This window comes from Pseudomonadales bacterium, assembly GCA_024234435.1.
Lineage (GTDB): Bacteria > Pseudomonadota > Gammaproteobacteria > Pseudomonadales > Porticoccaceae > JACKOF01.
This window is the reverse complement of the sequence record JACKOF010000001.1, coordinates 1,095,459-1,210,801: the sequence shown is the minus strand read 5'-3', so window position 1 is coordinate 1,210,801 and position 115,343 is coordinate 1,095,459. Positions and strand designations below refer to the sequence as shown.

At 48.7% G+C, this 115,343-nt stretch carries 99 protein-coding genes, 2 tRNA genes and 1 other RNA gene (1 of these 102 only partly in view); 65 read left to right on the top strand and 37 right to left on the bottom strand.

Features of this window, described 5'->3' with window-relative positions:
- A protein-coding gene (locus tag H7A02_05575; GenBank protein MCP5171720.1) for a hypothetical protein crosses the window boundary here: on the bottom strand, window positions 1–588 show its 5' portion. Its footprint begins 432 nt before the window's first position; 588 of the gene's 1,020 nt are visible here — the first part of the coding sequence; the start codon lies at window positions 586–588; its stop codon lies beyond the left edge, outside the window.
- A 154-nt stretch (window positions 589–742) separates the two neighbouring features.
- Between H7A02_05575 and H7A02_05570 the strand changes: the two genes are divergently transcribed.
- The 4 genes from H7A02_05570 to H7A02_05555 all read left to right on the top strand — a co-directional run bounded on the left by H7A02_05570 (window position 743) and on the right by H7A02_05555 (window position 5,094).
- Window positions 743–1,447, top strand: a complete 705-nt coding sequence (locus tag H7A02_05570) for a TetR/AcrR family transcriptional regulator (GenBank protein MCP5171719.1) — start codon at window positions 743–745, stop codon at window positions 1,445–1,447.
- A gap of 289 nt (window positions 1,448–1,736) precedes the next feature.
- A complete protein-coding gene (locus tag H7A02_05565) occupies window positions 1,737–2,930 on the top strand; it encodes a sulfotransferase (protein MCP5171718.1) in 1,194 nt (397 codons plus the stop codon).
- A gap of 116 nt (window positions 2,931–3,046) precedes the next feature.
- Window positions 3,047–4,243, top strand: a complete 1,197-nt coding sequence (locus tag H7A02_05560; protein MCP5171717.1) for a DUF1214 domain-containing protein — start codon at window positions 3,047–3,049, stop codon at window positions 4,241–4,243.
- 74 nt (window positions 4,244–4,317) lie between these two features.
- Window positions 4,318–5,094, top strand: coding sequence for an SDR family oxidoreductase (locus H7A02_05555; GenBank protein MCP5171716.1), 777 nt, complete (start codon window positions 4,318–4,320; stop codon window positions 5,092–5,094).
- 47 nt (window positions 5,095–5,141) lie between these two features.
- Here H7A02_05555 and H7A02_05550 read toward each other — a convergent pair whose 3' ends face one another.
- From H7A02_05550 to H7A02_05535, 4 genes are read right to left on the bottom strand one after another with little or no spacing between them, the layout of a single operon-like run.
- On the bottom strand, window positions 5,142–6,806 hold the full coding sequence (locus H7A02_05550) for an ABC transporter ATP-binding protein (protein ID MCP5171715.1): 1,665 nt from the start codon (window positions 6,804–6,806) through the stop codon (window positions 5,142–5,144).
- A 56-nt stretch (window positions 6,807–6,862) separates the two neighbouring features.
- Window positions 6,863–7,768, bottom strand: coding sequence for an ABC transporter permease (locus H7A02_05545; protein ID MCP5171714.1), 906 nt, complete (start codon window positions 7,766–7,768; stop codon window positions 6,863–6,865).
- Entirely contained in the window at window positions 7,768–8,697 is a 930-nt protein-coding gene (locus H7A02_05540) for an ABC transporter permease (protein MCP5171713.1), read from the bottom strand. The genes H7A02_05545 and H7A02_05540 overlap by 1 nt, the downstream gene beginning before the upstream one ends.
- Window positions 8,694–10,334, bottom strand: coding sequence for a peptide ABC transporter substrate-binding protein (locus tag H7A02_05535; protein MCP5171712.1), 1,641 nt, complete (start codon window positions 10,332–10,334; stop codon window positions 8,694–8,696). The genes H7A02_05540 and H7A02_05535 overlap by 4 nt, the downstream gene beginning before the upstream one ends.
- 165 nt (window positions 10,335–10,499) lie before the next feature.
- On the opposite strand from H7A02_05535, the gene ffs reads away from it, so the two are divergent.
- Window positions 10,500–10,596: signal recognition particle sRNA small type (gene ffs, locus H7A02_05530), an RNA gene on the top strand.
- A 369-nt stretch (window positions 10,597–10,965) separates the two neighbouring features.
- On the opposite strand, the gene H7A02_05525 is transcribed toward ffs, so the two are convergent.
- Window positions 10,966–11,298, bottom strand: coding sequence for an EF-hand domain-containing protein (locus tag H7A02_05525; protein MCP5171711.1), 333 nt, complete (start codon window positions 11,296–11,298; stop codon window positions 10,966–10,968).
- A gap of 196 nt (window positions 11,299–11,494) precedes the next feature.
- Here H7A02_05525 and dnaX point away from each other — a divergent pair, with 196 nt between their 5' ends.
- The 8 genes from dnaX (at window position 11,495) to H7A02_05485 (ending at window position 18,858) form a co-directional block, all read left to right on the top strand.
- Window positions 11,495–13,402: a DNA polymerase III subunit gamma/tau gene (gene dnaX, locus H7A02_05520; GenBank protein ID MCP5171710.1), complete on the top strand. Its 1,908-nt coding sequence runs from the start codon at window positions 11,495–11,497 to the stop codon at window positions 13,400–13,402.
- Between the two features lie 13 nt (window positions 13,403–13,415).
- Window positions 13,416–13,733, top strand: a complete 318-nt coding sequence (locus H7A02_05515) for a YbaB/EbfC family nucleoid-associated protein (GenBank protein ID MCP5171709.1) — start codon at window positions 13,416–13,418, stop codon at window positions 13,731–13,733.
- A gap of 58 nt (window positions 13,734–13,791) precedes the next feature.
- Window positions 13,792–14,385, top strand: a complete 594-nt coding sequence (recR, locus tag H7A02_05510) for a recombination protein RecR (protein MCP5171708.1) — start codon at window positions 13,792–13,794, stop codon at window positions 14,383–14,385.
- Between the two features lie 3 nt (window positions 14,386–14,388).
- On the top strand, window positions 14,389–15,543 hold the full coding sequence (rnd, locus tag H7A02_05505; protein ID MCP5171707.1) for a ribonuclease D: 1,155 nt from the start codon (window positions 14,389–14,391) through the stop codon (window positions 15,541–15,543).
- Between the two features lie 33 nt (window positions 15,544–15,576).
- Entirely contained in the window at window positions 15,577–15,858 is a 282-nt protein-coding gene (locus H7A02_05500; GenBank protein ID MCP5171706.1) for a YcgL domain-containing protein, read from the top strand.
- Between the two features lie 27 nt (window positions 15,859–15,885).
- On the top strand, window positions 15,886–16,326 hold the full coding sequence (locus tag H7A02_05495; protein MCP5171705.1) for a YcgN family cysteine cluster protein: 441 nt from the start codon (window positions 15,886–15,888) through the stop codon (window positions 16,324–16,326).
- A 17-nt stretch (window positions 16,327–16,343) separates the two neighbouring features.
- Window positions 16,344–16,763, top strand: a complete 420-nt coding sequence (locus H7A02_05490; GenBank protein ID MCP5171704.1) for a hypothetical protein — start codon at window positions 16,344–16,346, stop codon at window positions 16,761–16,763.
- A gap of 322 nt (window positions 16,764–17,085) precedes the next feature.
- Window positions 17,086–18,858, top strand: coding sequence for an SLC13 family permease (locus H7A02_05485; protein MCP5171703.1), 1,773 nt, complete (start codon window positions 17,086–17,088; stop codon window positions 18,856–18,858).
- 41 nt (window positions 18,859–18,899) lie between these two features.
- Here H7A02_05485 and H7A02_05480 read toward each other — a convergent pair whose 3' ends face one another.
- Window positions 18,900–20,426 carry an MFS transporter gene (locus tag H7A02_05480; GenBank protein MCP5171702.1) on the bottom strand — a complete coding sequence of 509 codons (1,527 nt, stop codon included), beginning with the start codon at window positions 20,424–20,426 and terminating at the stop codon, window positions 18,900–18,902.
- Between the two features lie 126 nt (window positions 20,427–20,552).
- Here H7A02_05480 and H7A02_05475 point away from each other — a divergent pair, with 126 nt between their 5' ends.
- The 11 genes from H7A02_05475 to H7A02_05425 all read left to right on the top strand — a co-directional run bounded on the left by H7A02_05475 (window position 20,553) and on the right by H7A02_05425 (window position 30,872).
- Window positions 20,553–21,398 (top strand): MoxR family ATPase, encoded by an 846-nt coding sequence (locus H7A02_05475; protein MCP5171701.1) that lies wholly within the window; start codon window positions 20,553–20,555, stop codon window positions 21,396–21,398.
- 7 nt (window positions 21,399–21,405) lie between these two features.
- Window positions 21,406–22,587, top strand: coding sequence for a VWA domain-containing protein (locus H7A02_05470; protein ID MCP5171700.1), 1,182 nt, complete (start codon window positions 21,406–21,408; stop codon window positions 22,585–22,587).
- 81 nt (window positions 22,588–22,668) lie between these two features.
- Entirely contained in the window at window positions 22,669–24,330 is a 1,662-nt protein-coding gene (locus tag H7A02_05465) for an AMP-binding protein (protein ID MCP5171699.1), read from the top strand.
- Between the two features lie 173 nt (window positions 24,331–24,503).
- Entirely contained in the window at window positions 24,504–24,884 is a 381-nt protein-coding gene (locus tag H7A02_05460; GenBank protein ID MCP5171698.1) for a hypothetical protein, read from the top strand.
- A 24-nt stretch (window positions 24,885–24,908) separates the two neighbouring features.
- Entirely contained in the window at window positions 24,909–25,766 is an 858-nt protein-coding gene (locus H7A02_05455) for a DUF692 domain-containing protein (GenBank protein MCP5171697.1), read from the top strand.
- Window positions 25,759–26,511, top strand: coding sequence for a putative DNA-binding domain-containing protein (locus H7A02_05450; GenBank protein MCP5171696.1), 753 nt, complete (start codon window positions 25,759–25,761; stop codon window positions 26,509–26,511). The genes H7A02_05455 and H7A02_05450 overlap by 8 nt, the downstream gene beginning before the upstream one ends.
- A gap of 150 nt (window positions 26,512–26,661) precedes the next feature.
- A complete protein-coding gene (locus H7A02_05445) occupies window positions 26,662–27,645 on the top strand; it encodes a porin (GenBank protein ID MCP5171695.1) in 984 nt (327 codons plus the stop codon).
- A 98-nt stretch (window positions 27,646–27,743) separates the two neighbouring features.
- Window positions 27,744–28,238, top strand: coding sequence for a hypothetical protein (locus H7A02_05440; protein MCP5171694.1), 495 nt, complete (start codon window positions 27,744–27,746; stop codon window positions 28,236–28,238).
- Between the two features lie 181 nt (window positions 28,239–28,419).
- A complete protein-coding gene (locus H7A02_05435; protein ID MCP5171693.1) occupies window positions 28,420–29,145 on the top strand; it encodes a VacJ family lipoprotein in 726 nt (241 codons plus the stop codon).
- Between the two features lie 64 nt (window positions 29,146–29,209).
- Window positions 29,210–30,388: a SpoIIE family protein phosphatase gene (locus tag H7A02_05430; protein MCP5171692.1), complete on the top strand. Its 1,179-nt coding sequence runs from the start codon at window positions 29,210–29,212 to the stop codon at window positions 30,386–30,388.
- A gap of 1 nt (window position 30,389) precedes the next feature.
- Window positions 30,390–30,872, top strand: a complete 483-nt coding sequence (locus H7A02_05425) for an anti-sigma factor antagonist (protein ID MCP5171691.1) — start codon at window positions 30,390–30,392, stop codon at window positions 30,870–30,872.
- Window positions 30,873–30,879: 7 nt separating this feature from the next.
- On the opposite strand, the gene H7A02_05420 is transcribed toward H7A02_05425, so the two are convergent.
- The gene (locus tag H7A02_05420; protein MCP5171690.1) at window positions 30,880–31,323 is read right to left on the bottom strand and encodes a TerB family tellurite resistance protein; all 444 of its coding nucleotides are present in this window, start codon (window positions 31,321–31,323) and stop codon (window positions 30,880–30,882) included.
- A 24-nt stretch (window positions 31,324–31,347) separates the two neighbouring features.
- The gene (gene dusA / locus H7A02_05415) at window positions 31,348–32,355 is read right to left on the bottom strand and encodes a tRNA dihydrouridine(20/20a) synthase DusA (GenBank protein MCP5171689.1); all 1,008 of its coding nucleotides are present in this window, start codon (window positions 32,353–32,355) and stop codon (window positions 31,348–31,350) included.
- Between the two features lie 140 nt (window positions 32,356–32,495).
- On the opposite strand from dusA, the gene H7A02_05410 reads away from it, so the two are divergent.
- From H7A02_05410 to H7A02_05395, 4 genes are all read left to right on the top strand, one after another.
- Window positions 32,496–34,652: a type I secretion system permease/ATPase gene (locus H7A02_05410; protein MCP5171688.1), complete on the top strand. Its 2,157-nt coding sequence runs from the start codon at window positions 32,496–32,498 to the stop codon at window positions 34,650–34,652.
- Window positions 34,652–36,013 carry an HlyD family type I secretion periplasmic adaptor subunit gene (locus H7A02_05405; protein ID MCP5171687.1) on the top strand — a complete coding sequence of 454 codons (1,362 nt, stop codon included), beginning with the start codon at window positions 34,652–34,654 and terminating at the stop codon, window positions 36,011–36,013. The genes H7A02_05410 and H7A02_05405 overlap by 1 nt, the downstream gene beginning before the upstream one ends.
- A gap of 334 nt (window positions 36,014–36,347) precedes the next feature.
- On the top strand, window positions 36,348–37,664 hold the full coding sequence (locus tag H7A02_05400) for a TolC family outer membrane protein (protein ID MCP5171686.1): 1,317 nt from the start codon (window positions 36,348–36,350) through the stop codon (window positions 37,662–37,664).
- 61 nt (window positions 37,665–37,725) lie between these two features.
- A complete protein-coding gene (locus tag H7A02_05395; GenBank protein ID MCP5171685.1) occupies window positions 37,726–44,451 on the top strand; it encodes a retention module-containing protein in 6,726 nt (2,241 codons plus the stop codon).
- Window positions 44,452–44,526: 75 nt separating this feature from the next.
- On the opposite strand, the gene H7A02_05390 is transcribed toward H7A02_05395, so the two are convergent.
- A complete protein-coding gene (locus H7A02_05390; GenBank protein ID MCP5171684.1) occupies window positions 44,527–45,207 on the bottom strand; it encodes a transglutaminase-like cysteine peptidase in 681 nt (226 codons plus the stop codon).
- 179 nt (window positions 45,208–45,386) lie between these two features.
- Here H7A02_05390 and H7A02_05385 point away from each other — a divergent pair, with 179 nt between their 5' ends.
- The 3 genes from H7A02_05385 (at window position 45,387) to H7A02_05375 (ending at window position 49,051) form a co-directional block, all read left to right on the top strand.
- On the top strand, window positions 45,387–47,342 hold the full coding sequence (locus H7A02_05385) for an EAL domain-containing protein (GenBank protein ID MCP5171683.1): 1,956 nt from the start codon (window positions 45,387–45,389) through the stop codon (window positions 47,340–47,342).
- A 67-nt stretch (window positions 47,343–47,409) separates the two neighbouring features.
- Window positions 47,410–48,888, top strand: a complete 1,479-nt coding sequence (locus H7A02_05380; GenBank protein MCP5171682.1) for a glutamate--tRNA ligase — start codon at window positions 47,410–47,412, stop codon at window positions 48,886–48,888.
- Window positions 48,889–48,975: 87 nt separating this feature from the next.
- Window positions 48,976–49,051 (top strand) — tRNA-Ala (locus H7A02_05375).
- 253 nt (window positions 49,052–49,304) lie between these two features.
- On the opposite strand, the gene H7A02_05370 is transcribed toward H7A02_05375, so the two are convergent.
- Complete coding sequence (locus tag H7A02_05370) at window positions 49,305–50,555, bottom strand: glycosyltransferase family 4 protein (GenBank protein MCP5171681.1); 1,251 nt, start codon at window positions 50,553–50,555, stop codon at window positions 49,305–49,307.
- Window positions 50,556–50,727: 172 nt separating this feature from the next.
- Between H7A02_05370 and H7A02_05365 the strand changes: the two genes are divergently transcribed.
- Together H7A02_05365 and H7A02_05360 are read left to right on the top strand one after the other, a co-directional pair.
- A complete protein-coding gene (locus H7A02_05365; GenBank protein ID MCP5171680.1) occupies window positions 50,728–52,551 on the top strand; it encodes a sodium:proton antiporter in 1,824 nt (607 codons plus the stop codon).
- 73 nt (window positions 52,552–52,624) lie between these two features.
- Complete coding sequence (locus tag H7A02_05360) at window positions 52,625–54,028, top strand: MBL fold metallo-hydrolase (GenBank protein ID MCP5171679.1); 1,404 nt, start codon at window positions 52,625–52,627, stop codon at window positions 54,026–54,028.
- 101 nt (window positions 54,029–54,129) lie between these two features.
- Here H7A02_05360 and H7A02_05355 read toward each other — a convergent pair whose 3' ends face one another.
- Window positions 54,130–55,401 carry a citrate synthase gene (locus H7A02_05355; protein ID MCP5171678.1) on the bottom strand — a complete coding sequence of 424 codons (1,272 nt, stop codon included), beginning with the start codon at window positions 55,399–55,401 and terminating at the stop codon, window positions 54,130–54,132.
- 308 nt (window positions 55,402–55,709) lie between these two features.
- Here H7A02_05355 and sdhC point away from each other — a divergent pair, with 308 nt between their 5' ends.
- The 15 genes from sdhC (at window position 55,710) to H7A02_05280 (ending at window position 73,527) form a co-directional block, all read left to right on the top strand.
- Complete coding sequence (sdhC, locus tag H7A02_05350; GenBank protein MCP5171677.1) at window positions 55,710–56,087, top strand: succinate dehydrogenase, cytochrome b556 subunit; 378 nt, start codon at window positions 55,710–55,712, stop codon at window positions 56,085–56,087.
- Window positions 56,078–56,452: a succinate dehydrogenase, hydrophobic membrane anchor protein gene (gene sdhD / locus H7A02_05345; GenBank protein MCP5171676.1), complete on the top strand. Its 375-nt coding sequence runs from the start codon at window positions 56,078–56,080 to the stop codon at window positions 56,450–56,452. The genes sdhC and sdhD overlap by 10 nt, the downstream gene beginning before the upstream one ends.
- 4 nt (window positions 56,453–56,456) lie before the next feature.
- Window positions 56,457–58,229: a succinate dehydrogenase flavoprotein subunit gene (locus tag H7A02_05340; GenBank protein MCP5171675.1), complete on the top strand. Its 1,773-nt coding sequence runs from the start codon at window positions 56,457–56,459 to the stop codon at window positions 58,227–58,229.
- Window positions 58,230–58,240: 11 nt separating this feature from the next.
- Window positions 58,241–58,948, top strand: coding sequence for a succinate dehydrogenase iron-sulfur subunit (locus tag H7A02_05335; protein ID MCP5171674.1), 708 nt, complete (start codon window positions 58,241–58,243; stop codon window positions 58,946–58,948).
- Between the two features lie 58 nt (window positions 58,949–59,006).
- Window positions 59,007–61,844: a 2-oxoglutarate dehydrogenase E1 component gene (locus H7A02_05330; GenBank protein ID MCP5171673.1), complete on the top strand. Its 2,838-nt coding sequence runs from the start codon at window positions 59,007–59,009 to the stop codon at window positions 61,842–61,844.
- Window positions 61,845–61,869: 25 nt separating this feature from the next.
- Window positions 61,870–63,105, top strand: a complete 1,236-nt coding sequence (gene odhB / locus H7A02_05325; GenBank protein ID MCP5171672.1) for a 2-oxoglutarate dehydrogenase complex dihydrolipoyllysine-residue succinyltransferase — start codon at window positions 61,870–61,872, stop codon at window positions 63,103–63,105.
- Between the two features lie 33 nt (window positions 63,106–63,138).
- Window positions 63,139–64,581 (top strand): dihydrolipoyl dehydrogenase, encoded by a 1,443-nt coding sequence (gene lpdA, locus H7A02_05320; GenBank protein ID MCP5171671.1) that lies wholly within the window; start codon window positions 63,139–63,141, stop codon window positions 64,579–64,581.
- A 139-nt stretch (window positions 64,582–64,720) separates the two neighbouring features.
- On the top strand, window positions 64,721–65,887 hold the full coding sequence (gene sucC, locus H7A02_05315; GenBank protein ID MCP5171670.1) for an ADP-forming succinate--CoA ligase subunit beta: 1,167 nt from the start codon (window positions 64,721–64,723) through the stop codon (window positions 65,885–65,887).
- Window positions 65,887–66,762 carry a succinate--CoA ligase subunit alpha gene (sucD, locus tag H7A02_05310; GenBank protein ID MCP5171669.1) on the top strand — a complete coding sequence of 292 codons (876 nt, stop codon included), beginning with the start codon at window positions 65,887–65,889 and terminating at the stop codon, window positions 66,760–66,762. Before sucC ends, sucD begins: the two co-directional genes overlap by 1 nt.
- A gap of 321 nt (window positions 66,763–67,083) precedes the next feature.
- A complete protein-coding gene (locus H7A02_05305; GenBank protein ID MCP5171668.1) occupies window positions 67,084–68,355 on the top strand; it encodes an FAD-dependent oxidoreductase in 1,272 nt (423 codons plus the stop codon).
- Window positions 68,356–68,696: 341 nt separating this feature from the next.
- Window positions 68,697–70,793 (top strand): carboxy terminal-processing peptidase, encoded by a 2,097-nt coding sequence (locus H7A02_05300; protein MCP5171667.1) that lies wholly within the window; start codon window positions 68,697–68,699, stop codon window positions 70,791–70,793.
- Between the two features lie 25 nt (window positions 70,794–70,818).
- Window positions 70,819–71,631 carry an exodeoxyribonuclease III gene (xthA, locus tag H7A02_05295; GenBank protein ID MCP5171666.1) on the top strand — a complete coding sequence of 271 codons (813 nt, stop codon included), beginning with the start codon at window positions 70,819–70,821 and terminating at the stop codon, window positions 71,629–71,631.
- A 526-nt stretch (window positions 71,632–72,157) separates the two neighbouring features.
- A complete protein-coding gene (locus H7A02_05290) occupies window positions 72,158–72,787 on the top strand; it encodes an RNA polymerase sigma factor (protein MCP5171665.1) in 630 nt (209 codons plus the stop codon).
- Complete coding sequence (locus tag H7A02_05285) at window positions 72,780–73,106, top strand: hypothetical protein (protein ID MCP5171664.1); 327 nt, start codon at window positions 72,780–72,782, stop codon at window positions 73,104–73,106. The genes H7A02_05290 and H7A02_05285 overlap by 8 nt, the downstream gene beginning before the upstream one ends.
- Before the next feature lie 94 nt (window positions 73,107–73,200).
- On the top strand, window positions 73,201–73,527 hold the full coding sequence (locus H7A02_05280) for a DUF3106 domain-containing protein (protein MCP5171663.1): 327 nt from the start codon (window positions 73,201–73,203) through the stop codon (window positions 73,525–73,527).
- A gap of 75 nt (window positions 73,528–73,602) precedes the next feature.
- On the opposite strand, the gene H7A02_05275 is transcribed toward H7A02_05280, so the two are convergent.
- On the bottom strand, window positions 73,603–74,532 hold the full coding sequence (locus H7A02_05275; GenBank protein ID MCP5171662.1) for an electron transfer flavoprotein subunit alpha/FixB family protein: 930 nt from the start codon (window positions 74,530–74,532) through the stop codon (window positions 73,603–73,605).
- Window positions 74,532–75,281, bottom strand: coding sequence for an electron transfer flavoprotein subunit beta/FixA family protein (locus tag H7A02_05270; protein ID MCP5171661.1), 750 nt, complete (start codon window positions 75,279–75,281; stop codon window positions 74,532–74,534). Before H7A02_05270 ends, H7A02_05275 begins: the two co-directional genes overlap by 1 nt.
- Window positions 75,282–75,492: 211 nt before the next feature.
- Here H7A02_05270 and H7A02_05265 point away from each other — a divergent pair, with 211 nt between their 5' ends.
- Window positions 75,493–77,133 carry an electron transfer flavoprotein-ubiquinone oxidoreductase gene (locus H7A02_05265; GenBank protein MCP5171660.1) on the top strand — a complete coding sequence of 547 codons (1,641 nt, stop codon included), beginning with the start codon at window positions 75,493–75,495 and terminating at the stop codon, window positions 77,131–77,133.
- 72 nt (window positions 77,134–77,205) lie between these two features.
- On the opposite strand, the gene H7A02_05260 is transcribed toward H7A02_05265, so the two are convergent.
- Window positions 77,206–77,772, bottom strand: a complete 567-nt coding sequence (locus H7A02_05260; protein MCP5171659.1) for a DUF1285 domain-containing protein — start codon at window positions 77,770–77,772, stop codon at window positions 77,206–77,208.
- 1 nt (window position 77,773) lies between these two features.
- A complete protein-coding gene (locus H7A02_05255) occupies window positions 77,774–78,442 on the bottom strand; it encodes a TetR/AcrR family transcriptional regulator (protein MCP5171658.1) in 669 nt (222 codons plus the stop codon).
- A gap of 194 nt (window positions 78,443–78,636) precedes the next feature.
- Between H7A02_05255 and H7A02_05250 the strand changes: the two genes are divergently transcribed.
- Window positions 78,637–78,713: transfer RNA gene (locus H7A02_05250), tRNA-Pro, on the top strand.
- Window positions 78,714–78,752: 39 nt separating this feature from the next.
- Here the strand turns inward: H7A02_05250 and H7A02_05245 are convergent.
- The 3 genes from H7A02_05245 to prmB form a co-directional block, all read right to left on the bottom strand.
- Window positions 78,753–79,934: an MFS transporter gene (locus tag H7A02_05245; GenBank protein MCP5171657.1), complete on the bottom strand. Its 1,182-nt coding sequence runs from the start codon at window positions 79,932–79,934 to the stop codon at window positions 78,753–78,755.
- 16 nt (window positions 79,935–79,950) lie between these two features.
- Window positions 79,951–81,051: a chorismate synthase gene (aroC, locus tag H7A02_05240; GenBank protein ID MCP5171656.1), complete on the bottom strand. Its 1,101-nt coding sequence runs from the start codon at window positions 81,049–81,051 to the stop codon at window positions 79,951–79,953.
- 243 nt (window positions 81,052–81,294) lie between these two features.
- On the bottom strand, window positions 81,295–82,179 hold the full coding sequence (prmB, locus tag H7A02_05235) for a 50S ribosomal protein L3 N(5)-glutamine methyltransferase (protein MCP5171655.1): 885 nt from the start codon (window positions 82,177–82,179) through the stop codon (window positions 81,295–81,297).
- Between the two features lie 149 nt (window positions 82,180–82,328).
- Here prmB and folE point away from each other — a divergent pair, with 149 nt between their 5' ends.
- On the top strand, window positions 82,329–82,883 hold the full coding sequence (gene folE / locus H7A02_05230; protein MCP5171654.1) for a GTP cyclohydrolase I FolE: 555 nt from the start codon (window positions 82,329–82,331) through the stop codon (window positions 82,881–82,883).
- On the opposite strand, the gene H7A02_05225 is transcribed toward folE, so the two are convergent.
- The 5 genes from H7A02_05225 to htpG form a co-directional block, all read right to left on the bottom strand.
- Window positions 82,880–83,755, bottom strand: a complete 876-nt coding sequence (locus H7A02_05225; protein ID MCP5171653.1) for an alpha/beta hydrolase — start codon at window positions 83,753–83,755, stop codon at window positions 82,880–82,882. The genes folE and H7A02_05225 overlap by 4 nt on opposite strands.
- The gene (locus tag H7A02_05220; GenBank protein ID MCP5171652.1) at window positions 83,755–84,210 is read right to left on the bottom strand and encodes a histidine phosphatase family protein; all 456 of its coding nucleotides are present in this window, start codon (window positions 84,208–84,210) and stop codon (window positions 83,755–83,757) included. The genes H7A02_05225 and H7A02_05220 overlap by 1 nt, the downstream gene beginning before the upstream one ends.
- Before the next feature lie 3 nt (window positions 84,211–84,213).
- Entirely contained in the window at window positions 84,214–84,705 is a 492-nt protein-coding gene (locus H7A02_05215; protein MCP5171651.1) for a DUF4389 domain-containing protein, read from the bottom strand.
- 18 nt (window positions 84,706–84,723) lie between these two features.
- Entirely contained in the window at window positions 84,724–85,740 is a 1,017-nt protein-coding gene (locus H7A02_05210; GenBank protein ID MCP5171650.1) for an NAD(P)H-dependent glycerol-3-phosphate dehydrogenase, read from the bottom strand.
- A 107-nt stretch (window positions 85,741–85,847) separates the two neighbouring features.
- Complete coding sequence (gene htpG, locus H7A02_05205; protein ID MCP5171649.1) at window positions 85,848–87,764, bottom strand: molecular chaperone HtpG; 1,917 nt, start codon at window positions 87,762–87,764, stop codon at window positions 85,848–85,850.
- Window positions 87,765–88,094: 330 nt separating this feature from the next.
- Here htpG and H7A02_05200 point away from each other — a divergent pair, with 330 nt between their 5' ends.
- From H7A02_05200 to H7A02_05190, 3 genes are all read left to right on the top strand, one after another.
- Entirely contained in the window at window positions 88,095–88,361 is a 267-nt protein-coding gene (locus H7A02_05200) for a DUF4282 domain-containing protein (GenBank protein ID MCP5171648.1), read from the top strand.
- 231 nt (window positions 88,362–88,592) lie between these two features.
- On the top strand, window positions 88,593–89,510 hold the full coding sequence (locus tag H7A02_05195) for a hydroxymethylglutaryl-CoA lyase (protein MCP5171647.1): 918 nt from the start codon (window positions 88,593–88,595) through the stop codon (window positions 89,508–89,510).
- A 159-nt stretch (window positions 89,511–89,669) separates the two neighbouring features.
- Window positions 89,670–90,443, top strand: coding sequence for a phosphoadenylyl-sulfate reductase (locus tag H7A02_05190; GenBank protein ID MCP5171646.1), 774 nt, complete (start codon window positions 89,670–89,672; stop codon window positions 90,441–90,443).
- A 116-nt stretch (window positions 90,444–90,559) separates the two neighbouring features.
- On the opposite strand, the gene gorA is transcribed toward H7A02_05190, so the two are convergent.
- Genes gorA through H7A02_05155 form a run of 7 tightly spaced genes read right to left on the bottom strand, consistent with a single transcriptional unit; the run spans window position 90,560 to window position 99,542 of the window.
- A complete protein-coding gene (gorA, locus tag H7A02_05185; GenBank protein ID MCP5171645.1) occupies window positions 90,560–91,918 on the bottom strand; it encodes a glutathione-disulfide reductase in 1,359 nt (452 codons plus the stop codon).
- Between the two features lie 37 nt (window positions 91,919–91,955).
- A complete protein-coding gene (gene cobA, locus H7A02_05180; GenBank protein MCP5171644.1) occupies window positions 91,956–93,347 on the bottom strand; it encodes a uroporphyrinogen-III C-methyltransferase in 1,392 nt (463 codons plus the stop codon).
- A gap of 23 nt (window positions 93,348–93,370) precedes the next feature.
- Window positions 93,371–94,657 (bottom strand): serine--tRNA ligase, encoded by a 1,287-nt coding sequence (gene serS, locus H7A02_05175; GenBank protein ID MCP5171643.1) that lies wholly within the window; start codon window positions 94,655–94,657, stop codon window positions 93,371–93,373.
- Window positions 94,658–94,694: 37 nt separating this feature from the next.
- The gene (gene crcB / locus H7A02_05170) at window positions 94,695–95,069 is read right to left on the bottom strand and encodes a fluoride efflux transporter CrcB (protein ID MCP5171642.1); all 375 of its coding nucleotides are present in this window, start codon (window positions 95,067–95,069) and stop codon (window positions 94,695–94,697) included.
- Between the two features lie 28 nt (window positions 95,070–95,097).
- Window positions 95,098–96,468, bottom strand: a complete 1,371-nt coding sequence (locus H7A02_05165) for a replication-associated recombination protein A (protein MCP5171641.1) — start codon at window positions 96,466–96,468, stop codon at window positions 95,098–95,100.
- Between the two features lie 17 nt (window positions 96,469–96,485).
- Window positions 96,486–97,199 carry an outer membrane lipoprotein chaperone LolA gene (gene lolA / locus H7A02_05160; protein MCP5171640.1) on the bottom strand — a complete coding sequence of 238 codons (714 nt, stop codon included), beginning with the start codon at window positions 97,197–97,199 and terminating at the stop codon, window positions 96,486–96,488.
- Window positions 97,200–97,232: 33 nt separating this feature from the next.
- On the bottom strand, window positions 97,233–99,542 hold the full coding sequence (locus tag H7A02_05155) for a DNA translocase FtsK 4TM domain-containing protein (protein ID MCP5171639.1): 2,310 nt from the start codon (window positions 99,540–99,542) through the stop codon (window positions 97,233–97,235).
- 355 nt (window positions 99,543–99,897) lie between these two features.
- On the opposite strand from H7A02_05155, the gene trxB reads away from it, so the two are divergent.
- From trxB to infA, 4 genes are all read left to right on the top strand, one after another.
- Window positions 99,898–100,854, top strand: a complete 957-nt coding sequence (gene trxB / locus H7A02_05150; protein MCP5171638.1) for a thioredoxin-disulfide reductase — start codon at window positions 99,898–99,900, stop codon at window positions 100,852–100,854.
- Window positions 100,855–100,861: 7 nt separating this feature from the next.
- On the top strand, window positions 100,862–101,563 hold the full coding sequence (gene aat / locus H7A02_05145; GenBank protein MCP5171637.1) for a leucyl/phenylalanyl-tRNA--protein transferase: 702 nt from the start codon (window positions 100,862–100,864) through the stop codon (window positions 101,561–101,563).
- A 38-nt stretch (window positions 101,564–101,601) separates the two neighbouring features.
- The gene (locus H7A02_05140; protein ID MCP5171636.1) at window positions 101,602–102,324 is read left to right on the top strand and encodes an arginyltransferase; all 723 of its coding nucleotides are present in this window, start codon (window positions 101,602–101,604) and stop codon (window positions 102,322–102,324) included.
- A 134-nt stretch (window positions 102,325–102,458) separates the two neighbouring features.
- A complete protein-coding gene (infA, locus tag H7A02_05135; protein ID MCP5171635.1) occupies window positions 102,459–102,677 on the top strand; it encodes a translation initiation factor IF-1 in 219 nt (72 codons plus the stop codon).
- Window positions 102,678–102,718: 41 nt separating this feature from the next.
- Here the strand turns inward: infA and clpA are convergent, their stop codons facing one another.
- Both clpA and clpS read right to left on the bottom strand, forming a co-directional pair.
- On the bottom strand, window positions 102,719–104,980 hold the full coding sequence (gene clpA / locus H7A02_05130; GenBank protein ID MCP5171634.1) for an ATP-dependent Clp protease ATP-binding subunit ClpA: 2,262 nt from the start codon (window positions 104,978–104,980) through the stop codon (window positions 102,719–102,721).
- 36 nt (window positions 104,981–105,016) lie between these two features.
- A complete protein-coding gene (gene clpS, locus H7A02_05125; protein MCP5171633.1) occupies window positions 105,017–105,385 on the bottom strand; it encodes an ATP-dependent Clp protease adapter ClpS in 369 nt (122 codons plus the stop codon).
- A 315-nt stretch (window positions 105,386–105,700) separates the two neighbouring features.
- Between clpS and cspD the strand changes: the two genes are divergently transcribed.
- Window positions 105,701–105,982: a cold shock domain-containing protein CspD gene (cspD, locus tag H7A02_05120; GenBank protein ID MCP5171632.1), complete on the top strand. Its 282-nt coding sequence runs from the start codon at window positions 105,701–105,703 to the stop codon at window positions 105,980–105,982.
- Window positions 105,983–106,101: 119 nt separating this feature from the next.
- Here cspD and icd read toward each other — a convergent pair whose 3' ends face one another.
- Window positions 106,102–107,355 carry an NADP-dependent isocitrate dehydrogenase gene (icd, locus tag H7A02_05115; protein ID MCP5171631.1) on the bottom strand — a complete coding sequence of 418 codons (1,254 nt, stop codon included), beginning with the start codon at window positions 107,353–107,355 and terminating at the stop codon, window positions 106,102–106,104.
- Between the two features lie 127 nt (window positions 107,356–107,482).
- On the opposite strand from icd, the gene H7A02_05110 reads away from it, so the two are divergent.
- The 6 genes from H7A02_05110 to H7A02_05085 all read left to right on the top strand — a co-directional run bounded on the left by H7A02_05110 (window position 107,483) and on the right by H7A02_05085 (window position 112,694).
- On the top strand, window positions 107,483–108,073 hold the full coding sequence (locus H7A02_05110) for a pseudouridine synthase (GenBank protein ID MCP5171630.1): 591 nt from the start codon (window positions 107,483–107,485) through the stop codon (window positions 108,071–108,073).
- Window positions 108,063–108,512 (top strand): NUDIX hydrolase, encoded by a 450-nt coding sequence (locus H7A02_05105; GenBank protein MCP5171629.1) that lies wholly within the window; start codon window positions 108,063–108,065, stop codon window positions 108,510–108,512. Before H7A02_05110 ends, H7A02_05105 begins: the two co-directional genes overlap by 11 nt.
- Before the next feature lie 12 nt (window positions 108,513–108,524).
- On the top strand, window positions 108,525–109,652 hold the full coding sequence (mnmA, locus tag H7A02_05100; protein ID MCP5171628.1) for a tRNA 2-thiouridine(34) synthase MnmA: 1,128 nt from the start codon (window positions 108,525–108,527) through the stop codon (window positions 109,650–109,652).
- Window positions 109,653–110,282 carry a high frequency lysogenization protein HflD gene (gene hflD, locus H7A02_05095; protein ID MCP5171627.1) on the top strand — a complete coding sequence of 210 codons (630 nt, stop codon included), beginning with the start codon at window positions 109,653–109,655 and terminating at the stop codon, window positions 110,280–110,282.
- A 94-nt stretch (window positions 110,283–110,376) separates the two neighbouring features.
- Window positions 110,377–111,744, top strand: a complete 1,368-nt coding sequence (gene purB, locus H7A02_05090) for an adenylosuccinate lyase (GenBank protein ID MCP5171626.1) — start codon at window positions 110,377–110,379, stop codon at window positions 111,742–111,744.
- Window positions 111,744–112,694 carry a cupin domain-containing protein gene (locus H7A02_05085; GenBank protein MCP5171625.1) on the top strand — a complete coding sequence of 317 codons (951 nt, stop codon included), beginning with the start codon at window positions 111,744–111,746 and terminating at the stop codon, window positions 112,692–112,694. Before purB ends, H7A02_05085 begins: the two co-directional genes overlap by 1 nt.
- 21 nt (window positions 112,695–112,715) lie before the next feature.
- Here H7A02_05085 and H7A02_05080 read toward each other — a convergent pair whose 3' ends face one another.
- The 3 genes from H7A02_05080 to H7A02_05070 all read right to left on the bottom strand — a co-directional run bounded on the left by H7A02_05080 (window position 112,716) and on the right by H7A02_05070 (window position 115,334).
- Window positions 112,716–113,768: an aromatic ring-hydroxylating dioxygenase subunit alpha gene (locus H7A02_05080; protein MCP5171624.1), complete on the bottom strand. Its 1,053-nt coding sequence runs from the start codon at window positions 113,766–113,768 to the stop codon at window positions 112,716–112,718.
- 206 nt (window positions 113,769–113,974) lie between these two features.
- On the bottom strand, window positions 113,975–114,724 hold the full coding sequence (locus H7A02_05075; protein MCP5171623.1) for a YafY family transcriptional regulator: 750 nt from the start codon (window positions 114,722–114,724) through the stop codon (window positions 113,975–113,977).
- Between the two features lies 1 nt (window position 114,725).
- Complete coding sequence (locus H7A02_05070; protein MCP5171622.1) at window positions 114,726–115,334, bottom strand: glutathione S-transferase family protein; 609 nt, start codon at window positions 115,332–115,334, stop codon at window positions 114,726–114,728.
- Window positions 115,335–115,343 lie beyond the last annotated feature (9 nt).

Sequence of the window (115,343 nt, the reverse complement as noted above, 5' to 3'; positions counted from 1 at the left end):
CCCGGCAACGCCTTTTTTCTCGTACTCGGCTACGGTGAGTCCCGCTCCGCAAAATTCCAATAGATGAACACCTTGCCTTGCTATGTCTGTAAAGGAGGTGTGGGTCATCGATTCGATATGGGTATTTGGTCCGACAGAGAGTATGCCTGACCAGATTCGGGTCATATCCCAGATACCTCCTCCGGTAAAGGTTACGCCCTTGGCTAAGGCCATGGCGTGCAATTTCTGAGCTATTTCGGGATTGGTACGGTAGGGAACACAGGATTCGGCGCCGTGGCAGAGAATATTCGCACCGGTAGCCATCAGGCGTTCATAAGAAGGGTAGTTGACATCCAGCCGGTCTGAAACGGCGACAAAGGCGACGTCCGCTTGCAGTGCTGCGTAGTCAGCCTTGTCGCAGTCTTCCACAATGATACCGGTTGCGTCCCTACCTAATAACTCGCCGAGATCTCGGCCGACCTTGTCGCCGGCGCGGTTGAAGGCGCCGATCACGGGCCAGCCTTTATCCAGTGCGAATCCGGCAATCTGTTGGCCAACAAACCCGAGCCCGTAAACAATAATGCGTGGTGAAATGTTGAGAGAGTTCATGACATTAGTTCCCTGTTACTTGATATTGAGTTGAATAGGTTTTGTTTTGTCGAAAAACACCGATAATAGACTCGGTTGACAAGAAACATTTTTGGGCCACCATACAGAAGGAACATGAAGGGGCACCTGCAAGCTGAATGCGAGAAAACTGAAGATGGCAAGCAAGCACAGCGAAAAAGAGATTAAAGCGGAAGAGTACGAATTAATCCGCCCCCAGGCCGTGATGCGGCGACAGCCCAAGCAGGAACGCTCCATTCGCGTTGTCAACGCTATCGTCGATGCTGCCCATGAAATTCTGTTGGAACACGGCAGGGATGGTTTGACGACAACAATACTCGAAGTTGTGTCTGGTATTCCTAAATCGTCCATCTATCAGTATTTCCCCGATCTGGATGCCATCGTTTTTGAGGTGTATCGGTTAGTCATACGTGAATGTCACCATAAAGGGTTTGAAACATTTCCCGATGATCAGGAACTAACGGTCTTGTCATTTATCTACTGGCTGCTGGACTGGGCTATTGATGTTCATCGAAAAGTGATGGAGATTGATGAACAACTGCTGCTGCAGCACAAGGGTTTCTGGGATACCTGGAAAGAACTTGATCAAAACCTTGCTCCTGGGGCGTCTACAGAAAAATTCATTTACGAAAAACTAAAAAGCTGTTCGGATTTCAAATCATCGCCCGACGATATGATGCGGGTTCACGCTCTGGGTCGTGCTGCCCAGCTTCTGGTTTATTCTTTAATAACAGATAACGCCAGGTTTATTGATAATCCCGGTTTTCGGGATATGCTGGCACGAATGTGCTATGCCATCTTTGAAGAAGCGGATATCTCCGCAATTTCCCCGGCCGGATAACAATCTGGTCGCCAGATTACCAGTGGCGAATTAAATTTGCTAAGTCTCTGTGGCACCTTTACAGGGTGATCTTCTCGAAAATTTCCAACCCTCACCCGAAATATAAAAAATTAGTTTTATTTTTCAATCAGATAGGGTTGTGTTAAAAGTTGGGGAAACATGACCTGCTTATTGTTGCCCCTTTCTTTTGGCTATCGGTATAGTGGTTAGCATATACATAAGAAATCGTCAGCAGTTTGGCGATTATAAAACCAGCAACCACCTTACTAGACTAAATCGAGCTATAACTATGACTGATCAAGATACTGATTTGGCAGCTACTGATATGCCGCCACCCTTGCCACTGGAAGTCGATGCCATCCTTGAAGCAGCCAGACAGGCAACCGGTTTGAGTGATTTCGGCGACGAAGGTTTTATGGACGGTTTAACCCGGTTGGTTAATGCTGTTAGAGAAGAGGGGAATCTTCACGAAGGCGGTAAAATAGGTCAGCCTTACGGGTTTGTTCGGCTGCTGAGTAATCGCCTGCGCTATATCGACGATGTCAAGAAGCACCCGGAGATACTGGACGAAAAGATTGAGGCGCCCATTATCATTGCTGGCCTGCCAAGAACAGGAACCTCAAAGCTACAGCGTGTTTTGTCCGGTGACCCCAATGTTCAGACGCTTCAGGTTTGGAAGTTGTTTAATCCAGCACCTTATCCCGGCGAGGACTTCAATAATCCGGTTGAGCGCATTGCTTATGCCAAAGGGGTTGAGGAAGTTTTTAAAACACAGTATCCAGGCTGGATGGCAATGCATCCGATGGAGGCTGAGGAACCGGACGAAGAGTTGTTTATCATGGAAATGTCGTTTGAGTGCGCCGTTTCTTCTATGGTTGCTCGCTCTCCGTCATTCCGTGAGTATGCTACCCATTGTGACCCTACACCTACTTACGACATTCTGCATAAAATGTTGCAGTATCTTCAGTGGCAGGATGGCGGTGCACGTGGTCGTCCGTGGATTATGAAATCACCTTGCCACATTGGTTATCTTGATACGCTGTTTAAGTTCTTTCCGGATGCCATTGTCATACATTCGCATCGCGAACCTATTGAAACCGTCCCTTCGTTTGGTCAACTGATTGTTGAACTAAGAAAGACCTCGACTGACACCATCGATCCTGTAGAAGTTGCCCATGAATGGTTTGAATATTGGGCATCTTTGACTGACAAGTACCTCGAAGTGCGTGACAGCCTGCCTATGGATCAGATCGTTAATGCAACATTTGATGACATCTGTAACAACCCTCTCTCGGTGATAGAAGAGGTTTACAAAAAATCGGGTCGTGAGCTGACAGATGACGTCATTGAGAGCTGCTTGAGTTATGAAAAAAGACGGCCTGACAAGTACTGGGGCTCCTATAAGTATTCTCTGGAAGAGTTCGGCATTACAGAAGAAGAGGTCAATGAGCGCTTCAAAAATTACCGTGCACTCTTTTGCTAGAACAGTTCTGCTTATTAAGTGTTGCTAACGGAGTTTGTTAGCAACACTAACGAGACAGAGCCTGCTAAATGGCTCTGTAAGCTTGGAACTAATACTGATAGATAGGCGAAAAAGATATGACAACATTATCACTGGCCGATTGGCAGGGGAAATCGCTTCCAGGGCTGGATAGCCCGGCAATATGGCAGGCATTTTCCAGTGCTGTGGAAGATTTGCAGAAGCTGGTTTGGGATGATCCTCAAATCAATGATGATATGGCGCGCGCTGAGGGTGTGCGTTACCTGAGTCGCCTGTTAGCAGGGGCAATCCCCATGACGCTGGAGGGGTGGGACCCGGATTACCCCTCGCTACTGACATTTCTTTCGTCGCGTATTCAATACGGATTGCCCGCTGCCGATGCCTTGTATCAGTGGGCGCCAATTCATGGTGACCACGTCTACCACATCAAAGGGCTGCGCGGCAGTGCCTACATGATGGATATTGAAACGCGCGTTGGGCACTTTGCCCACGTCAACAACTGGCAGGTGGTTGATAGAAGTAGTGAGCTCAAGGCGAATGCCGACGGCACAATTGATATCGTACTAAGCCGCGACGAGCGTCCTGGGAACTGGGTGAAAATTGCCGACGGACCGGGAGACTTGATCCTCAGGCAATATTTCTATGACTGGTTAAGTGAGGATGTTGCGCAGCTACAGATCTCACGCGAGGGTGCGATTTATCCGCCACCGGCCCTGACCCCGGAGACTATCTCCAAGCGGACACAGTTGTTAATTGATTGGTTACAAATTCTGCCACCTTTTTTTGCTGAGCAGGTGAAACGGTATTACGAGATACCAACAAACACGATGGTCTTTGATGAAGTTTCCATTGGCTGGGCAGAGCTTAGGTATGGCAAGTCTAATTACGAGTGTGGCCCGGATGAAGCACTGATTGTTGAGGTTAAACCACCGAATGCTCAGTACTGGAGTATGCAGCTCTATAGTCAGTATTGGGATGCCCGTGACTGGAATCTGCGACAGACGTCGATTAATGGTTTTCAGGCAGTTTTAAACGAAGACGGTATTTTTCGCGCGGTTATTTCCCACGTTGATCCCGGTATACAGAACTGGCTGGATGCGGGAGGACATCAAACCGGGCTGATTTCCGTGCGCTATTTCCGTGCCGATGAAATCAATGTGCCCGCTATCAAACGGGTAAAACTGGCTGAGATTAAGCACTATTTTAATGATGAAGAGCGATGCATCAGTCCGCAATCGAGAAGTGAGTATCTTCAGGCGCGAGCGGAGTCGGTGATTCGCCGAGGTTGTCTGTAGATGGAAGCCGTATTTGGCTTCGATGAATGATTAACAGATTCAGGTAACAATTTAATGATTAAGGGGAATGAATAATGTCTTATTGCGAAACGCTTTTTTCAACCAAGGGTAAAGTGGCGCTGGTTACCGGTTCTGGAACGGGTATGGGTACAGCCTTTGCTCAGGCACTGGCCAAATCCGGTGCACGTGTTGTTTGTGCTGCCAGAAGACTGGAAAAGGTACAAAAGGTTGCTGACGATATTGTGGCTAATGGTGGCGAGGCTGTGGCTTTTGAGTTGGATATTGGCGATGCAGACAGCGTCAAGCGGGTATTTGATAAGGCTGAAGCAGCTTTTGGAACGGTCGATATTCTGGTCAATAATGCCGGGCAGATTGCTTTTTTGCCGTTCCCGGATGTTGATGATGAAAGCTGGAATAATCTGGTGAACGTGAACTTCAATGGCACGATGCGTATGGCCAGAGAATGTTCAAAGCGTCTGATCGCGGCCGGAAAACCAGGTAGCATTGTTAATATTACGTCTATTACGGGTATGCAGACTTTAAGAAATGTGCCTTGTTACGGCAGTGTGAAAGCAGGGTTAAATCAGCTTACCAAGCAAATCGCTGCCGATCTTCTGGATCACAACATCCGCTGCAACGCTATTGCACCCGGTTATTTCATGACAGAGATGGTGGACTGGTATTTTGAAACCGAGCAGGGGCAAGCTGAAGTGGAACGTTTGCCCGCCAAACGGGTTGGCGACGTTGAAGATCTTGCTGCACCCCTGTTAATGCTTGCCAGTGATGCCGGCAAGTTTGTCAACGGTGTTGTTCTCCCTGTGGATTACGGGCACCAGATGTTACTGGCATAAGGTTAGACTGAACTGATTAAGTTTTCCGAATCACTGGCGTCCGTGTGCTAAACCAACGCATTCTCATGCGTCATCAGACCGGATGTCAGTATGGGAATGGCGGTCAGTAGCTGTTCGGTATAGGGATGTTGAGGTTGTGCAAACAGTGATTCGGTTTGGCCAATCTCAACCAGTTTTCCGTGGTGCATCACGGCAATGCGATCGGCGATATAGCGCACTACCGCGAGGTCGTGAGAGATGAAAAGCATGGTCAGATTGTGTTTCTCCACCAGTGCCAGAATCAACGCCAGAATCTGAGCCTGAATAGTGACATCCAGTGCCGATACCGGCTCATCAGCGACAACCATTTCCGGCTTGGTGGCAATGGCTCGACCGATGGCTATGCGCTGACGCTGGCCACCGGAGAACTCATGAGGGTATTTGCGGATAGCTTTTCGAGCCAGCCCTACATCATCCATTAATGCCAGAACCTGACCGGTGACAGTTTTTCGATTGGCCAGCCCATGATAAAGCAGGGGTTCAGCCAGTGTGTCAAAGACTGTCATTCTGGGGTTCAGAGAGGCGTAGGGATCCTGAAAAATCATTTGCATTCGTCGGCGAACAGGTTTCATTGCCTTGCTGGACAGGTGAGTGAGGTTTGTGCCATCAAAGGTGATATTACCCTCAGTTGTCGATATTAGTTGCAGAATGGCACGCCCCAAGGTGGATTTTCCCGAACCTGATTCACCTACCAGACCAAGAATTTCCCCCCGATTGATTTCCAGAGAGAGATCATCGACGGCTTTGACATAGCGTTGCTGTTTTTTAAACCCGTGGTTAATAGCTTTACTGTGGTCGGGGAACCAGACTCTCAGGTTTTTGATGGCAAGCAGTGGCGGAGTTGTGTGCCTCTGTGGTGGCTTTTCATTCGCTTCCGAGCCAGGTTTTGCTGTACTGGGTATCGATGCCAGCAGTTTTTGTGTGTAGGGGTGTTGGGCGTGGTGAAATATCTGCGCTACCGGACCTTGTTCGACAATTTCTCCATCCTTCATGACGGCAACCCGGTCGGCCAGACCAGAGACTACAGCGAGATCATGGCTGACAAATATAACGCCGATGTCGCGTCGTTGTTGCAGTTCTCTGATCAGTTTCAGTATTTGGGCTTGAATGGTGACATCCAGCGCCGTGGTCGGTTCATCGCAGATCAGTAACTGTGGTTCGGTGATCAGCGCCATGGCAATCATGACTCGCTGGCGCATTCCGCCTGAAAATTCGTGAGGGTAACTGTCGATGCGTTTTTCCGGCTCTACAATACCGACCTCGCCAAGCGCCCGGATCGCTTTGCGGCGAGCCTCTGCACGTGAGCTCTGGTGGTGGTATAGCAGGGGCTCCATAAGTTGTTCGCCTACTTTCATATAAGGGTTAAGGCAAGTCATGGGGTCCTGAAAGATCACGGCAATATCATTGCCACGGATATGGCGAAGAGTCTGCGCATCGGCAGTCAACAGATCTTGACCATTGAAGAGCGCTTTACCGGAGTCAATTCTACCCGGTGGTTGCGGAATAAGGTTTAGCAGACTGTAGCAGGCAACAGATTTGCCGGAGCCAGACTCGCCAACAATAGCGAGTGTTTCGCCTTTGCTGACGTTGAAGCTGATGCCGCCTACTGCTTCGGTGATGCCTTCGCGAGTATGGAAGCTAATGGCAAGATTGGTAACGTCAAGCAGACTCATAAAACATTTAAACCTTTATTAAACAATGTATTGATGCATATTTTTAACAAGTTACATTAATCTTTTGATGCTTTCGGGTCCAGTGCATCCCGCAAACCATCACCTAGAAAATTGAGGGCAAACAGGGTGATGGAGAGAGTTAATCCGGGAAAGACAAGCAGCCATGGATATTCCTCCATGGTCTCAACGCCGTAGGAAATTAACACTCCCCAGGAACTCTGCGGCGGTTGAATTCCCAGGCCCAGGAAGCTCAAAAAAGCTTCCAGCAGCATGACGCTGGGTATGGTCAGTGTCGTGTAGACGATTACCGGCCCCAGCGTGTTGGGTATCAGATGGCGGTAAATAATGGTCCAGTGCGACAGCCCCAGGGAGACAGCGGCTTCTACAAACTCCTGTTTGCGCAGAGTCTGTACCTGGCTGCGTACAATTCTTGCCATGGTAAGCCACTCGACCGCACCAATGGCAAAAAACAACAGTAGAATATTGCGGCCAAAAACCACCATTAACAGGATGATGAAAATAGTAAACGGCAAGGCGTAGAGAATATCCACCAATCGCATCATCACCGCATCGATCTTGCCGCCAGCGAAACCGGCGATGGTCCCCCAAAGAATACCGATAACCAAGGCTACTGCGGTTGCGATAAAGCCTACCATCAGTGATACGCGGCTGCCGTACATGATTCGGGTCAGCATATCCCTGCCAAAAATATCCGTCCCCAGCCAGTGTGCGGCAGAGGGCGGTGAGGCGCCCAATTGCAGGTTTTGCGCCTCGTAGCCGTAGGGTGCAATCCAGGGGGTCAGTAGTGCGATTACGCACATGCCAACGATCACCGCCAGGCCGATGAGCGCTAGCCTGTTTTTCTTCAGGCGTACCCAGGCATCCTGCCACAGTGATGTGCCGCGTTCAGCCTGTGAGAGCTCAGGTGCTTGACCGGCCGGCGTCGTTTGAACGGTTTTCATCAGTTTGCCGCCTGTTGGCGAAGGCGGGGGTTAATCCATACCGCCAGAATGTCAGAAAGCAGGTTAAAGATAATGATTAGTGCAGCAAAGAAAACAGTGGTGCCCATGATCATGGTGTAATCCCGGTTAAAGGCGGCTTGTACGTAGAAACGGCCCAGCCCGGGGATCTGGAAAATGGTTTCCACCACAAATGACCCGCTCAACAGTCCGGCAAATGCCGGGCCAAGGAAAGCCACAACGGGTATCAGACCGCCCCGCAAACCGTGCTTGAGCACAACCACCCACTCTGGTAGTCCTTTTGCGCGGGCAGTGCGAATATAATCCTGTGACATCACTTCCAGCATGCCGCCGCGACTCAGGCGTGCGATATAGGCCGCATAGCCGGAGCCGAGAGTGAGGGCGGGCAGAATTTTGTCACCCGGCAAGTCCCCCCAACCACTGATGGGCAGCCACTCCAGCCAGATGCCAAATACCAGCACCAGCAGTGGCCCCATCAGAAAAGAGGGCATACAGATACCCAGCATGGCCGCAGACATGGGTAGGTAATCCTGCGCTGTGTTGGGACGCAGTGCCGCGATAACCCCGGCAGCTACACCAATGACAATGGCTACCAGCATGGCATACAGCCCCAATTCGGCAGTGGTACCCAGACCGCTGGCAATCAGCTCGTTAACCGTACGCCCCGGATACCTGAATGAAGGGCCGAGGTCACCGTGGAGCAGGTCATCCAGGTACCCCAGATATTGCTGCCAGACCGGCAGATCCAGCTGATACTGCGCCTCCAGAGCTCTTACAACCTCTGGCGGCACGGCCTTTTCGGCGCTGAATGGCCCGCCGGGAGCGGCTCTTACCAGAAAAAAAGTGACGGTAATAACTACCAGTAAAACAGGGATTGCCTGTAAAAGACGACTGAGGACAAAACGGGTCACGGGTGCGCTTCTCCGCCTGCGGCATTCGCATCAAGCCACAAATTTTTGTAAAGAGTGTAATCGAGAATGTTGGCAGACAGCCCCTTGACGCTGGGATGCACCAGGCTTTTACTGGTATAAATATAAAGGGGGATGATCGGCATATCGTCCAGTAACAGAGCTTCAGCCTCTTGCATTAACCTGTAACGTTCGTCACGGGTTTTGGCTCTGGGAGCGAGCTTCAGTATCAGCTCATCATAACGGGGGTTTGACCAGCCAGTGAGATTGTTGCCCCCGCCAGTGACCCACATGTCGAGGAATGTATTAGGGTCAACGTAATCACCAATCCAGCCCGCGCGGGCAATGGTGTAGTCGCCATTTTCAACTGAGTCCAGATATACCTTCCAGTCCTGGTTGTTCAGTGTGATATTGATACCCAGATATTTGTTCCACATTTGCTGAATGGCGACGGCAATTTTGCGGTGCCCTTCAGAGGTGTTATAGAGCAATTCAGTTGCCGGGAACCCCTTGCCATCCGGATAACCGGCATCAGCCATTAATCGGCGGGCTTTCTCCGGGTTGAACTCAAACCCCGGTTTAGCGCTGTAACCCAGTGTGTCGGGGGGGGTAAAGGTGTCGGCGGGTAGCTCACTCCCCTTGGTGACGTGTGCAACAATTTGCTCACGATCGATAGCCATGGCCAGCGCTCTGCGCACTCGTTTATCGCGCAGGTGGGGCTGTTTGGTATTAAAGCGGTAGTAATAGTTGCCCAGATAAGGCTTGGCATGGAGCAGGTGAGGTTTCTCTTTTTGATACACGGCTACTTTGTCAATGGGTATGCTGGCCGTATGGTGCAGTTGGCCTGCGCGAAACATGCGCTCTTCTGTTGTGATGTTTTCAGTGGGGTGAAAGTGAATTTGATTCAGCTGGACGGAATTGGCATCCCAGTAGTAGGGGTTTCTTTCTACCGATACCAACTTGTTAATCTTCCAGTCCTTGAGTTGAAATGGGCCGTTACCTACATAGTTACCAGGGCGCGTCCAGAGGCTGCCGCGTTGAGCCGGATTGCCGAACTTTTCGAGAGTCGCCCGATGTACGGGAAACATGCTGTAGTGGTCCAATAGCTGCAAAAAATAGGGTGTAGGATGGTTTAGTTCGACCTGTAGGGTGAGCTTGTCGAGTACCTTGATGCCCACCTGATTAAAATCGGTAATTTCCTGTTTTAGGTAGGGCTCGGCATTCTTGATGGGGAAATACATGTACGCATATTGATTACCCAGCTTCGGTTGTAGTGCTCGCCACCAGGACCAGGCAAAGTCTTCCGCAGTGACCGGATCACCATTGGACCAGCGAGCATTATCTCGCAGGAAAAAAGTGTAGATTTTGCCGTCATCACTGATTCTCCAGCGTTCAGCGACACCGGGTATAGGCTCCAGTGTCTCCGGGTTTTTGAGTACCAGACCTTCCAGCAGCGCAGTGATAATGTGATGCTCAGGTATGCCGGTGACGATGTGGGGGTCCAGTTCCTGTGGATCTGTGCCGTTGCCCCAGTGCAGAATGCCCTCGCGATTACCTGTGATAACGTTATTTTCGTGTTGCCCGCAGCCATGTAGCCATGTAACTGTGATTGTTATCAGAATGGGAAGGAGTATTTTCAGGGAAGGTGTTGTCACCAGAGTGTTTTCCGCCTTGTTGTGGGCATTAATTCAGCAGGCCCTATGGTAGGCAACCTGATAGAGGTTGGCTACCCCTGCTGATTAAATTAGAGACGGTTGAAATCCGTTAATTAACTGCCCATAATGCGGCCCCTCAATGGTGGCCCCTGTTGGTCCCCTCGCAATAATCAGCTGTGAACCCCGCCAGGCCCGGAAGGGAGCAACGGTAGCAGTGACATTATGTGCCGGGGTGTGGCTGATGGGGGTTGCCACCCTTTTATCGGATAGAAGGGTACGTTGATCAAAAAATGATGCCGATGTCATGTTTCGGTCACATTTTTTTGTTACAAAGCATTTGCGTTTAAAAGGAGGTAAATAAAATGTTTTTTCGCAAAATTTTTGCAGTCTGTTTTCTTCTGGTGGTTGCCTTGGCGGTAACAGCTCAGTCGCCAGTGATCGGTTGAACTGATTGTCCGTCGCAGTAGCAATCGGCTAAACAAATTTTTGTCAAAAACAAGCCCCTGTCGGGCTTGTCATAATGACAGTCTGCTTTTCTGCTTACCGGATTGAAGCCACCGGTAACTGGTGAGCTGGTTACCGGTGACTGAAAGCGGAATTAAGCAAAGGTCTTGCTCTATTCGCTCTGGGGACTTGTTTTTTCCGACCTTTTCTGATGTTTTTCTCTCATTTTTTCCCTCGCCGCATCTGCTTCTTCCTGTGAGAGAACACCATCTCCATTACTGTCCATTTTGGTAAATCTTTCGCGGCGTCGTTCAGTGCTGCGGATCAGCGCCTGCTCATGTTCATCAAGGCTGATCAGTCCGTCCTTATTGGTATCCATCATTTTAAACATTTGTCTGCCGTGATCTTTCATAGGGCGAGGGGGTTCATCGCCTTTTTGTCCGGCCCAGGCAAGTGCCGTCAAGGTTGTTGCCGCTATGGACAGAAACAAGACTGACTTATGCATAGTGATACTCCATTTTCTTGAGGTTGTTTGGGGTTAAGTTGCCAGTTTGCCTTGAGGAAACGTCTATAACAGGATCCGGTTGACAGGCCATCATGTTTTGTTGGCGTCAAAGCGATGCCGGGGTAATTTAAAGGGGTTACCCAGTGGCAGGGTAAGGCCGTATAATGCCGTTTCGATTGTCTATTTGGTGTTTTCTGTGAGTTATCAGGTTCTTGCCCGCAAGTGGCGTCCACGTATCTTCAGCGAAATGGCGGGGCAGGAGCATGTACTGCAGGCGCTGATTAACGCGCTCGATAATGACCGTCTTCACCATGCCTACCTGTTCACTGGCACCCGGGGTGTGGGGAAGACCTCTATTGCACGCATCCTGGCCAAATGCCTTAACTGCGAGCAGGGTGTCAGCTCTACACCTTGCGGCGAATGCGGTGCTTGCAAGGGAATTGCCGAGGGCCGTTTTGTTGACCTGATTGAAGTAGACGCTGCCTCGCGTACCAAGGTGGAAGATACTCGGGAGCTGCTTGAGAATGTTCAGTATGCGCCAACGGCAGGGCGCTACAAGGTGTACCTGATCGATGAGGTACATATGCTCTCTGGCCACAGCTTTAACGCCTTGCTGAAAACACTTGAAGAACCTCCGCCACATGTCAAGTTTTTGCTGGCAACTACTGATCCCCAAAAATTGCCAGTTACCATACTGTCTCGCTGCCTGCAGTTTAATCTCAAAAACCTCAGTCCAGAGCGAATTGTGGAACACCTTCAGTTTGTCCTGGGCGAAGAGAAAGTACCATTTGAAGAAAGTGCGCTTTGGTCTCTCGGTCGCGCTGCAGACGGCAGTATGCGCGATGCCCTGAGTCTGACAGACCAGGCAATCGCACACGGCGGCGGCAAGCTGACCGAAGAAGAAGTTGGCGCGATGCTGGGCACCATTGATTTGTCGGCAGTGATTGATATAGCAACTGCCCTCGCAGACAGGGACGGCGGGAAAGTGCTGGCACTGGTCGATGATATGGCTGAACACGCGCCTGACTTCAGCTCGGCTCTGGCGGAGTTATTGTCCGTCTGGCACAGGGTTGCTGTTGCTCAGGTCGTTCCTGATGCGCTTGATAACCGGCATGGGGATCATGACTCAGTGATGGCTCTGGCCGTAAAACTTCCCAAAGAAGATGTACAGCTTTTTTACCAAACGGCACTGCTTGCACGCCGCGATTTACCCCTGGCACCGGATCCGAAGGTGGGGTTTGAGATGGCGCTGCTGCGAATGCTGGCCTTTCAGCCGCAATTATCTGAAAAAGTTGATCCTCCGGCTGTTGCTACACCTGCCCACGAAGTTCTGTCGCAGGAGGTGGCAGCTTCCGTAAAAAAGCCTGAAACTGTTGTTGAGCCAGAGCCAGAGCCAGAGCCAGAGCCAGAGCCAGAGCCAGAGCCAGAGCCAGAGCCAGAGCCAGAGCCAGAGCCAGAGCCAGAGCCAGAGCCAGAGCCAGAGCCCAGAGTAGTTGGTTGTGACGAAATTAGCGCGTCGGAAACTTTGCCGATTACCGCTGAAAGTGACGAGTCTGGTATGGTTTCTGAAACGGCTGTTGAAACAGCTCCGGATACCGGGCCGAATCATGAGGCAGACAAGTCCGCTCAAACACACATGGAGACACCCACCCAGCCTGGCGTACCACCGGCAGTGAACGATGCGGGAGAACGACTCACCTTGCAGCAGTTAATGCCTGAAAACTGGCGCAGCGTCTATCTCGGACTGGCTGTCGGTGGTGTGATTCAGAACACAGCTGCCAATCTGGTACTGCTTGAGAAAAGTGGCAACCAGCTTCGCTTTCAACTGGATATTGATAATAGCTCCCTGTATGAGGAGGCGCACTCGGAGCGTCTTGCGAAAGCGTTAACAGCGTATTTTGGTGAGCCTGTCGAGATACAGATTGACGTCGGTGAAGTGAGTGCAGAAACACCCCAAGCCACAACACTGAGGTTGCGGGCAGAGCGTCAGGCTGCCGCAGTTGAAAGTATGAAAAACGATGAAAATGTTCAACAGATCATTGCCCGGTTTGACGGCAGGCTTCTGGAGAACACTATTAAACCTTTAGATAAAGTGAAATTATAGACATATTAAAATTATGAATATCAATGACTTAATGAAACAAGCTCAAGTAATGCAGCAAAAAATGCAAGAGATGCAGGAAGAGGCGGCTAACGCTGAAGTTATTGGCGAAGCCGGTGCAGGCATGGTCAAGGTGGTGATGACAGGTCGGCACGATGTGCGCCAAGTAACCATTGATCCCGACCTGATGAAAGAAGACAAGGAGTTGCTGGAAGATCTACTGGCTGCTGCTGTCAACGATGCTGCAAGAAAAGTCGAAGAGGCTACCCAGAAACGGATGGGCGATCTCACTGGTGGCATGCAGATGCCTCCTGGATTCAAGATGCCTTTCTGAGCGCTGTATACCTGGCAATATTGTCAGCTCCTTAAAACTCCACTGGAAGAGATAACGATTGTTTAGTCCACTGATTGATGAATTGATAGATTCACTTCGATGTCTGCCCGGCGTTGGGCCAAAATCTGCCCAGCGCATGGCATTGCAGCTGCTTGAGCGGGACAGAGGTGCAGCATTGCGTCTGTCCAGTGCTATTGCTGAAGCTGCAGAGCACATTGGTCGCTGCCAGCAATGCCGAACCCTGACGGAGTCTACGCTCTGTAATATTTGCCGTGATCCCCGAAGGGAAGAGCAGCTGCTCTGTGTGGTGGAAACGCCTGCCGATGTATTTGCCATTGAACAAAGTGGCAGTTATCGCGGACGTTACTTTGTGCTGCTGGGACATCTTTCCCCTCTGGATGGTATCGGTCCGGAAGCCATCGGCATTGATCAACTAATGGAGCGGATCAGTAACGAGGACATTCAGGAGCTGATTCTGGCGACCAATTTGACGGTTGAAGGTGAAGCGACGGCTCATTACATCAGTGAACGTGCCAAGCAGAAAGGTGTTTCTGTGAGCCGTATTGCTCATGGTGTGCCGTTGGGTGGCGAGCTGGAATATGTCGACGGCGGAACCCTTTCCCATGCATTCAGTAGCCGCAAACAGGTTTAATTGATGCCTTCAATACCTGTCATGGAAGAGCCGCTGATGGTGGAGAGCAATCAGGCCCTGGCTGACATTGCCCGGCAATGGCAGTGCTCCAGTATGCTGGCGGTGGATACTGAATTTATTCGCACAGATACCTTTTACGCTATTCTTGGATTGATACAGGTCTCTGATGGTTCGGGTTGCTGGCTGATAGACCCTCTGACGATAACGGACTGGCAACCACTCAAGAATCTTTTACAGGATCAGCGCATTATCAAGGTGTTCCACGCACCGTCGGAGGACCTTGAAGTATTAAATCAAACCATAGGCTGTCTTCCACAACCCCTGTTTGATACTCAGGTGGCAGCAGCGCTGGCTGGTTTTGGTTTTTCACGAGGTTATAGCGCGTTGGTAAAAGTGTTGTTGGACATAGAGCTTGAAAAGCATGAGACTCGTTCAGACTGGACACGCAGGCCATTGTCAGAAACTCAAAAGGCGTATGCCGCCGAAGATGTACACTACCTGGCCATGATTTACCCTATGCTGGAACAGCGTCTGCAAGCGCTGGGGCGCAGCCAATGGCTGGTGGACGATATGCAACTTCTCGCAGATAAAGCCAGCGAACCCGATTGTACTGAGCTATATTATTTAAAGGTGAAGTCCGCCTGGCACTTAAAGCCAGCAGGGGTGGCATTGCTGCAACGCCTTTGCATGTGGAGAGAACAGGAGGCTCGCCTGAGGGACAAGCCTCGCAGCCGGATTGTCTCGGATAAGGTCTTGCTGGAAGTCGCGTTGCACTGGCCAGCCAACATGAATGAATTGAGTGTACTGCATGATATGCACCCACGCGTTTTACGAATGTACGGTAGCAAGTTGCTGAGTTTGGTTGTCGAGTGCCGGAGTCTGTCTGAAAGCAGCTATCCGGAGCTGTTGCCACAGCCTCTGCCGCGAGAGTGCGGGGCTGCGCTGAAAAGGCTGCGGAAAAAACTGATGGGGGTTGCCGAACAACTGGACTTGCCAGCGGAAATCATTGCCCGCAAAAGAGATCTGGAAGCCTTATTGCGTTCGGTGTATGAGACAAACCAGCCTCGGCTACCGGCCTCATTGTGTTCCGGGTGGCGCAACGAGGTAGTAGGGCAGGCGCTTTTGGAAGAAGCAGAGAGAATCGCAAAGCAGCAATGAGCGATGCAGATTAACCTGTTGTGGTAAAAAGCTATGAAAAAGTTGTGCTGTGTCTATAAAAGTCCACGTGAAGAAGCCGTATACCTCTATGTGGATAAAGAAGAAGGGCTAGCAAGAGTGCCTGAGGCTTTACTTAAAAAATTTGGAGAGCCTGAACTGGTGATGATAATGGCTCTGAGCGAGGAAAAAAAATTGGCTCAGGCCGACCCGGTAAAAGTGCTCAAGGCCATAGAGGAACAGGGTTTTTACCTTCAAATGCCGCTGACACCTGAACAATATATGATGCAGTTGCGTAACCAGAATACCAAGCTTTGAACTGATTTTCGGATAGGCTGATCTCTTGTGAACAAACCATTCTGGCAGGTAAAGCGTATGGCCGAAATGACTTCCGGCGAATGGGAGTCCCTTTGTGATGGCTGCGGGAAGTGTTGTCTGTTGAAGTTTGAAGATGAGGATAGTGGGGAGATTCATTTTACCGATGTCAGCTGTGAGCAGCTGAATATTGAAAGCTGTCGCTGCAAAAACTACGCTAAACGCTTTGTTCTGGTACCGGACTGCCTGAGTCTACAGCCGGATAACATCCTGCAGATTACCAGCCTGCCGCAGAGCTGCGCCTATCGTTTGCTGGCTCTGGGTGAGTCGCTGCCGGATTGGCACCCACTGGTTTCAGGTGACTCTGATTCGGTCCATAAAAGCGGTCATTCGGTGCGTGGTCGCGTAATGTCTGAGCAATATATACACCCGAGTGATATCGATCGGCGTATTATTCAGTGGGTCCAATAAATTTCAGGAACAACAACATGTATACAGCAGAAAATTATCTCTGGGGCCTGGTGGCCTATTACCTCGGTGCTGTGCTGGTGTTGTTCTGCTGCTGGTATTTTCGGCGCTGGATTGGCTGGCGCCCTGTCCGTCATCTGTTGCTGGTGTTGATATCTGTTGTTCTGTTACTGCCATTCAACGCTTACCCCGATATGGATTATCTTGCTCCCGCCTGGTTTATCAGCCTATTTGAGGGCATAACGAAGTCGACTGATGAGGGATATTTGCGCGCAGGCGTTCCGCTTATTGTCGCTTGCTTGGTGGGAATAATCTGTTATGCCACAGGGTCAACTATTTGGTTTTTTCGGTCTGGCAAAAAAGGTTCTGAAAAACGAATGTCGACAGATCCTCTGGAAGAAAATGAGAGCCGAGAAGAAAACTCTGGTAACGCGCCATAAACGATATGGTAAACGGTGAGGCAAGCTTTGATTAATTGTGATTTGCCATCATTGCGAGCAAAGCAGCTCGATCCCATTAGCTGAATGGCAAGATCTTTTAGGTTGCCGCGTTATTTCATTTCTGAGTCTGCCCCGCGAGTAAAGCGAGTGCCCTGGGTAGACGATGTCTTAATTAATCAGAGGCCCCTCAAATGTAGCAGTAATACCGGGAATACTTAATTTGGAATAACGCTTTCTTTTTATCATATATCTGAATATTCTTTTTGACTCTGTATTACTTGCTCTAGAATCTGCGCATCTGGAAGCTACGGGGAAGTAGACTTTGGAATGGCAAGGCTGGATATCATTGTTACTCACGGCAGGCGCATTGATTGTCCTGACGTTTACTCGTATTGGTCCTCATTTAGTCATGATGTCCGTCTTGAGCGCACTGAGCGCACTCGGTATTTTGTCCGCGACTGAGGCGCTGGCGGGATTTGCCAATGCCGGATTGATTACTGTTGCAGCAATGTTTGTGGTTGCAGCGGGAATTCATGGGTCTGGCGGAGTAGACTTACTCGTAAATAAAGTTCTGGCAAAACCCACATCGGTGAGATCAGCCATGGGCCGTATTTTGGCACCTGTTGTTTTGTTGAGTGGTTTTTTGAACAACACCCCGGTAGTGGCAACCATGATCCCGGCGGTTCACGCATGGTCTCGTAAGATCAATATTCCTCCTTCAAAGTTAATGATACCGCTCAGTTATACCGCCATCCTGGGTGGAACACTTACCATGATCGGTACAAGCACCAACCTTGTAGTGAATGGACAGTATCAAGCCCTTACCGGTCAAGCGGGTTTTTCCCTGTTCTCAATCACAACCGTAGGCATTCCGGTTGCCCTCGCTGGATTAATTTTTATGTGGTTGTTTTTCCCTCGTTGGCTGCCAGATCGCAGTGATAAAAATGTCTTTGGCAATTTGCGTGAATTTACCCTGGAAGTCTCTGTTGCATCTGGTGGCCCATTGGTCGGGAAAACAGTGGTGGAGGCGGGCCTGCGACATTTGGGACGTGTTTACCTAGTGGAAATTGAACGGCAGGGAACGATAGTTACAGCAGTGTCATCGGAAGAAAAGCTACAGGGTGAAGACAGATTAGTATTTGCAGGAGACACGCAGGCGATTTCTGATTTGCTGCGAATCGATGGCATTATTCCCTCCGCTGAAAATGGGCAGTCAAGCGAGCTAATAAATAATCGCGCAGAACGAAGACTGGTAGAAGCAGTCGTATCACCCCATTGTGCGGCAGTTGGTCAGGCAATTCGTGATGCACGTTTCCGGGATCGCTACGGCGCCGTAGTATTGGCAGTTGCACGGCACGGCGAACGCGTTAAAGGAAACCTCGGTACAATAAAGCTTGAAGCAGGCGATAATTTACTTCTGGAAGCAAGGCCCGCGTTTGTAAGTCGCCAACGCTATAACAAGGATTTCCTTTTAATAAATGATCTCGACGTCGAAGCACCTCGACATGATAAAGCATGGCTAGCCTGGGGTATTCTCTTTGTCATAGTGGCTGCTGCAGGGCTAGATATTATTAGCATGCTCAATGCAGCTTTAATCGGAGCAGGACTGATGCTTGTCAGTGGTTGCTGTACGGTAAGCCAGGCAGAAAAAAGCTTGGATTTAACGGTAATTATTACCATTGCGGCTTCGTTTGCATTGGGAGCGGCACTTCAAAAAACAGGAGTTGCCGAATTTCTTGCGTTGAATTTTATTGACCTCAGCAGTGGTAGACCCTGGCTAATGCTAATCCTTACTTATATTACAGTGTCGTTATTGACAGAGATGATCACCAATAATGCAGCCGCAGTTTTGATGTTGCCGATCGTCCTGGAAGTAACGGAAAAAGCACAACTGAATAACGAACCATTTATTTTTGCCATTATGATGGCAGCTTCAGCAAGTTTTGCCACTCCGCTGGGATACCAAACCAATTTAATGGTTTATGGGCCAGGCGCATATCGTTTTACTGATTTTTTAAAAGTGGGTATACCCATGAATGTGTTTGTCGGCGGTGTAACTTTGCTTGTTTTACTTTTGGGTTGGCCGTTGCAATAAAAATGAAGCTTGGGAGAAGCTCGGTGTAAAAACAGCCATGATCAATGCACCCCATGCATATGTTTTTTCAGTATGGGGGAAGCAACTAACAGCACAATACCAATGCTACATCCTATCCAAAACAGGCTGGTGAACAGTTCGTTGTAATTGCCTAACGCTGTTGCGACATTCACAACTTCTCCCGCTTCAATATCGACTGCTGCAATTTTGGCCAACTGTACGGCAACGAATTCGGAATAGGCCGTTGCCAGAAACCAGCAACCCATCATAAAACCCACAATACTAGGCACAGACAATTTGGTTACTGCTGATAGGCCAACAGGTGAGAGGCAGAGTTCGCCGGTAGTATGGAGCAGGTAAGCCAGTACCAGCCAGATTACGGCCACTTGCCCGCTTTGGTCGGGCGAATGAATGCCGATGACTAATGCCCCAAAACCAAGCCCAGCCTGCACGATGCCAAGGCCAAACTTGACGGGTGTGGAGGGTTCTTTGTTTCGTTTTCCGAGAAAAATCCAAAGTGCGGCAAATGCCGGAGCCAATAACATAATAAAAAAGGGGTTCAATGCGCCGAACTGCGCAGCAGTCACCTCAAAGCCGAGAATATGTCGATCGACAATACGGTCAGCAAACAATGTCATAGAAGCTGCGCTTTGTTCAAATAGAGCCCAGAAGACAACAGTGGAAAAGGTTAGAATCATCAACACACTCATGCGGCCTCGCTCAACGCGGTTGCATTGAGTGATTAAAAACCAGAGCAAGGCAATGACGACTATGACGGCTAATCCGTTTAATGCCCAGCCCACAACGTGTGAGACTTGTATCATTTGCCATAGACCAAACAACGCGAAAAAAGATAACAGGTAAATTGACACTTCCAGGTTGATACCCGGAAAGACTTTTTTCTTGAGTTTGTTCGGGTCTGCGGGTTCGGCATAACCACGCAAGTGCTTTTGACCCGATAAAAAGATAACCAGGCCGATCACCATACCGATGCCGGCTGCACCAAACCCATATCTCCAGCCTAGGGTTTCGCCGAGATACCCGCATAACAGCGTTGCCACGAATGCACCGATATTGATACCCATATAAAAAATAGTAAACCCGCCATCGCGGCGGGGATCATTAATCTCGTAGAGTCGTCCAACAATGGTGGAGATATTGGGCTTGAGAAAGCCGACACCAACCACAATTAATGCGAGTGAGAAATAGAATACCTGCAATGCGCCAGTATCACGCATAATGATGTTGTTATAACGATGAGCCTGCACACCTTCGACCGCCATCCCCAAATGTCCGGCAACGAGCAGGCAACCGCCAAACACCACCGCTTTTCTCATGCCCAGATAACGGTCTGCCAGTAACCCGCCGATAACAGGAGTGGCATAAACCAGCGCTGCGTAGCTGCCAAGCACGTCGAGCCCCATGGTGTCTGTAAACAGGTGATGTTTTGTGAGGTACAGTAATAACAGATATTTCATGCCATAGAAGGAGAACCTTTCCCACATTTCAGTGGCAAAGCAGATATAGAGGCCTTTTGGTTGTCCCCAGAGGGTATCATTAATGGTCATGTGCTTCCCTGTTATTCGGTTTTTTATGGTAACAAAAAAATTCAACTGTAACGCCGCTGGTGACCGGTTGCTCAAATCGCTAGAATAGGCGGCTTGTATTTGAATGATAATGATTGAGACTTAGCTATGAATTTTACCGGTACTGAACGATATGTCGCCACTGAAGATTTACAGATGGCTGTCAATGCGGCTGTAACCTTACAGCGACCATTGCTGATCAAGGGTGAGCCTGGCACAGGCAAGACCATGCTGGCTGAAGAGGTGGCCGAAGCTCTGGGAAAACGATTGATTCCCTGGCATATCAAGTCGACAACTAAAGCCCAACAGGGGTTGTATGAATATGACGCCGTGTCTCGCCTGCGAGATTCACAGTTGGGCGATGGAAAAGTTCACGATATTGGTAATTACATTAACAAAGGCAAACTTTGGGAAGCATTTGTTGCTGATGAACAGGTGGTGTTGCTGATTGATGAAATTGACAAGGCTGATATTGAATTCCCCAACGACCTGTTGCTGGAACTCGACAAAATGGAATTTCATGTTTACGAGACAGGTGAAACGGTGAAGGCGGTCAATCGCCCAATTGTGATCATTACCAGCAATAACGAAAAAGAGTTGCCGGACGCATTCCTGCGCCGTTGTTTCTTCCATTTTATTAATTTTCCGGATCGCGACACCATGCAACAGATTGTTGATGTACATTTTCCGGATATCAAAAAGACACTGGTTGATGAAGCCCTCGATATGTTCTTCGAGGTGCGAAAAATTCCTGGGTTAAAGAAAAAACCGTCGACCTCGGAGCTGATTGACTGGTTAAAACTGTTACTTTCAGATGATATCCCCGACGAGATACTCACTGACCGGGACCCGACCAAGGCTATACCGCCACTTTATGGCGCACTGTTAAAGAACGAGCAGGATGTGCATCTGCTGGAGCGGCTGGCATTCATGGCTCGAAGGGAACACGGCTGATTATTTCATGTTGCTGAATTTCTTCGAAGGGCTGCGCAAAGGCGGAGTGCCCGTATCCATTAAGGAGTTTCTGGTGCTGTTGGAAGCGCTGGAAAAAAAACTTGCATTCGCCGATGTGGATGATTTCTATCTGCTGGCACGCACCTGTCTGGTCAAGGATGAAAAATATTACGACAAGTTTGATCGGGCATTTGCTGTTTATTTCAATAAACTTGAAAGTCTTGAGCAGTTTATTGAAGCGCTGATCCCGGAAGACTGGCTGAGGCAGGAATTTGAAAAGCATCTGACCGAAGAAGAAAAGGCCAATATTGAAAGCCTGGGTGGTCTGGAAAAACTGATAGAAGAATTCAAAAAGCGCCTGGAAGAACAGCAAAAGAAACACGCCGGGGGCAGCAAATGGATTGGTACCGGAGGCACTTCGCCTTTCGGTCACGGTGGCTATAACCCGGAAGGCATCCGTATTGGTGGTGAGAGCAAGAACAAACGGGCAGTAAAGGTCTGGGAAAAGCGGGAATTTCGAAACCTGGATGATTCGGTGCAGCTGGGCACGCGCAATATCAAGGTTGCCCTTCGCAAGCTCAGAAAATTTGCCCGCACCGGTTCTGCGGAAGAGCTTGATCTTGACGATACCATTGCGTCTACAGCGCGCAACGCCGGTTTACTTGATATCAAAATGATCCCCGAGCGTCACAACGCGGTCAAGGTACTGATTTTCTTTGATGTGGGTGGCTCAATGGATCCGTATATTCGCACATGTGAAGAATTATTTTCCGCTGTGCGCAGCGAGTTCAAACACCTTGAGTACTATTACTTCCACAACTTTCTCTATGATTTTGTCTGGCGCAACAACGCCCGACGACATGCCGAAAAAATCAATACACATGATGTGCTTCATACCTACTCCAGTGATTACAAAGTGATTTTTGTGGGCGATGCCAGTATGTCGCCCTATGAAATCACGCACGCCGGTGGCAGTGTTGAGTACTTTAACGAAGAGCCAGGTGGGGTCTGGATGCAACGATTGCTGGATACGTTTAATAATGTTATCTGGTTAAATCCGGTAAAAGAGGAGCATTGGCGCTATACCCATTCGATAGAGATTGCGCAACAGCTGGTTGGAAAAGACAGAATGTTTCCGTTAACACTTGGCGGACTGGAGGCAGGTATGTCGAGGTTGTCCCGAAGCTGAGTTTTACCCATGAGTATATAGCGCGCAGGTTTCGGTGTATGTTGCAGTAAAACGCTAACGATTTTAAATGGGGGCATAGTATTGGACATCGCATCGGCAGTTCGGCAGTCGCAGCAGCAGGCAGGGTTTGACTCACACCTGAATTATGACGAGATAACCACACTGCCGGACATTCTTCAGCAAGCAGTTGAACGTTATGGTGACGCCCCGGCCCTGACCAGTGTTGGCCACACCATCAGTTACCGTCAGCTTAATCAACTCGCTTCACGATTTGCAGCCTGGTTACAGCAGCGAACGGAACTGCAACCAGGTGACCGGCTTGCCGTTCAGTTACCGAATCTTTCGCAATACAGTATTGTGGCCTACGGGGCCTTAAAAGCCGGACTTGTACTTGTTAATGTCAACCCGATGTACACAGAGACCGAGCTGCGTTATCAGTTTGAGCATGCGGAAGTTAAGGCTGTTGTGGTTTTTGATCAGTGCATGCGGGGAATTGAAGTCGTAGCAAAACAAATCCCATTACAGCACATTATTATTGTCTCTCCTTTTGATCTACACGCTGGCTGGAAAAGGACGGTGATGAACAGCCTGCTAAAACTTTCCGGGAAAGTAGGCAGACCTACTTTAGCGCATCACCGGCTAGCCGACATTCTGATGCTGAAAGACTTAAAAGATGCTGCGCCAATCGAGCGTTCTTCAGAAGATATGGCTGTTTTGCAATATACCGGTGGTACGACTGGCGTTTCCAAACCTGCAGTGCTGAGTCATCACAACCTGGTTAGCAATATGCTGCAAAGTTGGGCTGGGCTGTCCCTTGCGAATATAGAGAAAGGGACTGAAAAAATGGTTGCCCCGCTGCCGATGTACCATATTTACTCGTTTGCGTTAGTCATTACTGTCGGTGTGTATTTTGGCAGCCATACTTTATTGATTCCGGATCCACGCAATATCAATGCGCTCGTTAAACAGCTGAAAAAGTTCCACTTTTCTGTTCTGAGCGGACTCAATACATTGTTTTCAGCACTGCTGAAACACCCTCATTTTGATGAAATAGATTTTTCCGGGGTCAAGATTATTACCTCCGGAGGTATGGCGCTGACTGAAGGTGTTGCAACTGAGTGGCAGCAGAGAACGGGAGTGGCTATTTGTGAAGGTTACGGGTTAACCGAAACTTCTCCTGTCATTGCGGTCACACCAGCCAATGCCGTTGTTGCCGGCTCAGTGGGTTTAATTCTGCCTGAAACCGAGGTGCGGGTTGTTGATAGTGAAGAGCAGGACGTTTTGGCCGGAGAGCATGGTGAACTGTGGGTGCGCGGCCCGCAAGTCATGAAGGGGTACTGGAAGTTTCCCGAGGAAACCCGCAAAGTACTGACGGATGATGGCTGGTTTAAAACCGGTGATATTACTTCAATCGACCGATCAGGTTATCTGCGTATTCATGATCGCAAAAAAGACATGATCCTGGTTTCCGGTTTCAATGTGTACCCGAACGAAATAGAAGGATTGTTATCCACACATCCGGATATTACGTATTGTGCAGCAATTGGTGTGGATGACCCGGAATCAGGGGAGGTAGTTAAAGTGTTTGTAGTTTCCACAAACCCTGCTTTAACAACCGAACAGGTTCGACAGTATTGTCGACAATCCCTGGCTAGCTACAAGGTGCCAAAGCTGGTTGAGTTCCGAAAAGAATTGCCTTTGAGTAATGTTGGCAAGGTATTAAAAAAAGAATTGAGAGGCTGATCGGCGAGGAGTAAGAAAGCAGACAAATAAATCGATTGCCGGATTTTACAATTTTTTGACAAGCTCAGGGAAACTAACCCCAAACCATTCGGTCAGAGTAGGCATCCCGCAGCTTGACCCCGGGTGATTTTAACAACCACTGAAATACAAGATTGATTCCAAGGAGATTTAATATGGCAAAACAACATCTGAAACCTCTGGTAGCCGCAGTAGGTGCAGCATTTATGGCTACGGTTGCAATTGCCCCGGCAGCTTCCGCTGCAGAGAACCCTTTCCAGGCGACTGAGCTTACTGCCGGTTACAACCTGGCTGACGCACATGAAGGTAAATGTGGTGAAGGCAAATGCGGTGCTGAACAGAAAGCCAAAGAAGGTAAGTGTGGCGAAGGTAAATGCGGCGCTGAAAAGAAAGCCAAAGAAGGTAAGTGTGGCGAAGGCAAATGCGGTGCTAAAAAGAAAGCCAAAGAAGGTAAGTGTGGCGAAGGCAAATGCGGCGCTGAAAAGAAAGCCAAAGAAGGCAAATGTGGCGAAGGTAAATGCGGCGGTAACGCCTGATTCTGGCGACCGGACCTGGTTCTTGTGAAGACAAAAACATTTCCCGTTCACGGGGCAGGTTTGGGATTGCGGCGGGCCCTGTTGGGCCCGCTGTCATCTCTGACGCCTGAAAATATCGATTTTATGGAAGTGGCACCGGAAAACTGGATCAATGTTGGTGGCCGTTACGGAAGGCAATTTCGTGAATATACCGAGCGCTTCCCGTTTGTTTGTCATGGGCTGTCCCTTTCCATTGGTTCGCCATCTCCTCTGGATTACGACCTGCTGGCCGATATCAAAAGTTTTATCAGTCAGCACAATATCCGTTATTACACCGAACACCTGAGTTATTGCAGCGATCATGGACATCTTTATGATCTGATGCCGATCCCTTTTACCGAGCAGGCCGTCGATTATGTGGTTGAGCGCATCTGCAAGGTTCAGGACTTTTTGGGGCAGCGGATAGCCATGGAAAATGTCTCCTACTATGCGGCACCGCAGCAGGAGATGACTGAAATTGATTTTGTCAATGAAGTGATTCAGCGCGCCGACTGTGACCTGCTGTTAGATGTTAATAATATTTACGTTAATAGTATTAATCATCATTATGATGCTGTTGAATTTTTGGATGCGCTGCCCGGTGATAAAGTCGGCTATGTGCATATTGCCGGTCATTACGATGAAGCTGAAGACTTAAGGGTAGATACCCATGGAGCTGATGTAATTGATCCGGTATGGCAGTTACTCGATCATGCCTATGAACGGTTTGGCGTCATGCCAACGTTACTCGAAAGAGACTTCAATTTCCCGACAGTAGCAGGATTAATCGGTGAGGTTGAGCAGATTAAACGGTTCCAGAAAATCCATACCAAAGGCGAGCGAGTGATTGCTGAAAATGCCTGACAACATCCCCCCTGCATTCTTTAAAACGCAGTTTGATTTTGCCGCTCATTTGCGAGACCCGGAGGTAAACAGAGCTCCTTCCGGGATTGAAGATCGGCGTATGAAGATTTACCGGGAACTCATTTATAACAATATTGAATCATTTATCAGCAGTGGCTTTCCGATTCTTCGCAGTATTACGAAAGACGATAAGTGGCACAGCATGGTGCGCGATTTTGTCAGCCACCATAACAGCTCGACACCGTATTTCCTTGAAATAAGTCAGGAGTTCCTGCAATTCCTGCAGGAAGAATACCGTTTTCTCAATGAGGGCCCGCCTTTTTTACTGGAGCTGGCCCACTACGAGTGGGTAGAGCTGGCGCTGGATGTATCAAGGGAAGAGATCCCCTCAAAAAAACAACCGCGCTCTGAGCTACTTAATGCCGTATTGCAAGTGTCACCACTCGCATGGCGACTTTCCTATCAATTTCCGGTTCACCGGATTGGTCCCGAGTTCCAGCCAGGGCAGGTTCCGGAGCAGCCGACTTTTCTTGTGGTATACCGCAACCGGCAACACGAAGTGAAATTTCTAGAAGCTAATGCTGTCACTATGCGCTTGTTGCAGTTGTTGGAAGAGGCCGACATGACGGGCGAAGCAGCATTGTTGGCAGTTGCCGAAGAGCTGAAACACCCGGACCCTTCGCAGGTTGTTAATTCCGGCCATGACCTGTTAACGCAGTTATTTGGGCTGGATATTATCTTTTAGTCGTACCCTATTGCTGGCAGCGGTATGGAAAGTAATAATTTTCAACTGTAACAATCCTGTCATATTCCCGATGCACAATTCCCTCGAACTTGAACGGCAGGTTCATTTATTTTCTATAGAGGAACAATGCTTTGCATTGGGGAGACAATCATGAAAATTAAAGCGTTAACGCTCGCTGTTGCTGCAGCTTCAGCATTTCCCGTAGCTGCTATGGCTGCTGGTCCAATTGACGGTTCTGTTTACGGTAAAGTCAACGTTTCCATGGTGAATGCCGACGACGGCAGTGATGATCAGTGGGAACTGAACAGCAATGCTTCTCGTATCGGTTTTAAAGGCAAAACAAAGCTATCTGATAATCTTTATGCTATCTACAAGCTGGAGTATGAAACGTCAGTTGATGATGGTGAGAAAGACGGCCAGACTTTTACTCAGCGTAATATTATGGGCGGTCTGACTGGTGGTTTCGGTACTATCTGGGCAGGTAAGCATGATACCCCAACCAAAATGGCCCAGAACAAAATTGACCTGTTTAACGACCTCGAAGGTGACCTGAAAAACACATTTGAGGGCGAAAACCGCGTCAACAATATCGTCGCCTACACAACACCGATGTTGGGTGATGCCATCAGCATTACTGTTGCCGGTGTCTTTGGCGAGGGTGATTCCGGATCCAAGGTGGGTGAAGTGGGTGATAAAAACGATGGTGTAGACGGCACTTCTGTTTCTATTAACTATGAAACGGATAATCTGTACCTGGCCCTTGCTGCTGATCAGGATATCGATGGTCAGGATCTTGTTCGCGCCGTTGGTCAATGGAAAATCGAGAATCTGCAGTTAGGTTTGATGTACCAGCAGAGCGAAAGCAATATTGATTCTGATATCAAAGATGAAGACGGTTGGTTCGTAAGTGCTGCCTATAAAATTGATAAGGTTAAATTGAAAGCCCAGTACGGTAAAATTGAAGACGATGCCGATGGCGATGAGGAAGAGACGTTCTCTATTGGTGCTGACTACAAGCTGGGTGATAATACCAAGCTGTTTGCTTTCTACACCGAAAACACGGATGAAGATGGCGGCTCTTCTAGCGAAGATGAGAATGATTACTTCGGTCTGGGTATGGAGCACAAGTTCTAAAAGAACATTTCAAGTCTGTGAAGGGGTGTGTTTGCACCCCTTTTTTTATTATATGCTAGGCGCTCAATATTGAGATGTCTGCCTTCTGGAACGAGTAAATGAAACGAATCTTGATTATTACGTTGTTGTGGACCGTGTTCTTTCCTGCTTACGCTGATAAATCGGAAAACTGTGAGTTCGATGCGGACGAGGCAGATAACCCGAATTTCATTGAATCGATTAAAAATTGTGAAAAAAAGACCATAAGGCTTTATGACCCTGCTGGCGGAATTCTGGGCGGCAAGAAAGCCGTTGAATTATACGATGAAGGTACGGTAGTTGATCCGAGCGGGATATCGGAGCGCCCGATTGTGGCTCCCGGCACCCTCAACCACCATCCTGGTACCCGATATGTAGGTCGTGAATTTTATTCGGTACGTACGGATGCCAAATTTGAACAGACGGTTATGTTTGCCATGCAAAAATTGCATGGTCAAATGGCGCAGCATTGTGCAGCAGGCTGGAAGAAAGAGGGTGAGTGGTCAGAGCCTGTCGCCCATCGAGAAGGGGAATATTACCTGCATTATCAGTTTATTTGTGATGATCAGCGATAGCAGATAAGCCGACCCTCCTTTTTCCTGAAAGCCCTGCCACAAGCAGGGCTTTTGTCTTATACCTTTATTATTTTCAATAATCTCGTTCAAGTTTCCGGGGGTATCATCAATTGAGCCCTATACCTAAAAAAAAACACTGTGTAGAATTCCACCTATAATGGATAAAGAGAGATGATTTCGCATGATAAAAGTTATTCTTTTGCTGACAGGGATATTGTTTATTAATCAATCTGTTGCTGAGGGTGGGCACCCGGATGACCCCTGGGAAGGCTGGAATCGGAAGGTGTTCGTTTTTAATGAAACGCTGGATACTTACGTGCTTAAACCTGTGGCAAAGGGCTATAAGGCTGTTGCGCCGGCCCCTGTAGAGAAAGGTGTTTCCAATTTTTTCGACAATATCGGCGAAGTGGGTAACATCGTAAATGACCTTTTACAGGGAAAGCTGGAACAGGCGGCTAACGATACTGGTCGTGTGTTGATAAACAGTACCCTGGGTATCGCCGGTTTTTTTGAAATTGCCGAGCCTATGGGCCTGAAAAAAAGTGACGGGGAAGATTTTGGTCAAACCCTGGCGGCATGGGGTGTCGGGCAGGGAAACTACCTGATGATACCTTTTTTGGGTCCTTCTACTTTAAGGGATGGCCCAGGCAAAGTGGTTGACGCATACACCAACCCTATCAGCTATGTGGATCATGTGCCCACAAGAAATACGTTGCTGGGCTCCAGTGTTGTTGATGTTCGTGCAGAATTACTGGATGTTGAGAAACTGGCCAAAGGTGATCGTTATTCGCTGGTCAGGGATGTCTATCTGCAGCGACGTGAGTTTTTGATCCACGACGGTGAAGTTGAAGATGACTTTGGCGGTTACGAAGAAGCAGATGATTACTATGACAGCGATACGCAGTAGTCGGCCCAAGAACAGGGTTTAGGTAACCGCAATTGCTCCGGTCATTTTCATGTAAAGGTAATGAATGAATAGTCCTAGAAGGCTTTTTATCGTTGGACAAAACTCGGAGTTGTACCAGCAGTGGTCAGAGTATCTGTCAGGTACTGACTGGGCTGTGGAAATTTTTACCGACTACGATGATGTCAAGGATACTTTGCTTGGAAATATCGACAGTTCTGCTCTGGTCTTACTTGACATGTCTCTTTCCGAGGTACGTGATTTCAAGTTCCTGGGTGGTGTGGGGTCGACCAACGCTTTCATCGTCGTTCTCGAAAACCCTACCGCGACGGAGGTAGCAACCTGTTATCGCAATGATGCAACTGACATTCTGATTAAACCTTTTGATCAAAAAGAGTTGCTCAAATCCCTGGAGCGTTCGGCCAAATATCAAAAATTGCTGGTTGAAAATCAAGGGTATCGTGAGCAGCTGGAAGCCGCTAACCGGAATCTTCAGGATAGTCTGAGGATTCTTGAAATGGATCAAATTGCTGGCAGGCAAGTCCAGCAGAGCATGCTGCCCGTTACACCACAGCGCTTTGGCGATTATGAAATCAGCCATTTTATTGTGCCTTCTCTTTATTTAAGTGGTGATTTTGTTGGTTATCATTGTATCTTTGATCGATACTTGGTTTTTTACGCTGCAGATGTTTCAGGTCACGGCGCATCGTCGGCATTTTTAACGGTTTTACTGCGGTTTTTGCTTACCCGGATACTGAGGCGTCATGTGCATAACGATGACCGTGATGCCATGGCCAGAGCCCCGCAGGGGTTTGTTGAATACATTAATCGCCAAATTCTGGCTATTGGCCTGGATAAACATTTGACGATGTTTGCCGGATCGATCGATATGGAACAAAATACACTGAGGTATGCTGTTGGCGCCCATATGCCTATGCCGGTGCTCGTTCACGACGGTGAGGTTGAAATGATGGAGGGGAAGGGCAAGCCTCTCGGGATTTTTGAAGATGTGCACTGGTCTATTAGCGAAAAGGCGTTGCCCGATAAATTTGCATTGGTGTTGACCTCTGATGGCGTGCTTGAAGTGTTACCGGGTGAGAGCATGGAGGATAAAGAGCAATTCATGTTGTCGGCAATCGCATCCTCCGATACATCTCTGGATAGTATCTGCCAGCAATTGGGGCTTCGTGATCTAACGGAGTCACCGGATGATGTGACGGTGCTGACTGTCCGCAGAGGCTATTGAATTGAACGAAGGTAAAATACTGGTTGCCGAAGAGAGAGGCGTTTATCTGCTCAAATTGACTGGCGATGTGAGAATGACGCTCTGCGCTTCTTTGAACAGTTATCTGGACGCCATCTTTCGAAACCCAGAAGTTGATGATGTCATTGTTGATTTACTGGAGACGGAAGGTGTTGACAGTACGACTCTGGGGTTATTGGCCAAGTTGGCGATTTATACGGAAAAGCACTACAAGCTTAAACCAACCGTTTTTTGTAAAAATCAGAGCATCAGCAGAATTCTGATCGGGATGGGGCTGGATGATATTTTCGATATTGTCCGGGAAACACCAGAAGAGCTCACTCATTTACAAGAGTTGAGGCCTGTGGCTGCTGACGAAGAACAGATAAAGCAGCATGTCCTTGAAGCGCACAAGCTTCTATCTGTATTGAACAGTAAGAATCAGCGAGAGTTTATAGATCTTATCCGTTCTCTGGAAAGCATTTAATCAACAATTATTTGTCTCTGGCCAACCGTTTGGCCCGGATAAACTGGCTGTGGGGTAAGTAGATCAACTCTGCAATACGGCGAATAATAGCCTCTTCGTGTTTATCCAGATCTTCATCGGCATAGGCAACCTGCCACAGTTGCTGAATCAGCTCGAATTTCTGCTGATCATGGAACTTGCTGTTAATGATTTTGGTGAACTGATACAGCGAGGTTGCATCCCGCACCTCGTTTTTGGCCATGGCGAACAGTTCTTCTGCATCCTCAATATCTATTCCGAATCGATTATGCAGCATGCGGATAATTTGTTGTTGTTCTGCACGAATACTGATCCGATCAATGACCATCACCTCTACCATTAACGCTGCGCAGGCAAGCTTTATGTTTTTATCAGAAGCGGCCTCATCTTCAGAGTTGTTTGTTGTGAAGAGCTGTTTGAGATGAGTAATCATGGTAGTTTTCCCTGTCGGTAAATATTAGCAAGGCAGGTTCATGGCTGAAAGGGCGTCGTAAATAACGTCAATATCTGCGCCAGGTTTATGGGCATTTTCGCTGATAAAACGTCTGAATTTTCTGGCCCCAGGCATTCCCTGATAGAGTCCCAGAATATGGCGGGTCATGTGGTTCAGACGCAGTTTTGGATTCAGTTCTGAATTTTCGAGGTGTGATGCCATGAATTCTGTAAACTGCTCCAGCACCTGCGTACGTGTAGGTGGGAGGGTGTTGTCATGGTAGAACCTGCGGTCCACCTCAGACAGTATATAGGGGTTGTGGTAAGCCTCTCTGCCGACCATAACGCCGTCCAGATATTGCATATGGGCCTCAGCTTCGTCAAGCGTGGTAATACCCCCGTTAAGGATAATTTCCAGATCAGGAAAGTCCCGCTTGAGTTGATAAACCGTTTCATAATCGAGCGGCGGTATTTCACGATTCTGTTTTGGGCTCAACCCCTTAAGCCAGGCTTTTCTCGCATGCACAATAAAAGTTTTACAGCCGACATTGGCTACTGAGCCAACAAAATCCTGAAGGAACGGATAACTCTCCATATCATCAACACCAATGCGATGCTTGATCGTGACGGGAATCTCGACGGCATCCTGCATTGATTTGAAACATTCTGCGACCAGTTTGGGGGTTTTCATCAGCGTGGCACCGAATTGTCCGGATTGTACCCGGTCGCTGGGGCAGCCGCAGTTCAGGTTTATTTCATCATAGTGATAGCGTGCCGCCTGCTTGCAGCTCAACGCCAGCTCAACCGGGTTGGAGCCACCGAGTTGTAAGGCGATTGGATGTTCACAGGTATTGATCTTCAGGTGCTGGTGGCTGTCTCCGTGAAGAATGGCACCCGTTGTAATCATTTCGGTATAGAGCAAGGTGTGACGGCTTAAAAGACGGTGAAAATAGCGGCAATAGCGATCGGTGAAATCCATCATCGGGGCGACGGAGAAGCGTCTGTCAACGGTGTCAAGGCGTGTGGGTTTCATGTGTTTTGAACGTTTGTCTGACAGCTTATCGTTAAAACCCGGCATTATATCGGGAATCTGCTTGAAAGAACCCTGCCAGTAATGAAATAGCGTGATAGCATCCGCTTCACATAACAAATGTTACACAGATCATAATAATTATGACAAATCAGAAAACTGTTAAACCCGTTGATGAACAGAAGCCGTTGTCCTCCCGGTTGCTGGACTGCCTGATGCAGGTGGCCAGTATTGAAGGGGTTCTGTCATCAGAAACAGCAATAGCCTCAGGCTTGCCTCTGATTGAGGGAGACCTGACACCGGAACTGTTTGTGCGTGCGGCAAACCGGGCAGGACTGGCAGCGATTCTGCTTGATCGCGAACTCGACATTATACCTGTAGAGGTATTGCCTGCCGTTCTGGTGCTTAAGGATGGTGGTGGTGCAGTGCTGTCTGATATCGATACTGAACTGGGTTATGCCGTGGTCACAGCACCGGGGGATCAATCTGCACACCAGATAAGTCTGCAAGAGTTGCAGGATGCCTATACCGGGCATGTGTTTTATTTGCGTAAAATGCAGCAATTCGATTCCCGCACACCCCGTATTCATAAAGATAAAAGCCAGCACTGGTTTTGGAGCGTCATCAAGAGTTCCAGAACAATTTACCGCGATGTATTGATCGCATCATTCCTGATTAACCTGTTTGTTCTGGCGCAACCGTTGTTTGTGATGAATGTTTATGACCGGGTTGTGCCCAACAACGCACTTGAAACTCTCTGGGCTTTAGCAATAGGGGTTCTCATTGTTTATGTGTTTGATTTTGTACTGAAGGTTTTACGAAGTTACTTGATAGAGCTGGCAGCGAAGCGAACAGACGTCATCCTGTCTGCGCAATTGTTTGAAAAAGTACTTAATCTGAAAATGAGTGCACGGCCTGTCTCTACAGGAGCCTTCGCTTCACGCCTTCACGATTTCGACACTATTCGGAATTTTATTACCTCTTCTACTATTTTGACCCTGGTTGATTTGCCATTTTTAATTCTGTTTCTGGCTTTTATTGGCTACATCGGGGGTTGGTTGGTAGCGGTGCCTTTGCTGATTATTCCGCTGGCAGTCTTTCTGGCCTATCGCGCGCAGCAGAAATTGCGGCCGAGTATTGAAAATGTCATGCGGGGATCAGCCAAAAAAAATGCAACGCTGGTTGAAAATCTGGTTAGTGTTGAGGCGGTAAAAGTACTCGGGGCAGAGAGTCAGGTGCAGAAAAGCTGGGAGCAATCGGTTGGTTATGTAGCCCAATGGGGACTGCAATCCCGTGTGACGTCGAATGCCACGTTGACTGCCATTCAGTTCTTACAACAACTGGCCATGGTATTCATTGTCGTATTTGGTGTTTACCTCATTGCCGATCAGGAGCTTACCGTAGGCGGCCTGATCGCCTGTGTGATTTTAAACGGACGTGCACTGGCTTCTCTGGGTCAAATCGCCAGTTTGCTGGTTACCTATGATCACGCCGAGGCAACCCTCAAATCGCTCGATGAAATCATGAATTCGCCGGAAGAACGGGAGGCAGGTAAGCAGTATCTGCACAAACCTGTTATTGATGGGCGGCTTCAGTTCAAGGGCGTTACTTTTTCCTATCCTGAACAACCTGTTCCGGCGTTGAACAGTGTTTCAATTGATATTCAGCCAGGGGAAAAGGTTGCCATTATCGGAAAAATTGGTTCGGGTAAATCGACTTTGGCCAAGGTCTTGTTACGCCTCTATGAGCCAGATAATGGCTCCGTCATGGTAGACGGATTTGACTTGCAGCAGATGGACCCCGCAGATGTGCGCAGCAATATCTGTTACATCGCGCAGGATGCGCAGCTTTTTTATGGCACTGTGCGGGAGAATATCACTCTGGGATTACATGGAATTGAAGACCGGGAAGTAATAGAAGCGGCAGGAAAAGCCGGGGTTCTCGATTTTGTTAATAGCCATCCTCTGGGTTTCAACATGCCGGTAGGTGAGCGTGGCGAAACCTTGTCCGGTGGACAGCGCAGTGCTATCAATCTGTCCCGTGCATTTTTGCGATCACCCTCCGTTATTATCATGGACGAGCCTACAGCGGCAATGGATCAGTCTTCAGAGCAACATATCTGCCGACAGATCAAGCAGGAGTTTGTCGATAAAACGCTGATATTGATCACGCATAAAATGTCCATGATCGATGTTGTCGACAGGTTGATTGTGATGGATAAAGGAACAGTGGTGGCCGATGGCCCTAAAGAGCAGGTTCTTGAACACCTCAGGCAGGGTGCAGTTCGGGGTAAAAACTAATGGCATTTGATATTAAAAGACTTCGCGAGCATTTCGACCAGACGTCCTCAACAGACCTCAAGTACATGTCATACTCCTCTGAGGCGGTGTTGAAACAATCGCCCATTACTTCTCAGGTGCTGATGTGGGTGATCGCCACGTTTATTCTGATTATGATCATCTGGGCCAGTTTCGCGACAGTCGATGAATTTACCCGTGGAGAAGGCAAAATTGTACCTTCCAGTGATATCCAGATCGTACAAAATCTGGAAGGCGGTATTTTGGCCAAACTGATGGTTACTGAGGGTGATATTGTCGCCAAAGGTCAACCTTTACTGCAAATTGATGACACTATTTTTGCTTCAACATTCAAGGAACGTGCGTTACAGGCGAATCAGCTGGCGGTTAAAGCGGCTCGCCTGCGGGCCGAAGCGGGCAATGGCGATTTTCAGTCAGAGTTGGAAAAACTGGGTAATCCTGTTGAACAGGCGCTGGTTGATAGGGAAAAAGAACTGTTTTCTTCACGCCGACGTCAATATACCTCGGAGCTGGAGTCATTAAAGCAGAAAGCCAACCAGAAAAATCAGGAACTGTCCTCCATCAAGGTGAAACAGAAAAGTGTTGCTGACAGCTATAATCTGTTGAGTCAGGAATTAACCTTTACCGAGCCTCTGGTGGCCGAGGGGGCTATTTCCCAAATCGAGCTGTTGCGATTGCAGCGCCAGGTAAACGACCTGAAGGGAGAAATGGATCGAGCGAGAATCGCCATTCCCCAACTGGAGTCTGCATATCGGGAAGCACTGAACAACATTGATACTTTTGTGGACCAGCATGGCAGCGCGGTCAGAGAGGAGCTGAATGATATAACCGCCGAGCTTGGTCGGCTTGAGCAATCAAACGAAGCACTTGAAGACAGGGTCGATAGGACAATTGTTCGTTCGCCGATGAAAGGCATCGTGAAGCAGCTAAAGGTAAAAACCGAAGGTGGCGTGATTCAGCCGGGCATGGATCTGGTAGAAATTGTTCCCTTTGATGATTCTTTACTGGTTGACGCGAAAGTACTGCCGCGCGATATTGCATTTATTCATCCACACCAGAAAGCTATCGTTAAATTTACTGCTTATGATTTTGCCGTTCACGGCGGCCTGCCTGCTAAAGTCACTTTGATCTCGCCTGATACTATAGAAGATAAAGAAGGTGTCAGTTATTACCAGGTGCGTCTGCAGACAGAAAGCAGTCATCTGGGAAAAGCCGAAGAACCTCTACCCATTATTGCCGGTATGACTGTTCAAGTAGATATTCTTACCGGTAAGAAAACGGTGATGGACTATTTGCTGAAACCTATTCTGAAAACCAAACAACTGGCTCTTCGGGAAAGATAATTTCTGCCCATTCGGTCGGGGCTGATCAAAAGTCTGGAATGGATGAACCGTATCGGATGGTCAGCCCGAATATGTGAACACCGTCACCTTTTTGGTGAGTTATCTAATAAACGGTAAAAAGTCGCACCCGAACGGTGCGTGGTTCACACTATTTGTTGATTAGAATAGCTAATGTCAAGGTCTCATTAAGAATTCAGAGCTTTGAATCAGTGGTTAAAACAAGACGAGAGAGTGTCGAAAAACAAAAGGTTATGGTATTTACCTCAAATACGTTGTAACGCAAAAACTATAAATGGGCATTAGATTTCCAGAAGATAAGATTAAGGGCAGTTTCATGTTGAAAAACAAAGTGATATCGGCAGTTCTCGTTTTTGGGCTCATCGGCAGCTTCCATCAAATACAGGCTGATACGTTAAGTATTGAAGACGCTGTTGCCAAAACGCTGGAAACCAACCCCGAGGTTCAGGCTGAACTGCGTGAAGTTGATGCCAGAGAGCGCCAGGTGCGTGAAGCTCTGGGTGGGTATTTACCAACGGTCGATGTACTGGCGGGTTTTGGTTTTCAGGAACGTGACCCTACTGGCCGGGATTTCAGCCCATCCGATCGTACGCGCAATGAACTTGAACGCCATGAAGCCCAGCTAAACGTAAGACAGCTCGTATTTGACGGCTTTAATACCCCCAACGAACACAAGAACCAGAAGTCCAGGCATCAGAGCGCGGCCCACCGCGCCCACTCTGTTGGTGAGGATATCGCACTGGAGGTAGTCAGGACTTACCTCGATGTCCTCAAGCAGAAAGCAATTCTTGAGTTGGCAGATCAGACACTGGCAACACATCAAGAAGTCTATAACAAAATGCAGAAGCGGGCTGATTCGGGTGTGGGGAGTCGTGCCGATCTTGATCAGATTTCTGGTCGTTTGGCTCTTTCCAGAAGCAATGTCATTTCACAAACGGCCAATCTGCTTGACGCTAAAACCAATTTTCAGCGGGTAGTAGGGCGTTTCCCCGAAACCAATGAACTGGTCACTCCGGGGACCTACGGCAAACACCTGCCCGAAACAGTTGCTGAGGCAGTAGCCAAAGCAACAGAGAATCACCCTTTGCTTAAATCGGCCAGTGCTGATATTGAAGCGGTGAGTTATCAGTATGAGCAAACCAAAAGTGGTTTTTATCCGCAGTTTCACATCGAGATTGAACGCGATCTCAACGACAATATAGATGGGATAGAAGAACAAGTTGATGATCTGAAAGTGATGCTGCGTATGCGCTACAACCTTTTTCGCGGCAATTCCGATCAAGCAAAGAAACAACAGTTCGCCTATTTGGTTGAAAAAGCCAAACAGATACGGGCCAATACCTATCGGCAAGTAGAGCAGGAAGTCAGGCTCGCCTGGGTCGCCAGAGACGCTATCCAAAACCAGATCCCGGTATTGGAAAACTACGTAATTGACGCACAGGAAACCAAAAATGCATATGTTAAACAGTTCGATTTAGGGCGTCGTACATTGCTGGATCTGCTTAATACGGAAAATGAAATGATCTCCGCGCGACAGTCATTGACCAGAGCAAACTTTGATTTGCTGTTTAACGAGTACCGTTTGTTCCATGCCATGGGTGAATTATTAAACACCGTTGGTTCAGAGATATAAGTACTGAAATTTGGCAGATAGCAAGATGTCTAACCGGCCAGGGCCGGGAGGTAAATACGCAATGAATGATCTAATTGAGCAGAAAAATACAACCGAAACGGGCGAAAGCCAGCAAATCGTTGGCATTGTTACCTCAACAGCCGGTGCTACCGCTGTAGTGGTTTCTGCCGACGGTTCACTGCGGGAATTAAACCCCGGTGATCCTGTTCATGAAAACGATGTACTTCAGGTGATAGAAGGATCTCATGTTGTCATTACCTTTGCAGACGGATCTGTCCGTGAATTACCTCGAGAAGGTGGTTTTCAGCTTAACGGGAACAGCTACCAACAACTTGCCCAGAGCGACTACTCGGATGATTCAAACCCTGAATTTGAACAGCTGTTGGCGGCTCTGGAAGAAGGGAAAGACCCGACAGATGAGTTGGAAGAACCTGCTGCTGGAGATGTTGGCGGTGCAAGTGACGAAATTGGCCAAGGGTTAGTCATTGAGCTGTCTGGACAGGAAGCAATAGCAACAGCGGGTATTGATCCGGATTTGCCTCCTCAATCCATACTGGAACCAACAGCGGATCCCGGTTTGCAAACAGGTGATTCAGGTGACTCGGGTAATGGTGGCGAAAATGGTGGTAATGGCGTCACCACCACGGTGACCCTGAACGACGTCAGTGCTGCCGAAAACAACAGCTTGATCTACACCGCCAGTGTCGATAACGCCCCACAGACCCCGTTCAGCGTGACGCTGGACAACGGTGTGGTGATCCACTTTGCGGCGGGCGCCCTGACCGGCAGCTCCGATCCGCAACCGGCACAAGGGGATGATCCCTACGTGGACGGTGACAGCTTCAGCGTCAGTATCGCCAGCACCAGCGGTGGCAACTTCGAAGCCCTGGACACCAGCGACACGGCCACCATCCATATTACCGACACCCTGGACACCACCACGGTGACCCTGAACGACGTCAGTGCTGCCGAAAACAACAGCCTGATCTACACCGCCAGTGTCGATAACGCCCCGCAGACCCCGTTCAGCGTGACGCTGGACAACGGTGTGGTGATCCACTTTGCGGCGGGCGCCCTGACCGGCAGCTCCGATCCGCAACCGGCACAAGGGGATGATCCCTACGTGGACGGTGACAGCTTCAGCGTCAGTATCGCCAGCACCAGCGGTGGCAACTTCGAAGCCCTGGACACCAGCGACACGGCCACCATCCATATTACCGACACCCTGGACACCACCACGGTGACCCTGAACGACGTCAGTGCTGCCGAAAACAACAGCCTGATCTACACCGCCAGTGTCGATAACGCCCCGCAGACCCCGTTCAGCGTGACGCTGGACAACGGTGTGGTGATCCACTTTGCGGCGGGCGCCCTGACCGGCAGCTCCGATCCGCAACCGGCACAAGGGGATGATCCCTACGTGGACGGTGACAGCTTCAGCGTCAGTATCGCCAGCACCAGCGGTGGCAACTTCGAAGCCCTGGACACCAGCGACACGGCCACCATCCATATTACCGACACCCTGGACACCACCACGGTGACCCTGAACGACGTCAGTGCTGCCGAAAACAACAGCCTGATCTACACCGCCAGTGTCGATAACGCCCCGCAGACCCCGTTCAGCGTGACGCTGGACAACGGTGTGGTGATCCACTTTGCGGCGGGCGCCCTGACCGGCAGCTCCGATCCGCAACCGGCACAAGGGGATGATCCCTACGTGGACGGTGACAGCTTCAGCGTCAGTATCGCCAGCACCAGCGGTGGCAACTTCGAAGCCCTGGACACCAGCGACACGGCCACCATCCATATTACCGACACCCTGGACACCACCACGGTGACCCTGAACGACGTCAGTGCTGCCGAAAACAACAGCCTGATCTACACCGCCAGTGTCGATAACGCCCCGCAGACCCCGTTCAGCGTGACGCTGGACAACGGTGTGGTGATCCACTTTGCGGCGGGCGCCCTGACCGGCAGCTCCGATCCGCAACCGGCACAAGGGGATGATCCCTACGTGGACGGTGACAGCTTCAGCGTCAGTATCGCCAGCACCAGCGGTGGCAACTTCGAAGCCCTGGACACCAGCGACACGGCCACCATCCATATTACCGACACCCTGGACACCACCACGGTGACCCTGAACGACGTCAGTGCTGCCGAAAACAACAGCCTGATCTACACCGCCAGTGTCGATAACGCCCCGCAGACCCCGTTCAGCGTGACGCTGGACAACGGTGTGGTGATCCACTTTGCGGCGGGCGCCCTGACCGGCAGCTCCGATCCGCAACCGGCACAAGGGGATGATCCCTACGTGGACGGTGACAGCTTCAGCGTCAGTATCGCCAGCACCAGCGGTGGCAACTTCGAAGCCCTGGACACCAGCGACACGGCCACCATCCATATTACCGACACCCTGGACACCACCACGGTGACCCTGAACGACGTCAGTGCTGCCGAAAACAACAGCTTGATCTACACCGCCAGTGTCGATAACGCCCCACAGACCCCGTTCAGCGTGACGCTGGACAACGGTGTGGTGATCCACTTTGCGGCGGGCGCCCTGACCGGCAGCTCCGATCCGCAACCGGCACAAGGGGATGATCCCTACGTGGACGGTGACAGCTTCAGCGTCAGTATCGCCAGCACCAGCGGTGGCAACTTCGAAGCCCTGGACACCAGCGACACGGCCACCATCCATATTACCGACACCCTGGACACCACCACGGTGACCCTGAACGACGTCAGTGCTGCCGAAAACAACAGCCTGATCTACACCGCCAGTGTCGATAACGCCCCGCAGACCCCGTTCAGCGTGACGCTGGACAACGGTGTGGTGATCCACTTTGCGGCGGGCGCCCTGACCGGCAGCTCCGATCCGCAACCGGCACAAGGGGATGATCCCTACGTGGACGGTGACAGCTTCAGCGTCAGTATCGCCAGCACCAGCGGTGGCAACTTCGAAGCCCTGGACACCAGCGACACGGCCACCATCCATATTACCGACACCCTGGACACCACCACGGTGACCCTGAACGACGTCAGTGCTGCCGAAAACAACAGCCTGATCTACACCGCCAGTGTCGATAACGCCCCGCAGACCCCGTTCAGCGTGACGCTGGACAACGGTGTGGTGATCCACTTTGCGGCGGGCGCCCTGACCGGCAGCTCCGATCCGCAACCGGCACAAGGGGATGATCCCTACGTGGACGGTGACAGCTTCAGCGTCAGTATCGCCAGCACCAGCGGTGGCAACTTCGAAGCCCTGGACACCAGCGACACGGCCACCATCCATATTACCGACACCCTGGACACCACCACGGTGACCCTGAACGACGTCAGTGCTGCCGAAAACAACAGCCTGATCTACACCGCCAGTGTCGATAACGCCCCGCAGACCCCGTTCAGCGTGACGCTGGACAACGGTGTGGTGATCCACTTTGCGGCGGGCGCCCTGACCGGCAGCTCCGATCCGCAACCGGCACAAGGGGATGATCCCTACGTGGACGGTGACAGCTTCAGCGTCAGTATCGCCAGCACCAGCGGTGGCAACTTCGAAGCCCTGGACACCAGCGACACGGCCACCATCCATATTACCGACACCCTGGACACCACCACGGTGACCCTGAACGACGTCAGTGCTGCCGAAAACAACAGCCTGATCTACACCGCCAGTGTCGATAACGCCCCGCAGACCCCGTTCAGCGTGACGCTGGACAACGGTGTGGTGATCCACTTTGCGGCGGGCGCCCTGACCGGCAGCTCCGATCCGCAACCGGCACAAGGGGATGATCCCTACGTGGACGGTGACAGCTTCAGCGTCAGTATCGCCAGCACCAGCGGTGGCAACTTCGAAGCCCTGGACACCAGCGACACGGCCACCATCCATATTACCGACACCCTGGACACCACCACGGTGACCCTGAACGACGTCAGTGCTGCCGAAAACAACAGCTTGATCTACACCGCCAGTGTCGATAACGCCCCACAGACCCCGTTCAGCGTGACGCTGGACAACGGTGTGGTGATCCACTTTGCGGCGGGCGCCCTGACCGGCAGCTCCGACCCGCAACCGGGTCTACCCAACGAGCAGGTTTTTGAAGTATCTGTTGCTGCAACCTCTGGTGGTAACTATGAGGCGCTGAATACCACGGATACAGCTGTTGTCACTGTGTTTGACGGTAATGTACCGCCTGTAGCGCAAGGGGGGGCTTTAACTGTTTCTGAAGAAGGTTTACTCGGTGGTATTCAGGATAGTCAAGGTGTAAATGATACAACGAATGCCAGTTCTGATTCGGTATCGTTGCCAGCGGTTGATGTCAATGGAGATTTGCTGATCTATACATTAGATACCGCAGAATCCGGCCTGACTTCAAATGGGGTTGCTATTACTTTTTCAGGTCAGGGCACCGATACTCTGGTGGGTTCTGTACCTGATGGTCTGGGTGGTGAGATAACGATCATTACCCTCAGTGTTGATTCGAGCGGCACGGTTACAGCTGACCTGTCCGGCCCGGTAGATCATGCCGATACCAATATTGAAAGCGATCTTAGTTTTGATGTGACTTTAGCTGTATCCGATGGTGAATTTACTGATACAGCCAATGTGTCAATCACTATTGAAGATGATAGTCCGGTGGGAGACAACGTTGATAAAGGGATAGTATTACCCGATCAACAGGCTGTGAGCGTGGTGGTGGTTCTCGATGTTTCAGGTTCGATGAACAACAGCACTGCCAATGGCACGCGGATAGGTTTGGCAAAACAGGCGCTGGATAACCTCTCGGATGAGCTGTTTTCTCAGGGTGGCAGTGTTGTGATTTCCCTGATTACATTCTCGTCAGATGCGACTTATGTTGGCAGCTTTAGTAACGAAGCAGCATTTGATTCTGCGGTGTACGGATTGTCTGCCAATGGTGCAACCAATTACAACGCATCGCTTGTAGAGACGAATCAATTATTAATGGAGCAACTGGCGCAGGATAGACCGGAAAATATTCAGGATCTGCTTTATTTTATTTCTGATGGTGAGCCAACAGCGGGTGGACCTGTTGATGTCTCTCTTCTCACTAATGGAATAGCAGACGGCGACCTGCCAACGGTGTTTTCTATCGGCGCTGGCAGTGGTGTGTCCGTGGCTGCACTGGATGCCATTATTCCGCCATCACAGCAGTCAGATCCCGATTTCGGTGACCCGATTATCGTGAATAACTTTAATGATCTCTCTGATACCCTGATCGATCTTTTGGCTCTTCCAGCTCAGACTTCCGGAAACTTTTTTGTTAACGGCACGCCTGTGCTTACCAAGGGTGCCGACGGCGGTGAGATTACCGAGATTCGGTTTGGCGGAGAAACTTACACTCAAGACAGTCCGGAAGTGAGTGGCAGTACTTTGACAGCAACATCGGTGCAAGGCACTCTGGTAGTGAATTTTCTGACAGGTAGCTACGAGTTTACTGCCAGTGATAATCTTGTAAATGGTGATTCCGTCGTTATCCAGCTGCTTTTCACTGATTTTGATGGTGATACTGCCGCAGCACAATTGACGCTCAATGTGGGCGACAATACGGCTCCGGTTGCGCAATCCTTTAACTTGATAACAAGCGCTGCTGGTGACTTCTCCATGGATAGCGATGAGGTGGCCCGTTTCTCTGTCGATCCTGACGGAGACAATGCCTACCTGTTTTCAACTACTGCAGGTGCTGAACACACTCCTTACAGCCAGAAAGCTATTATTTTCGGTGGTTTCGATTATACGGTCGTTGATGATCAGGGGCAGGGGAGCAATACGGCCACTGCCAGTCTGATTCGTGACAATAATGACGATGTGCTCACAGGAACAGCTGGTCGCGATCTGATTATTGATAAAAATTCAGGGTTCGTTTCCCTTGATGTGCGTTCAGGCTCTACCTTTAACAATAACAATTTATTTGGTGTTGCCGTCGGGGGACTCGATGCCGGGTTGTCCGTCACCAAGATTGTGATTGACCTAAGTGCTATTAACGATGCCTTTTTCGATGTGTCTGGCAGTGGTTCCACACCATTTGGCGTTTCCAGCCTCGTTGGTATTTCGTCTGCCAATATCAGCTCCGCACTATCCAATTCAGATCAAACACTGACGATCAATATTGCACCAGGCGCGCTGACTAACGGTGACAGTTTTCGGTTTGGCATCGACACGGATGATAACGCCGTTATTGGTAATGGAGATGATTTCGGATTACTGGGTGTTCCCGTCACATTGCAACTGAGTGATGGCTCCGTTGTTCAGAGTCAATATCAGCCAGGTGCCAATGGCACGTCAAAATTGAGCTTTGAAATATCCGCTGTCAACGATGCAGAATTACTGGGCAACGCTGGTGACGATGTCCTTGTGGGTGGAACCGGTAACGATATCCTCACGGGAGGTGCTGGCGAAGATATTTTTGTCTGGAATGCTGGTGATGCTGCGTCAAATGCAATAGACACTATCACAGACTTTAACCAGTCTGGTGGTACCTATAACACAGCGGAAGGTGATGTGCTTGATATTTCTGACCTTCTGACAGGTGAAGAAATGCTGGATCACTCTACCAGTACTTCTCTGGCTGCAGCACTGGATGCTAACTATTTATCTGTTACATCAGACGGTACTGATACGACGATTGTTGCTGATGTGGATGGCTCAGGTACGGGTACGGCTACGCAAACACTGATTATAGAGGGTGTTGATCTTACCAATGGAGGCACAACCAGTTCTGCTCAGGTGATAGAAAACCTGTTGAACACCAATAGTTTGATTGTCGACTGACTATCGGGAATTTCTGATTAACAAAAACCTCAGATCTGGATACAGCAGTCTGAGGTTTTTTGTTGTGAAAAGGCCCTAGAGTAATTCCTGTTTCATTCTCTCCGTCAGGTCTTTCCAGAAATTTATCTGGGCTGGATTGCCAGCCTTGAGTTGCTCATTACGTGTCCTGGCCAGCCATAAGGTATTGGCGTTAAAACTGTAGATAGGGCGCAGGTCGTTGCGTTCCGAGGCAGGTTTGATGGATTTGTTAATATTGTCCAGTATCAGTGGTTCAGCATCCGGTGTTGGGTAATATGCCAGCACCATGTGGGCCTGATTAAGCTCAACAGCTTTCACATAGGTAATTCTGAGTTTGGCAATATCCATGCCCATTTCCTTGAGAGTGAAATATTTTGCGATAGAAAAATCCTCGCAGTCACCGGCATCATGCGCAAGGAATTCTATGGGTGTGGCCCAGTAGTCCCGTTTATTCCAGTGCTCCATATCATTGACAAAACGTGCGCCGTTAAAGAAATTATTCACAATGGATAATTGGGTGAGTTCCTGCTCGTTATTGTTCTCATGAATGAGGTTCTGCCAGTGGCGAATCCGTGCTTCTGCCGGTGCGCCGTATTTGTGGCGTATTTTGCTGAGTAGCTTTTCACTGAGGCCAAAGTGTTGTGCAGCCGCCAATGAAAAAGTGGCTAAGCAAAGCACACAAACCAGAAGTTTGAGACGCTTTTGGCAAGTTGAGAAAAACAACCTAAGGCTTTGCATTTAATGCTCTTTTATACATTTATTATCGACTCTCAAGCCCTCAGGCTTCGGTTATCTTAGCATACAGCAACAGCTGTTCGGCATGCCTGAAAAGCCTGCAATTTGTGATCTGTAGCTCAATTGGCAAGTGCTCTGGATTCGATTAGACTGACCGTAAATAAATAGGTGTAGGGGTAGAAGTGACTTTATTTCGTCAGCTTATTGTTGCCGTTCTGGCTCTTTTCCTGGTGCTCTATGCCGGTAATGTCGTGGTGAGTCTGCACAATACCCAGTTGCTGGTGAGTGAACAGATGCGGGTTCACGCTCAGGATACAGCCACATCTCTGGGATTATCCATGACCCAGGCCGCACGCGATAACGATGTTGCGACGCTGGATACTCTGTTTAATGCGATCTCTGACAGTGGTTATTTTCAGCGAGTATTTTTCACTGATCTGTCAGGTGAGGTGGTGATTGATCGAACCTTTCCTGTTGCTATTGAAAGTGTGCCTGACTGGTTTATTCATTTTGTTGAATTGGCTCACTCAGAGGGTAAAGCGAGTGTTACTTCGGGCTGGATTCAGCTAGGAGAGGTAACGGTTATCAGTCACCCCGGTCAGGCTTACCTGAAGCTCTGGCAGGCCACATTGACGCAGTTGGGGTGGTTTGCGCTGGTCACCGTTATGGTTTGCTTGCTGGCTTACGGTGCATTGAGGATTATTTTAAATCCCTTGCGGCTGGTTGAACGACAAGCCGATGCTATATGTGAACGTGAGTTCGAGCTACAGGAAACATTACCTCGAACACGGGAGCTGCGGCGTGTGGTTGAAGCTATGAACCGTATGTCTTCTCGACTGAAAAGTGTGTTCGCTGAACAGCTTGCGCTGATTAATCACTTCCGTCAGCAGTCCTCGACTGACTCCCTTACCGGCCTTTCTAACCGGTCAGACTTTGATGCCCGTTTGAACAGTTTTGTGAACCCGGAAACAGGTTCCCATGCCGGGGCTTTGATGATTATTGCCATGCAGGGCCTTGATAAGGTTAACAGCGTAGTTGGCAGAGCAGAGGGCAATGCCCTGCTCAAGGCCATGGCTGATCAATTGCAACGGATACTGGAGGTATATCCGAACAGCCTGGTGGCGAGAAGGCAGGGGCCTCAATTTGGTGTATTTGTTCCTGATGTTGAGCAGGAGGGTGCGGAACAACTGGCGGAAGAGCTCTTTCGTCAGGTGCAAGTGGTTAACTGCAGCCATGACGAATGTGATTTGTACTTCAATATGGGCTTCAGCTTTCATCCGGAAATAAGCAATGGCCCAGAAATGTTGAGCGAAGCCGATGTGGCGCTGCGCCAGGCATTTTCGGAGGGTGTCAATCAATGGTGCCGTTTCAGTGATGTTAATGATGGTGAAGCACCGATTCTGGATAAACCGCTGAACGGCTGGCGCAGTTTTCTGGAGACCTGTATTGCAGAACAGCAACTGGCCCTGTTCTTTCAACCGGTTTTTGCTGGTGATGCCCAAACCAGAATCGGTCAGGAGATTTTTATACGTTTCAAGAATGGTGACGATTTGGTTTCCGCGGGTGTTGTAATCCCGATTGCTGAACGGTTAGGGCTGATGCCCAGGCTCGACCTGCTCATCCTTGAGAACCTTGTCAATATTCACAGATCAACTGCTTTGGCCGGCAAAGTAGTGGTTAATCTGTCTATTACGTCCATTCAAGATAATGACTTTCTGCAATCCCTTGAAAACCTGTTGTCAGCAAATAACAGTCTCGCGCAAGTATTGATTGTTGAAATTGCCGAATACAGTATGTCAGTGGATCCAGGACATATGCGTGATTTGCAAAAGCTACTGGCCAGGCATGGGGCTGCCTTAGCTATCGATCACTTCGGTTTGCGATCAGCCGCATTTGGGTACCTCGGCAGCTTGCCTTTGCATCATCTGAAGATACACAGAAGTTTTACCCGTCAGCTTGAGCAGAACCCGGACAATCAATTCTATATCAACTCTCTCAGACAGTTGGCACAAAACAGCAGTATGCAGCTCTGGGTAGAGGGTGTTGAAACCAGTGCAGAATTGCAGCAGCTGCAGGAAATTGGTGTTGATGCAATGCAGGGATATCTGCTTGGAAAACCATTGCCTGGGGACTGTTGACTCGGCCTGATCTGCGTATAATAGCCCGCTTTTCATTGCTCTCATAATCGATTTACGGAACCTGATCATGACCGTCCGCACCCGTATTGCTCCTTCGCCAACGGGCGATCCACACGTAGGCACTGCCTATATAGCACTTTTTAATATGATGTTTGCCAGGCAACACAACGGCGAATTCATTCTTCGCATCGAAGATACAGATCAGACTCGCAGCACTGCCGAATCAGAGCAGGCTATTTTTGACTCGTTGCGCTGGTTGGGACTGGACTGGTCTGAAGGCCCGGATATTGGCGGTGAGTACGGACCGTACCGGCAAAGTGAGAGAAAAGATATTTACCGTCAGTACGCAGAGGAGTTAGTTGTTAAAGGATATGCCTTTCGATGTTACCGCACAGCTGAAGAACTGGAACAGTTACGTGCCATTCTGAAAGAACAGGGCCTCAACCGGGCGCTGAAACCTTGTGACCTGCAGTTACCGGAAGACGAGCAGGTAAAGCGTGAAACAGAGGGACAACCCTACGTTATTCGCATGAATGTTCCTGTTGAGGGAAAAGTGGATATCGAAGACTTGCTCAGAGGCAATATGGAGCTCGACTGGGCGCTTGTGGATGCCCAAATTCTGCTTAAATCTGATGGCATGCCCACCTATCATCTGGCGAATGTCGTAGACGATCATCTGATGAAGATTACTCACGTGTTGCGTGGGGAAGAGTGGATCAACTCGGCGCCGAAGCACAAACTGCTTTACGACTACTTTGGCTGGGATATGCCGGTATTATGCCATCTGCCACTATTACGGAATCCAGACAAGTCAAAACTCAGTAAACGAAAAAACCCTACCAGCATCATGTTCTATCAGCGCATGGGGTATTTGCCCGAAGCATTGATTAACTATCTTGGTCGTATGGGCTGGTCAATGCCGGATGAACGCGAGAAGTTTACACTTCAGGATATGCAAGATAATTTTGATATCCAGCGCGTCAGTTTAGGTGGGCCGGTGTTTGATGTGGAGAAATTGAGCTGGTTGAATGGCTTGTGGATTCGTGAGGACCTCAGCCCACAACAGTTACTGGAGAGGCTTCAACAATGGGGCTTAAATGATGATTATCTGTTGCAGATTATCCCTCATGCCCAACAGCGGATAGAAACACTCAGTGATTTCATGCCATTGACGGGCTTGTACTTTTCCGGACAAATGCCAATAACAGAGTCAGCATTTGCCGATATTAAGATGTCGAGTGACGAGTTGCTAAAAGCGCTTCAGTTTGCTCTCTGGCGGCTTGAAGCATTACGTCATTGGGAAAGAGACCTTATCTTTACGGAAATGAAAAATCTGGCTGATGTACTGGGGATAAAACTGAAAGATTTCTTCACCCCGTTATTCATTGCAATAGCAGGAACCACCGCATCCATATCTGTTATTGATTCAATGGCAATACTTGGGCCGGATATGACCAGAGCTCGGGTGCGCCATGCTGTTGAAGTGCTCGGTGGCGTAGGTAAAAAGAAACTCAAAGCACTGGAAAAAGCCTACAGCCTGCTTTGAGGCTTTTACTGAAAATAGAATGATACAAGTTGACATAAACCGGTCCGCTGCTTACTATGCGCGCCTTGGTTTTACAGGCCGATTTACGGGGCTATAGCTCAGCTGGGAGAGCGCAACACTGGCAGTGTTGAGGTCAGCGGTTCGATCCCGCTTAGCTCCACCAAACTCAAACCCTCGCACGCAAGTGCGGGGGTTTTTGTTTGAGCGAATGATTATGCTTAATTGACGGAGTCAATGTGGCCTGCCAGCTTCGATTCAGATAAGAAAACACCACTGTGGCTGTAGACGGGTCGCTTTGGTTCCAGGGTATCGCTCCACTGATTCGGCAGGCATAAACATGGGAACAACGACAAACCTGTGTTCGCCAGGAACCTTCCCCAAACCATTGAGTAAGCGATGTCGATAGTAGCTGTGCCTTAGCGCTGATTCTTGTTTTTTTCCTCTATCCATTTAGACATGTATTTTGTGCTCTTCATACTATGGTGACGCAATATACTGCCGGTAAAATTGTTCTGTCGGTGGATAGTCAGGTTGTTGATCAATTCGTCAATTTTTTTCAGCAGTTTCCGGGCGTGGTAGTTATAGTTGAATCTCGCGTCCAGGACATTGAAGCCATTGCTTTGCGCTTGATACCATTGTTCGGGTTGTGTGTAGAGCGCAACAGCACGTTCTGCAAATACGTCAGGATTGTCTGTTATTTCGCCTCCCAAGGGTAAGTTCCCTGCCATACCTTCAGCGCCAATGCTTGTGGTGACGGAAGGTGTTCCGCAACGCATGGCGTCCAGTAATTTTCCCTTGAGCCCTGCGCCAAACCTTAGGGGTGCCAGATTCACCTTTGCCTGTCGCATGACTTCAGTTACATCTGGCGCCCAGCCTTTTATAAGAAACCCTTCCTGTTTGCTGTGTAGTTGAGTAGCTTTTTTAGGTGGGTAAGCGCCATGAATATGCAGTTCGGCTTGGGGAAGTTGCTGGCGAATAAGGGGCCATATGGATTCCTTCAGGTACTGGACAGCATCCCAGTTGGGCAAGTGGCGATAGTTACCAATGGCAATGAACGATTCACGCTGAATAAAAGGTGGGAGCTGGCCTTTCTCTACAATATTGACTTCTTTCAGCATAAATGGGAGGTATAAAAGCAAGCAGGGATCTACTTTGAAAAAACGGGTGAGAAGGTCAGTCTCAACTTCAGATATCATCAGGGTAAGATCGCAACGTAAAATGGCAGCTATCTCACGCCGGGCATTGTCCGTAAACAACAGCTCCGGTGTTAATGGCGGGTTGATTACGCCGTCACGTTTAAATGCTTCCTGACGAGAGTAGCGAAGGCTGGACAGGTCTTCGGTGTCCAAAATACGCAGTGCAGAGGGACAATTATTTTCGACACGCCAGCCAAATTGCTCTTCCATCATAAAGCGGTCGAACAGCACGACATTAGGCGCAAGCTCACTGACGAAGTTGTCAAAACTTGAGCAATTTAAAACGATAGCTACCTCATCAACTCCAAGCGTGTTTAAATCTGCTTTATGTGGTGTTCTCTCGGCAGGGCTGGCAAAGGTTATCTTCCAGCCCTGATCCAGAAATGCTTGCAGTAAAGCCATCATCCGGTAGCCTGCAGCGCTGGATTCAGGCTCCGGCCAAACGTAACCAATAATGAGAAGAGTAGGCATGAGGAAAGTTTTTTTGGGGTTGGTCTGGGGGATGAGTGGTTATCGGATGACGTCATTTTAAAGTGACAATTCGCGATTCCAAAATCAATTTTTATGTCTGCCAATATGAATATTCATCTGACAGGTAGAATACGCTTTTTTAGACCCGATTCTTTTATACGTAAGGAATACTGTGCACGCTGAAATCCCCTTGAGTATCGCTTTAATTTTGATGGCCGGTATATCGGCCCAGTGGTTGGCGTGGCGCTTGAAACAGCCAGCAATTGTATTGCTATTGTTGATTGGCATTGTGGCTGGCCCCTCCGTTGCCGGGTTGATAAATCCTGACCAGATTTTTGCAGATCTGCTGTTCCCGGTAATTTCTCTGGGGGTAGCACTGGTTTTATTTGAAGGTGCATTAACCCTGCGGTTTTCGGACTTGCGTGGCCATGGCAAGAGTGTGACATCTGTTATTACCTGGGGGGCGGCCATTAATTGGGTGCTGATTTCTCTGGGGACATTGCTGTTTGTTGATATAGGCTGGTCCATGGCTTTTTTGTTTGGTGCGTTGGTACTGGTTACCGGGCCAACAGTGATTCTGCCATTACTAAGGACAGTAAAACCGAACCATACGGTTAGCAATATCCTGCGTTGGGAGGGAATCCTGATTGATCCTATTGGTGCCCTGCTGGCGGTGCTGGTTTTTGAAGTGATTATTGCCGGCGGCAGCAATAATTTTTGGCTGTTTCTCGCTCACGAACTTGCAAGCGGTGTGTTTGGCGGAATTCTGGGAGGTCTTGTACTTACGCTATTGTTACGAAATCACTGGCTACCGGAATATCTGCAAAATGTATTCACGCTTGCCATGGTTCTCACCGTTTTCACGCTGGCCAACAGTTTTGCAGAAGAATCCGGGTTGCTGGCAGTAACAGTCATGGGTATCTGGTTGGCAAATGCTCGCGGGATTGAAATGGAGGAGATACTCTCGTTTAAAGAGAACCTGTCCATTCTCATTATTTCTGCACTGTTCATTGTGCTGGCAGCCCGTGTAGATCTGGCTTTGATCGCAAATCTGGGCTGGGCTGCGGCGGGAATTATTGCAGTCATTTTTATTGCCAGGTTGATCATGATATTTGCCAGCACAATTCATTCCAATATCCGGTGGCAGGAAAAACTGTTACTCAGCTGGATTGCCCCGCGGGGTATTGTTGCCGCAGCAGTGTCGGCACTATTTGCCTTCAAATTGGAAGCACTGGGTTATGCTAATGCCGCCTTGTTGCCCGCAATGACCTTTCTGGTGATTATTGTCACTGTGGTCTTGCAAAGCCTGACATCTGCAACTTTTGCCAGATTACTTGGTGTTAGGGCAGAGGATAAGGGTGTACTGATTGTTGGAGGTAATCCGGTTGCAATTGCTATTGCCCAGGCGCTGAATAAAAACGGATTTAAAGCCAGGATCGCATCGGCAAACTGGTCGGAGATTCAGGCCGCACGAATGGCAGGGCTGGAGACCTACTTCGGTAACGTTGTGTCAGCCCATGCAGACTGCAATCTTGATTTGCTGGGTGTTGGGCAACTGTTTGCCATGTCTCGCCGACCAGCGATGAACAGCCTTGCTGCGATCAAATATCAACCGGAATTTGGTAAAGGACATATTTTTACTCTCAGAAATGCAGAGGAAAAGGACTTTTCCGAGAAAGATCGGTTAACAACAAAGTTTCGGGTGCCAAGACTGTTTGGTGAAGATATCAGTGCGCAGAAAATGGCGAGCTTGATCAGTCAGGGGTATGAAATTAAAAGTACAAAGTTGACGGATGAATTCGGTGTTGACGAGTTTGAGAAGCATTATGGCAAGGTGCTCAAGCTGTTCGCCATTGATAACAAAGGTGTTTTGAAAGTTTATACAGACAGTTATACCCCTAATCTTCAGAATGGCTGGAGTGTCATGTTTTTACTGCCAGGAAAAAAGGACGCTTCGGCTCAAAAACCGAATTTGCCTTCAGATGTTCAGGTATGACAAAAGAATGGGGGTATAGTGGTATTTACATGCTACAGACTAAGAACCCGGTAATAAAACAAGTTGAGGTCTTATGGCAACACTGACATTTTGCGGTGCAGTCGAGGGGGTTACAGGCTCCTGTTATTTGCTACGCACAGAAAAAGTTCAAATTTTGCTGGATTGCGGCCTGTTTCAGGGGCGGCGGGAAGAAGAGCAGGCAAATCTTGATCCCTTCTCTTTTGATGTTAATGCGATAGACGCAGTCGTTTTATCGCATGCCCATCTGGATCATTCAGGAAGGCTGCCATTACTTGTTTCTCAAGGGTTGAATTGCCCTATCTATATGACATGGCCAACCAGTGACCTTATTGACGTACTGTTAAAGGACGCCGCATCGTTACAGGAAAGGGATGCCGAGTGGGAAAACAAACGCCGTCAAAGGGCGGGTAAAGACAAAATAGAGCCGCTATATCGACTGGGAGATGTGGAAGAAACCCTGAATTACTGTCAGGGTCTGCACTACAGGCAGAGAGTCAATATAGCGGAGGGTGTGGATATCCGATATCTCGATGCCGGACATATTCTTGGATCTGCCATTGTTGAAGTATTTCTTCAGGAAAACGGCAAAGAAAAAAAACTGGTATTTTCCGGGGACTTAGGCAATTCACACGCAGCCTTGCTTCAGGACCCAGAAAAGGTTGAGAGTGCTGATGTGCTTTTGCTGGAATCCACTTATGGTGACCGTGAACACCGTTCCATGGAAAACACCTTGCAGGAGTTTGAAGACGTACTGGAAGATGCCTCTTTAAATGGGGGTAACATACTGATCCCCTCATTTGCGGTTGGGCGTACCCAGGAAATTATTTTCAGGCTCGGCGAGCTATATCAAAAGGGTAAACTGCGGCATCAGGTTGTTTATCTTGATAGCCCTATGGCAATCGCTGTCACTGAAATTTATCATCGCTACCAGGATGTTTATAACAACGAAGACAGGGCGGCAATGAGCAGTCAGGGGCACCAGAAAAGCCTCCACAAGTTCCTGCCAATTCTACGCTATTCAACGACGACCGAAGAATCCATTGCCCTGAACAGAATTGACCGTGGCGCAATTTTCATTGCAGGTAGCGGTATGTGTAATGGCGGCCGTATACGGCATCACCTGAAACACAACCTTTGGCGTAAACAGTCGCATGTGATTTTTGTGGGTTTTCAGGCAATGGGAACACCTGGAAGAGCGTTGGTTGATGGAGCAAAGAAATACCGGATTGGTGGCGATGATATAGCCGTTAACGCGAAAATTCATACCCTGGGAGGTTTCTCTGCACACGCCAGCCAGTCTCAGTTAATTAGCTGGGCTGAAGGCTTTAAACACAGCAAGCCGGAGCTGTATCTGGTCCACGGGGAAGAAAAAGCAAAGCACACTCTACAGATTGAGCTGGCAGCCAGAGGGTGGAAAGCTGAAATCCCGTCTCTTCATCAGACCATCACTTTTTAGAGCGGAATGTGGCCGGAAAATCGAGCCACTTTCTGCGTAACTTGCCATAAAAAAACCGCGCTCTGTTTCCTGTGGCGCGGTTTTTTTCAATTGGCCTTCGTTCAGGCCGGATAATCTCTTTTTGCCGGGCCGGTATAAAGCTGGCGGGGACGGCCAATTTTGTAAGGCTGGCTGATCATTTCGTTCCAGTGAGCGATCCAGCCGGAAACACGACCCGTGGCAAAAATAACCGTAAACATATCGGTAGGAATACCGATGGCTTTCATAATGATGCCGGAATAGAAATCGACATTGGGGTACAGTTTTTTCTCAATAAAGTACTCATCTTCCAGAGCAATTTCTTCGAGCCGCTTGGCAACGGCCAGCAACGGGTCATTAATACCCAGCTCACTGAGAACCTGATCACAGGTTTCTTTCATGACTTTGGCACGCGGATCAAAATTCTTGTAAACCCTGTGACCGAAACCCATTAACCGGAATGGGTCGTTCTTGTCCTTTGCCTTGGCAACAAACTTGTCAATATTGGAAACATCACCAATTTTTTCCAGCATGGTGAGTACCGCTTCGTTAGCACCACCGTGCGCAGGTCCCCACAAGGTGGCAATCCCCGCAGCAATACAGGCAAAAGGGTTGGCACCGGAAGAACCAGCCAAACGAACAGTAGACGTCGATGCATTTTGTTCGTGATCTGCGTGCAACAGGAAGATTTTATCCATGGCATCTGCCAGAACAGGGCTCACATGTGGTTGATCGCAAGGTGTGCCAAACATCATGTGCAGGAAGTTTTCTGAATAGGACATGTCGTTGCGCGGATACATGAAGGGCTGGCCAATATGGTGTTTATGACACATGGCAGCCAGTGTTGGTAATTTTGCGATCAAACGGTGAGCCGAGATAATCCGGTGCTTGGGATTGGTGATATCCATCGAGTCGTGGTAGAAAGCACCCATAGCACCTACTGCTCCACACATCATGGCCATCGGGTGCGCCGTATTGGAAAAGCCTTTGAAGAAATTCCGCATGCTCTCGTTGACCATGGTGTGCTTGGTAATATTTTCAACATAAGCCGCTTTTTCTGCGTCGGTTGGCAGCTCGCCAGTAAACAGCAACCAGGTGGTTTCCAGGTAATCCGACTTCTCGGCCAGCTGATCAATGGGATAACCACGGTGCAAAAGTATCCCCTTGTCACCATCAATAAAGGTGATAGCTGATTCGCAGGAAGCTGTAGAGGTGAAGCCGGGGTCGAATGTAAAGTGATCAATAGTACCCAGTTTGCTGATATCAATAACGTCCTGACCGATGGTGCCGGAATAAACAGGCAGGTCAATGGACGTGTTTTCATTAATAGATAGATGGGCGGTTTTTTCGGTCATCGGTTTCTCCAGAAACTTCAAGGGCTTATCATGCCGACAAATCTGTATTGCTTAATCGGGCCACTTATAAACGGTCAACAAACAACATGGTAGAGGGCGCAAACTATATCTGGATAAAGGAATTTGTCAATTCAGCAATTGCCCGAATGCAGCGTTTTCTATCGTTTGTTGCGTTGTAATTGGTCTGTGTTGACCCTATAATCTCACGCCGAATTCAATGGCGGTTTGTGTCTTCTTTCCGGAGGCAATCTGACGAACCGTTTTCTTTATCTGCCACTGCTTCGGTATGTGGAAAAAGGTGTGGTACTGTGGATAAGCAAAGACCTGTAAATCTCGATATTGGGACAATAAAACTCCCGATCACTTCTTACGTTTCCATCTTACATCGAATCTCCGGCGTGATTCTGTTTGCCGTTGTCGGTTTGCTGCTCTGGTTGCTGGAGACGAGTCTCTCCTCCGAGGAAGGTTTTGCCTCGATCAAGGAACACCTCGACAACCCGCTGTGCCAGATTCTCATCTGGGGCTCTCTGGCTGCCCTTGTGTACCATCTGGTTGCAGGTATACGCCACCTGATTATGGATCTAGGTGTTGGCGAAACCCTGGAAGGTGGTCGTCTTGGTGCCAAGCTGGTTTTGATTGTGGCAATTATCCTTATTGTTTTGACAGGAGTATGGTTATGGGTTTAACAACAAGTGTGACCAGCTTTGGTCGCAGTGGTCTGTCTGACTGGCTATTACAGCGTGTTACAGCTGTGGTGCTGGCTGCCTATGTAATCTTCTTGGCAGGCTATCTGTTGATTAATTCAGATCTCCAGTATGAACAATGGGTGGCGCTGCATAGCCATTTTTGCATGAAAGTATTTAATGTGATGGCCGTATTGTCTGTCGCTGTGCATGCTTGGATTGGGCTTTGGGCCGTTCTGACCGATTATGTCACAGTCCGCTTGATGGGGCCTAAAGCAACGCCTATCCGCATCGTACTTCAGCTGGCCATGATTGCTGTTATTTTTGTTTACGTCCTGTGGGCCATTGATATTTTGTGGGGAATTTGAATCCATGAGCACAATTAGAACGATTTCTTTTGATGGTGTTATCGTTGGCGGTGGTGGCGCAGGTATGCGTGCGGCCCTGCAGATGGCGCAGTCCGGTTATAAAACGGCCGTAATCACCAAGGTTTTTCCAACCCGCTCCCATACCGTATCAGCCCAGGGCGGTATTACTTGTGCTATCGCAAGCGATGATCCAAACGATGATTGGCGCTGGCATATGTATGACACTGTTAAGGGGTCAGATTATATTGGTGATCAGGACGCTATTGAATATATGTGTTCTGTCGGTCCGGAAGCGGTGTTCGAACTGGACCATATGGGACTGCCTTTTTCCCGTACTGAAGAGGGGCGCATCTATCAACGTCCATTTGGTGGACAATCAAAGAATTTTGGAGAGGGCGGCCAGGCGGCCCGCACCTGTGCTGCTGCTGACCGTACCGGTCATGCATTGCTGCACACCCTGTATCAGAACAATATCAAGAACAATACCGTATTTTTGAATGAGTGGTTTGCGGTTGATCTGGTAAAAAATGCCGATAATGCTGTAGTCGGTGTTATTGCGATCAGTATTGAAACGGGCGAAACCGTTTATGTGAAATCAAAAGCCACCGTGTTCGCTACAGGTGGTGCCGGCCGTATTTATGCATCCACCACTAACGCCCACATCAATACCGGTGACGGTGTCGGTATGGCGTTGCGTGCGGGGTTTCCTGTTCAGGATATTGAAATGTGGCAATTCCACCCAACCGGCATTGCCGGTGCCGGTGTTCTGGTAACCGAAGGCTGTCGTGGTGAAGGTGGTTATCTGGTGAACAAGGATGGCGAACGGTTTATGGAGCGTTACGCGCCGAACGCAAAAGATCTGGCAAGCCGCGATGTGGTAGCACGATCAATGACGCTGGAAATTCTGGAAGGCCGTGGCTGTGGTGAAAATGGTGATCATGTGTTCCTGAAGCTGGATCATCTGGGCGAGGAGGTACTGGAAAGCCGCTTGCCCGGCATCTGCGAACTGTCCCGCACCTTCGCTCATGCCGATCCAGTCAAAGAGCCTGTTCCGGTTGTGCCAACCTGTCACTACATGATGGGTGGCATTCCTACCAATGTTAATGGGCAGGCGTTGACTATCGACGAGAACGGTAAAGAAAAAGTCATTGAAGGTCTTTACGCCTGTGGCGAAGTGGCCTGTGTCTCTGTTCATGGTGCTAACCGTTTGGGTGGTAACTCATTGCTGGACCTGGTGGTGTTTGGCCGGGCATCGGGGCTGTTTATCGAGAAATCACTTCGTGAAGGTATTGAGTTGACCGAGGCCACTGAGTCGGATATCGATGCGGCAATGGCCAACCTTAACCGTATCAATAACAGCAATGATGGCGAGAGCGCATCGGAGCTGCGGACCGAACTGCAAAACATCATGCAAAATCACTTTGGTGTCTTTCGCAAAGGTGACTTCATGCAGGAAGGCATTAAGAAACTGGCTGCGCTGCGTCCTCGTATTGAAAACGTACGTCTTGACGACAAAAGTAATGCTTACAACACTGCACGTATCGAAGCGCTGGAGTTGCAGAACCTGCTGGAAGTGGCAGAAGCTACAGCGATTACCGCGGAAGAGCGCAAGGAAAGTCGTGGGGCCCATGCTCGCGATGACTTCCAAGAGCGGGATGATGAAAACTGGCTGTGTCACTCCATGTACTTCCCGGCAGACAAGCGGGTGGGCAAACGCGATGTGAACTTTTCTCCCAAGACCATGGAAGCCTTCGCACCGAAGGCTCGTACTTACTAAATAAGGGTTGAATCATGTTGAAAGTGAGTATTTATCGTTACAACCCGGAAACCGATGAAGCGCCTTACATGCAGGACTATCAGGTTGATACCGGTGGTAAGGATTTGATGGTTCTGGATGTACTTGAGCTGCTCAAGGCCCAGGACTCAAGTCTGGCTTTCCGTCGCTCATGCCGTGAAGGTGTTTGTGGTTCTGATGGTGTGAATATTTCCGGTAAAAATGGTTTGGCCTGTATTACACCACTCTCCGAGTGTGTGAAAAACAATACACTGGTATTGCGACCGCTGCCTGGCTTGCCAGTTATTCGCGATCTGGTCATTGATATGAGCCAGTTCTACGCCCAGTATGAGAAAATTCAGCCCTATCTGGTGAACAATACACCGGCCCCCGCCATTGAGCGGCTGCAATCGCCGGAAGAGCGTGAAAAACTGGATGGCTTGTATGAATGTATCCTCTGCGCCTGCTGTTCCACCTCGTGCCCATCATTTTGGTGGAACCCGGACAAGTTCATCGGTCCGGCAGGATTGCTTCAGGCCTATCGTTTTCTTGTGGACAGCCGCGATACGGACACTGAAAATCGCCTAGCGAATCTGGACGATCCTTTCAGTGTATTCCGCTGTCATGGTATTCAGAACTGTGTTTCAGTCTGTCCGAAGGGATTGAACCCTACCAAAGCCATTGGACATATCCGTAATATGCTGTTAAGAAGTGCGACTTGATGTCGCACTTTCTTGTTTGAATCGTTAGTTTCCAGACAATAATAATGTAGTAGCCCTGATGCCCGAAAATCTTATGCAGCAGTTCCTGCGCACCTCCCACTTGTCGGGAGCGAATGCTGCCTATATAGAAGATCTGTACGACACTTACCTGCATGATGCCAACCAGGTGCCCGAAGAATGGCGAAGCTATTTTGACAGTCTTCCTCAGACACTTGGCAATGGCCCGGACACATCCCACGCTACCATCCGTGAACACTTCGAATTACTTGGCAGGAATCGCGCCAGACCAACACCTGCACCGGGATCCGGTGGCATTAACATAGAACACGAACGCAAGCAGGTTAAGGTTCTTCAGCTGATTGCGGCTTACCGTGCCCGTGGTCACCAAAAGGCAAAACTTGATCCTCTCGGCCTGATGGAGCGGGAGCATGTGCCGAGTCTCGAACTGGATTTCAATGGCCTGACACCTGCAGATTTGGAAACCACATTTCAGACAGGCTCCTTATTCATTGGCAAGCAGGAAGCAACCCTGAGGGAAATTGTTGATGCCATGGAGTCAACCTATTGTGGCAGCCTCGGTATTGAATACAGTCAAGTAACCAGTCTGCCCGAAAAGCAATGGTTGCAGCAGCGTTTTGAAAGTGTGCGTTCCTTGCCCGAGTACGGCGCTGAAAAGAAAATTGACGTGCTTAAAAGGCTGACCGCCGCTGAGGGACTTGAGCGCCATCTGGACTCCAAGTATCCGGGCACCAAACGTTTTGGCCTGGAAGGTGGTGAGAGTCTGATTCCAATGCTGGACGGCTTGATTCGCAGAGCGGCCGAATTTGGCGCCAAAGAAATTGTAATGGGTATGGCCCATCGGGGTCGGTTGAACGTGCTGGTTAACGTGCTGGGGAAAAACCCCGCTGAACTTTTTTCGGAATTTGAAGGCAAGAAGTTGGTACACACCTCGGGTGACGTAAAATATCACCAGGGGTTCTCTTCAAACCTGGAAACCCCGAATGGTGAGGTCCACCTGGCGCTCGCATTTAACCCGTCCCACCTGGAGATAGCGAATCCGGTCGTTGAGGGCTCCTGTCGTGCAAGGCAGGACCGCCGTAATGATACCCAGGGCAACAGAGTTGTACCTATTCTGGTTCATGGTGATGCCGCCTTTGCAGGGCAGGGTGTCGTTATGGAGACATTCCAGATGTCTCAAACGCGGGCCTATAAAACCGGCGGCACCATTCACATTGTGATTAACAATCAGGTGGGTTTCACCACTCATCGCCGTGATGATGCCCGATCAACTGAATACTGTACCGATGCCGCCAAAATTATTCAGGCGCCGGTATTTCACGTCAATGGTGATGACCCTGATGCTGTGATGCTCGCAACATTGGTTGCCATTGATTACCGCAACGAGTTTAAAAAGGATGTGGTCATCGATCTGGTGTGTTATCGCCGCCGCGGTCACAACGAAACTGATGAGCCTTCATCTACACAGCCGCAGATGTATCAAATTATCCGCAAGCACAAAACCACTCGTGCGATCTATGCAGAGCAGCTGGTGAGAGAACAGATTATTTCGGAAGAAGTCGCCGACCAGTATCAGGTCGAATACCGTGCTGCTTTGGATGAAGGGGAAGACGTTACCCACAATCTGGTTCGCGAGCCGCAGGAACTTTTGCATGTCGATTGGTCGCCCTATATCGGACATGACTGGGAAACACCAGCTGACACCAGCTTTGACCTGCAAAAGTTAAAGGAGCTGGCACAAAGGATTTGCCACATCCCCGAAGGCGTGATTGCCCAGCGGCAAGTCCAAAAGATTTATGACGATCGCAGAAAAATGGCGGGCGGTGCCTTGCCGTTAAATTGGGGGATGGGTGAATTGCTCGCCTATGCAACGTTGTTGGATCAAGGGTATATGGTGCGCATGACCGGGCAGGATGTCGGGCGCGGCACATTCTCCCACCGGCATGCCGTGATTCACAATCAGAAAAATGGTGAGGCTTACACTCCTCTCAAGAACGTGTCAGAGAACCAACCTCGGTTTGACCTCTATGATTCACTTCTGAGTGAAGAGGCGGTGTTGGCCTTTGAATATGGTTATGCAACAACAACGCCTGATAGTCTGATTATCTGGGAGGCCCAGTTTGGTGACTTTGCCAATGGTGCCCAGGTGGTTATCGATCAGTTTATTACCAGTGGTGAGCACAAATGGGGACGGTTGTGCGGCCTTACCATGTTGTTGCCGCATGGATACGAAGGACAGGGACCAGAGCACTCATCAGCGCGACTTGAACGCTATTTACAAATGTGTGCAGAACATAATATCCAGGTCTGTATCCCCACATTGCCAGCCCAGATCTTTCATTTGTTACGTCGGCAGGCCATCCGTCCGATGCGTCGCCCGCTGATTATCATGAGTCCAAAATGGTTGTTGCGTCACAAGCTGGCCACTTCATCTCTGGATGATCTGGCAGCAGGGGAGTTTTTGCCGGTAATAGGTGATACACAGGTTGATCCGGATAAGGCGAAAAGATTGATTCTTTGCTCGGGCAAAGTGTACTACCACCTTTATGAGGAGCATGCTGCCCGTGAGATTGATGATATTGCCATTGTTCGAATTGAGCAGCTGTATCCATTTCCCGAAGAACACCTGGCAGACAAGATAAAGGTGTTTCCAAATATTGAAAGTGTTGTTTGGTGCCAGGAAGAGCCTAAAAATCAGGGCGCATGGTTCAGTACCCAACACCACTTGAGAAGGGTAATCAATGAGAAGAACCCGAAACTGTATCTTGAATACGTTGGTCGGGAAGCGTCTGCAGCTGCGGCAGCGGGGTATATGTCTACCCACCTTGAAGAGCAGAAAGAATTTGTAAACGAAGCATTAACTCATCCAGTTATATAAAAAGCTATTGCAAGGATTTTTTGAAATGAGCATTGAAATCAAGGCCCCCACTTTTCCTGAATCGGTTCAGGAGGGAACAATTGCAACCTGGCACAAACAGCCTGGTGATACTGTTTCCCGTGATGACCTTCTGGTCGATATTGAGACGGACAAAGTGGTGCTTGAAGTTGTCGCTCCTGCTAATGGTACTCTGGTAGAAGTGCTTAAAGCCGAAGGGGACGAAGTACTCAGCAATGAAGTCATTGCCCGCGTAGAGGCCGGAGAAGACGCAACGGTTGCCGATTCAGTGCCCACTGAACCGACCGCAACAGATGCATCAGCAGCAGAAGCGATAGCAAGCCCGGCCGCGCGAAAACTTGCGGATGAAAAAGGTATCAATCTGGCGGATGTAAAGGGTAGTGGAAAGGATGGTCGCATCACTAAAGAAGACATTGCTAATTACAGCCCTGCGGAGTTGTCGGCCGCGCCAGCGGCTGCCCCTGCTGCGGTAGCATCAGAGCCTGCTCAGGTGAGTGCTCAATCAAGCCCAGTTTTTTCTGCCACCACCACTGCTGGTGAACGCGTTGAGAAGCGAGTGCCAATGACGCGCATGCGCATGCGAATTGCCGAGCGTCTGCAAGAGGTGACGCAGAATACTGCCATGTTGACCACTTTTAACGAAGTGGATATGCACCGTGTGATTAATTTGCGTAGCCAGTTCAAGGCAGAATTTGAAAAAAGCCATAACGGAACCCGTCTGGGATTTATGGGCTTTTTTGTTCGTGCCGCAACAGAAGCTTTAAAACGGTTTCCCGCAGTAAATGCCTCTATTGATGGCTCGGATGTTGTATATCACGGTTATCAGGATGTGGGAGTTGCTGTATCAACTGAAAAGGGGCTGGTTGTTCCAGTACTTCGCGATGCAGACCAGATGAGTATTGCTCAGGTAGAAAGCACTATTGCCGAGTACGGCGCACGGGCTCGTGATGGCAAATTATCCATTGAAGAAATGACGGGGGGTACGTTCACGATAACCAATGGTGGCGTCTTTGGTTCTTTGCTGTCTACTCCTATTCTCAACCCCCCTCAAACCGCAATTCTGGGTATGCACAAAATTCAGGAGCGCCCGGTTGCCGAAAATGGACAGGTGGTTATCCGTCCTATGATGTATCTTGCTCTTTCTTATGATCACCGCTTGATTGATGGCAAGGAAGCAGTGCAGTTTCTAGTAGCCATCAAGGATATGATTGAGAATCCGGCTAAGATTTTACTCGAGATATAGTCGGTAATGGTTTGATTTTTCAGGTAAATTGTTATGAGCGATAAGTACGATGTAATAGTGGTTGGAGCGGGGCCTGCCGGTTATGTGGCAGCCATCCGGGCAGCTCAACTGGGATTAAAAACTGCCTGTATCGAGAAGTGGCGCGACAAAAAAGGTAATGGCGTGAACGGTGGCACATGCCTGAATGTCGGTTGTATACCGTCAAAAGCATTGCTTGATAGCTCCTATAAATATCATGAGACCTGTGCATCGTTGGGGACACATGGTATTAGCGTTAGTGATGTGAGCGTTGATGTGCCAACAATGATTGCTCGCAAAGAACAGATTATTACGCAGTTAACCGGTGGTATTGCGGGTTTGTTTAAGGCAAACGGTGTTACATCGCTATTTGGTACCGGGAAGTTAATTGCCGGGCGAAAAGTAGAATATACCGATCACAAGGGTAAAGAGACTGTTCTCGAAGCGGAAAATATCATTATTGCGACGGGATCAAGCCCCATTGATATTCCTGTTGCAAAGGTTGATGGTGATGTGATTATCGATTCTACAGGCGCTCTTGAACTGCAGGAAACCCCGAAACGCTTGGGCGTTATCGGTGCCGGTGTGATAGGCCTTGAACTGGGTAGTGTCTGGAATCGACTGGGCTCGAAAGTGGTTCTGCTGGAAGCTCTGGAAGACTTCCTGGCTATGATGGACAAGCAAATTGCTAAAGATGCCGGAAAAATATTCAAGAAGCAGGGGCTCGATATCCGCTTGGGTTGCCGTGTCACCGGTACAGAAGTAAAAGGCAAAGAAGTTGTCGTCACTTATCAAAATGCAGCTGGCGAAGAGTTACAGGAAACCTTTGACAAACTGATTGTTTGTGTTGGACGGCGCCCGTTCACGGAAGGGCTTCTGAGTGAAGATTGCGGTGTGCAACTCGATGAGCGCGGTTTTATTTTTGTTAATGATCAGTGTGCCACAAACGCTCCTGGAGTCTGGGCCATTGGCGATGTGGTACGTGGGCCAATGCTCGCGCACAAGGGCTCGGAAGAGGGCGTTATGGTTGCCGAACGTATCGTTGGGCAAAAAACGCAAATGAACTACGATGTTATTCCCAATGTGATTTATACACACCCGGAAATTGCTGCGGTTGGTAAAACGGAAGAGCAGCTAAAACAGGAAGGTATTGCCTATAACATTGGCGTATTCCCGTTTGTTGCCAGTGGTCGCGCACTGGCTGCGGACGAGACTGAAGGTATGGTGAAAATGATTGCCGATGCCGAAACAGACCGGATTCTCGGCTGCCACATTGTAGGTCCAAGCGCAGCTGATCTGGTTCAGCAGGTTGCCATTGCGATGGAATTTGGTTCCAGTGCGGAGGATATTGGTCTGACGGTATTTGGTCATCCAACCCTGTCAGAAGCTGTCCATGAAGCGGCCCTGGCCGTTAATGGCCATGCTATCCACATACCAAACCGGAAGAAACGAAAGTAATTTTGCTGAAAAGAGTCTGTTAAGCGCTGAAAGCGTGAAAAAAGAATCCAAAATACGGTAGAATTCGCCCCGCTATTTCCAGGCGCCTGAAAGCGGGGCGCATCTACACTTCTGTTCACTTAACTGATAGAGAATTGCTATGAATTTGCACGAATATCAAGGTAAACAGCTGTTCGCTCAATACGGACTGCCTGTTTCCAAAGGTATCGCCTGTGAAACAGCTGCCGAAGCTGTATCCGCAGCAAAAGAAATTGGCGGTGATATGTGGGTTGTTAAAGCCCAGGTTCACGCAGGTGGTCGCGGTAAGGCTGGCGGTGTCAAGCTGGTTAAAACCTCCGAAGAAATTGACGCTTTTGCGACAAAATGGCTTGGCCAGAATCTGGTGACTTACCAGACAGATGCCAACGGTCAGCCCGTTAGTCGCATTCTGGTTGAAACCTGCACGGATATAGCCAATGAGCTCTATCTGGGTGCAGTGGTGGACCGTTCTTCTCAGCGCATTGTTTTCATGGCTTCCACTGAAGGTGGTGTAGAAATTGAGAAAGTGGCTGAAGAAACGCCGGAAAAAATCCTCAAGGCTGAGATTGACCCCCTGACTGGCGCCCAACCTTATCAGGGCCGCGAGCTCGCCTTCAAGCTCGGTTTGAAAGGTGACCAAATCAAGCAATTTACCCAGATCTTTCTTGGTCTGGCTAAAATGTTTGAAGAAAAAGACCTGGCTCTGCTTGAAATTAACCCTCTGGTTATTACCGAAGAAGGCAATTTGCATTGCCTGGATGCAAAAGTTGTCATTGATGGCAACGCCATGTATCGCCACCCGGAACTGAAAGAATGGCATGACCCTTCCCAGGAAGATGCCCGTGAAGCACACGCTGCACAATGGGACCTCAACTATGTGGCACTCGAAGGCAATATTGGCTGTATGGTGAATGGTGCCGGGCTGGCAATGGGAACCATGGATATCGTTAAGCTTCATGGTGGGCAACCAGCAAACTTCCTTGACGTAGGCGGTGGCGCGACCAAAGAGCGCGTGATAGAAGCCTTTAAGATCATTCTTTCTGATGAGCGAGTGAAAGCCGTATTTATTAATATCTTTGGCGGTATTGTTCGCTGCGATCTGATTGCGGAAGGTGTTGTTGGCGCTGTTGAAGAAGTCGGGGTTACCGTGCCGGTTATTGTTCGCCTTGAAGGTAACAATGCCGAGCTGGGCTCAAAAGTATTGAAGGACAGCGGTTTGAATATTATTGCTGCCACCAGCCTGTCTGATGGTGCAGAGCAGGCAGTGAAAGCAGCAGGGGGCCAATAATGAGCGTTCTAATTAACAAAGATACTAAAGTTATCTGTCAGGGTTTTACCGGTGGTCAGGGTACCTTTCACTCAGAGCAGGCTCTGGCGTATGGCACTCAACTGGTGGGTGGTGTAACGCCGGGTAAGGGTGGCACAACGCATCTCGGACTGCCCGTGTTCAATACTGTCGCTGACGCCGTGCAGGCAACCGGCGCAACGGCTTCCGTTATTTATGTTCCGGCTCCTTTCTGTAAGGACTCAATCCTTGAGGCTGCTAATGCAGGAATAGAGCTGATCGTTTGTATTACAGAGCATATTCCGGTTATGGACATGCTCGTAGCCAAAAAGCGCTGCGACGAATTAGGCGTGCGTGTTATCGGGCCTAATTGTCCCGGTATTATCACACCTGGCGAATGCAAAATTGGCATTATGCCGGGCCATATTCACTTGCCAGGCAAGGTGGGTATTGTTTCGCGCTCAGGCACACTGACCTATGAGGCGGTTAAGCAGACTACGGATGCAGGCTTTGGGCAGTCAACCTGTATTGGGATTGGTGGTGACCCGATTCCAGGTACGAACTTCATTGATGCACTGGAAATGTTTGAAAAAGACCCTCAGACTGAAGCTATTGTGATGATCGGTGAGATTGGTGGTACTGCAGAAGAAGAAGCGGCCGCCTATATCAAGGATAACGTCTCCAAGCCTGTCGTTTCCTACATTGCAGGTGTTACCGCGCCAGCAGGTAAACGCATGGGGCACGCAGGCGCAATTATCTCAGGTGGTAAAGGTACTGCGGACGAGAAGTTTGCTGCGCTGGAAGCTGCTGGCGTTAAAACTGTTCGCAGTCTTGCGCACATCGGCGAAGGTCTGAAAGAGATTACAGGCTGGGCTTGATTCTCTTCCTTCACTAAATTTGGAAAGCGGCCATTAGGCCGCTTTTTTTTGCTAAAAAATCGGCTGGTTGCCACATGCCTGAAGAATAAGTTTCGGTATTAATACGACCCTAATGGCAGACTTTTTAAAGCCGGTATTATGCTCGTTAAATAAATTCGTCCAAAAAAAAAACTTTGACAAACATTAGGTATTTATTATATTAGATGTATCTAATATTTAGTTTGGCTAGATTATTCGGGTATGCGGACGTGATCAATAAGGAAATGTTGTTGTCATTAACCTTCGCCTGATTGCAATTAAAACGCCTTGGAGACTGTTGATATGAAGAAAATTGCTATTATAGGGGCGGGGGTTGGTGGTCTGCCAATGGCATATGAGTTGAGAGAAGCCCTTGGCGACAAACACCAAATAACGCTTATATCAGATTCCCCATCATTTCAATTTGTACCCTCCAACCCTTGGGTAGCGGTGGATTGGCGCAAACCTGAGGATATTTGTGTTGATCTGGAAGCGCCTTTAAGAAAAAAAGGTATCAATTTCAGTGCTGCTGGCCTAAAGAAACTCGATCCGGAAAATTGCGTTATTGAGCTTGGGGATGGCAACCATCTCAACTACGATTATCTGGTTCTCGCTACTGGCCCCCGTTTAGCCTTCGATGAAATTGAAGGTCTTGGTCCCGAAGGGCACACACAATCAATTTGCCATGTCGATCACGCCAAAAGCGCATGTAAAGCCTGGAAAGAGTTTGTTTCTAACCCGGGTCCCATTGTCGTTGGTGCTGCTCAAGGGGCTTCGTGTTTTGGCCCAGCTTACGAATTCGCCTTCATTATGGATGCCGATCTTCGGAAGCGGAAAATACGCGACAAAGTGCCTATGACCTATATATCGCCGGAACCCTTTATAGGCCACATGGGGCTGGATGGCGTTGGCGACTCGAAGACATTACTTGAAAGCGAATTCCGCGAGCGCCACATTAATTGGATTACCAACGCCAAGATTACCTCGGTTGAGAATGGCAATATGAATGTTGCCGAATGCGACGATCAGGGGAAAGAAGTGCGCCAGCACAACCTGCCTTTCAATTATTCCATGATTTTGCCAGCTTTTACCGGTATTAATCCATTGAGGGAAATTGAAGGCCTGGTTAATCCCAGGGGGTTTGTTATCGTTGATAAATACCAACGAAACCCGCAGTACCCCAATATTTTTGCTGTGGGGGTTTGCGTGGCAATCGCACCGCAAAAGCCAACGCCGGTGCCCTCTGGAGTACCAAAAACCGGCTATATGATCGAATCCATGGTTGCTGCTACGGTCACGAACATCGAAGCCGATATCGCTGGAAAAGCACCTTCCGCAGAAGCCACCTGGAATGCGATTTGCCTAGCCGATATGGGTGACACAGGTATCGCTTTTGTAGCATTGCCACAGATCCCGCCGCGTAATGTTACCTGGGCCAAAAAAGGCAAATGGGTACACCTGGCAAAAATCGGTTTTGAAAAATATTTTCTCCGTAAAGTTCGCAGCGGTAATACGGACCCTTATTATGAGCAGCAAATACTGAAAATGCTGGGTATTGAAAAACTTAAGCCCTGAGGTCTGTTAGTCACGTTGAGAGCGTAAGTTTCTTTCTATTGATCCTTGTCACAACAAGATGTCTTGATAGCCCGTCAATAGACGGGCTCTTTGTTTATCATAAACAACAAATACGGTCGCTGCGCTGCTTTTAACAGTAAATAATGGAGGGTGGACGCTTAGGGCGTCGTGCGCACAGATATGTGCGCCGATCTATATAATTGCGCATAATGTATATTATGTTAAATTAATAAAAAGCAGCTGAATCTTCATATGCAAATGAGACTTCAGGCGCTATAGGCTGTCTAACGCATCTGATACACTCTCCCCCTGATTTTTACGAGCCAAGGCACGGTTTATAGATGAAGCAAAAAAACAGATACTTCTATAAGAGCATGTTTGCAGTACTCGCTGTCACAACACTCTTTCTTAACGTTGTTGTGGCTGACGAGCAACAAAATATTTTGCCTACGGAAGCCCAGTCACGCACAACCATCGAAATCATTGACCGCCTTGGCGTTATGCATTACCGGGACCAGGCTTTAAATGACGATCTCTCCCGTAATCTGCTTGAGCAATACGTGGACAAGCTTGACCCTTCAAAGAGCTATTTCACACAGTCTGATATTGATTTTGTTCAAAAATGGTCAACTTCTCTGGACGACATGCTGAAACAAGGTGATTTATCTGTTGGTTTTGAGATTTACAATTTATATCGCACAAGAGCTTCCGAGCGCTTGCAACGTAATCTCGAATTGCTTGAGAGTGACTACATTTTTGATTTCGATCAGGATGAAACCATAAATCTGGACCCTGAATCCCGTACGTGGGCACTTTCTATGCACGCAGCTGATGATTACTGGCGCAAAAGAATCAAAGACAGCCTTATTCGTCTGATTATCAATGATAAAAATCCTGAAGAAGCTCGTGAATTACTTGTAAAGCGCTACAAAACCCTGGAAAGTCAGTTTGCTCAGAGAAATTCTGAAGATGTTTTTGAGGCTTTTATTAACTCCTTTACTAGCCTCTACGACCCACACACAAGCTATTTTTCGCCCAGCACTATGGAAAATTTTAAAATCGCCATGTCTTTGTCCCTCGAAGGCATTGGTGCCGTGCTTCAGCACGAGGATGAACATACAAAAGTTGTGAGCGTGGTCCCCAAGGGGCCAGCAGATAAGCAGGGTATTTTACAACCGGGTGATAAAATTACCTCCGTCGCTCAGGATGATGAGGACTTTGTCAACGTGATTGGCTGGCGTCTTGATGACGTTGTCAAACTGATTCGAGGCCCTAAAGACTCGATCGTTCGGCTTGAAGTGATTCCTGCCAAGGGTGATGCCAGCTCATCAACCATCATTTCGATTGTCAGAGACAAAATACAGCTGGAGGAACAGGCGGCTCAGTCAAAGGTGATTGAAGTTCCCGCTGCTGATGGCCAGGTTCATCGTTTTGGCGTCATAGAAGTACCAACGTTTTACATGGATATTGAGGCTTACCAGAAAGGTGATCTCAATTTCACCAGTACCAGCCGTGATGTTCAACGTTTGATCGATGAACTCTCTGCACAGGACATTGACGGGCTTTTGCTGGATTTGCGTAACAATGGCGGTGGTTTTTTGCATGAAGCAACAATGCTGACAGATCTTTTTATCGACCCGGGTCCAGTAGTGCAGGTGCGGCATGCAAAACAGCGTATCTCACGTCACCAACGGTCGCGCAACCGCGCCTATTACTCCGGCCCTCTTGTTGTACTCATCAACCGGTTGAGCGCTTCTGCTTCCGAAATATTTGCAGGAGCTATACAGGACTATCAGCGCGGGCTGGTAATTGGAACTCAGAGTTTCGGTAAAGGCACAGTTCAGTCTACATCTGATGTATACGAAGGTATGATCAAGTTGACGGAATCAAAATTTTATCGTGTGTCCGGTGGCAGTACCCAGCATCGAGGGGTTATCCCTGATGTTGCACTCCCCGCCCTGTTTGATAAGGATGAAGTTGGCGAAAGTAACCAGAAGACTGCCCTTCCCTGGGATGAAATTAACCCTGTACCTCATCGTAAATATGCCAACACCACTCATCAGGCAGCCATTCTTCAAGGTCTTCATAACTCGCGCCTCGAGTCAGACCCGGACTTACTTCACTTGACCAGAGAATTATCACTAGCCAAATCACAGAAAAATAAAAAGGTACTTAGCCTGAATCTTGATCAGCGCAGAAAGGATAAGGAGAAATATGAACAAGAGCTCCTCGACCTTGAGAATGCTCGTCGTAAAGCCAAACAGTTACCTTTGCTTGATAGCTATGCAAAATGGCGTGAGGAGCGCGATCAGAATACCGAAGAGGAAGAGCCATTAGCAGATGGTGACCCCATTCTTTTTGAAGCTGGGCATGTCTTTTCTGATTACTTGAGACTCGGTCAGCAGAGTCCTCCGGCGCTGGTTAAGGGTGTTCCATAAGTTCACAGGCTTGGTAAAGCAAGATATGAAGATTGTTTCTTTCAATGTTAATGGTCTTCGTGCTCGGTTACATCAGCTCGAAGCAGTTATAAACAAACACGCTCCGGATATTATAGGCCTCCAGGAGACAAAGGTTGATGATGATCAGTTTCCTGCGGGAGCGATTGAGTCACTTGGATATGGAGTCATCTATCATGGCCAGAAAGGACATTATGGTGTTGCCCTGCTCTATCGGCTCAAACTTTGTGAGAGCATGTGTGGTTTTCCCGATGATACTGATGGCGAGCAACGAAGACTGGTTGCTGGCCTGTTTGAATACAACGGTGAAAAAATTCGGGTAATCAACGGCTACTTCCCGCAAGGTGAAAACAGGGACCACCCTGAAAAATTTCCTAATAAAGCAAAGTTCTATGCAAAACTCGGCCAGTATTTGAGTCGATACTGTGATACCAAAGAGCAGTTGTTAATTATGGGTGATATGAATATCGCCCCGCAGGATGCTGATATTGGTATCGGCCTTGACAATATGAAGCGCTGGCTTCGAACAGGGAAATGCTGTTTTCTCCCAGAAGAACGAGAGTGGTTTCAAGGGCTGATCAGCTGGGGATTGACGGACACCTTTCGCCATTTCAATCCAGAGAACCGCCAGGATTTTAGTTGGTTTGATTATCGCAGCAGGGGTTTTGAACAGGATCCAAGACGTGGCTTGAGAATTGATTTACTGCTAGCGTCAGATTCTTTGCTTGAAAAGGCCTCTGATTCCGGTATTGACTACGAAATAAGGGCCATGGACAAACCATCAGACCATTGTCCTGTATGGCTTGATATAAAAGCCTAGGGAGCCTCAAAATAATGGGCTAATGTATCTACCGCTCGACTATTCAAATGTAACCTAGATCAAAACATTTCTGTCAACGAATCCCCTGCTTTGCCGTTAATAGCCAAAGAGAGATATTTTTGTGCCAATTAAACTCGAACTGTTGAGAAAATTGAGGGATCGGAAGATGAATAAGTTTATTCTGCCCAGTCTGATGTTCATTATATTCATGGCCGCTGCCAGCACGTCTCTGGCCGACGACAGGCATCATTATCGGAATGACTATATAACACACTATAGGACATACGATGATCGTCACGTCCATAATCATGACAGACACCGTCATAATTATGAGCACAAACACAGAAGGCATTATACGAGCCACGAGCACCGCCATTATCGAGCTCATAGAGTGCACCATTATGATAGTAGCAATGATTACTGGAAGTTTGTCGGTGGCCATATTTTGCTTAACGAGATGCTGTACCATGGGCATGTACATGATCGTTATTGCAGGCACTAGTCTTATTGCCTGAGATCTTGATCGATGAAACATCAACTTGTCTTATCAAGCCATGATACTTACAGTCTGAGGAGCAGACCTCTGGATCAACATGCACTGAATAGCTTTCTCAAAACAATCGAGAGGAGAGCTTATAGAATGGCGTTGGTTAGCGTTGGCAATAGTGACGACGCTCTGGATGTGGTGCAAGAAGCCATGATGCAGTTGGCATCTCGTTACGCAAAAAAGCCCTGCGATGAGTGGAAACCACTGTTTTATCGTATTCTTCACAACAAAATCAATGACCTGCACCGACGCAATAAAGTACGCAACAGATTTAGAGGCTGGTTAAAAGGGTATCAAGACCAGAATGACAACGGAGAAAATCATGAAGACCCTTTTCAAGTAGCTCCTGATCCGACAGGTATTTCTCCGGAAAGCCAGCATGAAAACAGGCAGCAGATTGAAATACTGGAATCGGCTTTGCGCAGACTTCCTGGTCGCCAACAACAGGCATTCATGTTGCGCTGCTGGGAAGGACTATCAACTACAGAGACGGCCCATACTATGCAGTGCAGCGAAGGTAGCGTAAAAACCCATTACTCCCGTGCGCTTCACACACTGCGAAATATTCTTGAAAACAGTGGTGATTACCGAGGTAACAATCATGAGTGAATTCGAAACACATGCTCGTAACCTGCTTCGAGAATCCGAGCAAATCATGGATCAGCAAACCGCACAGCAGCTCAACGAAAGGCGCTTGAACGCACTGAATAGTACGGTCACTCGCAGCTCACCTATTCCAAGTTTTCTGTTGCCTGCAGCTGGTATGGCTTTAGCGTCGTTTGCCGCAATCATTTTGATTGTTTCCCCGCTTAACAAGCAAAATAGCAGTATTGAAGATGAGGCATTCCTGAGTGAAGGAATAGAGATTTACGAAGACCTGGACTTTTACCAGTGGCTGGCAGAGGATGAAACCCGTTTACGAGGTTAATTTTATGAGTATCAGCGGGCACATCTTGCGCGATTTAATCTGGTCTGTAACAGTCTCTATAATTGTCATTATGACTGCTTATAGTGGCCAGGCCATGGCAGAATCGCGTTCGATAGTGTTTGGCCCACCTTCACATGCTCGTTCTTCTGACCTGATATTCTTTGCAGAGCATCAACACCGTCGTTTTGAAGAATTGCCTCCTGAGCAGCAGGAGCATATTCGTAAAAGGCGGGAAAAGTTTGAATCCCTTTCCCCTGAAGAAAGGGAAAAAATACGTCGGGCTCGAGAACGCTTCCGCAACCTTTCTCCAGAACAACGCGATAAACTTCGGGAAAAATGGAAAAAAATGACCCCGGAACAGCGTGAGGCGCTCAAAAGGGATAAGCGTGAAAAACAGCGCTACCGTTCTGACTGGACATAAACTCTAGGAGCAATCGTAAAAAAAACCGGCACGGAAAATATTTACCGTGCCGGTTTATTAATTGGAATTAACCAGTTACAGCTGGGCAGTTAGCTCTGGCACAGCCTCAAACAGGTCCGCCACCAATCCATAATCAGCCACCTGAAAAATAGGTGCTTCTTCGTCCTTATTAATCGCCACAATTACTTTGCTGTCTTTCATTCCGGCCAAATGCTGAATTGCACCTGAAATGCCCACAGCGATATACAGGTTTGGGGCGACAATTTTACCGGTCTGACCAACTTGTAAATCGTTAGGCACAAAACCGGCATCGACAGCAGCTCGCGAAGCGCCAACAGCGGCACCCAGTTTGTCAGCAAGTGCTTCAAGAATGGCAAAGTTCTCACCGCTGCCCATACCGCGACCACCGGAAACGACAATATCGGCCCCGGCCAGATCAGGACGATCGGATTGAGCCAGCTCTTCGCCAACAAAGGTTGAAACACCCGCATCATGAACGCTGCCAACAGCTTCAACAGTAGCAGAACCACCTGTTGCGGCGGCCGCATCAAAAGCTGTACCACGCACTGTGATGACCTTGATAGGACAACTGCTTTGAACTGTGGCGATAATATTGCCTGCATAAATCGGACGCTTGAAAGTGTCGGTACTTTCAACACTGATAATGTCCGAAATAGCCTGTGAATCGAGCAGTGCTGCGGCACGGGGCGCAACGTTTTTACCATTGGTCGTCGCCGGAAATAGCACATGACTGTAGCCCGCAGCTACCTCAGCAATCAAGGGCGCCGTGTTCTCGGCCAACATGTGATCGTAAGCGGCATTATCAGCAGACAAAACCTTACTCACACCTGAAACTTGTGCAGCTTCGTTTGCAGCACCGCCGCAGTTGCTGCCAGCCACCAGCACATCAATATCACCTCCGATCGCTTGCGCAGCGGTAATAACATTCAGGGTTGCAGCATTAAGGGATTCATTGTTGTGTTCAGCAATTACAAGAATACTCATCAGATCACACCTGCTTCATTTTTCAGTTTATCGACCAGCTCGGCAACATCGGCCACTTTAATGCCTGCCTGGCGTTCAGCCGGTGGCTCAACTTTCAAGATGGTGACACGAGGAGCAGTATCAACCCCCAGATCTGATGGCGAGGTAATATCCAGGGGTTTCTTCTTCGCTTTCATAATATTTGGCAATGAGGCGTAACGCGGCTCATTAAGACGCAAATCCGTAGAAATAATTGCCGGTGTATTCAGGCTGACTGTTTGCAGGCCGCCATCTACTTCGCGAACTACATTTATTTTGTCGCCCTGAACGTCAATTTTAAAGGCATTGGTTCCCTGCCCATAACCTGTCAACGCACCCAACATTTGCGGCGTCTGGTTGTTATCTCCGTCAATGGATTGCTTGCCCATCAAGACAATGGCAGGTTGCTCGTTATCGCATACCGCTTTGAGGCATTTTGCAATGGCTAACGGCTCAAGCTCATCGCCTGTTTCAACATGAATCGCACGGTCGGCACCCAAAGCCAAGGCTGTTCTCAGCTGCTCTTGAGCTTTTGCTGGCCCAATGCTGACCGCGACAACTTCGGTTGCTGTACCGGCTTCTTTAAGACGCACCGCTTCTTCTACGGCAATTTCACAAAATGGGTTGATAGACATTTTTGCATTGCCCAAATCAGCGCCGGAACCGTCGCTCTTTGGCCTTACCTTGACGTTGTAGTCCACAACGCGCTTGACAGCTACAAGTACTTTCATGGAGGACCTTTAACCTAATTAAACGTTAAAACAAAGCTGCGAACAGCCGCTCTTTTTCAAGGAGCGTATTCTGCCCATACGTGTAAGACAAATCAAGTTGAGAACAACTCAATGGCGACCAGTTGGTCACCCGCAACATAGCTTTCAGGTGTCTAAATAGTTAGAATGAGCAACTATTCGCATACTAATTATCATGAACAGGAGACAGTCTGTGGAACGAGAATATATGGAGTACGACGTTGTCATCGTCGGGGCTGGTCCAGCCGGACTATCTGCAGCATGCAGGTTACGTCAGCTCAATGAAGAGTTGAGTGTTTGTGTTGTCGAGAAAGGCTCTGAGGTTGGTGCTCATATCTTGTCCGGTGCGGTTTTTGAACCTACAGCACTGAATGAACTTTTTCCCGACTGGAAGGAAAAAGGCGCTCCGTTAAATACGGAAGTTACAGCTGACGATATTTATGTACTTAAGAAAGACAGCGGCATAAAAGTCCCGGGGGTTTTTGTGCCCAGCACTATGCACAATGAGGGTAATTATATTATCAGCCTTGGCAACTTTTGCCGTTGGTTGGCTGAGCAAGCTGAAAACCTGGGGGTAGAAATATTCCCTTGTTTCACCGCCGCAGATGTTCTCTATGATGACAACGGCGTCGTCAAAGGCGTTATTACTGGAGACATGGGGGTTGGCCCAAATGGTGAGGAAAAAGAGGGGCTGTACACTCCCGGCATGGAGTTGAGGGCCAAATACACGCTGTTTGCTGAAGGTTGCCGCGGCCATCTCGGGAAACAGCTGATTGCCAAATACAGCCTCGACGCAGGAAAAGAACCACAACACTACGGTATAGGAATCAAAGAGTTATGGTCAATACCTAAGGAAAAACATCAACAAGGTTTGGTTGTTCATACAGCAGGCTGGCCTCTGAGTGAGAGTGGCTCTGCAGGTGGAAGCTTCCTCTATCATATTGAAGACAATCAAGTGGCCATCGGTATGATTACCGATCTATCCTACTCAAACCCCCATCTCAGCCCTTTTGACGAGTTCCAGCGCTACAAACATCACCCGGTTGTTGCCCAGTATCTGGAAGGCGGAGAACGGATTTCCTATGGTGCCAGAGCACTTGTGAAAGGTGGGCTGCAATCACAACCCAAAATGACTTTTCCGGGTGGCTTGCTCATAGGTGATGACGCTGGCACCCTCAATTTTGCTAAAATTAAAGGTTCTCACACTGCAATGAAGTCAGGCATGATCGCTGCTGAAACTGTTGTGAAAGCCATCAAGAACGGAACCGAAGGTGCTGAGCTAACCGATTACACAACGGCATACGAAAACAGCTGGGCCTGGAAAGAGTTGCATATGCAGCGCAACTTTGGTCCGGCTCAACACCGCTGGGGCAATATAGTCGGCTCAGCCTATGCCTTTATCGACATCAACATTTTCCGCGGTAAACTGCCTTGGACCTTATCCGATCCGAAACCGGACCATGCTGCTCTCAAGCCGGCCGCTGAGTGCAAGCCTATCAATTACCCGAAACCGGATGGGAAATTGAGTTTTGACAAGCTGTCATCTGTCTTCCTGTCAAATACCAACCATGAAGAAGAGCAGCCTTGTCACTTGAAACTGACTGATCCGAATATTCCGATCAGCCAGAATTTACCGATGTATGACGAGCCTGCGCAGCGCTATTGCCCTGCCGGGGTTTATGAAGTCATTGAAGAGGACAATGGCAGCAAACGGTTTCAGATCAATGCTCAGAACTGTGTGCACTGTAAAACCTGTGACATTAAAGACCCTGCGCAAAACATTACATGGGTGGTTCCGGAAGGTGCTGGCGGCCCTAATTACCCGAATATGTAAAAAGGTCAGTCTCTGCAGAGCATAAAAAAAGGGGGTTAATACCCCCTTTTTGTTTTGCTTAAGCAAGCCGCATTAACCTATCAAGAACTCACACCCCATACTGGTCACTGAATATCGCTGTTCACCCTCAACAGAGACTTCTGTAGCTAACTCTGACAATTGGTAGTACACCGATCGGCTAATTTTAGCTTCCAGATTGCGCCGTACCAGCAAATAGGGAGATGGCTCATTACTCTGTCGGTTTATGACCACTCGAATGGGGTTTTTTTCACTCACCAGCACAATATCGTCAGTAAATGTTGTCATCACAATGCTTTGATTTCCCTGGTAACTGTCGATTTGACAGCTGGTTACCAGCAATGGCGCATCTTCAACCGTGATTTGCCATTTTTCCACGGGGGTAACCAGAAAATAATCATCCCCTTCCCGCTTCAGAATACTGGCGAACAGCTTCACCAGAGGCTGGCGCTGAAAAACACTGCCTTCGTGAACCCAGGAGCCATCACGTCTGATAACAAGGTCCATTCGTCCACTCAGAGGGGGCGTCCAGGCTTCAACAGGAGGTAGTGACTTTACAGGCAACTCGCCAGCTGTCAGTTCGTCGACCAGTCGTTGAAAGGCGTCTTTGGCAGTTTTCAAATTATGGAGAGCCTGCTGTTTTTAATTGCCCGCGATTGCCCATGGTAATGCCAATATTGGTGAGAAAATCAAGCAATTGTTCTTTGTCATCAATCAGACTGGCAAAGCTGCTGTTAAAATAGACTTCAACCGCACCCTTGGCGAGAGCCCAGCAAGCAAGATAATGGAAGTGTGGCGGTACATCTTCCAACACACCCTTGGCGATGAGTGTCTCTGTTGTGGCGTTGAGCGCATTGATGTTGGAGAGCCTTAATTTGTTTAATTCATCCATTTGTGCCTTTACCTGAGGATCTCCCTGAAGCCGCACTTCCAACTGCTGTACTAACCGATCTACAGCGGGGTTTTCAAGTCTTGCCCGGAAATACGCCCGTGGTGTCGCGCCGGAGTCGCCACGCTCTGAAGCATCAATACCCGCTCTTAACTTGGCAGAAATATTCTGCTCATAATTGAGAATAATGCTCATCAGAATTTCTGTTTTGGTTAGAAAATGCTTGTAGACGGTGCCCTTTCCTACGCCTGCTTCCTGAGCAATTGCCGACACGGTGACATTATCCACACCCCGTTGTAGGAGCAGCCTTAAACTTGCATCGATAATACGTTGCTCACGATCAAGAAATCGCTTTTTTTTCTCTCTTATTCTATCTGCGGCAGAAATGGACGAATTGGACATGTATTTGATCCGGAACCTGTAAGTCTGTTCGGACTAACCATTCTCTAACGAATACCAAAAAGGTGTCAATGGTCATATTCAGATGGATGAAGAATAGTTGCCGATATTAACCATAAGCAGACAGAAAAGAGGTGGGTGATGGACAGCGTCGAACGGATTGATATAATTCCGCCGGTTATTTTTATGGTTACTGTCGGTGTGTAGCGCAGCCTGGTAGCGCACTTCCTTCGGGAGGAAGGGGTCGGAGGTTCAAATCCTCTCACACCGACCAGATAAAGCCAATTGCCGCTCCCGTTTGTGGGAGCAAGATTCAGTTTTTAAGCCTTTGGTCTCGCATCCAGATTCCCACCACCAGCAAAGCCAGTAGACTTACTGCAGAGCCTAGATCATATGCCCAGGTTGGCTCAATATCCCAGATGATTCCACCGAGTAAAGAGCCTGAGGCGCCTCCTGCGCCAAAACTGACACCACTATAAATAGCCTGCCCTTTCCCCTGATGGGCTGGTTCAAATAGTCGCCTGACACACTCAATTGCAGACGCATGGAATGTGCCAAAAGTAAAGGCATGTAATAGCTGGGCAATTAACAAAAGCCAGAGGAATTCGGCGAAATGCCCAATCAGGAACCAGCGAACAGTGGCCATGAGCAGGCTGAATAGCATAATCTGTCTGACGCCTATTCTTGGCAACAAACTGTGCATGGCAAGAAAAACCAACACTTCAGCAGCTACTCCAACAGCCCATAAAAACCCGATCGATACCCGACTGTATCCTTCCGCCTCAAGGTGAATACTGAAAAACGAATAATAGATACCATGCGCCAGTTGCAAGAGGAATCCGCTAACTAAAAACGCCAGCAATGCAGGGTGGAAGCATGCCTTAAGGAAATGTGTGGCGGGTTTTTGCTGCTCAAAGTGTGTTGGCGCGGGGATAATCATGCTACTGAGCCAGATTGATGCCAGCAGCAGCGTTCCCACAACAGGAAGGCTGCCTATTCTGCCCTCATCAAACCACCAGCCAGCAATCAGAACAGCGAGAATAAAACCCACGGAGCCCCATAAGCGGATATGACTATAGGTTTCCGGGCGATGAGAAAGATAGCTGACTGTGATGGTTTCATGCTGGGGTAACACCGCATTCCAGAAAAAGCTGTAACTGGTCATAACGAACAATAACGGCCAGAAACTCTGACTAATAAACAACCCCATGAAACTGACTGTAGCCAGCAGACAGCCGAGGCGAATAATAGTGAGGTGCCTGCCGGTGTGATCGGCCAGCCAACCCCAGATACTGGGTGCAAAAACCTTGGTGGCCATGGGAATTGAGAGCAGCACGCCAATATCAGCGCTGGTATAACCTAAGGACTTCAGATATAACGACCAATAGGGGAATGTCGCCCCCAGCAGCGCAAAAAAACAGAAATAAAACCCGGATAAACGCCAGTATGGAACAGCTGCAGGCGGGCCTGAGTAGAACTTCAAGGCATCTTTCAACTTAATCGCCGGTCAACTATCTGCTAACGCCTGCAGGAATCGGGGATAAGCCGCTGTTCACCCCTGCATTCTGGGCACGGTGACGAAGCACGTGATCCATCAGCGTAATGGCCAACATCGCTTCGGCAATAGGTGTCGCACGAATACCCACGCAGGGGTCATGGCGACCGGTTGTGACCACGTCTACAGGGTTGCCACTGGTGTCAATTGATTTACCCGGAATACGCAGGCTTGAGGTGGGCTTCAGGGCTATATGCGCAATAATGGTCTGACCGGAAGAAATCCCTCCCAGGATGCCGCCGGCATTGTTAGAAAGGAAACCTTCCGGCGTCATTTCATCCCGATGTTCGGTGCCCTTTTGCACCACTGAATCAAAACCTGCCCCAATCTCGATACCTTTAACGGCATTAATACTCATTAAACTGTGGGCAATCTCGGCATCAAGGCGATCAAAAATCGGCTCACCCAGCCCGGTCGGTACATTGCTAGCCTGCACTGTAATTTTTGCACCAACGGAGTTACCCTCTTTGTTCAAGGCCTGCATGTAAGTTTCCATTTCGGACACTTTATTCGGGTCGGGGCAGAAAAATGGATTCTTTTCAATTTCGTCCCAAACCACCTGTTCAGCCTTTATCGGACCAAGCTGTGAAAGGTAACCGCGCACTTCGATGCCCAGCGTTTTCAAAAACTTCTTGGCAATAGCGCCTGCTGCCACCCGCATCGCTGTTTCTCTGGCAGAAGAGCGCCCACCACCACGGTAGTCACGAAAACCGTATTTCTGATGGTAGGTGTAATCCGCATGAGCAGGACGGAACAGATCCTTAATATCGGAATAGTCCTTGGAGCGTTGGTCGGTATTTTCAATCAAAAGCCCAATGGGGGTTCCTGTTGTTTTACCTTCAAATACGCCTGAAAGAATTTTCACCTCATCCGCTTCGCGGCGTTGGGTGGTATAGCGCGATTGCCCCGGCTTCCGCCGATCAAGATCTACCTGCAAATCCTCTGCCGAAATTTCCAGTCCGGGAGGACAACCATCTACCACACAACCAAGTGCGGGGCCGTGGCTTTCTCCAAAGCTGGTGACGGTAAATAGTTTACCAATCGTATTGCCAGACATAGTTTTCTCTCATTAAACCCTAGCGGTTATTATACGGAATTATTGTGGGTGATTGTGCAGGTTCTACCCTTAACTTGTCAGTTTTGGCGCAAGTCTTTAAACCAGAATAACGTAGATTTATCAGCCGTGATTATTCAATTAGTGCAAAAAGACCCTGACAGATGATCGAAGAACCATCTGTATCGCATTTGTGGTATCGCGCTATAACGCCAATTGTTGGTCAGAACAACCTCGGGAACGTTGTTAACAACCTGCCAGTTCTTCTTTTGTTAAATAAAATACACCGTGGCCACCGCGTTCAAATTCGAGCCAGGTAAACGGCAATTCCGGGAACAGTTTATCCAGTGCTTGCCAGGAGTTGCCAACCTCCGCTATCAGTGTTCCGCCGTCGTTCAGGTACCTGCCCGCTTCTGAAAGCAATCGTCGGGTAAAATCCAGCCCGTCGGTGCCGGATCCGAGGCCTATTGCGGGCTCATGTCGGAATTCGTCGGGCATTGACGCGAGATCTTCTGCATCGACATAAGGCGGGTTTGAAACAATCAAATCAAACTTATGGTTTGTCAAACGTTCAAACAGGTCAGACTGCAATGTACTCACCCGTGCGCTGCAACCATGATCTCCGATATTGATATTGGCAACGGCCAGCGCATCGCCCGAAATATCACTGAGTACAACCTGTGCTTCCGGAAAAGCGTAGGCGCAGGCTATACCGATGCAACCACTGCCAGTACACAGATCAAGAATATGCTTCGGTGATTCAAGGAGCCACGGAGAAAACTGCTGCTCGACCAGCTCGGCCAGTGGTGATCTGGGCACCAGTACACGCTCGTCAACATAAAACGGTAAACCGGCGAACCAGCCGCAATTGGTGAGGTAAGCCAAGGGAATTTTCTCATCGATGCGGCGCGCAACAAGTGCTTTTACAGCCTCTGTCTGAGTGTGAGTTACCTGTTGAGTCAGGACCTCATTGCCTGAATAAAGGGGTAACTGCAAAGCGTACAATACCAGTTGGACGGCTTCATCCCAGGGGTTGTCTGTACCATGCCCGAAAAAAAGCTCAGCCTTATCAAACTGATACTCCACCCACTGGAGTAAATCTCCTATGGTGTTTACATTATCCACCGTCATCGCAGGCCACACCGTTGACAAAAAGGTAATTGTAACGACTATTGGCTGACCAGCGTTACACTACTGGAGAAAATTCTTTACGTTTATTATCGACTCGCGTAGATTGACCGGTTTTTACAATTTCAAAACAAGAACGGATAAGAGTGGCTATTGTGGATATTGAAGAAACCTATTTTGCCAAAATCATTGAAAGCTGTGGTGAAGACTTGGCACGCCCTGGCCTTGAAGATACACCAGCAAGAGCCAAAAAAGCCTTTGATTTCTTAACTCGTGGTTACCATCAGAATGTAGATGATGTGATCAATGGCGCTCTCTTCCCCTCTGATTCAAATGAAATGGTGATTGTGCAGAATATCGAGTTGTATTCTCTGTGTGAACATCATCTACTGCCATTTGTAGGTAAGTGCCACGTTGGTTATATTCCGCAAGGCAAGGTTCTCGGGTTGTCAAAGATTGCCCGTATTGTCGATATGTACGCCCGCCGACTGCAGATTCAGGAAAAGTTGGTTACACAAATAGCCCATACCATAGAGGAAGTGACCGACGCATTAGGTGTGGCGGTAATAGTGGAAGCCAAACATATGTGCATGATGATGCGCGGAGTTGAAAAGCAGAATTCTGTCATGAAGACCTCGGCCATGCTTGGCGCATTTCGCAAAAACCAGGCAACGCGCAGTGAGTTTTTGTCGCTAATTAACTGTTAGGCCATAAAATAGTTGATGGCCTTTGCAACAGCGTCGGCTGACTCTTCCATATGCAGGTGGTGCCCACCGGGCAACACCATTTCTTCACATTTTTTGATGAGAGGAAACAGTGGTACGGTGAACTGGGATGTCGCTTTTCTCAGTCCGTCTGCCCCCATGCAGAGCAATGTTGGACATTGCACATGCTGTAAAAATGCCTTGGCATGATCTGATCCCAGCTTAATATCCGAGGCATGTTTCAGACGTGGATCTGCGTGCCAGTAAAACCCCTGCTCCGACGCGCTCAAACCCCGCGTTGCCAGTTGGGTGGCGGCTTGTTCAGAAAGAGCCAAGCGACCTGCTAGTCGACTGGCAATGGCTTGTTCTGACGACCTGTAATAACGCCGGGTTTTCAGCGGCTGCAGTCTTTGAAGGGTTGCCTTTCTCAATTGTTCAGGAGCCTGTTCGGGTTCCACAGTATCAGGCCCCAATGTATCGATCAGCACCAGTTTGCTGATTCGCTCAGGAAGGGTGCCGGCAGCAATAGCACTTATAATGGCGCCTCTGGAATGACCTATTAATGCAAACTGCTCCCACCCTTGCTGATCAGCAACACTGAAAATTTCCGGCACATCCTGCCAGATATTGTAAGATGAATCGGGTGAACGAAAATCACTGAAACCGTGTCCAGCCAAGTCCAGTGCAATAAGATGAATGTTACCAAACTGCGGAGCCATAGCGTCAAAACTGGCGCAATTATCCAGCCAGCCGTGCAAGGCAATAGCGGGCCTACCCTCGGGATTACCCCATTGGCGCCCCGCCAACTTCAATCCGGCAACCGTGATACTGATTTCGTCGCCATTAAATTGTTGAGCGTTCAGCGTTTTGATCATTATGGGCAATCCAGCCATCGCAGGGAGGCGCAACCCCGGCCGAAAGCAATCAAATCAAGGTGCGCCAGACAGCTTGTACCCATAGCCATACCCGCACTCTGCTGGTCTGTCAGATAGTTCAACATTTGACCAACCAGTGGCTGATGACTGACAAAAAGGACGACATCAGCGTTCAGGTTATCCATAAACGCCTCCACTGCCTGAATACGGCTTTCCGAGCGGAGGCAATCATGAAACAGCACCTCAGCACTAACAGGAAGCGATTGTTCTAACACTGCAAGTGTTTCTCGCGCTCTGCGAACAGGACTGCAAACAATCAGAGGAACGGCTGCCAATTCGGTAGCGTGGCGCTCCGCAATACGCAGCGTCTCGGTACGACCGACAGCAGATAGGCAGCGCTCCCGTTTCAGCGCGTTATAGGGGGCATCACCGTGACGAAGAATGTAGAGCTGCACGGGCTAGCGCTTATCACTACTGTTATCACCACCATCTGCATCATTATCAGCTTCGGTATTGGCGCCATTTGTTTTATCTGAGCTTTCAGCAGTTTCATCGACGTCTACTATTTTACCCTCAACCGGTTTTTCTACTGATGTGGCAGCCGTGAAGGTAGGAATATCGTCTGCTTTTCCAGCGGTCTCCGTCGCGACAATAATTTCCGGCTGTGCTTTTTCATCAATCTCTGGCCAGTCTGAAAATGGAAAGGGTTTTTCGTCGCTATTAAATGTCAGGTACAACAAGGCTTGTAGTGACCATTTTGCAACCCCCTGCCCCAGGTTTCTGAGATTGTTATTGTCTTGCCCGGCAATAAGTACCATTAAAAACTGCAAAATGGCAACGACCCAGATTACCATCCTGGCAACAGCCAGAAGCAACCCAAAGAGAATCATATATAGCAATCTGATCCAGGTGTCGATATTGGTTATATTGGTTTTTGTATTCTGTTCCATGGTAAAACCTCCCGCCTGTTATCCGGCAATAAACTCTACATCGTTAGTTTGTTCTGCCAACATCAAGTCGTGCAAAACCGCTTTGATCGATTTCCCCTCAAACATCGTGTTATACAAAGCATTTACCAGCGGCATATAGATGCCCAGCTGCTCGGCCCTGGCTTTGATTATTCGAGTGGTGTTGACGCCTTCAGCCACTTGCCCTACTTGCTCGATGGCCTGCTCCAGAGTTAAGCCCTGACCTAATGCATAGCCTATCTGATAGTTGCGACTAAGCGGTGAAGTACAACTGACGAATAAGTCGCCTACCCCTCCAAGCCCCAAAAATGTCATCGGATTCGCCCCCAACTTAGCGGCGTAACGGCTCATTTCAGCGAGACTGCGAGTAATCAACACGCTGATCGTGTTCTGGCCCATATTCATTGCTGCTGCAATTCCGGCAATGATAGCGTAAATATTTTTCAGTGTTCCTGCCAACTCTACTCCAAAGGGGTCGTGGCTGGCATAGACCCGGAAATACGGGCAGCTTAGCAGATGCTGAATCTCCGAACAGAGCTCGGAATCCTTGCTGGCAACAACTGTCGCCGTAATTTGCTGCTGCGCAATTTCTCGCGCAAGATTCGGGCCGCTGATCAGGCCGATTCGGGTCTTCGGCAGCTCTTCGTGAAGAATTTCGGTCATCAATTTGCAGGTTTCACTCTCAATGCCCTTTGCGGCGCTGATAACCAGTGTATGTCCGGCCAGGTACTGTGACGACTGACGGGCAAGTGGGCGATAGGCCTTACTGGGGACAGAGAAGAATACAATATCTGCACCCGTCAGTGCCGTGGCTAAATCGGCCGTAATTTCCAAATGGCTGTTGAGAGTCACACCCGGCAGATAAAGGCTGTTTTCGCGGGTTTGCAGACAGCGTTCAGCATTCTCTGGATCACGCATCCACAAAATAACACTGGAATTATTTGCGGCAACCAGATTGGCGATTGCGGTACCAAAACTGCCGCCGCCCAGAACGGCCACTCGATGTTCTACTGCCATAATCTTTCTGCCAACCCTGTATGCCATTTCTGAACCAAAGCCATGCTGCGCTACCGAAGATTATAGAACCACCAGCAGCGCCATGGCTATGGCACAGAGCGTATCGCTCAGGCTTTCTGCTGCTCGGTAAACAGCAGCTTGTTCAGGCGTTGAACAAACATGGCTGGGTTTTCCAGTTGTTCTCCGGCAGACAGTACGGCCTGATCATAGAGCAACTCTGCCAGATCAGTAGAGTCAGATGCGGCATCAACTGTTTCAAGCCGCTGCAATAATGGATGCGATAGATTGACCTCCAGCGTGGGCTTGTTTACTGGTACTTTTTGGCCCGAGGCCTCAAGAATCTGACGCATCTGAATACCAATATCGTTGTCACCGTATACCAGACAGGCCGGAGAATCTGTCAGACGGCGGGTTGCCCTGACCGCTTCTACCTTGTCGCCAATCAACTCTTTCAGGCGGCCAGTTAATTCTGTAGATGCTTCCTTATCACTCGAGTCGCCCTGCGATGTATCGGAAAACAGTGCTTCATCCAGTTCACCTTTGGAAATATCCTGTAACTGCTTGCCATCAAATTCACGCAGATTGGAAATCATCCACTCATCAATGCGATCACACAACAGCAGTACTTCCACGCCGTTCTTTTTGAAGACTTCAAGATAGGCACTATTGCGGGCACTATTGAGGTTTTCTCCGAGCAGGAAGTAAATTTTTTCCTGCCCTTCTTTCATGCGGGCAATATAGTCAGCCAGCGAAACATCTTCGCCTTCACTGCCTTCGCTGGTACTGTTAAAGCGTAGCAGACCACCCACTTTTTCGCGATTGGCGAAATCTTCACCAACACCTTCTTTAAGCACGGAACCGAAGGTTTTCCAGAAAGTGGCATAGTTACCGGGCTCCGATTTTGCCATTGACTCCAGGCTGCCCAGCACGCGCTTAACCAGCGCTGAACGAATACTGTCGACAGTTGAGTTGCTTTGCAAAATTTCTCGAGACACGTTCAAGGGCAGATCGTTGCAATCCACGACACCTTTGATAAACCGCAAGTACAGGGGCAGGAATTGTTCCGCATCATCCATAATGAAAGTGCGCTGCACATAAAGTTTGAGGCCGCGAGCGCCCTCGCGATTATATAAATCAAATGGTGCCTGAGAGGGAATATACAGGAGACTGGTGTAATCCAACTTACCTTCTACACGGTTATGGCTCCAGCTCAATGGTTCGGCAAAATCGTGAGAGACATGGCGGTAGAATTCTTTATATTCATCATCGCTGATATCAGAACGACTGCGCGTCCACAATGCAGTGGCGGAGTTTATCGCTTCGTATCCCGGTGCAGCCTCTTCCGCTTTGTTATCTTCACCCTCTTCAGTCTGAGCGGCAGCAGTCTCTTGCTTTAACATTTCTACAGGGACCGCAATATGATCCGAGTATTTCTGCACGATGTTGCGCAGACGCCAGGGGCTGACAAAATCGGATTCTTCTTCGCGGACATGCAGGATAATACTGGTTCCCCTTTGCTCACGTTCTATATCTTCAACAGTAAAATCCGCCTCACCAGAGTTGGTCCAGCGCACAGCCTCATCGGGTTTCAAGCCTGCACGTCGAGACTCCACCACAACCTTGTCTGCAACGATATAAGCTGAATAAAAACCAACACCGAACTGACCTATCATTTGTGAATCTTTTTTCTCGTCGCCAGTCAGATTTTTCATAAACTGAGCGGTGCCAGACTTGGCAATGGTACCGAGGTTATCAATCACCTCCTGGCGAGACATACCTATTCCATTGTCGCTGATTGTGATTGTTTTGTTTTCTTCATCCACATCAATGCGGATTTTCAGGTCAGTATCATTCTCCAGCAGATTCGCCGATTTAAGGCTTTCGAAACGCAGTTTGTCTACGGCATCAGATGCGTTGGATATCAGCTCTCTAAGAAAAATTTCCTTATTACTGTAGAGAGAGTGAATCATCAAATGCAGAAGTTGCTTGGCTTCTGTTTGAAAGCCCATTGTTTCTGTCGTCATAGTGCTAAGTACCTTGTCAGTGCAATAAATAGATAGTGCAATAGATCTGATTGAATGGAAGTTAGTAGGAAAGCAATCTGGGGGCAGTTCGTGTAATTTCAATAGTTACTCGCGGGTTTTTAGCGAATAGTCGCCTGCTACAGTGATAACACCGGCCAAAAGCCGTCCTTAGTGACCTTGTGGTATTTCGTCTATACTGGAATTCGTGCTTGCAGCAGGCGCTGCTAATGACTGCGACACGTAATTTAACTGCCCCTGGCTGAACAGCGATCAAAACACAGCTTGTGTCATTGATGACTGCTCCGCCTTAACAAGAAATAAGGAGATAATATGAAGGATATATTGGGCTTTGACAGTATGCTTACCCCTAAAATCATTACTTTTGTTTACTGGCTGCTATTGTTATCAGCAGTCATTGGAGGCATCGCTTCAATGTTTAACGGGTATGAAGGGTTCACTTTTGGCAAGTTTATTATGGGAATCATCTACGCTGTGGCCGGCGCTGTTGGTGCAAGAATTTGGTGCGAGCTGCTTATTGTCCTGTTCAAGATGAATGAAGCGCTGCAGGATATCAGTAAAAAGCAAAACCCTCTCTAGAGAATATACGGGCAGGGGGTAGCAGCCCTCTGCCCGATATACGATTTTAAGAACCCCCTCGCCTCGGTTCCATCAAAAACCGGGATATCCAAACGACATCAGCAAGGCATGCCAGGAATCTCTCTTTTAACAGTAAATATGATGTTAAACTGGCATTAGTGAATAAAATCGCACGAAAACAGCCGAAGACTGTGTCGATTTATCTTCGGGGCCTCACGATTATGGTAACCAATGAATGCTTTTCCCAAAAATGTCAAAATAGTCGAAGTAGGCCCACGCGACGGGTTGCAGAATGAAAAAATCATTCTTGACGCAAAGGTCCGCGCCGAGCTGATTAATTTGCTCTCGCAAGCCGGGCTCAAACACATAGAAGCAGGCAGTTTTGTCAACCCGAAATGGGTGCCACAAATGGCTGAAACTGATGAAGTTCTACGGCATTTGCATCGGCAAGCAGATATTACGCTATCTGTTTTGACACCCAACCTTCAAGGCTATCAACAAGCTGTCACTGCAGGTGCAAGCGAAGTGGCTGTTTTTGCCGCAGCATCAGAAAGTTTCAGTAAAAAGAATATTAACTGCTCAATCAATGAAAGCATGACACGGTTTTTACCCGTCATGGAAGCGGCGAAAGCAGATAACATTCCTGTTCGAGGTTATCTTTCCTGTATTGCTGGCTGCCCTTATGGTGAGAACGTCAATCCGGACAAGGTTGCCGAGCTGGCTTTGCTTCTTTTCGAGATGGGCTGTTATGAGATTTCATTGGCGGACACCATCGGGACAGGCTCTCCCGATGCCATATTCAAAGTTATCCAGGCTGTAAAACAGCGGGTAGATGTCCATTGCCTGGCCGTCCACTGCCACGACACATACGGCAATGCCCTGAGCAATATCCGAGTTGCTCTTGATCTGGGCGTTGCAGTTATTGACAGCTCGGTATCCGGGCTCGGTGGCTGCCCTTTCGCACCAGGTGCTGCCGGAAATGTCGCGACAGAAGACGTTGTTTCAATGCTCGATGAAATGAAGATAACCCACGGGATTCATCCCGATAAACTGCGTTCGGCTAGTGATTTTATTAATCGTCAACTGGGTCGGTCAGGGCCATCAAGAATCCCAGAGCCTAACCCCGTTAAAGAAGGGGCAGACCTTTAAATCATTGATGGTTTTTTTTTGCATAAAGATATAAAAAACTATTCTTTTCAATCTTTACGAAATATGGATAAATTGCAGCCTGTCGGAATATATCAGGCTTAACATATGCTCTGATATCCCTGCACTCAGGAAACTGATTTAACAGGAATAAGAATAGTAATGACCGTAGCAAGTGTTTTAACAGCGGCCAATCCAGATCATCAACACGATGAAAGCATGCGCGACTCGATTGGCGACATCAATACCACACTGGAGCAACTGTCTGCAGAAGACCGTACTGCCTGGGCGCTGGAGCATTTTCCGGCGACAGCCGTTCTCTCTTCCAGTTTTGGTATTCAGGCTGCTGTGATGCTGCATATGCTGGTATCCCAAAAGCCTGACATCCCTGTAGTTTTGACGGACACCGGTTACCTTTTTCCTGAAACCTATCAATTTATTGATCAGCTTAATGAGCGATTGGATCTTAATCTGCAAATCTATCGCTCACCCCTAAGCCCGGCCTGGCAGGAAGCCCGATACGGTCGTCTGTGGGAAAAAGGGGAAGCCGGAATCAAAGAGTACAACCGCATGAACAAGGTGGAGCCGATGGCCCGTGCCTTTAATGAGCTGCATGCAGGTACCTGGTTCAGCGGTTTGCGCAGGCAACAGGCGGAATCTCGAGCGAAAAAACCTTTTGTTGAGCACTACCATATTGCAGGTCTCAATAAGCCCGTGTTCAAGGTTTACCCTATCCTGGACTGGCATAATCGCGATGTTCACAGCTATCTTGAAAAGCACGATTTGCCTTATCACCCGCTATGGGAGCAAGGTTACACTTCTATTGGCGATACCCATACCACCCGTAAATGGGAGCCCGGTATGACAGAAGAAGAAACCCGTTTCTTCGGCCTTACACGCGAGTGCGGACTGCACGATTTTTCTGCCGCCATCTAAAATCAACCGGCCAGTCAGTTTATAAAGCAAAGATATAACGCCAACCCTGAAAATCCGGCTGTCGATGCCGGTTTTACGGCACAAAACCGGTCGTGCACTGAATTTTTAGCGGTTGCCTAATTCTGATTAGGCGTACGCAGAGTGACGAACTCTTCCGCAGCAGTTGGATGAATACCAATGGTATGATCAAAATCTGCTTTTGTGGCTCCGGCTTTCATGGCTACCGCCAACCCCTGAATCACTTCTCCGGCGTGATCCCCCAGCATATGGCAACCGATAACACGATCCGTGTTCTTATCCACAATCAGCTTCATGACAATCCGCTCATGCCCTCCGCCAAGAGTTTCTTTCATTGGCTTGAAGTTGCTCTCAAACACGGCAATGTCGTCACCGTACTGTTCTCTGGCCTGCTCTTCCGTTAGTCCAACCGTACCAATGTGAGGGTGACTAAAAACCGCACTTGGAATGTTGTCGTAATCCATCGTTAACGATTGATTATTGTAAAGGTTAGCGGATAACACCATGCCTTCTGCAATGGCTACTGGCGTCAATGCAATCCGGTCTATCACATCGCCCAGTGCGTAGATATTTGATTCGGTACTTTGAAAGTGTTCATTGACCACAATCGAGCCATTTGAGGTTGTTTTCACTGTCGTGTTTTCCAGGCCCAGGTTTCTTGTATTAGGAATACGTCCGGTGGCATACATTACCTGCCCCACTTTCAGACCGCTACCATCACTCAACTGTGCTTTGATTTGGCCATCAAGACAGCTTTCCAAAGACTCGATTTCAGTTGAAAAGTGAAGCGTAATGCCTTGTTTTTTATAATTTTCTTCAAGGCTTTTACGGAGAGTTGTGTCAAACCCACGCAGAAAAAGAGGTCCTCGATAAACCAGATGAGTTTCAACACCTAGGCCGTTAAAAATACCGGCAAACTCAACGGCAATATAACCGCCACCAACAACAATAATACGTTCGGGTAGTGCTTCCAGATAAAAAGCTTCATTAGAAGTTATTGCATGTTCACTGCCCGGAAAATCCGGAACAAAAGGTGTGCCACCCACCGCAACTAGAATCTTGTCAGCCGTATAATGTTGCCCATTTACTTCCAGCGTGTGGGCATCAACAATCGTCGCCCGGCCATTCAATAGATCAACCCCGGCTTTTTTCAACAAGCCAAGATAGATGTCGTTAAGGCGCTCTATTTCTGCATTTTTATTTTTTATCAGGGTAGGCCAATCGAAAGTCGGGGAACCAGAATTCCAGCCAAACCCCCGTGCTGCACGGCATTCCTCTGAAAATGCAGCCGCATAGGTAAACAGTTTTTTTGGCACACAGCCAACATTGACGCAAGTGCCACCGAGATACTGCTCTTCGGCAACAGCCACTCTGGCACCGTACTGAGCACTCATTCTGGCAGTTCTTACGCCGCCTGAGCCTGCGCCAATCACAAATAAGTCATAATCGTAGTTCATTAAAATACCGTCAAAAAACAGCAAGCTTTATCGCTATTCAGGGTGTTTTATCACCAAACCAGGCAAGTTTGTCGCGCAATGAAACAACAGTGCCCACAATAATCAGCGTGGGGGCCTTGGCCTCTCCCGCCCGCACCGTGCCCGGCAGTGACTCCAGGTTGCCTACAAACACGCGTTGGCGTACCGTCGCGCCCTTCTCAATCAGTGCTGCTGGTGTGTCGCTTGCCATACCGTGTGCAATCAGTTGCTGACAGATATTTTCCAGGCCGCTCAACCCCATATAGAAAACCAGAGTCTGATTGGGTGCGATGAGCTCCGGCCAGTTATAACTCAAAGAGCCATCTTTCAGATGGCCGGTGATAAACCTGACTGACTGGGCGTGATCACGATGTGTCAGGGGAATACCGGCGTAACTGGCGCAGCCCGATGCCGCAGTAATGCCTGGCACTACCTGAAACGGGATGCCATTATCGGACAAGTGTGCGATTTCTTCGCCACCGCGACCAAAAATAAACGGATCGCCACCCTTCAGACGAAGTACCCGTTTTCCTGCCTTGGCAAACTCTACCAGTTTTTCGTTGATATTTTCCTGGGATACTGGATGATCTCCCGCGGTTTTACCCACATAGATACGATCAGCATCACGCCGCACCAGATTGAGTACTTCTTTTGAAACCAAGCGGTCATAGAGCACGATATCAGCCTGTTGCATCAGGCGAAGCGCTCTGAATGTCAACAAATCAGGATCACCCGGACCGCCACCCACCAGATAAACTTCTCCGCACAACTGATCGCTGGAGGCAGACAGCCTCTCACGAAGACGCAGTTCTGCTTCCTCCGTCTGCCCGCTGAATACCAGCTCGGCAATATCACCCTGCAGATTTTTTTCCCAGAATTTTCGGCGCTCGTTAACACTTTTAAATTTATCTTTCACCGCCTCACGGAAATGTCCAGCCAGTGATGCGAGCTTGCCGTACCCAGCCGGAATCGTCGATTCCAGCTGGGTACGTAACATTCTGGCCAGCACCGGAGCCTTGCCATTACTGGTAATGGCAATCTGCAACGGCGAGCGATCAACAATTGCCGGAAATATCACGCTGCACAGCTCAGGGCTGTCCACCACATTGACCGGAATCTGTCGTTTCAGGCAGAGCTGGGACACTCGTTGATTAAGCCCCTTGTCGTTGGTCGCGGCAATAACCAGTACAGCGCCGTCAAGTTGTTCGGGTGCAAATATCTGACGAGAGCAGCGGATATTGCTGTGCTCATCTGCCAAACTTTCAATCTCAGGATCAATATCAGGTGCGACAACGTCAACCTCTGCCCCGGTTTCGGCAACGATACGCAATTTTCGAAGCGCAATATCACCGCCGCCAACGATGACACAACGCTGACCGCGAAGCTGGTGAAACAGTGGTAGGGAATGCATAAAACCGCCTGTAGCTGCTAGTATTAACCAATTATCGTCTTGTTGTTCATGTAGGGTCGTAGCACCGCAGGGATCTCGATAGAGCCATCTGCCTGCTGATAATTTTCCATTACTGCCAACAGAGTCCGACCAACAGCCAACCCCGAGCCATTTAAGGTATGCAGTAATTCAGGTTTGCCTGTTTCCGGATTACGCCAGCGGGCTTTCAGCCGACGCGCCTGAAAATCTCTGAAATTACTACAGGATGATATCTCGCGGTAACGTTGCTGCGAAGGCAGCCAGACTTCGATATCATAGGTGCGTGCAGCAGAAAAGCCGATATCACCGCCACAGAGAATAACCGTCCTGTATGGCAGCCCAAGTTGTCGCAACAGATATTCGGCATGTCCCGTCAAGGTTTCCAAAGCCTGTTCCGAGTCCTCCGGCCGAACAAATTGAACCATTTCAACTTTTTCAAACTGATGCTGGCGAATCATACCGCGGGTATCTTTACCATAGCTGCCTGCCTCGCTTCTGAAGCACGGGCTATGGCATACATACTTGATGGGTAGCTGTTCTGCTTCAACAATACTATCGCGAAAAATATTGGTGACCGGCACCTCGGCGGTGGGGATTAAATAAAATTCGTGCTCGGCGCGCAGCTTGAACAGGTCCTCCTCGAATTTTGGCAGTTGCCCTGTGCCAAACAGTGAATCACTGTTGACGATATAGGGCACATTCACTTCCTGGTAGCCATTTTCAAGCGTGTGCGTATTCAACATAAACTGAATTAATGCGCGGTGCAGTGCGGCGATTTCACCACGCATTACCGCAAACCGTGAACCTGTAATTTTGACACCGGCTTCAAAATCCAGCAGTTCATGCCGGGCCCCCAGGTCTACGTGATCCTTAACTTCAAAATCAAAAATTTTTGGTTCTCCCCAACGTCGAACCTCGACATTATCGTCCTCAGAGGTACCATCAGGCACGTCGACGTCGGGAATATTGGGCACGCCGCTCAAGTAGTCATCCAGCTGATCATGGACCATAGCAAATTCAGACTCTGCTTCGGCACAGGCGCGTTTCAGCGATTCACCCTGCTCCTTGAGAGGCGTAATATCTTCGCCTCGGGCTTTGGCTTCACCTATTTTCTTGCCCATGGACTTGGCATAGGCATTGCGTTCGGCCTGCAGGGTTTGAACATTTTCCTGCAACTTGCGACGTTGACTTTCAAGTTCGGCCAGTTTGCCTACATCGAGAACAAAGCCCCGCTTTGACAAGGCTTCGGCAACAATTTGAGGTTCTGTACGAACACGTTTTGAATCGAGCATGAGGTTAAAACAATCCTGAAAAGTATGTAAAGACAAACTACACAAGTAAACGGGTTACAACGATAGCGCTCATGGCTCCCGCCAGGCAAAAACTGACACTGAGAAAGATGTACAGCAGCCCCATCGCGAGGTGGCCATTTTGCCATAAAGAGATGGCATCTAGCGAGAAGGTTGAAAAAGTGGTGAAAGCGCCGAGAAAACCGACCATTACAATATTGCGCAGCTCCGCAGGCAGCAGCCCGCGCTCAATGATCAGAACATAACACGCACCCATCAATATTGAGCCCAGCAGGTTGACTATGAATGTGCCCAGGGGAAATTTTCCCGCCATGGCCGGATACAGCAGTGCATTGACCGCAAATCTGGCCATAGCACCTAGAGCACCGCCCAAGGCTACCGATAACCATTGCATAAAAAAACCTCGTCCCGTTTGTCTGTTGTTATTTTACCGTCTTCTTTTTTGCATCAGTTGTCATCTGATCGGGGTAACGCTGTTCCGCACTGTTTGCATCAAGCTCTCGCAGGTGTCGAAATTTTTCGGCAATTTTTTGCTCCAACCCTCGGTCTGAAGGCAGGTAATAACGGGTATTTTTTATTTCCTCTGGGAAATAATTTTCACCCGCAGCATAAGCTCCCGGTTCGTTGTGAGCGTATCGGTATTCCTTGCCGTAATCGAGGCTCTTCATTAATGTTGTCGCGGCATTGCGCAGATGCAAGGGCACCTCATAGCTGGGCATTTTCCTGACGTCGGCCTGTGCTTTGTTAAATGCCTGGTATACTGCATTGCTCTTGGGTGCCGATGCCAGATAGACAGCTGCCTGAGCAAGCGCCAGCTCACCTTCGGGGCTGCCGAGCCTTTCCTGAACATCCCAGGCACTCATCGCCAGAGAGAGCGCTCTGGGGTCAGCATTGCCAATATCTTCGCTGGCCATTCTCACCAGCCTCCTGGCCAAGTACAGCGGATCACAACCACCGTCAAGCATGCGTGTTAACCAGTACAGCGCCGCATCCGGGGATGAACCTCTTACCGCTTTATGAAGCGCAGAAGTCTGGTCATAAAAATACTCGCCCCCTTTGTCAAAGCGACGACTGTCATTAACCAGAGCTTCTTCAATACTACTTTGGCTGATATGGGATTGACCACCCTCTTCTACCGCCAGATCGCTGGCAACTTCTAATAAATTCAGCGCTTTGCGGGCGTCACCATCCGCAGCTGAGGAAAGTAATTGCAGCGCTTCATCACTAATAGAGACGCGCCCATTGAGCCCCTTTTCCGGGTCGCCAACAGCACGTTTCACCACGGCCATAATGTCCTGTTCCGAAAGACTGCGCAGTACGTAAACCCGACAGCGTGACAGCAGCGCGTTATTCAGCTCGAATGAGGGATTTTCAGTGGTAGCACCTATGAGCACTACTGTGCCATCTTCTACATATGGCAAAAAGGCATCTTGCTGGGATTTGTTAAAACGGTGAACCTCATCGACAAAGAGAATGGTTTTGCGACCACGCATATTGCGTTCCTGCTGGGCTTTTGCAATCGCTTCGCGAATTTCCTTTACCCCGGCCAATACCGCCGAGACAGACTCCAAATGCGCATCGACAGAATCGGCAATAATACGCGCCAATGTGGTTTTCCCCACGCCGGGAGGCCCCCAGAAAACCATGGAATGCAGCTGACCCGCCAAAATGGATTCGCGCAGTGATTTACCCTCGCCCAGCAAGTGTTGTTGGCCGAAAAAGTCGTCCAGGTTTGAAGGCCGCATCCGGGATGCCAGTGGCTGGTAAACCTGCTGACTGAATAAATCATTCATATTGCCGCAATGCTGTTTCAGCGCTCTTCATTGACCAAAATATCAACACCTTGTGGAGGTACAAAATCGAATAATGCTTGATCTATCTGCGGGTTTAGTTGCGGGTTTTCAAACAGAATTGCCGTCCGTTGCCCTAGGCTGTCCCACAGATCCATCGAAACCGGTGTCGTACCGCTAAACCCCATACCCATTTTGCTGTAAAGACTATTGCGGTCGACCGGTATCAGAGTGAATTGCTGGGTATCCTGCAGAGTTTCACTGGTTACCTGATAATAATCAGCAAGATTATCCAGTGCACCAATAAATAATACAGCCGGTGTATTGGCGATATCCTTCTGGAATGGGCGGATGGTTACTTGCTCAAGATCCGGATCGTAAATCCACAGTGTTTCACCGTCGGCAATCACTAACTGCTCCATAGGCGCTTCACTGGCCCAGTAAATTTTACCGGGTCTCATCACTTTCAGTTCACCGCTGGAGTACTGCAATGGATAGCCGTCAGGTGCATATACAGATTGCTTAAACCTGGCGGAAAAGCTGTTCAGTGGTGCCAGCACCTGCTGCAGGTGAGCAACAGCGTCAAGTAATGGTGTATATTCAGCCTCACCAGCAGGCTTAACCGCCCTCTCTCCGCCTGCAAATACACAGCCAGTAAAACCGAGGCATAAAGCCACCATCAGGTTCAGCGTATTACGCATTATTATTTTCAATAGAGTCAAGTAACGTTTCATTGAGTTATCCAGGGTGCTTTTCGGAATGGTCGATCAGTCTTTATGAGAAGGTACCAACACTTCACGGTTTCCGTTACTGCTCATTTCACTCACCACTCCCGACGCTTCCATCTGTTCGATAAGGCGGGCTGCCCGGTTGTAACCTATACGCAACTTACGTTGAACGGATGAAATAGAAGCCTTACGGGAGTCAATTACCAGGGCGACAGCTTCGTCATACAGTGGGTCTGATTCATCATCGCTGTCTCCACTGCCCTCAGCAGCAAAACCTGGTACGGCAATTTCAGCGGTTATGCTCTGATCGAGAATTTCATCGAGATACTCTGGCGCCCCGCGTCGCTTCCAGTCAGCCACCACTTTGTGAACTTCATGGTCGTCAACAAAGGCGCCATGGACCCTGACCGGCACACCAGTGCCCGGTGGTAGATAAAGCATATCGCCGTGGCCAAGCAACTGATCGGCACCACCCTGATCAAGAATAGTCCGGGAGTCCACCTTGGATGAAACCTGAAAGGCAATCCTGCTGGGCACATTAGCTTTGATCAAACCTGTGATAACATCAACCGAGGGGCGTTGTGTGGCGAGAATCAGGTGAATGCCTGCGGCTCTTGCTTTTTGTGCAATGCGGGCAATCAACTGCTCCACTTTTTTGCCAACAATCATCATCATGTCAGCAAATTCATCGATCACAACAACAATATACGGCAGTTTATTCAGTTCCGGAGCCTGCTGACCATTTTCGTCATCAAACAGACTTGCACCAGGGTCCGGCTGCCAGAGAGGGTCTACTATTGGTGTTCCCGCAGCTTCTGCATCAGCAACTTTTCGGTTATAACCGGACAGGTTTCGTACGCCCAGCGCTGCCATCAGTTTGTAGCGTCGCTCCATTTCCCCAACACACCAGCGCAAACCGTTGGCCGCGTCTTTCATATCCGTGATTACCGGGGTCAACAAGTGGGGGATATCGTCGTAAACAGACAACTCAAGCATTTTCGGGTCTACCAGAATCAGACGAACATCTTCCGGACCGGCCTTGTAGAGCAGACTGAGCAGCATGGCATTAATGCCCACCGATTTACCAGAGCCTGTGGTTCCGGCCACCAACAAATGAGGCATGCGAGCCAGGTCGGCGACCATGGGGACACCGGAAATATCATGCCCGAGCGCCAGTGTCAGCGGAGACTTGGCATGGTCGTAAACTTCTGATGACAGCACTTCGCTCAGTCGTACAATTTCGCGATGCTCGTTGGGAATCTCGATGCCCACCACTGATTTGCCGGGTATCACTTCGACCACCCGCACACTGACAACGGCCAGGGAGCGGGCCAAATCTTTTGCCAGATTGGTGATACGACTGACTTTGACTCCGGCTGCAGGCTGGATTTCAAAGCGGGTGATGACCGGGCCAGGCAATACTTCAACCACCTCTGCCGTTACCCCGAAGTCCTGGAGTTTTAACTCCAGTAATTTTGACATCGCTTCCAATGATTCCTTTGAGAAACCTTTGTCGGAAGGCGGGTCAGCCCGGTCCAGCAAACTGATAGGCGGCAGAGAGCCTTTTACTGGTTCCTCAAACAGGCTGGTTTGCTTTTCTTTCTCCGCGCGCTTGCTAGGGGCTGCAGGTTTCTGCTGCAACTGAATGCTGGGCGGCTTGCGAGTAAGCTCTTTTCTCGCCTGTTTCTCAATCACCTCTATACGCCGCTGCTGGGCCTCTTCAGCTTTTTCCCTGTCTTCACGGCGTGCTTTGCGAGCTTCAAAGCGACTTCTGATAATGTCCGAGGCTGTGATTGCCCACCGGCCCAGCTTGTCAATCAAGGCGAGCCAGGAAATGTCGGTAAAAATCGTTAAACCGAAGAGAAAAATAGCGACCAGTATCAGAGTGCTGCCAATGTAACTGAAAGCACCTTCGGCAGCAGCGCCCACCGTGTCACCGAGAATACCGCCCCACCCCATGGGCATGGCCGTAGGGAGATGGCTATAATGCAGCGATGCCAGAGCAGTGGCACTCACCATCACCAGTATCAAACCGAGAATCCGAAGCGCAAAGACAACACCGTCGAAGCTGCTTTCATCCTCTTTGTGAGAACGGAACACTTTCCAGGCCCGCACTGCCAGCAAAACAGGGAACAGGTAGGCAATATAACCAAACAGTGAAAAGAATATGTCGGCTAACCAGGAGCCCGTAATACCTGAAACATTGTGAATTTCGCTGCCATCACCGGTATGAGACCAACCGGGATCGGATATTGAATAGGTGGATAGTGCCAGCAGCAGATAAACGCAGACCACCAGCCAGCCAATTAACGCACCTTCCCGAAGAATCAACCGAGCTCTCGGTGACAGTTGTCTGGGCGCGGCCGCAGCTTCTTTGTCGGCCTTTCGCTTGCTTGCAACTTTCCTGTCTGTGGCCAAACCAAATACTCAGTCAGAGGTTAAAGGGGATAAAGTATTTCTATCAGAGGGCTATTGTAATGCTGTCATACTGAAATACCAGTAAGGTCCTAGCAAATATCAGACTAAACAGGCACAAGCCATAAACTGGTGCAATCCGGGCGATTGATAAATCTTATTTGGCGGAGCATCTGTTAATTCATTATCATAACCAACAAATTCAGCTGCTTTATCCGAAACCGCTAACATCTTCGCAAAAGCCTGGCCATAAAATTTAGTATTGAATCAAACGAATTGGGATTTATTCATGTCAGAACAATCAGTGCAACACCACAAACTTATTATTCTGGGCTCTGGCCCTGCCGGTTTCTCTGCAGCCATTTATGCTGCCAGGGCCAACCTGAACCCAGTCGTTATTACGGGTATGCAACAAGGTGGCCAGCTTACCACGACTACCGAGGTTGATAACTGGCCTGGTGATGTGGAAGGCTTGCAGGGCCCCGATTTGATGGTACGCATGCAGAAGCACGCCGAACGCTTTAACACGGAAATCATTTTTGATCACATTGACAGCGTTGATTTCAACCAACGTCCCTTTACCCTGAAAGGAAGTAATACCTACACTTGTGATGCTCTAATTATCGCCACTGGCGCTTCAGCCCAGTATCTGGGCCTGCCTTCTGAGGAAGCATACATGGGTCAGGGGGTCAGTGCGTGTGCAACCTGTGACGGCTTCTTCTACCGCGACCAGAAAGTGGCTGTTATCGGCGGCGGCAATACCGCTGTTGAAGAGGCGCTCTATCTCTCGAATATCTGTAGCGAGGTGACGCTGGTGCATCGCCGTGATGCTCTGCGTTCGGAAAAAATCCTGCAGGATAAGATTCTGGAACGCGCAGCCAATGGTAATATCAATCTCCTCTGGAACCATACTCTCGATGAAGTGCTGGGCGATGAACGCGGTGTTACTGGACTAAAGTTGAACAGTACTGTTGATGACAGCAGCCAGCAACTGGATGTCAGTGGTGTCTTTATTGCGATTGGACACAAGCCGAATACCGATATTTTTGAAGGCCAGCTGGATATGAAAAATGGCTATATCACCGTTAAAAGCGGTATTGAGGGCAATGCTACCGCAACCAACGTGCCAGGCATTTTTGCTGCTGGTGATGTAGCAGACCATGTTTACCGCCAGGCAGTTACTTCTGCAGGGTCGGGCTGCATGGCTGCATTAGACGCAGAAAAATATCTCGACGAGCAGTCGTAAGCTATTGATGGCAGGGCCTGTTCTGCTGGATTCGGAAAGGCCGGTATTTCCTGACCCCGAATCGACACTGGGCACTCCCGATGGTCTACTGGCCATTGGGGGCAACCTGTCAACTGACACCCTGCTCTCCGCCTATTCCTGCGGCATATTTCCTTGGTACGAAAGCGGTCAGCCTATTCTCTGGTGGTCACCGGGTACTCGAGCAGTGATTTACCCCAACAAACTGGTGGTTTCACGCTCTCTCCGCAAAGTGCTTCGACAAACAGCGTGGCAAATTACCACGAACCAGGCTTTTCACGCTGTCATTCGTGCCTGTGCTGCCCCTCGGGCCTATTCTGATGGCACATGGATTACCGAACAAATGATAAAAAGCTACTGCAAGCTTAATCATGAAGGCCATGCCCATTCAATTGAAGTCTGGTTGAATCAAGAGCTCGTTGGTGGGCTTTATGGCGTTGCGGTTGGTGGTGTTTTCTGCGGAGAGTCCATGTTCAGTACCGTTAGCAACGCGTCAAAAGTGGCAATGATTTATCTCGACAAACTTTGCCAGCAACGCGGGTTTGAGTTAATTGATTGCCAATTGCCAAATCCACATTTGCAATCGCTGGGCGCACAGACAATAACGCGCGCACAGTTTTTGTTGCAGTTTTCACAATTAAAAAAGAAGCAATGCCGCTGGCCGGATACACTCGATTCGATTACAGTCTAGTCACGCTGTAAACACTTTTTGACTCATGGCGGTTTATTATGACCCGTGACATATCGCCCGATCTGCAACGTTTGCAACTGTTTCTGACAGAACCCCACAGGTGCAGTTACCTGCCACAACAGGAAGCCACCACAGCTTTTGTCGACCCAACAGCGGCCATCACGCAGTCCGTATACAGCGGGCTATCGGAAATTGGCTTTCGGCGCAGTGGCCGGTATATCTATACACCTCGTTGCGAATTTTGCCAAGCCTGTATCGCAACACGTATTCCCTCATCCATCTTTTCACCTAGCAGGCAACAGAAACGCTGCGCCCGGCGCAATCAGGATCTCGATATTCGGGTCGTGAATGTGGTTGACTACGATGAGCACTACCCCCTTTATGAAAACTATATCAGTCAGAGGCACAGCGATGGTGACATGTACCCTCCCAGCAGGGGGCAGTACAATGATTTTATCGGTGGTTTACCTGAATATGGCCGTATTATTGAATACCGCCATCAAGGAGTGTTAATTGCAGCGGCTGTTGTTGATCTGCTCGACAATGGTATTTCGGCAATTTATACCTACTTTGATCCAAAGGAGTCTCACCGCAGTCTGGGAACCTTTGCAATCCTCAGCCAGATTGAATTAGCCCGAAGCCTTCAGCTGGAATATCTCTACCTTGGGTACTGGATAAAGCAGTGCCACAAAATGTCGTACAAGGCCAAATTTCGCCCCCTCGAAATGTTTATTAAAAATGGCTGGCAGCTTATTAACTGATTACCCGCTAATTCCTTTGATAATGAACTGCTTTTCAGGCAGAATTGCGCCCTGATTTTTTATGACCCTGGTTAAATTCTCATTCTTACTTACCTTACTAAGAATTTTTAATTCATACACCGATAGATACGAGCATGGCAAAAGAAGACAATATTGAAATGGAAGGTGAAGTCATTGACACACTTCCCAACACCACATTCCGCGTAAAGCTGGAAAACGGACACGTAGTAACGGCCCATATTTCAGGGAAAATGCGTAAAAACTATATCCGTATTCTGACTGGCGACAAAGTTAAGGTAGAACTGACGCCTTACGACTTGAGCAAAGGGCGCATAACCTATCGCGCCCGGTGATTAACCAGCAGATTTTCCCTTCAAGCTATGTCTACAGCAGCTCAAGTAACCAGAGCAGCAGTTGAAACCACCAGCTCACCGTCTTTAACACCGACCTGAACGGTACCGCCACTGACAAGTTTGCCAAACAGGACTTCTTCTGCAAGCGGCTTTTTAAGTTTTTCCTGAATCAGGCGCGCCATGGGTCGAGCTCCCATCTGGGCGTCATAGCCATGCTCGGCAAGCCATTCACGAGCATCTTCATCAACATCCAGTTGAACGCTCTTATCGTCAAGCTGTGCCTGCAATTGCGTCAGGAACTTGTCTACCAATGTGTGTACCACTTCTTTGCTAAGGCTGCCGAACTGAATAATGCCATCAAGACGATTGCGGAATTCCGGCGTAAAGGTCTTCTTGATAATCTCCATGCCATCCGAGCTGTGATCCTGCTGGGTAAAACCAATTGAAGCACGGCTGATCTGTTCGGCCCCGGCATTGGTTGTCATAATCAGAATCACATTGCGAAAATCGGCCTTGCGACCATTGTTATCAGTCAGCGTACCGTGATCCATAACCTGTAGCAGAAGATTGAACACCTCCGGATGCGCCTTCTCGATTTCATCCAGCAATACCACCGAATGTGGATTTTGGGTGACAGCATCAGTCAGCAGGCCACCCTGATCAAACCCCACATATCCTGGAGGCGCACCGATAAGCCTGGAAACAGTATGACGCTCCATGTACTCGGACATATCAAAACGCAGCAACTCGATACCCAGAATTTCGGCCAGCTGTCGGGAAACTTCCGTTTTACCAACTCCGGTTGGTCCGGCAAAAAGAAAGGAGCCAATTGGTTTTTCCCCTTCCCGCAAACCGGCGCGGGCCAGTTTTATGGAAGTTGACAGAGCATCAATCGCTTCATCCTGTCCAAATACCACCATCTTTAGCTTTTCTGGCAGCGAACGAAGTTGCTCCTTGTCCGATGCAGAAACGCTGTTTGCAGGAATCCTGGCAATTTTGGCGACAATGGCCTCAATATCACTGACAGATACCGTCTTTTTTCGTTTTGATGCAGGCTGCAACTGCTGGTATGCACCCGCTTCATCAATCACATCAATCGCCTTGTCCGGTAAAAAGCGGTCTGTTATATGCTTTGCAGACAACTGGGCTGCAGCCTGAATGGCATCCTTGGTAAAACGCAACCCGTGATGCTCTTCAAACCGGGACTTCAACCCTTTCAATATTTCTATGGTTTCTTCAACTGTTGGTTCGAGTACATCGACTTTCTGGAAGCGTCGTGACAAAGCCCGGTCTTTATCGAAGACACCCCGATATTCCTGAAACGTGGTTGAACCTATGCAGCGTATTTTCCCAGACGTCAGCAGTGGTTTAAGTAAATTGGAAGCATCCATAACACCACCCGAAGCGGCACCTGCGCCAACAATGGTATGGATTTCATCAATAAACAAAATAGCGTGCGCCTGTGCACTCAATTCTGCCAGCATACCTTTAAAGCGTTTTTCAAAGTCGCCCCGATACTTGGTACCTGCAAGCAATGCTCCAAGATCCAGTGAATAGACAACACTTTCTTTCAGCGGATCTGCCACCTGACCGTCGACAATGCGTTTTGCCAAGCCTTCGGCGATGGCTGTTTTACCGACACCGGATTCGCCCACCAGCAAAGGGTTGTTCTTGCGACGGCGAGTCAAAATCTGGGAAACCCGCTCAACCTCGTGACTGCGCCCTACCAACGGATCAATATAGCCGTGTGCAGCTTGACGGTTCAGATTAACAGTAAATTGTTCAAGAAGACTTTTCTCCTGAGTAGGCGCGGCCTGCTCGTCATTTTGCTGTATATGAAGTTCGTCACTAGGGTCAGACTGATCAGCATATTTGGAAATGCCATGAGAAATATAATTAACCACATCAAGGCGAGTGATATTCTGTAATCTCAGGAAATAAACAGCCTGGCTTTCCTGTTCGCTGAAAATGGCAACCAATACATTGGCACCCTGCACTTCTTTTTTACCGGATGACTGAACATGAAAAACCGCACGCTGCAAGACGCGCTGAAAACCCAGTGTTGGCTCGGTATCCCGGTCATCACTGTCCTGGGGGATCAGGGGTGTTGTTGAATCGATAAATTCGTCAAGGTCTCTGCGCAACGTCGTCAGGTTGGCACCGCAGGAGTTCAGCGCTGCAACCGCGGATTCGTTATCCAACAAGGCTAACAACAGGTGTTCCACCGTCATAAACTCGTGGTGCCTGTCGCTCGCCCCTTTAAAGGCTTTGTTTAAACTCAGTTCCAGATCTCGACTTAACATACGGCTTCTCTTGTTACATCTGTTTGTATATTGATATCAGGAGTCTTCGTCGACTACCGGCTCTATTTCACATAGCAGCGGATGTTCATGCTGTCGGGAAAACTCATTCACCTGCATAGCCTTTGTTTCTGCTATATCACGAGTATAGACCCCGCAGACCGCTTTTCCCTGAGTATGAACTTTTAACATCACTGCAGTCGATTGCTCACGGTTCATATTGAAAAAGATTTCCAGCAGTTCTACAACAAACTCCATTGGTGTGTAATCATCATTAAACAACACCACTCGATACAAGGAAGGCTTCTTTAACTGCGGCCGAACCTCCTCAATAACGGTGTTGCCATCGTGACGCCATTCATCGTCATCCTTATCCTTTGACAGCCTGGGTACAAAATAATCTTTCATGTCTTTCAAAAAAACCCTAGTTACTTTCCAATTGATTTCCACTACTTGCAAACAACATTGCTGAGAAGAAAGGTTGTTTCAGCCTCCGAGCTATCATTCTAATCACTATTCCGGCTTTTAGCAGGACTTTCTGATGAAATTTTGCCCGATTCAGGGGTTGACACCTATCACTTTTAGCTATAGAAAGGCTAGTTGAATAAAAAACAACCAGACCAAAGCAGATCATCACAACAAAAACCATATCGGTGGCTGCATAAATTTGGCGAAGATGAAGCAAAAATTGAAGAAGGATTAAACAATAAAAGGGGTAAGACCATGCCAACAGGTACGGTGAAGTGGTTTAACAACGCAAAAGGCTATGGATTCATATTGCCTGCGGATAGTGATGAAGATGTTTTCGCCCACTATTCCGCTATTTCAATGGACGGCTATCGGACACTTAAAGCTGGCCAGCAGGTCAATTTTGATCTTGTGGATGGGGAAAAAGGCAAACACGCTGCCAATATTACTGTCAGTGACAAAAGCTCAGTCGCAACATGCTCGGAAGATGAGCCTGAGCAAGAGATGTCCTTTGAGACAGCTGGGCAAGGCGCTTAAACCACACTGAATTTCCAAAAAAGCTGCTTGTACGCTTTGTAGATTGAAAAACAAAAAACCCCTGCTGATTCCAGCGAGGGGTTTTCCGTGTGGTGCCAGATAATTTGGCGATTGAAACGCTACATTTTAGCAATCATGGCATCGCCAAACTCTGAACAGGACAACAATGTTGCTCCTTCCATAAGGCGTTCAAAGTCGTAAGTCACAGTGCCAGCCGATATAGCCGCTTCCATGCTACTGATAATCAGGTCTGCTGCATCGCCCCAACCAATATGCCGCAACATCATCTCTGCAGAGAGTATCAGTGAACCAGGGTTTACCTTGTCCTTTCCTGCGTATTTAGGCGCTGTACCGTGAGTTGCTTCAAATATCGCGATATCGTCAGACAAATTGGCGCCTGGAGCGATACCTATTCCACCAACCTGGGCAGCCAGCGCATCTGAAATATAATCGCCATTCAGATTCAGCGTGGCAATGACGTCATATTCCGCAGGGCGTAATATGATCTGTTGCAACATGGCATCAGCAATAACATCTTTAATAACAATTTCGCCACCTGTCTGCGGATTTTTCAGCACTTTCCAGGGGCCACCATCAAGAGGTTCTGCACCGAACTCATCACGGGCGATTTCATAACCCCAGTCACAGAAAGCGCCCTCAGTGAACTTCATAATGTTTCCCTTGTGCACCAGTGTGACCGAATCCTTATTTTGATCGATCGCATATTGAATGGCCTTTCGGACCAGACGTTTGGTACCTTCTTCTGAAACCGGCTTCACGCCAATGCCACAGTTTTCCGGGAAACGGATTTTCGAAACACCCATCTCGTTTTGCAGAAAATTGATAACTTTGGTGGCTTCAGGTGTGCCTGCACGCCACTCAATACCGGCATAAATATCTTCCGAGTTTTCCCTGAAAATACACATATCCACCTTGCCGGGATCTTTCACTGGCGAAGGCACTCCGGCAAACCAGCGCACCGGGCGCTGACATACATACAAATCCAGTTCCTGACGAAGGGCCACGTTAAGAGAGCGAAAGCCGCCGCCAACAGGCGTTGTGAGCGGACCTTTAATTGAGACGGAAAACTCGCGAATCGCTTCAAGGGTTTCAGCGGGAAACCAGTCACCTTCATATAATTCTGCAGCTTTTTCACCACAATAGACTTCCATCCAGGCTATTTTCCTGTCACCGTTGTAGGCTTTTTCCACAGCAGCATCAATTACTTTGATCATCACAGGACTGATATCAACACCGATACCGTCACCTTCTATAAAGGGGATAATGGGGTTGTTTGGAACATTGAGAGAAAAATCTTCGTTAACTGTGATTTTTTCGCCTTCGGAAGGCACTTGAATATGCTGGTAAGCCATTACAATCTCCATCAAATAATGTGTAATGTGGGTAGAAATAAGCGGGAACTGCGGTAACAAACTTTAACACAGCTTCGGCTTTATACTGTAGCCTGAACGGGTTTGTATAGAGTAATTCATATAATTCATGACAGAAATCATTCTCTTCAACAAACCTTACGGTGTCCTCAGCCAGTTTTCATCCTCGGATGGACATACCGGACTATCGGCGTATATCCACAAAAAAGGCTTTTATCCTGCAGGCCGACTTGATCGTGATTCCGAGGGCCTTTTGCTGTTAACGGATAATGGAAAACTTCAGGCTCGTATCAGCGACCCAAGATTCAAGCTACCCAAAACCTATCTCGTTCAGGTCGAAGGGTTGATTACAGCGGATGCACTAAGGCAATTGAGCAACGGAGTGCTGCTTAACGATGGCCCTACACTTCCGGCTAAAGCTGAAGCTATCGACGCACCACAAATCTGGCCGCGAACACCTGCTGTGCGTATCCGCCAAAACCTCCCTACCAGTTGGTTGCGGCTGACAATAAGTGAAGGACGCAATCGCCAGGTTCGCAGAATGACGGCGGCCGAGGGCTTCCCTACTCTCCGCCTGATTCGTGAACAGATAGGAGAATGGAGGCTGAATGATTTGCAACCGGGTGAACATAACGTTCTGACAGTGCATTTACCCGTAGATAAAAAACACCCAAAAGGGAAACACACCCGTGCCCGATAGAATCCACTTGACTGTGGCCACTGTTATTGAAGATCAAGGACGTTATCTTATGGTGAGAGAAACGGACAAAGTCAGCGGCAAGAAAGTTTACAATCAGCCGGCAGGTCACGTTGAGCCAGGTGAAACACTTACCGCTGCGGCGATCAGGGAAACGCTTGAAGAGACGGGCTGGCAGGTAAACCTAACCGCTGTGCTGGGGCTGACAACGTTTACTGCCCCGACGAATGGTGTGACCTACTATCGTGTTGTATTTTCCGCAACACCCGTACAACAGGTGAGCGAGCTCATTGATGGCGATATCGACGAGGTACTCTGGCTGGACGAGCACGCCATTGCCGAACTGCAAGCGGAGTTTCGCAGCCCTCTGGTCATGATGGCTATTGAAGATTATCGCAGTGGCAAGCGATATCCATTGGATATGATTCGCGAGCAAAGCTAAAATCGCGCCCCTATGAACGCAACCTCAGAAAATACCACTCGCAACAGCCCCCCAAAAGTCATTGTTGGTATGTCCGGTGGTGTGGACTCATCTGTTACCGCTCTGCTGCTACAGCAACAGGGTTATCAGGTGGAAGGCCTGTTTATGAAAAACTGGGAAGAGGATGACGGCACCGAGTATTGCACGGCAAAGGAAGACATGAAGGACGCCCAGGCCGTCGCTGACAAGCTTGGTATCAAATTGCACGCTGCCAACTTCGCGGCAGAATACTGGGATAACGTGTTTGAGTATTTTTTGGCTGAATACAAAGCTGGTCGTACACCTAACCCGGATATTCTCTGCAACCGGGAAATTAAATTTAAAGTGTTTTTGGAATATGCCCAATTACTGGGCGCCGATTTAATAGCCACGGGGCACTATGTTCAGCGTCGTGATTACGAGGGTCATAGCCAGTTACTGAAGGGGCTGGATAATAATAAAGATCAAAGTTATTTTCTTCATGCCGTAACCGAAGAGGCTTTTGCAAAATCGCTTTTTCCTATTGGTGAAATGGAAAAACCTGCTGTCCGTAAAATCGCTGAAGAACACGGACTTGCTACAGCTCGTAAAAAAGATTCTACCGGTATCTGTTTTATTGGTGAACGCCGCTTCAAAGATTTTCTTGAACAATACCTGCCTGCACAGCCAGGAGACATTGAGACACCGGAAGGCGAAGTCATAGGGCGACACAGTGGCCTGATGTACCACACGCTAGGGCAACGTCAGGGGTTGGGTATTGGCGGCTTACAGAATTACAGCGAAGCGCCCTGGTACGTGGTTGGCAAAGACTTAAAACGCAATGTGTTGCTGGCTGCGCAAGGTAGTAACCACCCGCTGCTATTTACCAACGTATTATCTGCCGAGCAATTACACTGGATTAATGGTGAGCCTGAGAATCCGGTATTTCGATGCGTCGCCAAAACCCGCTATCGCCAACCGGATCAATCCTGTGCGGTAACGATTACCGGGAGTCATTGCCTGGTTATATTTGATCAGCCGCAACGAGCAGTCACGCCCGGCCAGTCTGTCGTATTTTATCAGGGCGACCTCTGTCTCGGCGGCGGAGTCATTGAACGCAGTTGGAACCAAGGAGCCGTATAGGTGTTAGCAAAACCCGTAAACCGCGAACAGGTTATTGCCCTCGGCGGTATTTTTCTTGCATGTCAGCTGGTAGACAATTTGGCCCGACACGGCTCAATACCGACTGATCAGTTTGATGTCTGTCTGCAAGCACTGTTGAACCAGAATCCGGAATCCACCGAACAGGTGTTTGGTTCACTTGTAAACGTGGAAGTGGGATTTGAATCCATGCAGGAGTTACTTACCCTGCAGGGTAAGGCAAACAATTCCAATGTCCTGCGTTACGCTGTGGGTGTCGTGTATCTGGCAAAAAAACTGCGTCATTCATCAAGGACGCTGGATCAGGTAGCACGAGGCATTGAAAAAGCAGACCAACAAGCTGATATCTTTGGCAGCAACCATGAGAATGTCATTGCCAATCTTGCCCAGCTTTACAAAGATACGGTAGGTACTTTCCGGTACCGGATTCAGGTCAATGGCTACCCGGATTATCTGCGGCAGGAAAACATTGCCTCACGCATCCGCTGTCTGCTGTTCAGTGCCATACGAAGCGCCGTACTCTGGAATCAGCTTGGCGGACGCCGCTACCATTTAATCTTCTGCAGAAAGCCTATTCTTCAGCATCTGCATGAGTTGCAAAGAAGTTTGTAAAATACCTTTTGCTCACTGAAAAAAGAATAGCTTTCCGGTAAAATCGCAACCTTTCCGTCTCACTCGAATTTAACCTTAACGTTGTGAATAACCAATGAATCTTTCCAGTCTTTCCGCAATATCCCCCATTGATGGTCGCTACGGCAGTAAAACTGCTGACCTACGCTCCGCTTTTAGCGAGTTTGGCCTGATTAAATACCGTGTTCAGGTTGAGGTGCGTTGGTTACAACAACTTGCCAACCACCCTGAAATTACAGAAGTGGCTTCTTTTTCTGCAGAGGCAAATGCTGTACTTGAAGCGCTGGTGGATAATTTTTCTGAAGCAGATGCTATCCGTATAAAAGAGATCGAAAGTACCACTAACCATGACGTTAAGGCGGTAGAATACTTTATCAAGCAATATATTGCCGAAAATGCCGAGTTAAACGCGGTTAGTGAGTTTGTTCACTTTGCCTGTACATCAGAAGATATTAATAACCTCTCCCATGCACTGATGTTGCGTGAGGGCCGTGATCAGGTTCTGTTGCCTCAAATAGAAAATATCGCCAATAAAATTGCACAAATGGGCCGTGATTTCGCTGAGATCCCCATGTTGTCCCGCACCCATGGGCAAACTGCTTCGCCCACAACCGTTGGCAAGGAAATGGCCAATGTCGCAGCGAGACTGTATCGTCAGATTGAACAAATTCGCCAGATTCCTCTCCTGGGTAAAATCAATGGTGCTGTTGGCAACTACAATGCACACCTTTCGGCTTACCCTGATATTGATTGGGTTGCCAATGCTCAAAGTTTTGTAGAAGGTCTGGGATTGCAGTGGAACGCTTACACCACTCAAATTGAACCACACGATTATATCGCCGAGCTTTTCGATGCTATTGCCCGCTTTAACACTATTCTGATTGATTTCGACCGGGATATCTGGGGTTATATCTCACTCGGTTACTTCAAACAGAAAACTGTTGCCGGTGAAGTAGGCTCTTCCACCATGCCTCACAAAGTAAACCCTATCGATTTCGAGAATTCAGAGGGAAATCTGGGTATTGCCAATGCGGTTTTTAATCACCTCAGCCAGAAGCTGCCGATATCCCGCTGGCAGCGAGACCTCACAGATTCAACAGTATTAAGGAATATGGGCGTGGGGTTTGGTTACAGTCAGATAGCCTATAGCTCAACCCTCAAGGGTATTAACAAGCTGGAGCTGAATGGCGAGCGGCTGGCGCAGGATCTCGAAAATGCTTGGGAAGTACTGGCAGAGCCAGTACAAACGGTGATGCGTCGTTACAATATTCCTGAGCCGTACGAAAAACTCAAAGCGCTGACCCGGGGCAATACCATTACCAAGGCAGCTATTCAGGAATTTGTTCAGACACTGGATATTCCCCAGCAAGCCAGGGACGAACTGATGGTTATGACGCCTTCCAGCTATATAGGCAATGCCGTCGCGCAAGCCAAGGCGATCTAATGTCGAAACAAACCATACTTGGCGAGATTTCTGCACAGCAGTTTCTCGCTGAGTATTGGCAGCAGAAACCTCTGTTGATTCGCAATGCTCTCCCTGATTTTGAGTCGCCGCTAAGTCCTGATGACCTGGCGGGACTGGCTCTTGATGATGACATCGAATCGCGCATTATTCTGGAGCAAGGGCCCTCAAGCTCGTGGGAATTACTTTGTGGCCCGTTCGAAGAACAAATCTTTCACGAACTGCCCAAAGATAAATGGACTTTGTTAGTTCAGGCCGTTGACTTGTGGGTGCCAGAGGTTAAGCAGTTACTTGAACATTTCAGCTTTCTTCCCCCCTGGAGGCTGGACGACATTATGGTGAGCTATGCTCCGGAGGGAGGTAGCGTTGGCCCGCATTTTGATTATTATGATGTTTTCCTGATTCAAGGTTACGGCCAACGTCGTTGGCAAATTGGCGGACACTCCGAGCAACAGAAGTGCAATGAAGAATCGCCACGAGTAGGCGGTACGCCCTTGAGAATACTCGATAATTTTGATCCCCTCGAAGACTGGTTGCTCAATCCCGGAGATATACTCTATTTACCCCCTCAGGTAGCGCACCATGGAGTTGCCGTCGGCGAAAGTATGACCTATTCCGTAGGTTTTCGTGCGCCCACAGCCGCCGAAATGCTTGGTGATTTGGCTACGGAACTGCTAGCCCGGCCCAATAGCCCGCATTATCAGGATCCGGTTTTGACTCCAGGTATGGCATCCGAAATGATTTCACCTGAATTTATCGGGCAAGCGAGAAAGCTGCTGAACAATATACTGGAAGATGATGCACTGCTGGCGGACTGGTTCGCCCGCTATATGACGACACCCAAATATCCGGAGCTGGTCGAGGAAACTGACGAGAGACGTGTTGCCAGGACTCAACTGCGGAAGTATGTGAACGGCGATATTGTTACTTAAATCCGGCAACAGTCCAACTTGTTAATCCAAACACTCACCCTGGCTGTTCTCCTCGTCTCTCGCCAGCTTTTCCAATATCCTGCGCGCGAATATCGCGGCACGGTCACCTTCCAATATTGCTGGTCTAAGCGACCAGAAATCCTTACCGTTCATTCTCTTTTGAACATCCGCAATCATTGGTTCGTCTTCTTCAACAAACGCCTTCATTACCAATGCTTCTATGCCCCTGGTAAGTTCTTCGCTGTCTTTCATAAAGGTTCGGAAGAGTATAAATCTATATGCAGTTGTGGCTTCATCTATGGGGGTTAGAAGTTGCGCTGACCCTATATACACACCTTTTTCACGCGGTTCACCGGCAGGTGTAATGCCAACCTCCAGATAATAGGACCCTGCCGGGTCCCAACGTAGATCATTCCAATAGTCCACTTTAGTTTCGTTTGGGATAACACCGTTATTATTAAACAGCGTTGGCATATAGCCGTCGTAGTTTAAGCGGTCACTATGAACCGTATTCCCTTCTTTTCTTGAATCAGTGGTCCCCCCAGCCATTGCGGTATTACCCAGAGTGGTTGGGTGTAAAAACTGACCGTGACTAAGATCTAACAGATTATCGATAATCAGCTCATAGTTTACTGGCATCTCAATCATGCCTTCACTGGTCATGGCATATTTGTCGGTTTCATTTAGCCAGTGGTAATCAGGAATATCCTCAGGGCTTGCCAGAGGTTCCTCTCCCATCCATATCCAAATTAATGTGTCTTTTTCTACAACAGAGTAGGTTTTAACCGTTGCATTCGGCGGGGAAAAGTTGGGGTCAAAGGGGTTGTAGACACACTTACCATTATCGCCAAAACGAAGTCCATGATAGGGACACTCTATTAAGTCACCGATTATTTTCCCCTTGTGCAGAGGAGCAAAACGGTGTGGACATTTATCTTCTAAAGCTATGAGGTTACCCGACTCTCCTCGGTAGAGAACGACATGCTCACCAATAATTTTCCGATGTGCTGGCTTAGCACCAATTTCACTGGACCAACCTGCCGTGTACCAAGTGTTTTTAATAAAATTGGTCATTGTTCCCCCCTTCCTACAACCCAGTATTTAGATGGCCCCATAGTTGTAGCTAAAATTATAGGTATATACCTAGCGTGCAGAAAATCGATCAAAAGTGATTGTTATCGAGTTTTATTTGGCACCAAAACTCTTTTAACATCAAGTAAGATCTCCATGTGGTATATCTTATGCGTCTTCTTCCTGAACCCTATTGATCACCAAACTCTTCAAGCTATGTCTTTCTCGTCAATGGCTTTGAAATCGTTGTTTGTACCTTTTAGCCACTCTGCCTTTAGAACTTGCCTAGACGATGGATAAGTCTCTGGCAAAATATTAAATGACATAATTCTATCTGTTCGAAAATGTCTGAATTCCTGTCTCATTTCACACCAAGCTGCAATTACCCTAATCTGCTCAAAGTAGGCCACCATAAAGGGCCAAATTACGCGCTTACTTTGCTTCCCTTTAACCTTGTAGACGATGGAGGTTTTTCGCTGTTCACGTATGGCCGCGCGTAAACTGCTAATATCAATCACATCTTTTGCTACCTTTGAGATTGCTGACAAAGATCTAGCCCCACTAATTGTTGTTTCAGGGATAACTAGCGCAGAGTTAAGTAATACCTTGCGTAAGTGCTCTGGAACGACGGCATTGATTTTGCCAATTAGACTATTGGCACTAGTCGCCAATGCTTTATCACCACTACGTGAAACCCATAAACTACCCAACAGGGCAGCTTCCAGTTCATCTGGAGTGAGCATCAATGGTTTCATTTCAAAATTCTTGTTAAGAACGTAACCTATTCCAGCTTCCTCTTGAATAGGCACATTCTGAATTTGTAGTTCTTTAATATCTCGGTATACGGTTCGAATCGACACTTCCAGCTTTTCGGCTAACTCTTTTGCTCGTATGGGGGCTCTTGCACTACGCAAAATCTGGATGATGTTAAACAGTCGGTTCACTGTAATTACTCCGATATTAATCCTGCGGCAATGACTTTTTAAACCCCTTTAACGCTGCTATCTGTTTATACCAGCGAGATATATTCGCTGTAGTGGGCATTGCATTAACAAACGCTAATTGAAAGATATTAGAGGCGAGAGACAAATCTGCAATAGTTGGATGCTCTCCGGCAAATACCTTCCTGCCCTCTAAATGTTCTTCCATAATTGTAAACAGCAGTTGAATGTTCTTTTCGGCCTGGATTGCTACATTTTGATCACCTTTCGCACCCAATATCATTCTATTTAACACGATATCTACTACCAGTGGCGAAAGTTGACATTGATTCCAATCCAGCCACTGCTCAACATTTGCGACTGTTTTAGTATTGTTGGGGTACCAGTCAAATAGCTGATGCTTGATACAAAGGTAACGTAAAATTGCATTGGACTCATGAATTTTTACATCACCGTCTATGAAGGTTGGAACCTTGTGGTTAGGGTTAATCTTTAGATAGCTCTCTGACATATGCTCATTAGCCATCAAATTTATGTTGTGATTTTCATACGGAATGCCGACTTCTTCCAACAAAGATATAACTCGGCGGCTATGTTGCGAAAGTGGAAAGCTAAATAATTGGTACATTGAAATTCT

Excerpts from the sequence above, each read along its gene's own strand:
- H7A02_05570 (MCP5171719.1), top strand. The coding sequence starts at position 743 with ATGGCAAGCAAGCACAGCGAAAAAGAGATTAAAGCGGAAGAGTACGAA.
- H7A02_05565 (MCP5171718.1), top strand. The coding sequence starts at position 1,737 with ATGACTGATCAAGATACTGATTTGGCAGCTACTGATATGCCGCCACCC.
- H7A02_05560 (MCP5171717.1), top strand. The coding sequence starts at position 3,047 with ATGACAACATTATCACTGGCCGATTGGCAGGGGAAATCGCTTCCAGGG.
- H7A02_05555 (MCP5171716.1), top strand. The coding sequence starts at position 4,318 with ATGTCTTATTGCGAAACGCTTTTTTCAACCAAGGGTAAAGTGGCGCTG.
- H7A02_05550 (MCP5171715.1), bottom strand. The coding sequence starts at position 6,806 with ATGAGTCTGCTTGACGTTACCAATCTTGCCATTAGCTTCCATACTCGC.
- H7A02_05545 (MCP5171714.1), bottom strand. The coding sequence starts at position 7,768 with ATGAAAACCGTTCAAACGACGCCGGCCGGTCAAGCACCTGAGCTCTCA.
- H7A02_05525 (MCP5171711.1), bottom strand. The coding sequence starts at position 11,298 with ATGCATAAGTCAGTCTTGTTTCTGTCCATAGCGGCAACAACCTTGACG.
- H7A02_05515 (MCP5171709.1), top strand. The coding sequence starts at position 13,416 with ATGAATATCAATGACTTAATGAAACAAGCTCAAGTAATGCAGCAAAAA.
- rnd (MCP5171707.1), top strand. The coding sequence starts at position 14,389 with ATGCCTTCAATACCTGTCATGGAAGAGCCGCTGATGGTGGAGAGCAAT.
- H7A02_05500 (MCP5171706.1), top strand. The coding sequence starts at position 15,577 with ATGAAAAAGTTGTGCTGTGTCTATAAAAGTCCACGTGAAGAAGCCGTA.
- H7A02_05490 (MCP5171704.1), top strand. The coding sequence starts at position 16,344 with ATGTATACAGCAGAAAATTATCTCTGGGGCCTGGTGGCCTATTACCTC.
- H7A02_05480 (MCP5171702.1), bottom strand. The coding sequence starts at position 20,426 with ATGACCATTAATGATACCCTCTGGGGACAACCAAAAGGCCTCTATATC.
- H7A02_05475 (MCP5171701.1), top strand. The coding sequence starts at position 20,553 with ATGAATTTTACCGGTACTGAACGATATGTCGCCACTGAAGATTTACAG.
- H7A02_05470 (MCP5171700.1), top strand. The coding sequence starts at position 21,406 with ATGTTGCTGAATTTCTTCGAAGGGCTGCGCAAAGGCGGAGTGCCCGTA.
- H7A02_05460 (MCP5171698.1), top strand. The coding sequence starts at position 24,504 with ATGGCAAAACAACATCTGAAACCTCTGGTAGCCGCAGTAGGTGCAGCA.
- H7A02_05450 (MCP5171696.1), top strand. The coding sequence starts at position 25,759 with ATGCCTGACAACATCCCCCCTGCATTCTTTAAAACGCAGTTTGATTTT.
- H7A02_05445 (MCP5171695.1), top strand. The coding sequence starts at position 26,662 with ATGAAAATTAAAGCGTTAACGCTCGCTGTTGCTGCAGCTTCAGCATTT.
- H7A02_05440 (MCP5171694.1), top strand. The coding sequence starts at position 27,744 with ATGAAACGAATCTTGATTATTACGTTGTTGTGGACCGTGTTCTTTCCT.
- H7A02_05435 (MCP5171693.1), top strand. The coding sequence starts at position 28,420 with ATGATAAAAGTTATTCTTTTGCTGACAGGGATATTGTTTATTAATCAA.
- H7A02_05430 (MCP5171692.1), top strand. The coding sequence starts at position 29,210 with ATGAATAGTCCTAGAAGGCTTTTTATCGTTGGACAAAACTCGGAGTTG.
- H7A02_05420 (MCP5171690.1), bottom strand. The coding sequence starts at position 31,323 with ATGATTACTCATCTCAAACAGCTCTTCACAACAAACAACTCTGAAGAT.
- dusA (MCP5171689.1), bottom strand. The coding sequence starts at position 32,355 with ATGAAACCCACACGCCTTGACACCGTTGACAGACGCTTCTCCGTCGCC.
- H7A02_05410 (MCP5171688.1), top strand. The coding sequence starts at position 32,496 with ATGACAAATCAGAAAACTGTTAAACCCGTTGATGAACAGAAGCCGTTG.
- H7A02_05405 (MCP5171687.1), top strand. The coding sequence starts at position 34,652 with ATGGCATTTGATATTAAAAGACTTCGCGAGCATTTCGACCAGACGTCC.
- H7A02_05400 (MCP5171686.1), top strand. The coding sequence starts at position 36,348 with ATGTTGAAAAACAAAGTGATATCGGCAGTTCTCGTTTTTGGGCTCATC.
- H7A02_05395 (MCP5171685.1), top strand. The coding sequence starts at position 37,726 with ATGAATGATCTAATTGAGCAGAAAAATACAACCGAAACGGGCGAAAGC.
- H7A02_05390 (MCP5171684.1), bottom strand. The coding sequence starts at position 45,207 with ATGCAAAGCCTTAGGTTGTTTTTCTCAACTTGCCAAAAGCGTCTCAAA.
- H7A02_05380 (MCP5171682.1), top strand. The coding sequence starts at position 47,410 with ATGACCGTCCGCACCCGTATTGCTCCTTCGCCAACGGGCGATCCACAC.
- H7A02_05370 (MCP5171681.1), bottom strand. The coding sequence starts at position 50,555 with ATGCCTACTCTTCTCATTATTGGTTACGTTTGGCCGGAGCCTGAATCC.
- H7A02_05360 (MCP5171679.1), top strand. The coding sequence starts at position 52,625 with ATGGCAACACTGACATTTTGCGGTGCAGTCGAGGGGGTTACAGGCTCC.
- H7A02_05355 (MCP5171678.1), bottom strand. The coding sequence starts at position 55,401 with ATGACCGAAAAAACCGCCCATCTATCTATTAATGAAAACACGTCCATT.
- sdhD (MCP5171676.1), top strand. The coding sequence starts at position 56,078 with ATGGGTTTAACAACAAGTGTGACCAGCTTTGGTCGCAGTGGTCTGTCT.
- H7A02_05340 (MCP5171675.1), top strand. The coding sequence starts at position 56,457 with ATGAGCACAATTAGAACGATTTCTTTTGATGGTGTTATCGTTGGCGGT.
- H7A02_05330 (MCP5171673.1), top strand. The coding sequence starts at position 59,007 with ATGCCCGAAAATCTTATGCAGCAGTTCCTGCGCACCTCCCACTTGTCG.
- odhB (MCP5171672.1), top strand. The coding sequence starts at position 61,870 with ATGAGCATTGAAATCAAGGCCCCCACTTTTCCTGAATCGGTTCAGGAG.
- lpdA (MCP5171671.1), top strand. The coding sequence starts at position 63,139 with ATGAGCGATAAGTACGATGTAATAGTGGTTGGAGCGGGGCCTGCCGGT.
- sucC (MCP5171670.1), top strand. The coding sequence starts at position 64,721 with ATGAATTTGCACGAATATCAAGGTAAACAGCTGTTCGCTCAATACGGA.
- sucD (MCP5171669.1), top strand. The coding sequence starts at position 65,887 with ATGAGCGTTCTAATTAACAAAGATACTAAAGTTATCTGTCAGGGTTTT.
- H7A02_05305 (MCP5171668.1), top strand. The coding sequence starts at position 67,084 with ATGAAGAAAATTGCTATTATAGGGGCGGGGGTTGGTGGTCTGCCAATG.
- H7A02_05300 (MCP5171667.1), top strand. The coding sequence starts at position 68,697 with ATGAAGCAAAAAAACAGATACTTCTATAAGAGCATGTTTGCAGTACTC.
- xthA (MCP5171666.1), top strand. The coding sequence starts at position 70,819 with ATGAAGATTGTTTCTTTCAATGTTAATGGTCTTCGTGCTCGGTTACAT.
- H7A02_05290 (MCP5171665.1), top strand. The coding sequence starts at position 72,158 with ATGAAACATCAACTTGTCTTATCAAGCCATGATACTTACAGTCTGAGG.
- H7A02_05285 (MCP5171664.1), top strand. The coding sequence starts at position 72,780 with ATGAGTGAATTCGAAACACATGCTCGTAACCTGCTTCGAGAATCCGAG.
- H7A02_05280 (MCP5171663.1), top strand. The coding sequence starts at position 73,201 with ATGGCAGAATCGCGTTCGATAGTGTTTGGCCCACCTTCACATGCTCGT.
- H7A02_05275 (MCP5171662.1), bottom strand. The coding sequence starts at position 74,532 with ATGAGTATTCTTGTAATTGCTGAACACAACAATGAATCCCTTAATGCT.
- H7A02_05270 (MCP5171661.1), bottom strand. The coding sequence starts at position 75,281 with ATGAAAGTACTTGTAGCTGTCAAGCGCGTTGTGGACTACAACGTCAAG.
- H7A02_05255 (MCP5171658.1), bottom strand. The coding sequence starts at position 78,442 with ATGTCCAATTCGTCCATTTCTGCCGCAGATAGAATAAGAGAGAAAAAA.
- aroC (MCP5171656.1), bottom strand. The coding sequence starts at position 81,051 with ATGTCTGGCAATACGATTGGTAAACTATTTACCGTCACCAGCTTTGGA.
- prmB (MCP5171655.1), bottom strand. The coding sequence starts at position 82,179 with ATGACGGTGGATAATGTAAACACCATAGGAGATTTACTCCAGTGGGTG.
- H7A02_05225 (MCP5171653.1), bottom strand. The coding sequence starts at position 83,755 with ATGATCAAAACGCTGAACGCTCAACAATTTAATGGCGACGAAATCAGT.
- H7A02_05215 (MCP5171651.1), bottom strand. The coding sequence starts at position 84,705 with ATGGAACAGAATACAAAAACCAATATAACCAATATCGACACCTGGATC.
- H7A02_05210 (MCP5171650.1), bottom strand. The coding sequence starts at position 85,740 with ATGGCAGTAGAACATCGAGTGGCCGTTCTGGGCGGCGGCAGTTTTGGT.
- htpG (MCP5171649.1), bottom strand. The coding sequence starts at position 87,764 with ATGACGACAGAAACAATGGGCTTTCAAACAGAAGCCAAGCAACTTCTG.
- H7A02_05200 (MCP5171648.1), top strand. The coding sequence starts at position 88,095 with ATGAAGGATATATTGGGCTTTGACAGTATGCTTACCCCTAAAATCATT.
- H7A02_05195 (MCP5171647.1), top strand. The coding sequence starts at position 88,593 with ATGAATGCTTTTCCCAAAAATGTCAAAATAGTCGAAGTAGGCCCACGC.
- H7A02_05190 (MCP5171646.1), top strand. The coding sequence starts at position 89,670 with ATGACCGTAGCAAGTGTTTTAACAGCGGCCAATCCAGATCATCAACAC.
- gorA (MCP5171645.1), bottom strand. The coding sequence starts at position 91,918 with ATGAACTACGATTATGACTTATTTGTGATTGGCGCAGGCTCAGGCGGC.
- cobA (MCP5171644.1), bottom strand. The coding sequence starts at position 93,347 with ATGCATTCCCTACCACTGTTTCACCAGCTTCGCGGTCAGCGTTGTGTC.
- serS (MCP5171643.1), bottom strand. The coding sequence starts at position 94,657 with ATGCTCGATTCAAAACGTGTTCGTACAGAACCTCAAATTGTTGCCGAA.
- crcB (MCP5171642.1), bottom strand. The coding sequence starts at position 95,069 with ATGCAATGGTTATCGGTAGCCTTGGGCGGTGCTCTAGGTGCTATGGCC.
- H7A02_05165 (MCP5171641.1), bottom strand. The coding sequence starts at position 96,468 with ATGAATGATTTATTCAGTCAGCAGGTTTACCAGCCACTGGCATCCCGG.
- lolA (MCP5171640.1), bottom strand. The coding sequence starts at position 97,199 with ATGAAACGTTACTTGACTCTATTGAAAATAATAATGCGTAATACGCTG.
- trxB (MCP5171638.1), top strand. The coding sequence starts at position 99,898 with ATGTCAGAACAATCAGTGCAACACCACAAACTTATTATTCTGGGCTCT.
- aat (MCP5171637.1), top strand. The coding sequence starts at position 100,862 with ATGGCAGGGCCTGTTCTGCTGGATTCGGAAAGGCCGGTATTTCCTGAC.
- H7A02_05140 (MCP5171636.1), top strand. The coding sequence starts at position 101,602 with ATGACCCGTGACATATCGCCCGATCTGCAACGTTTGCAACTGTTTCTG.
- infA (MCP5171635.1), top strand. The coding sequence starts at position 102,459 with ATGGCAAAAGAAGACAATATTGAAATGGAAGGTGAAGTCATTGACACA.
- clpA (MCP5171634.1), bottom strand. The coding sequence starts at position 104,980 with ATGTTAAGTCGAGATCTGGAACTGAGTTTAAACAAAGCCTTTAAAGGG.
- clpS (MCP5171633.1), bottom strand. The coding sequence starts at position 105,385 with ATGAAAGATTATTTTGTACCCAGGCTGTCAAAGGATAAGGATGACGAT.
- cspD (MCP5171632.1), top strand. The coding sequence starts at position 105,701 with ATGCCAACAGGTACGGTGAAGTGGTTTAACAACGCAAAAGGCTATGGA.
- icd (MCP5171631.1), bottom strand. The coding sequence starts at position 107,355 with ATGGCTTACCAGCATATTCAAGTGCCTTCCGAAGGCGAAAAAATCACA.
- H7A02_05110 (MCP5171630.1), top strand. The coding sequence starts at position 107,483 with ATGACAGAAATCATTCTCTTCAACAAACCTTACGGTGTCCTCAGCCAG.
- mnmA (MCP5171628.1), top strand. The coding sequence starts at position 108,525 with ATGAACGCAACCTCAGAAAATACCACTCGCAACAGCCCCCCAAAAGTC.
- purB (MCP5171626.1), top strand. The coding sequence starts at position 110,377 with ATGAATCTTTCCAGTCTTTCCGCAATATCCCCCATTGATGGTCGCTAC.
- H7A02_05085 (MCP5171625.1), top strand. The coding sequence starts at position 111,744 with ATGTCGAAACAAACCATACTTGGCGAGATTTCTGCACAGCAGTTTCTC.
- H7A02_05080 (MCP5171624.1), bottom strand. The coding sequence starts at position 113,768 with ATGACCAATTTTATTAAAAACACTTGGTACACGGCAGGTTGGTCCAGT.
- H7A02_05070 (MCP5171622.1), bottom strand. The coding sequence starts at position 115,334 with ATGTACCAATTATTTAGCTTTCCACTTTCGCAACATAGCCGCCGAGTT.